Annotated in this window: 104 protein-coding genes, 2 rRNA genes, 1 pseudogene and 1 riboswitch (1 of these 108 running past the window's edge); of the genes and pseudogenes, 61 read left to right on the top strand and 46 right to left on the bottom strand. The window is 71.5% G+C overall.

Going from position 1 to position 114,695, the window contains the following annotated elements; genetic code table 11:
- Positions 1-527: the 5' portion of a hypothetical protein gene (locus AB0K17_RS21015; RefSeq protein ID WP_365983824.1), read on the bottom strand. The gene continues 142 nt to the left of window position 1, outside the view; 527 of the gene's 669 nt are visible here — the first part of the coding sequence; it begins with the start codon at positions 525-527; its stop codon lies beyond the left edge, outside the window.
- A gap of 142 nt (positions 528-669) precedes the next feature.
- Here AB0K17_RS21015 and gntA point away from each other — a divergent pair, with 142 nt between their 5' ends.
- The 8 genes from gntA (at position 670) to AB0K17_RS20975 (ending at position 15,347) form a co-directional block, all read left to right on the top strand.
- Positions 670-1,353 (top strand): guanitoxin biosynthesis heme-dependent pre-guanitoxin N-hydroxylase GntA, encoded by a 684-nt coding sequence (gene gntA / locus AB0K17_RS21010; protein WP_365983823.1) that lies wholly within the window; start codon positions 670-672, stop codon positions 1,351-1,353.
- Between the two features lie 397 nt (positions 1,354-1,750).
- Complete coding sequence (locus AB0K17_RS21005) at positions 1,751-1,954, top strand: MbtH family NRPS accessory protein (protein WP_344432542.1); 204 nt, start codon at positions 1,751-1,753, stop codon at positions 1,952-1,954.
- Positions 1,955-2,162: 208 nt separating this feature from the next.
- Positions 2,163-3,101 carry an ornithine carbamoyltransferase gene (locus AB0K17_RS21000; RefSeq protein ID WP_365983833.1) on the top strand — a complete coding sequence of 313 codons (939 nt, stop codon included), beginning with the start codon at positions 2,163-2,165 and terminating at the stop codon, positions 3,099-3,101.
- Positions 3,102-3,162: 61 nt separating this feature from the next.
- A complete protein-coding gene (locus tag AB0K17_RS20995; RefSeq protein WP_365983832.1) occupies positions 3,163-5,076 on the top strand; it encodes a non-ribosomal peptide synthetase in 1,914 nt (637 codons plus the stop codon).
- Positions 5,066-12,241, top strand: a complete 7,176-nt coding sequence (locus AB0K17_RS20990) for an amino acid adenylation domain-containing protein (protein ID WP_365983821.1) — start codon at positions 5,066-5,068, stop codon at positions 12,239-12,241. Before AB0K17_RS20995 ends, AB0K17_RS20990 begins: the two co-directional genes overlap by 11 nt.
- Positions 12,238-13,224: a 2,3-diaminopropionate biosynthesis protein SbnA gene (gene sbnA / locus AB0K17_RS20985; protein WP_365983820.1), complete on the top strand. Its 987-nt coding sequence runs from the start codon at positions 12,238-12,240 to the stop codon at positions 13,222-13,224. The genes AB0K17_RS20990 and sbnA overlap by 4 nt, the downstream gene beginning before the upstream one ends.
- Positions 13,225-13,267: 43 nt before the next feature.
- Positions 13,268-14,269 carry a 2,3-diaminopropionate biosynthesis protein SbnB gene (sbnB, locus tag AB0K17_RS20980; protein WP_365983830.1) on the top strand — a complete coding sequence of 334 codons (1,002 nt, stop codon included), beginning with the start codon at positions 13,268-13,270 and terminating at the stop codon, positions 14,267-14,269.
- Positions 14,270-14,303: 34 nt separating this feature from the next.
- Complete coding sequence (locus tag AB0K17_RS20975) at positions 14,304-15,347, top strand: LuxR C-terminal-related transcriptional regulator (RefSeq protein ID WP_365983819.1); 1,044 nt, start codon at positions 14,304-14,306, stop codon at positions 15,345-15,347.
- Between the two features lie 413 nt (positions 15,348-15,760).
- On the opposite strand, the gene AB0K17_RS20970 is transcribed toward AB0K17_RS20975, so the two are convergent.
- Entirely contained in the window at positions 15,761-16,522 is a 762-nt protein-coding gene (locus AB0K17_RS20970; protein ID WP_344432537.1) for a phosphoglyceromutase, read from the bottom strand.
- Between the two features lie 138 nt (positions 16,523-16,660).
- Here AB0K17_RS20970 and AB0K17_RS20965 point away from each other — a divergent pair, with 138 nt between their 5' ends.
- On the top strand, positions 16,661-17,959 hold the full coding sequence (locus AB0K17_RS20965) for an MFS transporter (protein ID WP_365967356.1): 1,299 nt from the start codon (positions 16,661-16,663) through the stop codon (positions 17,957-17,959).
- Between the two features lie 31 nt (positions 17,960-17,990).
- Here the strand turns inward: AB0K17_RS20965 and AB0K17_RS20960 are convergent, their stop codons facing one another.
- Together AB0K17_RS20960 and mshA are read right to left on the bottom strand one after the other, a co-directional pair.
- Positions 17,991-18,491, bottom strand: a complete 501-nt coding sequence (locus AB0K17_RS20960) for a YbjN domain-containing protein (protein WP_365967355.1) — start codon at positions 18,489-18,491, stop codon at positions 17,991-17,993.
- On the bottom strand, positions 18,484-19,845 hold the full coding sequence (gene mshA, locus AB0K17_RS20955) for a D-inositol-3-phosphate glycosyltransferase (RefSeq protein WP_365983818.1): 1,362 nt from the start codon (positions 19,843-19,845) through the stop codon (positions 18,484-18,486). Before mshA ends, AB0K17_RS20960 begins: the two co-directional genes overlap by 8 nt.
- A 181-nt stretch (positions 19,846-20,026) precedes the next feature.
- Between mshA and AB0K17_RS20950 the strand changes: the two genes are divergently transcribed.
- The gene (locus AB0K17_RS20950) at positions 20,027-20,704 is read left to right on the top strand and encodes a FadR/GntR family transcriptional regulator (protein WP_365983817.1); all 678 of its coding nucleotides are present in this window, start codon (positions 20,027-20,029) and stop codon (positions 20,702-20,704) included.
- On the top strand, positions 20,697-21,491 hold the full coding sequence (locus AB0K17_RS20945; RefSeq protein ID WP_365983816.1) for a class I SAM-dependent methyltransferase: 795 nt from the start codon (positions 20,697-20,699) through the stop codon (positions 21,489-21,491). The genes AB0K17_RS20950 and AB0K17_RS20945 overlap by 8 nt, the downstream gene beginning before the upstream one ends.
- A gap of 152 nt (positions 21,492-21,643) precedes the next feature.
- Here AB0K17_RS20945 and AB0K17_RS20940 read toward each other — a convergent pair whose 3' ends face one another.
- From AB0K17_RS20940 to AB0K17_RS20905, 8 genes are all read right to left on the bottom strand, one after another.
- Entirely contained in the window at positions 21,644-22,060 is a 417-nt protein-coding gene (locus tag AB0K17_RS20940; protein WP_365983815.1) for an NUDIX hydrolase, read from the bottom strand.
- A complete protein-coding gene (locus AB0K17_RS20935) occupies positions 22,057-23,082 on the bottom strand; it encodes a CHAD domain-containing protein (protein ID WP_365967350.1) in 1,026 nt (341 codons plus the stop codon). Before AB0K17_RS20935 ends, AB0K17_RS20940 begins: the two co-directional genes overlap by 4 nt.
- Positions 23,063-25,303, bottom strand: a complete 2,241-nt coding sequence (locus AB0K17_RS20930; RefSeq protein ID WP_365983814.1) for an RNA degradosome polyphosphate kinase — start codon at positions 25,301-25,303, stop codon at positions 23,063-23,065. Before AB0K17_RS20930 ends, AB0K17_RS20935 begins: the two co-directional genes overlap by 20 nt.
- A gap of 184 nt (positions 25,304-25,487) precedes the next feature.
- On the bottom strand, positions 25,488-26,480 hold the full coding sequence (locus tag AB0K17_RS20925) for a hypothetical protein (RefSeq protein WP_365983813.1): 993 nt from the start codon (positions 26,478-26,480) through the stop codon (positions 25,488-25,490).
- Positions 26,477-27,439 carry an ABC transporter ATP-binding protein gene (locus tag AB0K17_RS20920; RefSeq protein WP_365983812.1) on the bottom strand — a complete coding sequence of 321 codons (963 nt, stop codon included), beginning with the start codon at positions 27,437-27,439 and terminating at the stop codon, positions 26,477-26,479. The genes AB0K17_RS20925 and AB0K17_RS20920 overlap by 4 nt, the downstream gene beginning before the upstream one ends.
- Positions 27,436-27,837 (bottom strand): GntR family transcriptional regulator, encoded by a 402-nt coding sequence (locus AB0K17_RS20915; RefSeq protein ID WP_365967346.1) that lies wholly within the window; start codon positions 27,835-27,837, stop codon positions 27,436-27,438. The genes AB0K17_RS20920 and AB0K17_RS20915 overlap by 4 nt, the downstream gene beginning before the upstream one ends.
- A gap of 217 nt (positions 27,838-28,054) precedes the next feature.
- Positions 28,055-28,987, bottom strand: coding sequence for a mycothiol synthase (gene mshD / locus AB0K17_RS20910; RefSeq protein ID WP_365983811.1), 933 nt, complete (start codon positions 28,985-28,987; stop codon positions 28,055-28,057).
- 36 nt (positions 28,988-29,023) lie between these two features.
- Positions 29,024-29,575 carry a hypothetical protein gene (locus tag AB0K17_RS20905; protein ID WP_365983810.1) on the bottom strand — a complete coding sequence of 184 codons (552 nt, stop codon included), beginning with the start codon at positions 29,573-29,575 and terminating at the stop codon, positions 29,024-29,026.
- 237 nt (positions 29,576-29,812) lie between these two features.
- Between AB0K17_RS20905 and AB0K17_RS20900 the strand changes: the two genes are divergently transcribed.
- From AB0K17_RS20900 to AB0K17_RS20880, 5 genes are all read left to right on the top strand, one after another.
- Complete coding sequence (locus AB0K17_RS20900; protein ID WP_365983809.1) at positions 29,813-31,654, top strand: 5'-nucleotidase C-terminal domain-containing protein; 1,842 nt, start codon at positions 29,813-29,815, stop codon at positions 31,652-31,654.
- Between the two features lie 104 nt (positions 31,655-31,758).
- Entirely contained in the window at positions 31,759-31,998 is a 240-nt protein-coding gene (locus AB0K17_RS20895) for a hypothetical protein (protein ID WP_365967342.1), read from the top strand.
- Between the two features lie 108 nt (positions 31,999-32,106).
- Positions 32,107-32,580, top strand: a complete 474-nt coding sequence (locus tag AB0K17_RS20890) for a hypothetical protein (protein WP_365983808.1) — start codon at positions 32,107-32,109, stop codon at positions 32,578-32,580.
- Between the two features lie 58 nt (positions 32,581-32,638).
- Positions 32,639-33,142, top strand: coding sequence for an N-acetyltransferase family protein (locus tag AB0K17_RS20885; RefSeq protein ID WP_365983807.1), 504 nt, complete (start codon positions 32,639-32,641; stop codon positions 33,140-33,142).
- Between the two features lie 140 nt (positions 33,143-33,282).
- Positions 33,283-34,431, top strand: a complete 1,149-nt coding sequence (locus AB0K17_RS20880) for a DUF2993 domain-containing protein (RefSeq protein ID WP_365983806.1) — start codon at positions 33,283-33,285, stop codon at positions 34,429-34,431.
- A 46-nt stretch (positions 34,432-34,477) separates the two neighbouring features.
- On the opposite strand, the gene AB0K17_RS20875 is transcribed toward AB0K17_RS20880, so the two are convergent.
- The 7 genes from AB0K17_RS20875 to AB0K17_RS20845 all read right to left on the bottom strand — a co-directional run bounded on the left by AB0K17_RS20875 (position 34,478) and on the right by AB0K17_RS20845 (position 43,945).
- Positions 34,478-35,893 (bottom strand): HAMP domain-containing sensor histidine kinase, encoded by a 1,416-nt coding sequence (locus AB0K17_RS20875; RefSeq protein WP_365983805.1) that lies wholly within the window; start codon positions 35,891-35,893, stop codon positions 34,478-34,480.
- A complete protein-coding gene (locus AB0K17_RS20870) occupies positions 35,890-36,624 on the bottom strand; it encodes a response regulator transcription factor (protein ID WP_365967337.1) in 735 nt (244 codons plus the stop codon). Before AB0K17_RS20870 ends, AB0K17_RS20875 begins: the two co-directional genes overlap by 4 nt.
- 259 nt (positions 36,625-36,883) lie before the next feature.
- Entirely contained in the window at positions 36,884-37,861 is a 978-nt protein-coding gene (locus tag AB0K17_RS20865; protein ID WP_365983804.1) for a trypsin-like peptidase domain-containing protein, read from the bottom strand.
- 82 nt (positions 37,862-37,943) lie between these two features.
- Positions 37,944-38,966 (bottom strand): LacI family DNA-binding transcriptional regulator, encoded by a 1,023-nt coding sequence (locus AB0K17_RS20860; protein WP_365967335.1) that lies wholly within the window; start codon positions 38,964-38,966, stop codon positions 37,944-37,946.
- Between the two features lie 24 nt (positions 38,967-38,990).
- The gene (locus tag AB0K17_RS20855) at positions 38,991-39,824 is read right to left on the bottom strand and encodes a response regulator transcription factor (RefSeq protein ID WP_365967334.1); all 834 of its coding nucleotides are present in this window, start codon (positions 39,822-39,824) and stop codon (positions 38,991-38,993) included.
- 363 nt (positions 39,825-40,187) lie between these two features.
- Positions 40,188-42,086, bottom strand: coding sequence for an ABC transporter ATP-binding protein (locus tag AB0K17_RS20850; RefSeq protein ID WP_365967364.1), 1,899 nt, complete (start codon positions 42,084-42,086; stop codon positions 40,188-40,190).
- A 125-nt stretch (positions 42,087-42,211) separates the two neighbouring features.
- The gene (locus AB0K17_RS20845) at positions 42,212-43,945 is read right to left on the bottom strand and encodes an ABC transporter ATP-binding protein (RefSeq protein ID WP_365983802.1); all 1,734 of its coding nucleotides are present in this window, start codon (positions 43,943-43,945) and stop codon (positions 42,212-42,214) included.
- A gap of 154 nt (positions 43,946-44,099) precedes the next feature.
- Here AB0K17_RS20845 and AB0K17_RS20840 point away from each other — a divergent pair, with 154 nt between their 5' ends.
- From AB0K17_RS20840 to AB0K17_RS20810, 7 genes are all read left to right on the top strand, one after another.
- Complete coding sequence (locus tag AB0K17_RS20840) at positions 44,100-44,387, top strand: MoaD/ThiS family protein (RefSeq protein ID WP_344432860.1); 288 nt, start codon at positions 44,100-44,102, stop codon at positions 44,385-44,387.
- Between the two features lie 10 nt (positions 44,388-44,397).
- Positions 44,398-45,702 carry a hypothetical protein gene (locus AB0K17_RS20835; protein ID WP_365983801.1) on the top strand — a complete coding sequence of 435 codons (1,305 nt, stop codon included), beginning with the start codon at positions 44,398-44,400 and terminating at the stop codon, positions 45,700-45,702.
- Between the two features lie 139 nt (positions 45,703-45,841).
- Entirely contained in the window at positions 45,842-46,555 is a 714-nt protein-coding gene (locus AB0K17_RS20830) for a DUF2993 domain-containing protein (protein ID WP_365967330.1), read from the top strand.
- 262 nt (positions 46,556-46,817) lie between these two features.
- The gene (locus tag AB0K17_RS20825) at positions 46,818-46,898 is read left to right on the top strand and encodes a putative leader peptide (RefSeq protein ID WP_361748371.1); all 81 of its coding nucleotides are present in this window, start codon (positions 46,818-46,820) and stop codon (positions 46,896-46,898) included.
- Positions 46,899-47,070: 172 nt separating this feature from the next.
- Complete coding sequence (locus AB0K17_RS20820) at positions 47,071-47,913, top strand: sulfurtransferase (protein WP_365983800.1); 843 nt, start codon at positions 47,071-47,073, stop codon at positions 47,911-47,913.
- 20 nt (positions 47,914-47,933) lie between these two features.
- A complete protein-coding gene (locus tag AB0K17_RS20815) occupies positions 47,934-48,224 on the top strand; it encodes a DUF1416 domain-containing protein (RefSeq protein WP_365983799.1) in 291 nt (96 codons plus the stop codon).
- Between the two features lie 71 nt (positions 48,225-48,295).
- Complete coding sequence (locus AB0K17_RS20810; RefSeq protein ID WP_365967327.1) at positions 48,296-48,610, top strand: DUF3099 domain-containing protein; 315 nt, start codon at positions 48,296-48,298, stop codon at positions 48,608-48,610.
- On the opposite strand, the gene AB0K17_RS20805 is transcribed toward AB0K17_RS20810, so the two are convergent.
- Positions 48,604-48,969 carry a DsrE family protein gene (locus AB0K17_RS20805; RefSeq protein ID WP_344432502.1) on the bottom strand — a complete coding sequence of 122 codons (366 nt, stop codon included), beginning with the start codon at positions 48,967-48,969 and terminating at the stop codon, positions 48,604-48,606. The two genes, AB0K17_RS20810 and AB0K17_RS20805, sit on opposite strands and share 7 nt — an antisense overlap.
- Positions 48,970-49,241: 272 nt before the next feature.
- Between AB0K17_RS20805 and AB0K17_RS20800 the strand changes: the two genes are divergently transcribed.
- The 6 genes from AB0K17_RS20800 (at position 49,242) to AB0K17_RS20775 (ending at position 54,458) form a co-directional block, all read left to right on the top strand.
- A complete protein-coding gene (locus tag AB0K17_RS20800) occupies positions 49,242-49,847 on the top strand; it encodes an FABP family protein (protein ID WP_365983798.1) in 606 nt (201 codons plus the stop codon).
- A gap of 26 nt (positions 49,848-49,873) precedes the next feature.
- Positions 49,874-49,957, top strand: a riboswitch (cobalamin riboswitch).
- A 125-nt stretch (positions 49,958-50,082) separates the two neighbouring features.
- Complete coding sequence (locus AB0K17_RS20795; protein WP_365983797.1) at positions 50,083-51,147, top strand: iron ABC transporter permease; 1,065 nt, start codon at positions 50,083-50,085, stop codon at positions 51,145-51,147.
- Positions 51,148-51,184: 37 nt separating this feature from the next.
- Positions 51,185-51,958, top strand: coding sequence for an ABC transporter ATP-binding protein (locus AB0K17_RS20790; RefSeq protein WP_365983796.1), 774 nt, complete (start codon positions 51,185-51,187; stop codon positions 51,956-51,958).
- Positions 51,959-51,964: 6 nt separating this feature from the next.
- Positions 51,965-53,011, top strand: a complete 1,047-nt coding sequence (locus tag AB0K17_RS20785) for an ABC transporter substrate-binding protein (protein WP_365983795.1) — start codon at positions 51,965-51,967, stop codon at positions 53,009-53,011.
- A gap of 19 nt (positions 53,012-53,030) precedes the next feature.
- Positions 53,031-53,468, top strand: a complete 438-nt coding sequence (locus AB0K17_RS20780) for a transcriptional repressor (protein ID WP_365967322.1) — start codon at positions 53,031-53,033, stop codon at positions 53,466-53,468.
- Positions 53,469-53,477: 9 nt separating this feature from the next.
- Positions 53,478-54,458, top strand: a complete 981-nt coding sequence (locus tag AB0K17_RS20775; protein WP_365967321.1) for a folate-binding protein — start codon at positions 53,478-53,480, stop codon at positions 54,456-54,458.
- A 12-nt stretch (positions 54,459-54,470) separates the two neighbouring features.
- Here AB0K17_RS20775 and dtd read toward each other — a convergent pair whose 3' ends face one another.
- Positions 54,471-54,896 (bottom strand): D-aminoacyl-tRNA deacylase, encoded by a 426-nt coding sequence (dtd, locus tag AB0K17_RS20770; RefSeq protein WP_365967319.1) that lies wholly within the window; start codon positions 54,894-54,896, stop codon positions 54,471-54,473.
- Positions 54,897-55,053: 157 nt separating this feature from the next.
- Between dtd and AB0K17_RS20765 the strand changes: the two genes are divergently transcribed.
- The 3 genes from AB0K17_RS20765 (at position 55,054) to AB0K17_RS20755 (ending at position 57,850) form a co-directional block, all read left to right on the top strand.
- Positions 55,054-55,740: an AmfC protein gene (locus AB0K17_RS20765; protein ID WP_365983794.1), complete on the top strand. Its 687-nt coding sequence runs from the start codon at positions 55,054-55,056 to the stop codon at positions 55,738-55,740.
- A gap of 73 nt (positions 55,741-55,813) precedes the next feature.
- Positions 55,814-57,055 (top strand): GNAT family N-acetyltransferase, encoded by a 1,242-nt coding sequence (locus AB0K17_RS20760; RefSeq protein WP_365983793.1) that lies wholly within the window; start codon positions 55,814-55,816, stop codon positions 57,053-57,055.
- 153 nt (positions 57,056-57,208) lie between these two features.
- Positions 57,209-57,850: an NAD(P)H-dependent oxidoreductase gene (locus AB0K17_RS20755; protein ID WP_365967316.1), complete on the top strand. Its 642-nt coding sequence runs from the start codon at positions 57,209-57,211 to the stop codon at positions 57,848-57,850.
- A gap of 135 nt (positions 57,851-57,985) precedes the next feature.
- On the opposite strand, the gene AB0K17_RS20750 is transcribed toward AB0K17_RS20755, so the two are convergent.
- The 6 genes and pseudogenes from AB0K17_RS20750 to AB0K17_RS20725 form a co-directional block, all read right to left on the bottom strand.
- Entirely contained in the window at positions 57,986-58,825 is an 840-nt protein-coding gene (locus AB0K17_RS20750; protein WP_365983829.1) for a GNAT family N-acetyltransferase, read from the bottom strand.
- A gap of 108 nt (positions 58,826-58,933) precedes the next feature.
- Positions 58,934-59,344, bottom strand: coding sequence for a VOC family protein (locus AB0K17_RS20745; protein WP_365967315.1), 411 nt, complete (start codon positions 59,342-59,344; stop codon positions 58,934-58,936).
- A gap of 34 nt (positions 59,345-59,378) precedes the next feature.
- Positions 59,379-59,531, bottom strand: a pseudogene (locus AB0K17_RS20740) (AraC family transcriptional regulator); the annotation flags it as partial.
- 60 nt (positions 59,532-59,591) lie between these two features.
- Positions 59,592-60,323 carry a transglycosylase SLT domain-containing protein gene (locus AB0K17_RS20735; RefSeq protein WP_365983792.1) on the bottom strand — a complete coding sequence of 244 codons (732 nt, stop codon included), beginning with the start codon at positions 60,321-60,323 and terminating at the stop codon, positions 59,592-59,594.
- 283 nt (positions 60,324-60,606) lie between these two features.
- Positions 60,607-61,509: a sigma-70 family RNA polymerase sigma factor gene (locus tag AB0K17_RS20730; RefSeq protein ID WP_365983791.1), complete on the bottom strand. Its 903-nt coding sequence runs from the start codon at positions 61,507-61,509 to the stop codon at positions 60,607-60,609.
- Positions 61,510-61,518: 9 nt separating this feature from the next.
- On the bottom strand, positions 61,519-61,974 hold the full coding sequence (locus AB0K17_RS20725) for a carboxymuconolactone decarboxylase family protein (protein WP_365967362.1): 456 nt from the start codon (positions 61,972-61,974) through the stop codon (positions 61,519-61,521).
- Between the two features lie 266 nt (positions 61,975-62,240).
- Here AB0K17_RS20725 and AB0K17_RS20720 point away from each other — a divergent pair, with 266 nt between their 5' ends.
- Positions 62,241-63,083, top strand: a complete 843-nt coding sequence (locus tag AB0K17_RS20720; protein ID WP_365983790.1) for an SDR family oxidoreductase — start codon at positions 62,241-62,243, stop codon at positions 63,081-63,083.
- Positions 63,084-63,586: 503 nt separating this feature from the next.
- Here AB0K17_RS20720 and AB0K17_RS20715 read toward each other — a convergent pair.
- Positions 63,587-64,330: an SDR family oxidoreductase gene (locus tag AB0K17_RS20715; RefSeq protein ID WP_365983789.1), complete on the bottom strand. Its 744-nt coding sequence runs from the start codon at positions 64,328-64,330 to the stop codon at positions 63,587-63,589.
- Between the two features lie 104 nt (positions 64,331-64,434).
- On the opposite strand from AB0K17_RS20715, the gene AB0K17_RS20710 reads away from it, so the two are divergent.
- The 5 genes from AB0K17_RS20710 to AB0K17_RS20690 all read left to right on the top strand — a co-directional run bounded on the left by AB0K17_RS20710 (position 64,435) and on the right by AB0K17_RS20690 (position 71,333).
- Entirely contained in the window at positions 64,435-65,283 is an 849-nt protein-coding gene (locus AB0K17_RS20710) for a LysR family transcriptional regulator (RefSeq protein WP_365983788.1), read from the top strand.
- Between the two features lie 378 nt (positions 65,284-65,661).
- Complete coding sequence (locus tag AB0K17_RS20705) at positions 65,662-66,528, top strand: TnsA-like heteromeric transposase endonuclease subunit (protein WP_365983787.1); 867 nt, start codon at positions 65,662-65,664, stop codon at positions 66,526-66,528.
- Complete coding sequence (locus AB0K17_RS20700) at positions 66,528-68,825, top strand: transposase (protein ID WP_365983786.1); 2,298 nt, start codon at positions 66,528-66,530, stop codon at positions 68,823-68,825. The genes AB0K17_RS20705 and AB0K17_RS20700 overlap by 1 nt, the downstream gene beginning before the upstream one ends.
- 1 nt (position 68,826) lies before the next feature.
- Positions 68,827-70,104, top strand: a complete 1,278-nt coding sequence (locus AB0K17_RS20695; protein WP_365983785.1) for a TniB family NTP-binding protein — start codon at positions 68,827-68,829, stop codon at positions 70,102-70,104.
- The gene (locus AB0K17_RS20690; protein WP_365983784.1) at positions 70,101-71,333 is read left to right on the top strand and encodes a TniQ family protein; all 1,233 of its coding nucleotides are present in this window, start codon (positions 70,101-70,103) and stop codon (positions 71,331-71,333) included. Before AB0K17_RS20695 ends, AB0K17_RS20690 begins: the two co-directional genes overlap by 4 nt.
- 67 nt (positions 71,334-71,400) lie before the next feature.
- On the opposite strand, the gene AB0K17_RS20685 is transcribed toward AB0K17_RS20690, so the two are convergent.
- Complete coding sequence (locus AB0K17_RS20685) at positions 71,401-73,338, bottom strand: AAA family ATPase (RefSeq protein ID WP_365983783.1); 1,938 nt, start codon at positions 73,336-73,338, stop codon at positions 71,401-71,403.
- A gap of 290 nt (positions 73,339-73,628) precedes the next feature.
- Positions 73,629-74,591 (bottom strand): DUF3825 domain-containing protein, encoded by a 963-nt coding sequence (locus tag AB0K17_RS20680; protein WP_365983782.1) that lies wholly within the window; start codon positions 74,589-74,591, stop codon positions 73,629-73,631.
- A gap of 554 nt (positions 74,592-75,145) precedes the next feature.
- Between AB0K17_RS20680 and AB0K17_RS20675 the strand changes: the two genes are divergently transcribed.
- The 5 genes from AB0K17_RS20675 (at position 75,146) to AB0K17_RS20655 (ending at position 79,503) form a co-directional block, all read left to right on the top strand.
- Positions 75,146-77,110 carry a hypothetical protein gene (locus AB0K17_RS20675; RefSeq protein ID WP_365983781.1) on the top strand — a complete coding sequence of 655 codons (1,965 nt, stop codon included), beginning with the start codon at positions 75,146-75,148 and terminating at the stop codon, positions 77,108-77,110.
- A complete protein-coding gene (locus AB0K17_RS20670) occupies positions 77,110-77,523 on the top strand; it encodes a hypothetical protein (protein WP_365983780.1) in 414 nt (137 codons plus the stop codon). The genes AB0K17_RS20675 and AB0K17_RS20670 overlap by 1 nt, the downstream gene beginning before the upstream one ends.
- 412 nt (positions 77,524-77,935) lie before the next feature.
- Positions 77,936-78,346: a helix-turn-helix transcriptional regulator gene (locus AB0K17_RS20665; protein WP_365967308.1), complete on the top strand. Its 411-nt coding sequence runs from the start codon at positions 77,936-77,938 to the stop codon at positions 78,344-78,346.
- Between the two features lie 18 nt (positions 78,347-78,364).
- Entirely contained in the window at positions 78,365-78,976 is a 612-nt protein-coding gene (locus AB0K17_RS20660; protein WP_365967307.1) for a hypothetical protein, read from the top strand.
- A gap of 182 nt (positions 78,977-79,158) precedes the next feature.
- Complete coding sequence (locus AB0K17_RS20655; RefSeq protein WP_365967306.1) at positions 79,159-79,503, top strand: DUF2516 family protein; 345 nt, start codon at positions 79,159-79,161, stop codon at positions 79,501-79,503.
- Between the two features lie 45 nt (positions 79,504-79,548).
- On the opposite strand, the gene AB0K17_RS20650 is transcribed toward AB0K17_RS20655, so the two are convergent.
- Positions 79,549-80,841 carry a SpoIIE family protein phosphatase gene (locus AB0K17_RS20650; protein ID WP_365983779.1) on the bottom strand — a complete coding sequence of 431 codons (1,293 nt, stop codon included), beginning with the start codon at positions 80,839-80,841 and terminating at the stop codon, positions 79,549-79,551.
- Between the two features lie 263 nt (positions 80,842-81,104).
- A complete protein-coding gene (locus AB0K17_RS20645; protein WP_365983778.1) occupies positions 81,105-82,184 on the bottom strand; it encodes an NlpC/P60 family protein in 1,080 nt (359 codons plus the stop codon).
- A gap of 468 nt (positions 82,185-82,652) precedes the next feature.
- Between AB0K17_RS20645 and pstS the strand changes: the two genes are divergently transcribed.
- The 4 genes from pstS (at position 82,653) to pstB (ending at position 86,851) form a co-directional block, all read left to right on the top strand.
- Positions 82,653-83,783, top strand: coding sequence for a phosphate ABC transporter substrate-binding protein PstS (gene pstS, locus AB0K17_RS20640; RefSeq protein ID WP_365967303.1), 1,131 nt, complete (start codon positions 82,653-82,655; stop codon positions 83,781-83,783).
- Between the two features lie 197 nt (positions 83,784-83,980).
- Complete coding sequence (gene pstC, locus AB0K17_RS20635) at positions 83,981-84,955, top strand: phosphate ABC transporter permease subunit PstC (protein ID WP_365967302.1); 975 nt, start codon at positions 83,981-83,983, stop codon at positions 84,953-84,955.
- Positions 84,952-86,037 carry a phosphate ABC transporter permease PstA gene (pstA, locus tag AB0K17_RS20630; RefSeq protein WP_365983777.1) on the top strand — a complete coding sequence of 362 codons (1,086 nt, stop codon included), beginning with the start codon at positions 84,952-84,954 and terminating at the stop codon, positions 86,035-86,037. The genes pstC and pstA overlap by 4 nt, the downstream gene beginning before the upstream one ends.
- A 34-nt stretch (positions 86,038-86,071) precedes the next feature.
- Entirely contained in the window at positions 86,072-86,851 is a 780-nt protein-coding gene (gene pstB, locus AB0K17_RS20625; RefSeq protein ID WP_365967300.1) for a phosphate ABC transporter ATP-binding protein PstB, read from the top strand.
- A 116-nt stretch (positions 86,852-86,967) separates the two neighbouring features.
- Here the strand turns inward: pstB and AB0K17_RS20620 are convergent, their stop codons facing one another.
- The gene (locus AB0K17_RS20620) at positions 86,968-87,966 is read right to left on the bottom strand and encodes an inorganic phosphate transporter (protein ID WP_365967299.1); all 999 of its coding nucleotides are present in this window, start codon (positions 87,964-87,966) and stop codon (positions 86,968-86,970) included.
- A gap of 6 nt (positions 87,967-87,972) precedes the next feature.
- The gene (locus tag AB0K17_RS20615; RefSeq protein WP_344432471.1) at positions 87,973-88,593 is read right to left on the bottom strand and encodes a DUF47 family protein; all 621 of its coding nucleotides are present in this window, start codon (positions 88,591-88,593) and stop codon (positions 87,973-87,975) included.
- A gap of 265 nt (positions 88,594-88,858) precedes the next feature.
- On the opposite strand from AB0K17_RS20615, the gene AB0K17_RS20610 reads away from it, so the two are divergent.
- Entirely contained in the window at positions 88,859-89,233 is a 375-nt protein-coding gene (locus AB0K17_RS20610) for a metal-sensitive transcriptional regulator (RefSeq protein WP_365983776.1), read from the top strand.
- Positions 89,234-89,282: 49 nt separating this feature from the next.
- Here the strand turns inward: AB0K17_RS20610 and AB0K17_RS20605 are convergent, their stop codons facing one another.
- Positions 89,283-89,477: a hypothetical protein gene (locus AB0K17_RS20605; RefSeq protein WP_365967297.1), complete on the bottom strand. Its 195-nt coding sequence runs from the start codon at positions 89,475-89,477 to the stop codon at positions 89,283-89,285.
- A gap of 113 nt (positions 89,478-89,590) precedes the next feature.
- Positions 89,591-90,526: a hypothetical protein gene (locus AB0K17_RS20600; RefSeq protein ID WP_365983775.1), complete on the bottom strand. Its 936-nt coding sequence runs from the start codon at positions 90,524-90,526 to the stop codon at positions 89,591-89,593.
- Between the two features lie 88 nt (positions 90,527-90,614).
- Here AB0K17_RS20600 and AB0K17_RS20595 point away from each other — a divergent pair, with 88 nt between their 5' ends.
- Entirely contained in the window at positions 90,615-90,782 is a 168-nt protein-coding gene (locus tag AB0K17_RS20595; protein WP_365967295.1) for a hypothetical protein, read from the top strand.
- A 6-nt stretch (positions 90,783-90,788) separates the two neighbouring features.
- Here the strand turns inward: AB0K17_RS20595 and AB0K17_RS20590 are convergent, their stop codons facing one another.
- The 3 genes from AB0K17_RS20590 to AB0K17_RS20580 form a co-directional block, all read right to left on the bottom strand.
- A complete protein-coding gene (locus AB0K17_RS20590) occupies positions 90,789-91,541 on the bottom strand; it encodes a phosphatase PAP2 family protein (RefSeq protein WP_365983774.1) in 753 nt (250 codons plus the stop codon).
- 206 nt (positions 91,542-91,747) lie between these two features.
- Positions 91,748-92,773 carry a bifunctional lytic transglycosylase/C40 family peptidase gene (locus tag AB0K17_RS20585; RefSeq protein ID WP_365983772.1) on the bottom strand — a complete coding sequence of 342 codons (1,026 nt, stop codon included), beginning with the start codon at positions 92,771-92,773 and terminating at the stop codon, positions 91,748-91,750.
- A gap of 102 nt (positions 92,774-92,875) precedes the next feature.
- Positions 92,876-94,540: a serine/threonine-protein kinase gene (locus tag AB0K17_RS20580; RefSeq protein ID WP_365983771.1), complete on the bottom strand. Its 1,665-nt coding sequence runs from the start codon at positions 94,538-94,540 to the stop codon at positions 92,876-92,878.
- A 193-nt stretch (positions 94,541-94,733) separates the two neighbouring features.
- On the opposite strand from AB0K17_RS20580, the gene AB0K17_RS20575 reads away from it, so the two are divergent.
- The 3 genes from AB0K17_RS20575 (at position 94,734) to AB0K17_RS20565 (ending at position 97,781) form a co-directional block, all read left to right on the top strand.
- The gene (locus AB0K17_RS20575; protein ID WP_365967291.1) at positions 94,734-95,126 is read left to right on the top strand and encodes a DUF6507 family protein; all 393 of its coding nucleotides are present in this window, start codon (positions 94,734-94,736) and stop codon (positions 95,124-95,126) included.
- A gap of 685 nt (positions 95,127-95,811) precedes the next feature.
- The gene (locus AB0K17_RS20570; RefSeq protein WP_365983770.1) at positions 95,812-97,278 is read left to right on the top strand and encodes a hypothetical protein; all 1,467 of its coding nucleotides are present in this window, start codon (positions 95,812-95,814) and stop codon (positions 97,276-97,278) included.
- Positions 97,275-97,781, top strand: a complete 507-nt coding sequence (locus AB0K17_RS20565; RefSeq protein ID WP_365967289.1) for a hypothetical protein — start codon at positions 97,275-97,277, stop codon at positions 97,779-97,781. The genes AB0K17_RS20570 and AB0K17_RS20565 overlap by 4 nt, the downstream gene beginning before the upstream one ends.
- Positions 97,782-97,811: 30 nt before the next feature.
- On the opposite strand, the gene AB0K17_RS20560 is transcribed toward AB0K17_RS20565, so the two are convergent.
- The gene (locus tag AB0K17_RS20560; RefSeq protein WP_365983769.1) at positions 97,812-99,497 is read right to left on the bottom strand and encodes a hypothetical protein; all 1,686 of its coding nucleotides are present in this window, start codon (positions 99,495-99,497) and stop codon (positions 97,812-97,814) included.
- Between the two features lie 474 nt (positions 99,498-99,971).
- Here AB0K17_RS20560 and AB0K17_RS20555 point away from each other — a divergent pair, with 474 nt between their 5' ends.
- Together AB0K17_RS20555 and AB0K17_RS20550 are read left to right on the top strand one after the other, a co-directional pair.
- Positions 99,972-100,895: a hypothetical protein gene (locus AB0K17_RS20555; protein ID WP_365983768.1), complete on the top strand. Its 924-nt coding sequence runs from the start codon at positions 99,972-99,974 to the stop codon at positions 100,893-100,895.
- On the top strand, positions 100,850-101,101 hold the full coding sequence (locus tag AB0K17_RS20550; protein ID WP_365983767.1) for a DUF397 domain-containing protein: 252 nt from the start codon (positions 100,850-100,852) through the stop codon (positions 101,099-101,101). Before AB0K17_RS20555 ends, AB0K17_RS20550 begins: the two co-directional genes overlap by 46 nt.
- Positions 101,102-101,188: 87 nt before the next feature.
- On the opposite strand, the gene AB0K17_RS20545 is transcribed toward AB0K17_RS20550, so the two are convergent.
- Entirely contained in the window at positions 101,189-102,274 is a 1,086-nt protein-coding gene (locus tag AB0K17_RS20545; RefSeq protein ID WP_365983766.1) for a serine/threonine-protein kinase, read from the bottom strand.
- Between the two features lie 346 nt (positions 102,275-102,620).
- Between AB0K17_RS20545 and AB0K17_RS20540 the strand changes: the two genes are divergently transcribed.
- The 6 genes from AB0K17_RS20540 to AB0K17_RS20515 all read left to right on the top strand — a co-directional run bounded on the left by AB0K17_RS20540 (position 102,621) and on the right by AB0K17_RS20515 (position 109,885).
- A complete protein-coding gene (locus AB0K17_RS20540) occupies positions 102,621-102,929 on the top strand; it encodes a hypothetical protein (RefSeq protein ID WP_099199098.1) in 309 nt (102 codons plus the stop codon).
- Positions 102,930-103,163: 234 nt separating this feature from the next.
- Positions 103,164-104,009 (top strand): hypothetical protein, encoded by an 846-nt coding sequence (locus AB0K17_RS20535; RefSeq protein ID WP_365983765.1) that lies wholly within the window; start codon positions 103,164-103,166, stop codon positions 104,007-104,009.
- Positions 103,999-105,408 (top strand): hypothetical protein, encoded by a 1,410-nt coding sequence (locus AB0K17_RS20530; protein ID WP_365983763.1) that lies wholly within the window; start codon positions 103,999-104,001, stop codon positions 105,406-105,408. The genes AB0K17_RS20535 and AB0K17_RS20530 overlap by 11 nt, the downstream gene beginning before the upstream one ends.
- Positions 105,409-105,410: 2 nt before the next feature.
- Positions 105,411-106,964, top strand: a complete 1,554-nt coding sequence (locus AB0K17_RS20525; protein WP_365967282.1) for an SCO6880 family protein — start codon at positions 105,411-105,413, stop codon at positions 106,962-106,964.
- A 10-nt stretch (positions 106,965-106,974) separates the two neighbouring features.
- Positions 106,975-108,390: an ATP-binding protein gene (locus tag AB0K17_RS20520; protein WP_365967281.1), complete on the top strand. Its 1,416-nt coding sequence runs from the start codon at positions 106,975-106,977 to the stop codon at positions 108,388-108,390.
- A gap of 1 nt (position 108,391) precedes the next feature.
- A complete protein-coding gene (locus AB0K17_RS20515) occupies positions 108,392-109,885 on the top strand; it encodes a type VI secretion protein (protein ID WP_365983761.1) in 1,494 nt (497 codons plus the stop codon).
- On the opposite strand, the gene AB0K17_RS20510 is transcribed toward AB0K17_RS20515, so the two are convergent.
- From AB0K17_RS20510 to AB0K17_RS20500, 3 genes are all read right to left on the bottom strand, one after another.
- Positions 109,882-111,129, bottom strand: a complete 1,248-nt coding sequence (locus tag AB0K17_RS20510) for a serine hydrolase domain-containing protein (RefSeq protein WP_365983760.1) — start codon at positions 111,127-111,129, stop codon at positions 109,882-109,884. The two genes, AB0K17_RS20515 and AB0K17_RS20510, sit on opposite strands and share 4 nt — an antisense overlap.
- Before the next feature lie 154 nt (positions 111,130-111,283).
- Entirely contained in the window at positions 111,284-111,961 is a 678-nt protein-coding gene (locus AB0K17_RS20505) for a response regulator transcription factor (RefSeq protein ID WP_365983758.1), read from the bottom strand.
- Entirely contained in the window at positions 111,958-113,145 is a 1,188-nt protein-coding gene (locus AB0K17_RS20500; protein ID WP_365983757.1) for a histidine kinase, read from the bottom strand. The genes AB0K17_RS20505 and AB0K17_RS20500 overlap by 4 nt, the downstream gene beginning before the upstream one ends.
- A 187-nt stretch (positions 113,146-113,332) precedes the next feature.
- Here AB0K17_RS20500 and AB0K17_RS20495 point away from each other — a divergent pair, with 187 nt between their 5' ends.
- Entirely contained in the window at positions 113,333-114,331 is a 999-nt protein-coding gene (locus AB0K17_RS20495) for a hydroxyacid dehydrogenase (RefSeq protein WP_365983756.1), read from the top strand.
- Positions 114,332-114,386: 55 nt separating this feature from the next.
- Here AB0K17_RS20495 and rrf read toward each other — a convergent pair.
- Both rrf and AB0K17_RS20485 read right to left on the bottom strand, forming a co-directional pair.
- Positions 114,387-114,503: ribosomal RNA gene (gene rrf, locus AB0K17_RS20490) — 5S ribosomal RNA — on the bottom strand.
- A 98-nt stretch (positions 114,504-114,601) separates the two neighbouring features.
- Positions 114,602-114,695, bottom strand: a 23S ribosomal RNA gene (locus tag AB0K17_RS20485); the annotation flags it as partial.

Genomic DNA, 114,695 nt, shown 5'->3' with positions numbered 1-114,695 from the left:
TCGCCCTCGCCGACCTGGCGCTCGGCGGAGTCGCAGTCGCGGCGGCCCAGCCAGGCGAAGGGCTCCAGGGCCCCGCCGGGGGCCGGTACGCCGTAGACCAGGTCGCCGGCCGGGACGGGCCGGGAGCGGGAGGTGAAGGCCGGCACGATCCGTTCGCCGCCGGTGGCGCGGGCGACGACGAGGTCGCGGCCGTCGTCCTCGGGCAGCAGCCGGTGCAGGCCGATGCCGGCGCCGTGCCGCAGCGTCGCCACGCTCACCGCGTCGACGACGGCGCCGTGGGAGCGCCAGCCGCGCGTGGCGACCACGGTCCGCAGGCGCTCGCCGGCCGGGACGACCTCGGGGTGGCCGAGGCCGGCGAGGAGTTTGCGGTACCCCTCGGGCAGCGGGGCCTGCGCGTCGTACGCGGCGGCCACCTGCTCGGCGGTGAGCCCCTCGCCGCCGAGCAGCGGGGCGTCGGCGGTCAGTCGCCAGGCGCGCGAATGGTGCAGGCCCAGGGCGCGGGCGTCCGGTGAGACGAGTAGTTCCATGCGATTTGCTCCTCTTTGACGAGCTTTGTTCACTCGACCGATCGTGTCGCGGCACATCCCGAGGAATGCATGCGGCCGGGCGCATGGCGATACGCGCACACCATGGCCGCATACACCGTCATGACCACAGGGGGAGACTGGCGTGTCCGAGCACCTCGGTCAACGACAGGACGAGATCCGCGCGCTGATCGGCGACTGGTTACGCAGCGACCGGTTCAGCTGCCTGGCGGGAAAGGCCGCCCTGCGCAGGGACTTGATCACCTATGCGATGCCCGGCCCCCTGGGCGCCGCGGAGACGACTGCCGCGCTGCACCGGGCACTTGAGGGCTACGTCGCCGAACAGCTCGGTCCCGAGGAGAACTTCGCCACCTTCATCGCCGTCTTCGACGGGCCCTCCGGGCTCTCCGAGGAGCAGTTCGAGGCGACCCTGTGGCAACAACTGTCGGATCTGCATGCGATCGACCGGAAGCGCTACGCATGGGCCCCGGACGCGGACCCCGACCCCGAGTCCCCGCGCTTCGCCTTCAGCGTCGCCGGACACCCCTTCTTCGTCGTCGGCATGCACGACGGGGCCTCGCGGATCACGCGCCGCTCCCCGCTCACCGCCCTGGCCTTCAACTCGCACCACCAGTTCGAGCGGTTGAAGCAGAACGGTGTATACAGCGGCCTCCAGCGCCGCATCCGTCAGCGCGAGATGCGCCTGCAGCAGTCGGTCAATCCGAATCTGGACGAGTTCGGCCTGTCCTCGGAGGCCCGGCAGTACTCGGGGCGCACGGCCGAACCGAGGTGGACCTGCCCTTTCCGGCCGGTGGCGGAGAACCGCTGAACGGACGGCCCCCGCCGGGCCGGCGTTTCGTTCCGGCCATTCTCCCGAATTCCTTTGCGGACAAGGGAGTTGGCCGGGGAACGGCGCCCCGGGGAAGAAGTGCCTGGTAGGTGCAGCGGATTCCGGCCATCGAGCAACTCTCAAGCGCAACACACCTGTTGACTGTGTGATCCGAGTCATAACGAGGCCGCGTAACAGCGTGGCAACCTGGCGCGGCGGCAGCGACGCCGGCCCGGCCCCAGTGGCGGCACGTCCGGCGTGCCGCGCCGCGTCATGCCCTGTTTCCTCAGCACAACGAGCAAGTCCTGCACCGGCGTTCGCCGATCATCGCACGACGAGACATCCAGCGGGCGGCCCCGGCTTGAGGGAACGCCCGCCTTCCGCTCGGGGGAGCCCCATGAACGACGACCGGCGTTTTCGCGTGGTGATCAACGACGAGGAGCAGTACTCCGTCTGGCCCGCGGACGGCGACCTTCCGGCGGGCTGGCGGGCCGAGGGCTTCGAGGGCCCCAAGCAGGAGTGCCTGGCCCACATCGACACCGTGTGGACCGACATGCGCCCGGCGAGCCTGCGCCGCCGCACCGCGGCGTCCACCTCTTGATGCGGCACCGCCCCGTACGGCACCGCCCGATTTCGCACCGCCCCATTTCGCATCGCCCGGTTTCGCACCACCTGATCCCGCGCCACCCGATGCGGCACCGCCCTATCCCGCAGCGTGCGCCGCGGGCCCTGGCCCGCGCGTGGCCGCGGAGTCGACAGCGACACGAGTGACGGGAGCGCCGCCTGCCGGCGTCCCGTCGTGAAAGGACATTGTGAGCAGCCCCGCCGTGCGTCACCTGATCTCCACGAGGGACCTGACCGACTCCGATCTGCGCTCCCTCGTCGAGCGGGGTGCCGCGTTCTCCCGTGGCTCCGTCCGCTCGGGGGACCAGCTCTCCGGGCTGGTCGCCGGCGTCCTCTTCCTGAAGACGTCGACCCGCACCCGTACGTCCTTCTCCGCCGCGGCCCTTCGGCTCGGCGCGAAGCTCATCTCCTACGGCCCCGACGACCTGCAGACCAACAGCGGGGAGACCCTGGAGGACACCGCCGAGGTGCTCTCCCGGATGCTGGACCTGCTCGTGGTGCGCAGTGCGGGCGACCCGGCCGACCTGCGGGCGTTCGCCGCGCAGTCGCGGATGGCCGTGATCAACGCGATGACCGCCGACGAGCACCCGACCCAGGCGATCGCCGACCTGACCACCCTGCTGTGCCGCTTCGGCACCCTGGAGGGTCTGCGGGTCTGTTACGTGGGCGAGGGCAACAACACCGCCGCGGCCCTGGCGCTGACGCTCAGCCGCTTCAAGGGTGTCCGGCTGGAGCTGCGGACGCCGCCCGGCTACGGACTGGCGCCCGCGACCATGCGGCAGGCGCTGTTGAACGCGGAGGCCAGTGGGGCGCAGGTGACCGAACTGCACTCCATGGACACCGCACCGGCCGGCTTCGACGTCATCTACACGACCCGGTGGCAGACCACGGGCACCAGCAAGGCGGACCCGAACTGGCGCAAGGTCTTCGCACCGTTCCAGGTGACCACCGCGCTGTGGGACGCGAGCCCCGACGCCGTGTTCCTGCACGACCTGCCCGCCCACCGGGGCGAGGACGTCACCGCCGAGGTCCTGGACGGCCCCAAGAGCCTGGCCTTCGACCAGTCCGAGAACAAGATGTACGCGGCGATGGCCGTCCTGGAATGGTGCGCCGGCGCGCGCTGACGATCCGGCGCCGAGCGCCGGGGGACCACACCACAGCGGGGGAATCGCACACGTGAACACGATGTCCGCCACCGAGCCCACGGCCGTCCGGGCGGAATGGAACGACACCGCCCGCGAGGGGCTGCGCACGACCCTTCCGGAGCTGTTCGAAACGCAGGTCCGGCGCGTCCCCGACCGCACGGCCGTCGTCCACGACCGCACGGCCCTGACCTACCGGGAGCTCAACGAGCGCGCCAACCGGCTGGCGCGGGTCCTGGTGGCCCGCGGCGCCGGGCCCGAGCAACTGGTGGCCGTGGCGACGCCGCGCTCCGCCGGGACGCTCGTCGCCAACCTGGCGGTGTCGAAGGCCGGCGCGGCCTGGGTGCCGGTCGACCCGGAGTACCCGCCGGCCCGCATCGCCGCGCTGCTGGCGTCCGCGGCGCCCCACCTCGTCCTGACCACCGCCGCCGCGGCGGACGGGCTGCCGGAGGGCCCCGGACGGATCGTCCTCGACGACCCGGACGTCGCGGCGCTGATCGCCGGGCAGCCCGGCCACGACCTGACGGACGCCGAACGGCTCGCCCGGCTCGACGCGGACCACGCGGCGTACGTCATCCACACCTCCGGATCGACGGGCAGGCCCAAGGGCGTGGTGGTGACGCACGCCGGCCTGGCGAGTCTGGCGGTCGACCACATCGAGCGCTTCGGGATCACCGAGGGCGACGGCGTGCTGCAGTTCGCCTCGTTCAGCTTCGACTGCTCGGTCGGCGACATGCTGATGGCGCTGGCCTCCGGCTCGGCCCTCGTCGTCAGGCCGGGGGACTGCCTGTCCGGGGAGGAGCTGGGCGCCCTGATCGACCGGGCCGGCGCCACCCACGTGACCATCCCGCCCCAGGTGCTCGCCGCCCTGCCGCCCGCCGCGTACCCGACGCTGCGCACCATCGCCACCGCCGGCGACGTGTGCTCCGGCAAGCTGGTGGACCAATGGGCCCCGGGGCGGCGGATGTTCAACGCCTACGGCCCCACCGAGGCCACCGTGGACGCGGTGGCCACGGAGGTCACGGCGGGCACGGCCGTCCCGCCGATCGGCCGGCCCGTGGTGAACACCCGGGCGTACGTGCTCGACGAGGACCTCAAGCCAGTGCCGGTCGGCGAGGAGGGCGAGCTGTTCCTCGCCGGCGCCGGGCTCGCCCGGGGCTACCTGCGCCAGCCCGGCCTGACGGCCGAGCGGTTCGTGCCCTGTCCCTTCGGGGCGCCCGGCGAGCGGATGTACCGCACGGGCGACCTCGCCGTGTGGCGGCCGGACGGGAACCTGGAGTTCCGGGGCCGGGTCGACGAGCAGGTCAAGATCCGCGGCTTCCGCATCGAGCCCGGCGAGGTCGAGGCCGCGCTCGGCGCCCACTCCGGCGTCGCCGACAGCGTGGTCGTCGCCCGCGAGGACCAGCCGGGCGGCAAGCGCCTGGTCGCGTACGTCGTCCCCCGGGAGGGGGCCGCGCCGGAGCCCGCCGCGCTGCGCCGCCACCTGGCCGGGCTGCTGCCCGACCACCTCGTGCCCAGCGCGGTCGTCGTCCTGGACGCCTTCCCGCTGAGCCGCAACGGGAAGCTGGACCGCGCCGCCCTGCCCGCCCCCGACCTGTCCGCCGCCGTCTCCGCACGGGCGCCGCGCACCCCCCGCGAGGACCTGCTGTGCGGCCTGTTCGCCGAGGTGCTGGGCCTGGACCGGGTCGGCCCCGACGACGCGTTCTTCGACCTGGGCGGCGACAGCGTGCTGGCCATCCGGCTCGCGGCGCGGGTCCGCGAGGCGGGCTGGGTGCTCTCCCCCAAGGACGTGTTCACCCACCAGCGGGCCGAGGCGCTGGCCGGGCTCCTGGCACCGGCACCGGAGCCGGAGCCGGCCGGGACGACCGGGGGCGACGCCACGGGTGGGGCGCCGCTGCTGGAGCTGAGCCAGGACGACATCGACGATCTCACAGGGGAATGGACAGATGAGCTCTGACAGCCGGAAGCCGGCCATCCTGCCGCTGGCCCCGCTGCAGGAGGGGATGCTGTTCCTCTCCCTGTTCGACCGGCAGACCGTCGGTGTCTACATGCCGCAGATGGTGGTCGAGCTCGAAGGACACGTCGAGACGCCGGTCCTGGAAACCGCCGTCCGCGCCCTGACCGAGCGGCACGCCAACCTGCGCGCCTGCTTCCGTACGGCGAAGAAGCAGGGCACCCCGGTGCAGCTGATCCCGCCCACGGTGGAGGTGCCGCTGCGGGAGTTCGACCTGTCCGGGCTGCCGGAGGAGGCGCGCGAGGCCGAGCTCGACCGGCTGATGGCCGAGGACCAGGCGGTCCCCTTCGACCTGGCCAGGCCGCCGCTGCTGCGCTTCACGCTGATCCGGCGCACCGCCACGCGCTGGCGCCTGGTGATGACGCACCACCACATCCTGCTGGACGGCTGGTCCATTCCGCCGCTGCTCGACGAGCTGCTCACCCTTTACCGGCAGCAGGGGGACGCCGCGGGCCTGCCCCCGGTCGTGCCGTACGAGAACTACCTGCGCTGGCTGGCCGCCCAGGACCGCGACGTCGCGCGCGACGCCTGGCGGCGCTCGCTCGCGGGCGTGGAGGGCCCCACCCTGGTCGCCCCCGCGGCGACCGGAGTGCAGACCACGGCGCCCCGCACCCTGGAGAGGGGCCTGGGCGAGGAGGTGACGGCGGCGCTGACCGCCCGGGCGCGCGGCAGCAGACTCACCCTGAACACCGTCGTCCAGGGCGCGTGGGGGATGGTCCTCTCCCGCCTCACCGGCCGCGACGACGTGCTCTTCGGCGTCACCGTCTCCAGCCGCCCGGAGGCGGTCGAGGGCGTCGACCGGATCATCGGCCTGCTGATCAACACCCTGCCGGCCCGCCTGCGGGTCGACTCCTCGGCCCCGCTGGCCGAGCTGCTGCGCGGCCTGCAGAACGAGCAGGCGGAACTGCTGCCCCACCACAACCTCGGCCTCACCGAGATCCAGCAACTCGTCGGCTCCGGCCCTCTGTTCGACACCCTGATGGTGTTCCAGAACTACCCCGAGCGGTCCCGGGAGGCCGGCGGGGACTTGCGGATCGTCGACGCGTACGACATCGACGCCACCCACTACCCGCTCAGCCTGACCGTGCTCCCCGGCGCGGACCTGCGGCTGCGGCTGGAGTACCGCACCGACGCGTTCGACGCGGACACCGCCGAACGCGTCCTGGACTGGCTGGTGCGGCTGCTCGGGGCGTTCGCGCAGGACCCCGCCCGGCCGCTGTCCTCCGTCGACCTGCTGGGCCCGGCCGAGCGGCACCGCGTCCTGGTGGAGTGGAACGACACCGCGCACCCGGTGCCCGCCACCACGCTGCCGGAGCTGTTCGAGGCGCAGGCGGCCCGCACGCCCGACGCCGTGGCCACCGTGTTCGCCGGCGAGGCGCTGACCTTCGCCGAGCTCAACGAGCGGGCCAACCGGCTGGCCCGGGTGCTGGTCGCCCGGGGCGCAGGCGCCGAGCGGCTGGTCGGCCTCTCGCTGCGGCACTCCCCCGGGATGATGGCCGCCGTCCTGGCGATCCAGAAGGCCGGCGCGGCGTACGTGCCCATCGACCCCGACTACCCCGCCTCCCGCATCGCCCACCTGGTGACCGACGCGGCCCCCGTGCTGGTCGTCACCTCCGCCGAGCACGCCGCGGCCCTGCCGGAGGGCACCGGGCTGCTCCTCCTGGACGACCCCGAGGTCGCGAAGGCGGCCGCCGCCCACCCGGGGACGAACCTCACCGACGCCGAGCGGGCCGCACCGCTCGACCCCGCGCACGCCGCCTACGTCATCTACACCTCCGGCTCGACCGGCGTCCCCAAGGGCGTGGTGGTCGAGCACCGCAACGCCGTCAACCTCTTCCACAACCACCGCGCCGCCTACTTCGGGCCCGCTGCCCGGGGGGCCGGTGCAAAGCGGCTGCGCATGGCGCTGGCCTCGTCGATCTCCTTCGACGCGTCGGTGGCCGGGATGCTGTGGATGCTGGACGGGCACGAGCTGCACCTGGTCGACGAGGTGTGCCGGTACGACCCGGCGGCGTTCGTGCGCTTCGTCGACGAGCACCGCATCGACGTCGTGGACGTCACGCCCTCCTTCGCCGAACAACTGCTGCTCGCCGGGCTGCTGGAGGGCCGCCGGCCCGCGGTGCTGGTCATGGGCGGCGAGGCCATCGGCGAGGCGCTGCTGGCCGAGATCGGCGCGGCGGACGACATGGAGACGTACAACTGCTACGGCCCGACCGAGTGCACCGCCGACGCGACGAGCCCGCAGCGCCTGCGCGGCACCAGCGGGCAGAACATCGGCCGGCCGGTGTGGAACGGCCGGGCCTATGTGCTGGACGCGGACCTGGCCCCCGTCCCGGTGGGCGTCGTCGGCGAGCTGTACATCGCGGGCGCCGGCGTCTCCCGGGGCTACCTGAACCGGCCCGGTCTGACCGCCGACCGGTTCCTGCCCTGCCCGTTCGGTACGGGCGAGCGGATGTACCGCACCGGTGACCTGGCCCGCTGGCTGCCGAACGGCGAGATCGAGTACGTCGGCCGCGCCGACGAACAGGTCAAGATCCGCGGCTTCCGGGTGGAGCTCGGCGAGATCGAAGCCGTGCTGCAGCAGCACCCTGCCGTGGCGCAGACCGTCGTCGTCGCCCGGGACGCCGCAGGCGGCGGCAAGCAGCTGGTCGCCTACGCGGTACCGGCGGCGGGACCCGGCACCGGCACCCTCGCCGCGGAGCTGCGCGCCCACGCGGCGCAGCGGCTGCCGGACTACATGGTGCCGGTCGCCGTCGTCCTGCTGGACGAGCTCCCGCTGACCCCGAACGGCAAGCTCGACCGCGCCGGTCTGCCCGCGCCCGAGCTGACCGGGCAAGCGGCCGGCCGGGCGCCGCGCACCGAGCTGGAGGAGACCCTGTGCGGGCTCTTCACCGAGACGCTCGGCGGCGAGCGGATCGGCATCGACGACAGCTTCTTCGACCTCGGCGGCAACTCGCTGCTGGCCATGCGCCTGGCCTCCCGGGTGCGCACCGTCCTGGACGTCGAACTCCCCGTCCGCACGGTCTTCGAGGCGCCCACCGTCGCCGGCCTCGCCGGGCGCCTGGGCGGCGCCCCGGCCGCCCGGCCGCCGCTGCGGCCCCGGCCGCGCGGCGCGACGGCGCCGGCCTCGTCCGGGCAGCGCCGGCTGTGGTTCCTCGACACGATGGCCCCCGAGCACTCGCCGTACAAGATCCCTCTGGCCGTTCGGCTGGACGGGGAGCTGGACCGCACCGCCCTCGAACGCGCCCTCGCCGACGTCGTGGAACGCCACGAGGTGCTGCGCACCGTCTACCCGGAGCGCGACGGCGAGCCGTACCAGCACGTGCTGCCCGCCGAGCAGGCGGCGCCCGCCCTCGTGGTGTGCGAGGCCACGGAGGCCGGACTGGACGAGGCGCTGCTGGCGGAGGCCTCCCGGCCGTTCCGCCTGCGGGTCGACCCGCCGCTGCGGGCGACGCTGTTCGCGCTGGGCGAGCGTGTGCACGTCCTGCTGCTCGTGGTGCACCACATCGCCGCGGACGGCTGGTCGATGGGCCCACTCGGCCGGGACCTCTCCCGCGCCTACGCGGCGCGCCTGCACGGTGCGGCACCCGGCTGGGAGCCGCTGCCCGTGCAGTACGCCGACTACGCCGCCTGGCAGCTGGAGACGACCGGTTCCGAGGAGACCCCCGGCAGCCTGATGGCCCGGCAGCTGGACCACTGGCGCTCGGCCCTGGCCGGTCTGCCCGAGGAGCTGACCCTGCCCACCGACCGGCCGCGCCCGGCCGCCGGCACCCACCGGGGCGGCGTCGAGCTGTTCACGGTGGACGCCGAGCTGCACGCCGCGCTGGGCGCCCTGGCCGCCGGGCGGCGGGCCAGCCTGTTCATGGTGGTCCAGGCCGCGCTGGCAGCCCTGCTGCACCGGCTCGGTGCCGGATCCGACATACCCATCGGGGCCCCGGTCGCCGGGCGCGCCGACGAGGCGCTGGACGACCTGGTCGGGTTCTTCGTGAACTCCCTCGTGCTGCGCACCGACGTCTCCGGCGACCCGGCCTTCGCCGACCTGCTGGAGCGGGTGCGCGAGGGCGACCTCGCGGCATACGCCCACCAGGACGTGCCGTTCGAACGGCTGGTGGAGGTGCTGGGCCCGCCGCGTGTGCCCGGCCGCAACCCGCTGTTCCAGGTCGAGCTGGGCGTGATGGAAAGCGCCGTGGAGGAGCTCGACTTCCCGGGGCTGACCGCCGCGGTGCTGCCGGTCGGTGCCACCGCCGTCCCCTTCGACCTGTCCTTCGAGCTCACCGCCCGCACGGACGCCTCCGGCCCCGCCGGGATGGCCGGCCGGCTGGACTACAGCACCGAGCTGTTCGACCCGGCGACCGCGCGCGCTCTCGTCGAGCGCCTGCTGGGGGTGCTGCGGCAGGTCGCGGCGGACCCCTCGGTCCCGGTGAGCCGGCTGGACGTCCTCGGCGCGGGCGAACGCGAGCTGCTGCTCACGGAGTTCAACCGCAGCGAGCGCGAGAACGGCCTCGACGACCTGGTGGCCCACGTCCAGCGGATCGCCGCCGAGCGGCCGCGGGCGACCGCGCTCTGCGACGACCGCACGGAGCTCGACTACGCCACCCTCGCGGGCCGGGCCTCCGCGCTCTCCCGCCGCCTGACCGCCGCCGGAGCCGGCCCGGGCACCGTGGTGGCCGTGTGCGCGGCCCGCTCGGTGGCCGTGCCCGTCGCGCTGCTCGGCATCCTCGGCGCGGGCGCCGCGTACCTCCCGCTGGACCCCTCGGGCCCCCTCGCCCGCAACGCCGACATGCTCGCCCGCAGCGGCGCGCGCGTCGTCCTCGCCGACCCCGCGCACGCCGATCGGGCCGGGGAGCTCGCCGCGGCGGCGGGCACCGGCACGGTGCCGGTGCCGGTGCTCGTGCTCGGCGAGGAGTGCGACGCACCGGACGAGCTGGCCGCGCCCGTCGGGCAGCCGGACGACCTGGCGTACGTCCTGTTCACCTCCGGGACCACCGGCCGCCCCAAGGGCGCGATGGTGCACCGCCGGGGCATGGTCAACCACCTGCTCGCCAAGGTGGAGGACCTGGAGCTGACCGCCGACGACAGCGTGCTGCAGAACGCGCCACTGAGCTTCGACATCTCGGTGTGGCAGATGCTGGCCGCCTTCGTGGCCGGCGGGCGCACCCGCGTCGCCGGCGACGACCTGGCGGCCGACCCCGACCTGCTGTTCGGCATGGTCGCCGCAGAGCGCCTCACCGGCGTCGAGGTGGTGCCCTCGCTGCTGCGCACCGCCCTCGACGGCTGGGACGCCACCGGGGACGCGCCGGAACTGCCCGCGCTGCGCTGGCTGATGGTCACCGGCGAGGCACTGCCGCCCGACCTGTGCGCCCGCTGGTTCGCCCGCTATCCGGACATCCCGCTGGTCAACGCCTATGGTCCGACGGAGTGTTCGGACGACGTCACGCACGCGTGGCTGACCCCGCGGACCGCTCCCGGGGCCGGGCAGCGCGTGCCGATCGGGCGCGTCATCCGCAACACGCAGCTGTACGTGCTGGACGAGGCGATGCGGCCGGTCCCGCTGGGCGCCGTCGGCGAGCTGTACGTGGGCGGCACCGGCGTGGGCTACGGCTACCTGGGGGACCCCGCGAAAACGGCGGACGCGTTCGTGCCGGACCCGTTCTCCGGGCTGCCCGGCGCGCGCCTGTACCGGACCGGGGACCAGGCGCGGTACCGGCCGGACGGGCAGCTGGAGTTCCTCGGCCGCAACGACCACCAGGTCAAGATCCGCGGCCAGCGCATCGAGCTCGCCGAGGTGGAGACGGCCCTGCGCGCGGTGGACGGCGTCCGGGACGCCGTCGTGGTCGTCCGCACGGACGCCGCCGGACACAACCGCCTGGTCGGCTACTACACCGGCAGCGCCGTGGCCGACGAGGTGGCGGCGCTGCTCACCGGCGTCCTCACCCCGGCCATGGTGCCCTCGGTGCTGGTGCCCATGGCCGCCCTGCCGCTGAGCGACAACGGCAAGGTCGACCGCAAGCGGCTGCCCGAGCCCGAGCTGCCGGCCGCGGGCGCGGGACGCCCGCCCGCCACCGAGCGGGAGAAGGTCCTGTGCGGCATCTTCGCCGACGTGCTCGGCGTGCCGTCCGTCGGCGTGGACGACGACTTCTTCCAGCTCGGCGGCCACTCGCTGCTGGCCACCCGGGTGGCGACCCGGGTCCGTACGGAGCTGGGGACCCGGCTGCCGGTCCGGCTGCTCTTCGAGGCCCCGACGGTCGCCGCCCTGGCCGCCCGGCTGGGCACCGAGGACCGCGCGGCGGGCCTGGGCGTCCTGCTGCCGCTGCGCCGCACCGGCGAACGGCCCCCGCTGTTCTGCGTCCACCCGGCCAGCGGCCTGGCCTGGCCGTACGCCCGGCTGGCGGGGCTGCTGGAGCCCGGGCGGCCCGTGTACGGCCTGCAGGCGCGCGCCCTCACCCGGCCCGATCTCGCGCCCGCCACGACCGGGGAGATGGCCGCGGACTACGTGACGCAGATCCTCACCGTCCAGGCGGAGGGCCCCTTCCACCTGCTCGGCTGGTCGTGGGGCGGGCGCCTCGCCCACGAGGTGGCGGTGCGGCTGCGGGGGCTCGGCCACGAGGTGGCCCTGCTGGCCGTCCTGGACTCCGAGCCGTCCACCACGGACGTCCGGGTGCCCGGCGAGGAGGAGTTCGTCTCCCACCTGGTGCACGAGGCGGACCTCGACCGCGAAGCGCTCGGGGAGGGTCCGCCGACGCTCGCCGGGCTGCGGCGGGCCCTCGATGCGGCGGGCCCGGCGGCCGGACCGCTCGCCGGGCTGGAGGAGGACACGCTCCGGGCGGTGTACGACACCTTCCGCAACGAGGCCCGCATCGGCCTGGAACCGCCCGCGCAGCCCTACGACGGGGACGTGCTGTTCTTCACCGCGGGCCACGACGCGGCACAGTCGTCCTCGCCGGCCGAGGCATGGAAGCCGTACGTGACCGGCCGGGTCGAGGAGCACGTCGTCGACTGCCGGCACCTGGAGATGCTTGCTCCGAAGCCGCTCGGCGCGATCGCGGCCGTGCTCCGCGAACGCCTCGGTGCCGGCCCTGCCGGCACCGGAGAGGGGCCATCGCAGTGATCTACGAGAAGGCATCCGACGTCGTCCTCGACGACATCTTCCTGCGGCTGCCCGGCTTCCTGCCCGCCGGCGAGGTGTTCCTGAAGCTGGAGGGGCTCAACCCCGCCGGCTCCGTGAAGCTCAAGACCGCCGTCGCCCTCGTCGAGTCGATGGAGCGGGAGGGCACCCTGCGCCCCGGCTCCCGCGTCATCGAGTCCTCGTCCGGCAACCTCGGCGTCGCCCTGTCGGTGGTGTGCGCGGCCAAGGGCTATCCGCTGACGGTGGTGACGGACCCGAACGCCTCCCGCCACTCGCTGCGCGTCATGCGCAGCCTGAGCACCGAGGTGATCGAGGTGACCACCCGGGACGCGCAGGGCGGCTTCCTGAACACCCGGATCACCTACATCCACCGCCGCCTCGCCGAGGACCCGACGCTGGTGTGGCTCAACCAGTACGCCAACCCCGCCGGTGTACGGGCCCACCGCGACCGCACCGCCGCCTCCGTCCACAAGGGGCTGGGCACGGTGGACGCGCTGTTCGTCGGGGCCGGGACCACGGGCACGCTGATGGGCTGCGTCGAGTACTTCGCCGAGCACAGCCCCGGCACCCGGGTCGTCGCCGTGGACGCCGTCGGCTCGGTCACCTTCGGCGGCCCCGCCGCACCCCGCTTCATCCCCGGCCTCGGCACCAGCCGGCGGCCCGAGCTGTTCACCGACGCCGGCGGCTTCGAGAAGCTGCTCGTCGCGGAACCCGACACGGTGGCGATGTGCCGGCGCGTCGCCGAGACGTACGGCCTGCTGGTGGGCGGCTCCACCGGAACCGTACTCGCCGCCGTGCAGCAGCTCGCGCCCACGCTCGCCACCGGCTCCCGGGTGGCCGTCATCTCCCCCGACCTGGGCGACAAGTACATCGACACCGTCTACTCCGACGCCTGGGTCGCCGAGCGCTACACCGGCATCCCCGAACTGGCCGGTCTCGGCCCCACCACCACCAGCAGCCGATAAGGCACCAGCCGACAAAGCACCAGCCGATACAGAGATGAGCTCCATGTCCCACTTCTCCGTCGTGCCCGGCGCGGCCGTCTCCGCGATCCTCGCCGACGCCCACCAGGACGTCCTGCGCATCGTCGCCGACACCTACGTCGCCCACGAGCAGGGGCTCTCGGTGAACCCCGACAGCTACTTCCTGCGCTTCCCCGACAAGCCCAACGCCCGCGTCATCGCCCTGCCCTCGTACCTCGGCGGCGACGTGGACGCCATCGGCATGAAGTGGATCGCCAGCTTCCCCGACAACACCCTGCAGGGGCTGCCGCGCGCCTCGGCGACGCTGCTGATCAACGACTACGCCACCGGCTACCCGGTCGCCTGCCTGGAGGCGGCGGGCATCAGCGCCGTGCGCACCGCCGCCTCCGCCGCCGTCGCGGCGGCCGAACTGCTCCCCACGAGCGGGCCCGTACGGCTCGGTGTCGTGGGCGCCGGCGTCATCGCCCGCACCATCGTCGACTACCTCCACGCCCGCGGCGTGAAGGTCGCGGACGTGCTGGTGCACGACCTGGACCCCACCAGCGCCGGCCACCTGACCGCCCACGCGACGGCCCGCATGGGCGCGCCCGCCGCCACCGGCACGCTCGACGAGGTCCTCGCCCGCGACCTGGTGGTCTTCGCCACCACGGCGGCGACGCCCTACGTGAGCGCGGACACCGCGCTGCGGCCCGGGCAGGTCCTGCTCAACGTCTCCCTGCGCGACCTCGCCCCGGAACTGCTGCTGCGCAGCAACAACGTCGTCGACGACGTCGACCACTGCCTCAAGGCGCAGACCGCGCCCCACCTGGCCGAACAGCTCACCGGCGGCCGCGACTTCATCACCGGCACCCTCGGCGCGCTGCTGCAGGGGAACGTCACCCTCGATGCGGACAGGCCCACCGTCTTCTCCCCGTTCGGCCTGGGCATCCTCGACCTCGCCGTCGGCCACCACGTCCTGCACGAGGCCCGCCGCCGGGGCACCGCCGTCGAGATCCCGGACTTCATCGGCGAGACCAGGCGCTGGTAGCCCGCTGGCAGGAGGTACGGCAGGAGGGACAGGGGTGACGACCAACCCGCAGGACATCGACGTGATGGTCCCCAGGATGGACATCCAGCAGCTCGCGGCGCTCGCGCCCCTGGACCCGGGCGCCGTGGAGATCTACGAGCACACCACGCGCACCACGAGCGTCTCGCTGGGCGAGCTGGTCCGGCTGACCGGCCGCCCGGAGGACGCCGTCGCGGAGTCCGTCCGGGTCCTGCTGCGGCTGCGCCTGCTGCGGTGGGCGGAGGGCGAGCCCACCCGGCTGACCGCCATCTCCCCGGACAGCGCCGAGCTGCACGTCCTGGAGCCCGCCGCACGGAAGGTCGCCGAACTGCAGGAGGCGCTGGCGCAGGTCCGCGGCGAGCTCTCCGCCCTCTCCGAGCTGTACCACGACGGGATCGTGCACCGGCTGCGCGGGGAGAGCACGGAGATCATCACCGGCCCGGCGGACGTCCGCGGCCGTGTCGAGCACCTGATCGACCGGGCGGCCCGGGAGATCCTCGTCGCCCGGCCGGGCGGGGCACGGCAGGAGGACGTCCCGTGGGAGTGCCCCGAGCGTATCGAGGCGGCGCTCGCGCGCGGCGTGCGGCTGCGGGTCATCTGCCAGCACACCGCGCAGTTCAGCCTGCCGGCGGTCGCCCGCGTCGAGCGGGTGACCGCCCTGGGCGCCGAGGTGCGCACCGTGGGCGACCGGATCGAACCGGTCCTGGTCGTCGACCGGAACACCGCCGTCATCCCGCTGCGCGACGACCCGCACGGCGCGGTGCTCGTCCGGGACCTCAGCACCGTCGACTTCATGACCGGCACCTTCGAACGGTTGTGGCCGCAGGCCACGCCCTTCCCGGCCAAGCTGGGCCGCGGCCCGGCCATCGCCGCCTCGGACGCCGTGAAGTCCGACATCGTCCGGCTGCTGATCGCCGGGGAGGACGACAAGGCCATCGCCCGCCGCATGGGCATGTCGGTGCGGACCTGCCAGCGGCACATCACCGAGATCATGAACCGCCTGGGCGCCCGCACCCGGGTGCGCGCCGGCTACCTGCTGCACGAGCTCGGCCACCAGTGACGCCCCCGCAGGGGGCCACCGGTGGCGTTGTGAGCCGTCCGCTCGACCGCCCGGGCCGAGCGTGGAGCTCCCGGCGCCGGAGGCAGGCAGGCGCCCCCCAGCCTGAAAAGCCGTCCCTATCCGTCCTGGGACGTGTCCGGCCGGACGGCGCGTCGTTGATCCGGCCACCAGGCCGCAATGATGAGCGGCTCATACGACAGGAGTGCAGCGATGCTCTTGCCCATTGTCGGACAGCTCTTGGGCCTGGCCGTGGTCGGGCTCCACGCCCTCGTCGGAGGCGTGATCAACCAGCTGGCCAGCCTGCTCTGAGAGCAGTCGAGGGCACCACCCGGCGCCCGCTCTGCCTGTACCCAGGGCAGGAAAATGCCTCCCGCCCGCGCCAAACGCGCAGGTGGGAGGCATGATCGCAATATCTACTTCTTCTTGCCCTGGTTCTTCACGGCCTCGATGGCGGCCTTGGCGGCCTCCGGGTCGAGGTAGCGGCCACCGGGGGTGACCGGGCGGAAGTCGGCGTCGAGCTCGTAGGCCAGCGGGATGCCGGTGGGGATGTTCAGGCCCGCGATGTCGGCGTCGGAAATGCCGTCCAGGTGCTTGACCAGGGCGCGCAGCGAGTTGCCGTGCGCGGCGACCAGGACGGTGCGGCCGGCGATCAGGTCCGGGACGATGCCGTCGTACCAGTACGGCAGCATGCGGGTGACGACGTCCTTGAGGCACTCGGTGCGCGGGCGCAGCTCGCCGGGGATGGACGCGTAGCGCGGGTCGTCGCTCTGGGAGAACTCCGAGCCGTCCTCGAGGGCCGGCGGCGGGGTGTCGTAGGAGCGGCGCCAGAGCATGAACTGCTCCTCGCCGAACTCCGCCAGGGTCTGCGCCTTGTCCTTGCCCTGCAGGGCGCCGTAGTGGCGCTCGTTCAGCCGCCAGGAGCGGTGCACGGGGATCCAGTGGCGGTCGGCGGCCTCCAGGGCGATCTGCGCGGTGCGGATGGCGCGCTTCTGCAGGGAGGTGTGGACCACGTCGGGCAGCAGGCCGGCGTCCTTCAGCAGCTCACCGCCGCGGAGTGCCTCCTTCTCGCCCTTCTCGTTGAGGTTGACGTCCACCCAGCCGGTGAACAGGTTCTTCGCGTTCCACTCGCTCTCGCCGTGGCGGAGGAGGATCAGCTTGTACGGTGCGTCGGCCATGCCCTTGAGCGTAATCGACGGGCCGAGCGCCTCGCGCCCCGGACGTTTGACGCCGATCGTCAATTGAATGGCGTGGACACGATCATTTCAGTAACGTGCGGCCCCTGCTGGTACCACTTACATCCGGGGGCGCGGGAAATGTCGGTAGCACGTATCGGAATGGCCGCTCGCAAGAGCGTGTCGGGGCTGCCGCGGCAGTTCTGGTGGCTGTGGACGTCGACCCTGATCAACCGACTGGGCGCCTTCGTCGCGACCTTTCTGTCCCTGTATCTGACGATCGACCGTGGCTACTCCGCCTCGTACGCCGGCCTGGTCGCCGCCCTGCACGGCCTCGGCGGGGTGGTCGCCTCCCTCGGCGCCGGCGTGATGGCCGACCGGCTCGGCCGGCGGCCCACGATGCTGGTGGCCCAGCTGGCCACCGCCGCCTCCGTCGCCCTGCTCGGCTTCGTGCAGCACCCGCTGGCCATCGCCGCCGTCGCCTTCCTCGTCGGCATGGCCTCCAGCGCCTCCCGCCCGGCGGTGCAGGCGATGATGGCCGACATCGTCCCGCCCGAGGACCGCGTCCGCGCCTTCGCGCTCAACTACTGGGCCATCAACCTCGGCTTCGCCTTCTCCTCGCTGGCCGCCGGCGTCGTCGCCTCGTACAGCTACCTGATCGGCTTCCTCGGCGAGGCCGCGCTGACCCTCGCCTGTGCCCTGCTGGTGTTCTGGAAGCTGCCCGAGTCCCGGCCCGAGCAGACCGCCGCCGCCGACGCCGCCGACACCGGCGCCGGTGGCACACCGGACGAACGCCCGGTCAGCCTCGGCACCGTGCTGCGCGACGGCCGCTTCATGGGGGTGGTCGGGCTCTCGTTCCTGATGGCCTTCATCTTCATGCAGCACACCGTCGCCCTGCCGGTGGCCATGGGCGCCGACGGCTTCTCCCCCGGCGACTACGGCGCGGTCATCGCGGTCAACGGCGTGCTGATCGTGGCCCTGCAGATCCCCGTCACCCGCTTCATCGAGCACGGCGACCCGCGACGGCTGCTGACCGTCTCGGCCCTGCTCGCCGGCTGCGGCTTCGGCCTGACCGCCTTCGCCGGCTCGGTCGGCGCCTACATGCTGACCGTCGTCGTCTGGACGTTCGCCGAGATCATCAACTCGCCGACCCAGATGAGCCTCGTCGTGCGGCTCTCCCCCGCCCAGGGACGCGGGCGTTACCAGGGCGTCTACTCGCTGTCGTGGTCGGTGGCCGCGCTGGTCGCCCCGCTGGTGGGCGGCACGCTGATCGACCACTACGGCGCGGAGGTGCTGTGGGCGCTGTGCACGGCGGTCGGCGCGCTCGCCGCCGCCGGCTACTGGCTCCTGATGTGCGGTCTGCCGGCGCAGGACACCGCCGCCCCGGCGGCCACGCCGGAGCCGGCCACCCGGCCGGAGGCCGAGGCGGCGTCGGCCTGACGCCGCCTCGTCCCCCGTCACGCGTCCCGGGTCACTCGTCCCGGGTCAGGCGGGAGAACGCCTCCAGGTTGCGCGTGGACTCCCCGCGCGCCGTGCGCCACGCGTACTCCTTGCGGATCGCCTCCGCGAACCCCATCTCCAGCAGCGTGTTGAAGCTGCCGTCCGCGTGCTCCAGGACGGTGCCCAGGATCCGGTCGATCTCCTCCGGGGTCACCGCCGCCAGCGGCAGCCGGCCCACCAGGTAGACGTCACCGAGGTGGTCGATCGCGTACGCGACCCCGTACAGCCGGGTGTTGCGCTCCAGCAGCCACCGGTGCACGGCCGCGTGGTTCTCGTCGGGGCAGCGCACGACGAAGGCGTTGACGGACAGGGAGTGCCGGCCGACCTTCAGCGAGACGGTCGTCGACAGCTTGCGCGTACCGGGGAGCTTGACGACGTACGTGCCGTCGGCGGGGCTCTCCCACTCCAGGTCCGCCTCGCGCAGCGTGCGCTCGAGGACGTCCTTCGCTGCGGGCGTGGTCCGATCAGACATGTGCCGAGCGTAGGCGACGCCTGCGCTCGCCCATCGCCGCGGTGTACACCTCGGCCGTGGCGGCGGCCGCCGCGTCCCAGCCGAAGGACTGCGCGTGGCGGGCCGCGGCCTGCCCCATGCGGTCGGTCAGCCCCGGGTCGTCGGCGAAGCGGGCGAGCGCACTGGCGTAGTCGGCCGGGTCGTGGCCCTCAACGAGGATGCCGCTGCGGCCGTCCGCGACGGCCACCGGCAGGCCGCCGACCGCGGCCGCGACCACCGGGGTGCCGCACGCCTGGGCCTCGACGGCCACCAGCCCGAAGGACTCGCTGTAGGACGGCATGACGAGGACGGAGGCGGCCCGGTACCAGTCGGCGAGGGCGTCCTGGCCGACCGGCGGATGGAAGCGGACGACGTCGGCGATGCCGAGCCGGGCCGCGAGCTTCTGCAGGCCCTCCGGCTTGGCCAGGCCGCTGCCGCTGGGCCCGCCGACGACGGGCACGACGATCCGGCCGCGCAGCCCCGGCGCCCGGTCCAGCAGCTCGGCCACCGCCCGCAGCAGGACGTCCGGGGCCTTCAGCGGCTGGATGCGGCCGGCGAACAGCGGGACGAGGGCGTCGGCGGGCAGCCCCAGGCGCTCGCGGGCGGCGGCCCGGCCGCCGGGGGCGGGACGGAAGCGTTCGAGGTTCACGCCGGGGTGCACGACGGCGACCTTCGCGGGATCGGCGTCGTAGTGGTGGATCAGCTCGCCGGCCTCGCCCTCGGTGTTGGCGATCAGCCGGTCCGCGGCGCGCACGATCTGCGTCTCGCCGATCACCCGGGCGGCGGGCTCGGGGGTGTCGCCCTCGGCGAGGGCGGCGTTCTTGACCTTGGCCATGGTGTGCATGGCGTGGACCAGCGGGACGCCCCAGCGCTGGGCGGCGAGCCAGCCGACGTGGCCGGAGAGCCAGTAGTGGGAGTGGACGAGGTCGTAGTAGCCGGGCCGGTGGCCGGCCCACGCCTGCATCACGCCGTGGGTGAAGGCGCACAGCTGGGCGGGCAGCTCCTCCTTGGCCAGCCCCTCGTACGGCCCGGCGTCGATGTGCCGGACGAGCACGCCGGGCGCGAGCTCGACGGTGGGCGGCAGGGCCGCGGTGGTGGCACGGGTGAAGACCTCCACCTCGATGCCCTGCTCGGCCAGCCGCTTGGCCAGCTCGACGATGTACACGTTCATGCCGCCCGCGTCGCCCGTACCGGGCTGGTGCAGGGGCGAGGTGTGCACGCTCAGCATGGCCACCCGCCGCGGGCGCCGCGCGCCGAGGCGGCGCAGCGGCGGCTTGGCGAAGGAACCGAGCGTACGTCCGCGGCGCGCACCGAGCCTGGCTGCGTACTGGCTCACCGTCTGTTCCTCCGTCCGCCGCGGGGTTCTCCCTGCGGCTGCTCGCCCCGTCGACTGGTGGCAACGTCCCGAAGGCCGGTCTCCCTTCCCGGTTTACCAAAGAGTGACGTAAGCGGCTCGCCACCTCACGATCCACGGCCCGCCAAACATCCGACGTCCGATGTCAAGGTACCTTGGCCGCATGAGCAAGGAACCGGCCCTCCGACCGGTGCGCCGCCCCGCCCTCTCCGACGAGGTCATCCACCGCATCCGGGCCCGCATCGCCTCCGGCGACTGGCCCGTCGGCACCCGCATCCCGCCCGAGCCCGAACTGATGCGCCGGCTCCAGGTCGCCCGCGGCACCGTCCGCGAGGCCGTACGTGCCCTCACCCACACCGGGCTCCTGGAGGTCCGGCGCGGCAACGGCACCTACGTGCGCGCCACCAGCGAACTCTCCGGCGCCGTCGCCCGCCTCTGCGGCGACGGCGACCTCGGCCACCTGCGCGAAGTCCGCGAGGGCCTCCACGTCCAGGCCGCCCGCCTCGCCGCCGTACGCGCCGACGGGCCGACCCTCGACGCCCTGCACGACGCCCTCGAACAGCGCGCCGCCGCCTGGCACGCCCGCGACTTCGAGGCCTGGTGCGAAGCCGACCGGGCCTTCCACTGCGGCATCGCCGACGCCTCCGGCAACCCCCTCCTCGCCGAACTCCACCGCAATCTCACCGGCCCCCTGCGCACCGCCGCGACCGGCGCCTGGGCCACCCCCGGCTTCCAGGGCGCCGACCCCGCCGGCCACGAGACCCTCCTCGCCGCCCTGCGCGCCGGCGACCCCGCCGAGGCCGGCCGCCGGGCCCTGGACGGCGGTACCTGCCATGGCTAGGACCACCCGCCCCGTCGGCTCCGCCACCCGCGGCACCACCAACCCCAACCGGCTGCGCCGCATGGACCGCTGGATCACCGCCGCCCACGCCCCCGCACTGCGCCGCAGCACCGACCCCGTCGCCGTCGACCTCGGCTACGGCGCCGCCCCCTGGACCGCCGTCGAACTCCTCGGACGCCTGCGCACCGTCCGCCCCGACGCGGAAGTCGTCGGCATCGAGATCGACCCCGCCCGGGTCGCCGCGGCCAAGCCCTACGAACGCGACGGCCTCGGCTTCGCCCACGGCGGCTTCGAGGTACCCCTGCCCGCCGGCCGGCGGGCCCTGCTCATCCGCGCGGCCAACGTGCTGCGGCAGTACGACGAGGACGAGGTCACCGCCGTCTGGCAACGGCTGTGCGGGCGGCTCGCACCGGACGGACTGCTCGTCGAGGGCACGTGCGACGAGATCGGACGCCGGCACGTATGGGTGGCCCTCGGCCCCGAAGGACCCCGCACGATCACCTTCGCCGCCCGCCTCGGGTCCCTCGGCACCCCCTCCGACCTGGCCGAACGCCTGCCGAAGGCGCTCATCCACCGCAACGTGCCGGGGGAGGCGGTGCACACCTTCCTGCGGGACTTCGACCGCGCGTGGGCGGCGGCGGCCCCCTACGGCGCGCTCAGCGCCCGCCAACGCTGGATCCGCACGGCGTCGGCCCTCCGGACCGACTGGCCCGTGGTGGACGGCCCGGTGCGCTGGCGCCAGGGCGAGCTCACGCTGACGTGGCAGGCCCTGGCCCCGACGCCGTAACGCTGCCGCGGGGCGGTGCGGCGCGGGTGCCGAATCCAGCCCGGCTGGGGGCACCTCCCAGCGGTAGCTGGGGGATTTTGAGGCCACCGCGCGGAGCGCGGTCCGGGGGTGCGAGGGGGCGGAGCCCCGCTCGGAAACGGCGAAAGGGCGGGTCAGGGGAGAAGACCCAGCACGGACAGCAGCGCATCCACCAGCGGCCGGTCGCGGTCGTGCGTCAGACGCCACCGCGCGGCCTCCGGCCCCAGCCACAGCAGCCGGTCCACCTCGCGGCTGGGCACGAAGCGGCCCCCCACCGCCTCCGCCGCCCACCAGTGGACTTCCTTGGGCCGTCCGTCCACCAGGTAGCGGGACACCGGCAGCCGCAGGCCCGGCTCGCACCGCATCCCGGTTTCCTCCAGTACTTCCCGCAGCGCACAGCTCAGCGCGTCCTCGCCGCGCTTGAGCTTGCCCTTGGGCAGCGACCAGTCGTCGTACTTGGGTCGGTGCACAAGAGCGAGCTCCACCGCCCCGGGCAGGGCCGCACGCCGCCACAGCACGCACCCCGCCGCCCGCACCACGGGCGCCGTCACGGCACGATCCTCTGCCACATGCGTCCGAAGGCGTAGCGCGCGGCTTCCACCTCGTGCCGTTGGTCGGCGTGCAGGACGCCGAGCGCGTACGCCGTGGCGGGGGCGATGCGCGGCGTGCGGGCGGCGGACGCGGCGGCCGCCGCGGCGTCGGCGGCGTCGCGGTGGCGGTCGAGGGCCTGGCCGGCGCCGAGCAGCCGTACGGACAGGGAGGGTTCGGCCTCGGTCTGTTCCTGCTCGTCGAGGACTTCCTGCGCGTACCGCCGCAGCCGCACCAGGCGTCGTACCTGGTGCCAGGGCGCGTCCTGCCGGGTCTCGGCGGGTGGTGCGTCCGCGGCGGCGGTGGCGGCGAGGCCGTGGAGCAGGGCTTCGGCGTTGTAGGGGCGGCCGGCGGTGGCGAGCGGCAGGGCTTCGACGGCGTCGGTGAGCCGCCGGTGCGCCTGGTCGGCCAGGCGCGGCAGGACGGCCGCGGCGGGCGTCTCGCGCGCGGCGGCGTCGAGCGGCACTTCGGAGGCCAGGACGGCGACGGCGTCGGCGACGGCGTGGAAGCGGGCGGAGCCGAGTGCCTGGAGGGCGGCGGAGTGGGCGCGGGTGCGGGCGAGGGTGAGTTGCCGGTCGAGGAGGGCCCCGGCGCGGGCGGCGCCGACGGTGGCGGGCCCGCCCGCGCCGGCGAGCCGGTGCAGTGCGCCGCGCAGCCGGGCGAGCCGTGCGGCGTGGGTGTGTTCGCGGCCGATGACGTCGCAGAGCCAGCCGAGTTCGCCGCGCAGCTGATCGGTCCAGGTGGGGTCGGTCAGGGGCCGGTAGACGTGCAGGGTGCCGGCGATGCGCCGGGCGGAGCGGCGCAGCAGGCGGGCGGCTTCGCCGGCGTCCTCGGCGTCGGCGCCGCTGTCGGCGTGCAGGCGCAGGCTGCGCAGGAATTCGACGGCCTGGGCGTGGAGGTAGCCGGAGAGGACCTCTCCTGCGCTCGTCGTCGTGTCGGTGCCTGCGGCGAGGGCCGCCGGTGCTTCATGCGGTAGCTGAGCCACGCCGGCGCCTCCGTGCGTCGATGAGGATCTCCTGCACGCTGCGCAGCGGCCGGCCGTCGGTGTCGGTGGCGTGCCGCGTCCATTCGCCGTCGGGGCCCAGGTGCCAGGAGGCGGTGTGGTCGGAGACGCCGAGTTCGAGCAGTTTGCCGAGGGAGGCCCGGTGGGCGGGGTCGGTGACGCGGACCAGGGTTTCGATGCGCCGGTCGAGGTTGCGGTGCATCATGTCGGCGCTGCCGAGCCAGACTTCGGTGTCGCCGGCGTTGGCGAAGGCGAAGACGCGGGAGTGTTCGAGGAAGCGGCCGAGGACGCTGCGGACGCGGATGTTCTCGGACAGTCCGGGGACGCCGGGGCGCAGGGCGCAGATGCCGCGTACCCAGATGTCGACGGGGATGCCGGCGCGCGAGGCGCGGTAGAGGGCGTCGATGACGGCCTCGTCGACCATGGAGTTGACCTTGATGCGGATGAAGGCGGGCCGGCCGGCGCGGTGGTGGGCGATTTCTCTGGCGATGCGCTGGACGAGCCCGTCGCGCAGGGAGCGGGGGGCGACGAGCAGGCGCCGGTAGGTCTCGCGGCGCGAGTAGCCGGAGAGCCGGTTGAACAGGTCGGACAGGTCGGCGCCGACCTGTGGGTCGGCGGTCAGCAGGCCGAAGTCCTCGTACAGGCGGGCGGTCTTGGGGTGGTAGTTGCCGGTGCCGACGTGCGAGTAGCGGCGCAGGGTGTCGCCCTCCTGCCGGACGACGAGGGAGAGCTTGCAGTGGGTCTTGAGGCCCACGAGGCCGTAGACGACGTGGCAGCCGGCCTCTTCGAGCTTGCGGGCCCATTTGATGTTGGCCTGCTCGTCGAAGCGGGCCTTGATCTCGACGAGGACGAGCACCTGCTTGCCGGATTCGGCGGCGTCTATGAGGGCGTCGACGATGGGCGAGTCGCCGGAGGTGCGGTAGAGCGTCTGCTTGATGGCCAGCACGTCCGGGTCGGCGGCGGCCTGCTCCAGGAACGCCTGGACGGAGGTGGAGAAGGAGTCGTACGGGTGGTGCAGCAGGACGTCGCGCTCGCGCAGGGCGGCGAAGATGTCGGGCGGGGAGGCGGACTCCACCTCGGCGAGGTCGCGGTGGGTGCCGGCGACGAACTTGGGGTACTTCAGCTCCGGCCGGTCCAGGGAGGCGATGGCGAACAGCGCGGTCAGGTCGAGCGGGCCGGGCAGCGGGTAGACCTCGGCGTCGGAGATCTTCAGCTCGCGCACCAGCAGGTCGAGGACGTAGGGGTCGATGGTCTCCTCGACCTCCAGGCGCACGGGCGGGCCGAAGCGGCGGCGCATGAGCTCCTTCTCCAGCGCCTGCAGCAGGTTCTCGGCGTCGTCCTCCTCGACCTCCAGGTCCTCGTTGCGCGTGACCCGGAACATGTGGTGCGCGAGCACCTCCATGCCGGGGAAGAGCTCCTCCAGGTGGGCCGCGATGACGTCCTCCAGCGGCACGAACCGCTGCGGGGAGGCCTCCAGGAAGCGCGGCAGCAGCGGCGGCACCTTCACACGGGCGAAGTGGTCGTGGCCGCTGACGGGGTTGCGCACGACGACGGCGAGGTTGAGCGAGAGCCCGGAGATGTACGGGAAGGGGTGCGCGGGGTCGACGGCGAGCGGGGTGAGGACGGGGAAGATCTGCTGCCGGAAGAGGGTGAAGAGCCGGCCCTGCTCCTTGTCGGTCAGGTCGGGCCAGCGGATGAGGTGGATGCCCTGGTCGGCGAGCTCGGGGGCGACGTCCTGCTGGAAGCAGGCGGCGTGCCGGGCCATGAGCTCGCGCGAGCGGGTCCAGATCAGCTCCAGCACCTCGCGCGGCTGCAGCCCGGAGGCGGAGCGGGTGGCCACGCCGGTGGCGATGCGGCGCTTGAGGCCGGCCACGCGCACCATGAAGAACTCGTCGAGGTTGCCGGCGAAGATCGCCAGGAAGCCGGCGCGTTCCAGCAGGGGGGTGGCGGGGTCCTCCGCGAGCTCCAGCACCCGTTCGTTGAAGGCGAGCCAGCTGCGCTCGCGGTCCAGGAAGCGGCCCTCGGGCAGCGGCTCGGCGCTGTCCTCGCCGGTGGCCTGCAGCTCCTTGATCCCGAAGGCGTCGAGGTCGGCCCCCACCTGGGGCACGCCGGCGACGACGGCCGCGTTGGGCCGGTGGGCGGCGATGAAGCCCACCGAGTCGGTCGTGGTGTCCGGGGCCGGGATCCTCGACGGCTGGCTCATACCTTCATTGTTCCGCGCCTCGGGCCGGTCGGGCGCGTCCGGGGCCGGGGCGGGGGCGGCGCGGAGCCGTCGTCCTGGGGCGCGGGTCGGGGCGGGCTGCATTCGCCAAGGCTCGCAACCGTGGTTTAAGCACGGGTAACGTCCACATGACCTCCAGGGAATCTCCGCCTCCCCGCGCCCCCTCTCAGGGGTGCGTGCGGCGCATCAGCCACACGGCCGCGCCGGCCACCAGCAGCGCCAGGGCCGTGCAGACGCCGGCCTCGGCCCACAGCAGGGGCTGCATGTGGGAGCCGGGATGGTACTCCAGGTACCAGCCGACCGCATGGTGCTGGGCGAGGCAGTCGGCGGGCCGCACGCCGACGCCGCAGTCCGGCTCGGGGAGGTGGCCGCCGGAGGCGTCGACCATGCCGCGGCCGACGATCCAGTCGGTGTTGCCCCTGATCAGGCCCGGCATCTCCCGGGAGAGCTCGGTCGCCGGTGCGACCATGCGGTCGCGCAGCCACTGGACCGGCAGCAGCAGCACCTGGAGGGCGAAAATCGTCGCGCCCAGGGCGGCCAGCACGTGCCGCACCAGCAGGCCGGCCAGGGCGCCGACCGCGAGCCCGAGCAGGGCGTGGGCGACGGGCACGGGGCCGAGCATGTCGGTGTTGCGCCACCACCACTGGCCCGGCAGGTGCTCCAGGGGCAGGCTGCGCCAGGTCCAGGCGTAGGTGGCCGACAGCACGGAGACCCCGGCCAGGAGGGCCACGGCCGGCAGGGCGAGCTTGGCCGCGAACCACCGCATGGGCGAGATCGCCTGCGTCCAGGCCACCCGGTACGTGCCGCTCTCCAACTCCCGGGCGATCATCGGGCCCGCGACGAACGCGCCGACCAGCAGCGGCAGGAACTCCAGGAACCGGCCGATGTAGTGCAGCGGGTCGCCGTAGGTGTCGCTCAGGTGCCGGAGGGTGTCGTCCGTGGGGTGGGTCATGTCGTGGCCGGCCGTGTAGCCGGTGATCCCCGAGCGCAGCCACACCAGCGTCCCCACGAGGACGGCCAGCAGGCCGAGGGCCGACCAGGCGGCGACGCGGTGCCGGCGCAGGACGAGCCACGCCGCGCCGCGGGTGCGCCCCTTTCGCAGAAACGTTCCTGCTCCGGTTGTCGTCGATCCGGTCGTCGTCGATCCGGTCGTCGTCACGCTGCCTCCTTGCGTCCCGTTGCCGTGCGGTACGACGGCGTACGCGGCTCCGCGCTCGGCGCGAGCAGCGGCGGCGCCCCGGGCGAGCGCAGGTGGGCCAGGAGCAGCTCCTCCAGGGTCGGCTCGCTCACCTGCCAGGCGCCGGTCACCGGACCGTCCGTCCGCAGCAGCGCGGTCACCTGACGGCCCGTCGTCCGCGACTCCACCACCGTGTGCGGGGCGAACGCGCGCGGCGTGCCCGCCTCCTCGTGGTGCCCCATGACCAGGCGGTGCGCGGAGATCAGGTCCTCCACCTCGCCGGCCAGGCGCACCCGGCCGCCGGCCACCAGCAGCAGGTAGTCGCACACCCCTTCCAGTTCGGCGAGGATGTGCGAGGCGATGACGACGGTCGCGCCGCGCTCGGCCGCCTCCGCCATCAGCAGGGCCATCATCTCGTGGCGCACCAGCGGGTCGAGGTCGCTCATCGGCTCGTCGAGCAGCAGCAGTTCGGGCTGCTTGCCCAGGGCGAGCGCGAGCGCGACCCGGGTGCGCTGGCCGCCGGAGAGCGCGCCCACCCGGGCGCCGGGCGACAGGTCGCCGCCGCGCACGATCCGCTCGGCGGTGGCCGCGTCCCAGCACCCCGGATTGAGGTGCCGGCCCATCCGCAGCGTGTCGGCCACCGTGAAGTCGGGGTAGAGCGGCTTGTCCTGCGCGACGTACGCGACCCGGGGGCGCACCCCGGCGTCGCCCGCCTCGCCGCCGACCACCCGCAGCCGCCCCTCGGCCGGGCGCATCAGCCCGGCCGCCAGCGACAGCAGCGTGGACTTGCCGGCCCCGTTGGGGCCGACGAGGGCGCACACGCGTCCGGCGGGCACCCGGAAGCTGCACTCGCGCAGCGCCCAGCGGTGCCGGCGGTACCGCGCGCCCAGGCCGACCGCCTCCAGGGCGGTCCTGCCGGGCGCGTAGGTCAGGTCGGTCATGCAGTCCCCTCCCGCACGTCGTGGAACGTCTCCTCCAGGACGGACGTGAGCAGGGCCGCCACGTCCTCCCGGTCCAGCCCGGCCGCGCGGGCGCGGGCCGTCCAGTCGGCCAGCTCGGCGCGCAGCGGCGAGTCGGCGGCGGCTCCCGGCCGGGCCAGGGACCGCCGTACGAACGTCCCCAGTCCGGGGCGCGCCTCGACCAGGCCCTCGCGGTCCAGCTCGCGGTAGGCCTTCAGGACGGTGTTGGGGTTGATGGCGGTGGCCGCGACGACCTCCTTGGCCGTGGGCAGCTTGTCCCCCGGCGCGAGGAGCCCGAGCCGCAGTGCCTGCTCGACCTGCTGGACGATCTGCAGGTATGTGGCGACTCCGCTGCGCCGGTCGATGCGGAACTCGACCACGCCGGCACCCTTTCACTAATTGACTAGTGAAAGGGTGCTGGACGGGTTGGGGTCGTGTCAATCGCCGCGCTGCCGCCCCAGGGACTGTCCGGCGGGTGCTGTGCGCCCCGTAGGGGCGCGGGGAACTGCGCGACAAGCCACGACGCGCCCGCAGACGAGCGCCGTGCTTCGCCCCGGGCCCCCTACGGGGCGCGCCGCATGATCCGCCGGATACGGCCTACGCCTCCGTGCGGTACATCAGGTCCACCTCGTGGGTCACGAACCCCATGCCCTCGTACACCCGCACGGCCGCCGTGTTGTCCGCGTCCACGTACAGCATCGCCGTCGGCAGGCCCCGGCCCGCGAGGTGGCGCAGGCCCACGGCCGTCAGGGCCTTGCCGAGCCCGCCGCCCTGCGCCCCGGGCCGGACGCCCAGGACGTACACCTCGCCCAGGCCCCCCTCCACCTCGTGCACCTTCGTCCAGTGGAAGCCCACGATCTCCCCGCCCCTCTCGGCGAGGAAGAAGCCCTCCGGGTCGAACCAGGGCTGCGCCTTGCGGTCGTCCAGGTCCCGCTGGGTGAGCGCCCCCTGCTCGGGGTGGTGCGCGAACGCCTCCGCGTTCACCGCCAGCCACGCCGCGTCGTCGGCCCCCGGCCGGAACGTCCGCAGGCTCACGCCGTCCGGCAGCACCGGCTCCCCCAGCCGCAGGTCGCCCAGCGGGCGGCGCATCTGCCGCAGTTCGCGGAACAGGCTCAGGCCCAGCACCTGGGCCAGGTGCCGCGCCGCCGGGTGGCCCCCGTGCGCCCACACCCGCAGCCGCTTGCCGGACTCGGCGAGCAGCGCACCGCCCAGCACCCGGCCGTGCCCGCGCCCCCGGTGGTCGGGGTGCACCACGAACTCGCCCGCCGGCGCCTCCACGGGGTCGCCCTCCTCCAGCTGGCCGTACCCCAGCAGCCGCTGCTCGCCGTCGCGCTCGTGCAGCAGGACGTGCCGCACGCCCGCGCGCCGCCCCTCCAGCTGCAGGCGCCCCTGCTCCGAGACGGCCGGCTGCCCGTCCAGGGCGGCCGCGTCGGCGATCAGCCGCCGCACCCGCGCCACCTGCTCGGCCGGGAGCTCCTCCAGCACCTCGATGCGCCGCTGCCCGCTCGCGTCATTCACCACGTCGCTCATGGGGCGAGCCTACGACGGGCGCCCGCGCGCCCCCGGTCAGCGGCGGCTGTTGAGGAAGCCGATGAGGGTGGCGCCCCACCAACCGAGCTGGGAGACCAGGACGGTGGCGCCGCAGCGCACGAGCAGCGCCCGGCCGACCCGCGCCGTGGTGGTCAGCCTCTCCTGCAGGACGTGGGCGTGGATCCCGTTGAGCGCGACGAGCAGGACGAGGGCGAGCTTGACCTGGGTCAGGGGTGCCGACAGGGACGGCTGGAGCAGCACACCACTGCCCACGAGCCCCGCCAGCCCCAGCCAGATGGGCGGGTGAACGGCCGCCGAGGTGCGCAGCACCTCGGCGAGCGGCCGCTTCCCCGCCAGCCACAGCAACCCCAGCCAGTCCACGGTCAGCACGGCCCCGAAGCCGACGACCAGACTGGCGAGGTGCACGAACAGCGCCACGTCGTGCAGGAGCGGATCCGCCCGCAGGTGCACCGCCGTCCACACCGCGGCGGCCCACAGCGCGCACACGCCCAGGCTCGCGGCGAGGGTGCGCAGGGCGGGGGCCACCGGAGGGGCGGGGACGGCGGCGGGGGTGGCCGGGGTGGTCACGGTGGCGGTGTTCCTTGTCGTACAGGTTGCCGTGGTCGTACAGGTTGCCGTGTCCAGGCAAGGAAAGCCTTGCCTAAGCAATTCTGCGGCCCTCAATAGGCCACAGCTCGCCACTTCCGGTCAAGCGGCGTAATCCTTTCGTCACTCCGCCCCTCCTGTGCGGCTACGCGCGTTGACCGTAGGCTGCCGCCGACCACTTCCCATTCACCCACTGCATAACTGCACAAAGGGGAACACATGCACGCGACGCCGCCGAGAAAGCGCCTCGCACGACGGCTGACGACCGCAGCAGCCGCGCTCGCCGCCACCGCCGGTGTCCTGTCCACCGCCGCCCCCGCCGGGGCGGCGTCCGCGCGGCACGACCACGGCCGCACGGTGGACGTCCAGCTGCTGTCCTTCAACGACCTGCACGGCAACCTCGAACCGCCGCAGGGCTCCTCCGGCACCGTCACCGAGACCGGGGCCGACGGCACGAAGAAGGTCATACCCGCGGGCGGCGTGGAGTACCTGGCCAACTCCCTGCGCACCGCGCGCAAGGGCCACGAGTACTCCATCACCGCCGCGGCCGGCGACATGATCGGCGCCAGCCCGCTGATGTCCGGTCTCTTCCACGACGAGCCCACCATCGAGGCGCTCAACAAGCTGAAGCTCGACGTCACCTCCGTCGGCAACCACGAGTTCGACGAGGGCCGCACCGAGCTGACGCGCATGCAGCGCGGCGGCTGCCACCCCAAGGAGGGCTGCTACGAGAAGGGCAAGAAGTTCCAGGGCGCGGACTTCCCCTACCTCGCCGCCAACGTCACCGACGAGAAGACCGGCAGGCCCATCCTCAAGCCCTACACCATCTGGCAGCACAAGGGCGTCAAGGTCGGCTTCATCGGCGTCACGACGAAGGACACCCCGAACGTCGTCACCGCCGAGGGCGTCAAGGGCCTGAAGTTCGCCGACGAGGTCGAGACGATCAACAAGTACGCCAAGGAGCTCGACCGCCAGGGCGTGAAGTCCATCGTCGCGCTCATCCACGAGGGCGGCATGCCGGCCTCCGGGTCGTACAACTACAACTGCGACACCCCGGGTGCGGGCGCCGGCATCTCCGGCGCCATCGTCGACATCGCCAAGAAGGTCACGCCGAAGGTCGACGCCCTCGTCACGGGCCACACCCACCAGGCGTACGCGTGCACCATCCCCGACCCCTCCGGCGCGCCCCGCACGGTGACCTCGGCCGCCTCCTTCGGCCGTCTGTACACCGACACCACGCTGACCTACGACCGCCGCACCAAGGACATCGTCCGCAAGCCGGTCAAGGCCGCCGCGTCCGCGTACGCCTCCGAGGCGAAGAACCCGCGCACCGGCAACCACGTCGTCGACCGCAACCAGCCCAAGGCCGCGGACATGACCGCGCTCATCGACCGCTGGAAGGCCCTGGCCGCCCCGGTCGCCAACAAGCCGGTCGGCTACATCTCCGCCGACATCAACGGCCGCGGCTCCGAGGCGTACGAACAGCCCCTCGGCGACGTCATCACCGACGCCCAGCTCGAAGCCCTCGCTCCCGCCGACAAGGGCGGCGCCCAGATCGCGTTCATGAACCCCGGCGGCATCCGCTCCGACCTCGCCTACAAGGCCTCCGGCGCCGAGGGCGACGGCGTGGTGACCTACGGCGAGGCGTTCACCGTCCAGCCGTTCACCAACATGATGCAGGTCAAGGACCTCACCGGCGCCCAGGTCATCGCCGCCCTGCAGCAGCAGGTCAGCGGCCCGAACGAGGCCCAGCCGAAGATCCTGCAGGTCAGCAAGGGGCTGACCTACACGCTGGACCTGACGAAGAAGGGCGCCGACCGCATCGTCGCCTCCTCCGTCAAGCTCGACGGCGCCCCGATCGAGCCCGGCAAGGTCTACCACGTCGCCGGCAACGAGTTCCTAATGGGCGGCGGTGACGGCTTCCCGGCCTTCAAGGACGGCACGAACAAGCGCGTCGGCCTCTCCGACCTCGACGCCTTCGTCGCCTACCTGACGGCCCACTCGTCGAAGACCGCCCCGCTGGCCCCGCCGGCGGGAGGCCGCATCACGATCGTGAAGTAGCCGATCGTGAAGTAACCGATCAGCCGGCTCCCGCGCGTATCAGGGGGCGCGCGGGAGCACGGCGGGCATGGGCGGGGCCGTCCGGCGGTAGGGAGGGAGCCGGAATGCTCACCGTGGAAGGGGAGTTCACGATGAAGGCCCTGCGCCGTCGCGCCATGACCACGCTCGCCGCAACGCTCCTGCTGTGCGGCCTGGGCGGTGCCCTCGCCGCCCCGGCGGAGGCGGACGTGGACGCGAATCTGCTGGGCGGCACCATGACCATGCACACGAACGGGACCGTCGAGGCGTCGGCACTGGGTTCCCGGCTCTTCGCCGTCCAGGACCCGTTGGGCGACCTCCTCTGACACCCGATTGGCCGGTTCTCTCCCCGCGGCGTTGCGGGCCCGGCGGACACGCACCAAGATCACGCATGGTCACAGCGCGATCACGCATCCGCCGGATTGGAGATCCCCTTGATACGCCGCCCCGTCCTCCGCGCCCTCACCACCGCCGTCGCGACCGCCGCCCTCGCCCTGACCGCGACCCAGGTCGCGACGGCCGCCACCCCTGCCGTCGCCGCGGCGAAGGCCACTCAGGTCGACGACAACCCGTTCAAGGTCATGGACCTCGACGGGCTGCGTGCGGAGTACCGGTTCATGTGCCCGGCGGGCCACTGCGTCGGCTACTGGTCGCTCGTCCTGACGGACGAGGTGGCCCGCAAGCGCTACGCGGGCGGCGAGTTCTTCGTCTACGCCCCGGCCAAGGGCGACTTCGGCTTCTTCCTCGACGGCGACATCGCCACCCGCACGGTGAAGAAGGCGGCCCAGGTCCGGATCATCGACAGCGAGTTCACCCGCACCCACCCCCGCTTCGAGGTCCGCTACGGCAACCCGGAGCAGCCGAAGAAGGCACGGGTCGTGGCGACGTCGACGATCTGGATGCGCTAGGGCGTGTCCGGCGGCTCGTGCAGTGCCCCGTGAGGGCGCGGGGCGGCATGGTGACACCATGCACATCCGCCCGGCCGCCGCCACCGACGTCCCCGCCCTCACGGACCTCTACAACCACTACGTCGTCCACACGCCCGTCACCTTCGACATCGCCCCCGTCTCCCCGGAGAACCGCCGCGCCTGGTTCCAGGCGCACCCCGAAACCGGCAGGCACCGCCTGCTGGTCGCCGAGGACGGCGACGGCGGCCTCCTCGGGTACGCCAGCAGCAGCCCCTTCAAGGACCGACAGGCGTACGAGACCTCCGTCGAGACCAGCGTCTACCTCGCCCCCGGCCGCACCGGACGCGGCATCGGCGCCGTGCTCTACGGCGCGCTCTTCGACGTCCTCGCCGGGGAGGACGTCCACCGCGCGTACGCGGGCATCACGCAGCCGAACGCGGCCTCCATGCGCCTCCACGAGCGCTTCGGCTTCCGGCCGGCGGGCCTGCTGCAGCAGGTGGGGCGCAAGTTCGACCAGTACTGGGACGTCGCCATGCTCGAGAAACGGTTCGGTGAACGGTGAGGCGGTCCCGCCGCCAATAATGCGTCACTACTGCCGGTAGGGCTTGCGTTCGAGGGGTCCCCGCGTGGTGGGATGAGGTGATGCGCACCCCCACACGCATACCTTCCAGTCCCCCTGACACCAGTGACCCCGAAAGTTCCTTGCGCATCACCCCCGCCCGCATCGTCGCCGCCGACGAGCCGTGGTCTCCCCCCAACCACCGTCGTGGCGGGCCCCGTTCGCACCGCAAACGACGCAGGCGGCGCCGGGCGGCCGGCAGGCCGTACCGTACGGCGACGAAGCTGCTGTTCGCCGCGCTCGCCGGCGTCGCCATCCTGTTGCTGGCCGACCGGTGTGCCGCGATGTACGCGGAGAAGAAGGCGCAGCAGCAGGTGCAGAAGGCGTTGCACCTGCAGGCGCAGCCGCAGGTCGACATCCGCGGTTTCCCCTTCCTGACCCAGGTCGTGGGCAAGCGTCTGCGCCAGGTGGACGTCACCGTGCCGCACGTCGCCGCCGACCGGGTCTCGCTCGCCCGCGTCCATGCCAGTGCCCGCGACATCCGGCTGCACGGCGACTTGCCCGCGGACATCCGCGGTGCGGTGATCGGGCGCCTGGAGGGCAACGTCCTGCTCGCGTTCGACGACATGAACCGCGAACTGGGTGCCTCCCAGGTCAGGTTCAGCGACCTCGGGGGCAACGCGATCGGCGCCAGAGGCCGGCTGGCCGTCGCCGGACAGGAGCTCGTCGTACGGGCCCGGGCGCACCTGCGCCGAACCGGCGACGACGGGATCGCCACCGAGATCGACGGCATGAGCCTGGACATTCCCCGCGTCGCGACCTACCACCCCGGCGGTACGGACAAGCGCCTGGTGCTGCACCGCGAGGCCGCCGAGCACATCAGCAAGGACATGGCGCGGGTGAAGGCGCTGCTGTCCGTCCCCGCGATCGCCGAGCGGCTGGGCGTGCCGGCGGAAGTGGCGGCGCAGGCGCTGCGCAGCGAGGAGCGGCTGCATCAGGTGGCGGGCACGCCGCGGTTCGTCGAGGAGCTGACCCGGCTGAACCTCGTCGACGTCCTCGCCGAGCACCCGTGGCTGCTGGAGAAGCTCGGCGTCGACCCGAAGCTGCTCACCGCGCTGTCGGAGCTGCAGCCACCGGAGCTCGCGGACCGGCTGTCGCTGTCCTTCCAACTGCCGTCGCAGGCGAAGGAGTACGACCTGCGGCTGCAGGCGGTGACGGTGGAGCGCGACGGCATCCGCGCGGACCTGTCGGCGACCGCGCTGCCGGTGGGATCCTCCGGCAGCGCCCCGTAAGGGGCGCCGTGATACGGCGCAACGAGGGTCCGCCGGGCAGCCGGCCCTACAGCGGCGGCGGCTCCACCGCGGCGCCCGGCAGCCGTACGGTCGCCACCGTCCCGCCGCCGTCCGCCGGGCGCAGCGTGACCTCGCCGCCCGCCTGCTGCACGGTGCGGGCGACGATCGACAGGCCCAGGCCGCTGCCGGGCAGGCTGCGCGCCGAGGGCGAGCGCCAGAATCGGTCGAAGACGTGCGGGAGTTCGTCGGCGGGGATGCCCGGCCCGTGGTCGCGTACGGTCAGTTCGCCGTCCTCCAGCCGTACCTCGACCACGCCGCCCGCCGGGCTGAACTTGACCGCGTTGTCGAGCAGGTTGACCACCGCGCGTTCCAACGCGCCCGCCTCGGCGCGCACGTACCACGGGCCGACGTGTGCGTCGATCGTGAGCCCGGCGCCGGCGGCCCGTAGGCGGGCGCGCGTCAGGGCGCGGTCGACGGCCTCGTGGAGGGGCACCACCTGCAGCGGTCCGCTGCCCTCGGGGCCGTCGGGGCGGGAGAGCTCCTGCAGGTCGCCGATGAGCACGGCCAGCTCGGCCATCTGGGCCCGGACGCTGGCGAGGAGCTCCTTGCGGTCCTCGGCCGGGATCGCCCGGCCGGTCTCCTCGCTGCGGACGAGCAGGTCGATGTTGGTGCGCAGGGAGGTGAGCGGGGTGCGCAGCTCGTGCCCGGCGTCGGCGATCAGCTGCTGCTGGCGGTCCCGGGAGGAGGACAGGGCGGCGGTCATGGCGTTGAAGGAGCTGGACAGGCGCGCGATCTCGTCGTCCCCCTCCACGGGGATGCGGACGGCGAGGTCCTGGGTGCGGGCGATGTGTTCGACGGCGCCGGTGAGCCGGTCGACCGGGCGCAGGGCGGCCCGGGCGATCCACAGGCCGGCGGTCGCCGCGAGCACGACGCCCACCCCGGCGGTGAGCACGAGCACCACGGCCAGGGAGCCCAGGGGCTTGTCGAGGTCGCTGAGCGGCTGGGCGATGGAGACGGCCGTGTTGGGCAGCACCTGCTGGTTGGGGAAGCGGTAGGTCGCCACGCGCATCCGTTGCCCGTCGGTGGCCACGGCGTCGTGCAGGACCTCCCCGGCCTCTCCGGCGGCGACGGCCAGGTCGGCCCCGACGACCTTGATCGCGGGCTTGCCGGGGGTGGTGCACACCAGGCCGCCCGCGGTGACGACCTGGATGGTGTACGAGCCGGGGGCCGGCGGCAGGCCGGAGGGGTTGGTGCCGCAGCTGCGCACGAGCTGCAGGACCGCCCGCTCGTCCACCTGCTGGTTGGACAGGGTGGTGTCCCGCTGGTGGCCGAGCTGCTCCTTGGTGACGACCCAACAGGCGCCGGCCGCCAGCGCGACGGCCACGGCGACGGCGGCGGCCGTCAGCAGGGCGAGCCGGGAGCGCAGGGGCAGCACGCGGAACCGGCGGATCAGCCGTTTCATTCGGTGCCGCCGCTGCGCAGGACGTACCCCACCCCGCGGACGGTGTGCACCAGCCGGGGCTCGCCCCGGGCCTCGGTCTTGCGCCGCAGGTACATCACGTACACGTCCAAGGAGTTCGAGGACGGTTCGAAGGCGAAGCCCCACACGGCTTTGAGGATCTGCTCGCGCGTGAGCACCTGCCGCGGGTGGGCCAGGAACAGCTCCAGCAGGGTGAACTCCGTGCGCGTCAGTTCCACGCGCCGGCTGCCGCGGGTGACCTCGCGGGTGGCGAGGTTCATGGTCAGGTCGGCGAAGGAGAGCGTCTGCTCCTCGGCGGCCGCCGGGGCGGCGGGGGCCGCGTACGCGCTGCGGCGCAGCAGGGCCCGGATGCGGGCCAGCAGCTCGTCGAGCTCGAACGGCTTGACCAGGTAGTCGTCGGCGCCGGCGTCCAGGCCGGTGACGCGGTCGCCCACGGTGTCGCGGGCGGTCAGCATCAGGATGGGCACCCGCACCCCGGAGGCGCGCAGGCGGCGGGCGGCGGTCAGGCCGTCCATGCGCGGCATCAGCACGTCGAGCACGATCAGCTCGGGGTCGTACGCGGCGACCTTCTCCACGGCGTCCAACCCGTCGACGGCCGTCTCGGTGGCGTAGCCCTCGAAGACCAGGCTGCGGCGCAGCGCCTCGCGGACGGCGGGCTCGTCGTCCACGATCAGGATGCGGGCGGGCGTCTCGCCGTGCTCGGCGGGGCTCATCTGCGGTACCTCATGGATTCGATCGGTCGGCGGCGGTGGTCGCAAGCGCTCCCAGCCTGCCACGCGGCCGCGTGACGGGGGCGCCGGCCCGTGCACGGCGCCCCGTAGGGGCGCGGGGAACTGCGCGACCAGCCACCGACGGCCCGCAGTCGACCCGCAGCCTTGGGTGGAGCACAGCACTCCCCGTGCGGGCGCATCGTGGCTGGTCGCGCAGTTCCCCGCGCCCCTGCGGGGCCGCCGCACGACCCACCGCACGCGGCTACGCGTTCGTGCCGCCCGCCCGCAGCTTGGCCAGGTCGGCCTTGAGGGTGTTGACGGGGATGGCGAAGCCGAGGCCGACGCTGCCGGCGGATTCGCCGGAGCCGCCGCCCTGCCCGCCGGGGGCGTACATGGCCGAGTTGATGCCGATGATCTCGCCGTTCATGTTGATCAGCGCACCGCCGGAGTTGCCGGGGTTGAGGGCGGCGTCGGTCTGGATGGCCTTGTACGTGGTCTTGTCGGAGCCGGTGTCGCCGTTGTACTGGTTGCCGCCGAACTCGAACGGCCACTGCGGCAGCCCGCGCTGCTGCTGGCGCTGGCCGCGGCCCTGTTCCTTGGAGACGGTCACGTCGCGGTTGAGGGCGGAGACGATGCCGCTGGTCACGGTGCCCGTCAGGCCCTCCGGGGAGCCGATGGCCACGACCTGGTCGCCGACCACGAGCCTGCTGGAGTCGCCGAGGGTGGCGGCCTTGAGGCCCTTGGCGTCCTGGAGCTTGACCAGCGCCAGGTCCTTGCCGGGGTCGGTGCCGACGACGGTGCCGGTCCTGGTGCCGCCGTCCTTGAGCGAGACCTGGACGGTGTCGGCGCCCGCGACGACGTGGTTGTTGGTGACGACCTCGCCGTCACCGGTGATGATCACACCGGAGCCGGTGGACTGTCCCGCCCCGGTGCTGGCTTTGATCTCCACGATGCTGGGGCTGACGGCGGAGGCGACGGCCGAGACGCCGCTGCCCTTGAGGGAGGCGTTCTGCACGGGCGTGGAGTGGGCGGTGCTGCCGGCTGCGCCGCCGGTCAGCTCGCCCACGAGGGCGGCGGAGCCGCCGCCGACGACGGCGGCGACGAGCGCACAGGCGGCGAGCAGCGCACCGGGGCGCCTGCCCTTCGGCCGGCGGTGGGACTGGTACGCCGGGTCGAAGCCCGCGTACGGCGGGTTCGCGGGAGGCGCCGGGTACTGCTGCGGGTTCGTGTGCTCGTCCATGCCCATGACTGTGCTCCGCCCGGATGAGAACAGTCTGAGGAAGCGCTGAGATCCGGCACAGAACCTTGCGCGCCTGTGGCCGTCAGCCGCAGCCGCAGCTGCGGCGGATCACCAGGCGGGAGGGGAACTGCTTCAGGCGCTCCCGGCGCGAGCCGGCCACCCGCAGGCCGTCGTCGAGGACGAGGTCGACGGCCGAGCGGGCCATCGCCTGCCGGTCGGAGGCCACCGTGGTCAGGGGCGGGTCGGTCAGCGCCGCCTCCTTGACGTCGTCGAAGCCGGCCACCGCCAGCTCCCCCGGCACGTCGATGTCCAGCTCGCGGGCCGCCCGCAGCACGCCGATGGCCTGGTCGTCGGTGGCGCACAGCAGCGCCGGCGGCCGGTCGGGGCCGGCCAGCAGCTGCAGGGCGACCTTGTAGGCGTCGTAGCGGTTGTAGGGCGCCGGGAAGAGGCGGCCCTGGGTGCTGCGGCCGGCCTCGCGCATGGCGCGGCGCCAGCCCTCGACGTGGTCGGTGACGGGGTCGCCGATGGTCGGGGTCTCCTCGGTGCCGCCGAGGCAGGCCACGTAGGGGTGGCCGTGCTCCAGCAGGTGCCGGGTGGCGAGCTGGGCGCCGCCGACGTCGTCGGTGACGACGGCGACGTCGTCGATCGCGTCGGGCCTGCGGTGCATCAGGACCACGCGGGCGTCCCACGCGTCGATCTCCATCGCGGCGGTCTCGCTGGGGCCCTGGCTGATCAGGATGAGGCCGGAGACCCTCATGCCCAAGAAGGCGCGCAGGTAGTGCACTTCGCGCTCGTCGAGGTAGTCGGAGTTCCCGACGAGGACCATCTTGCCGCGCTCGGCCGCGGCCTGCTCGACCGCGTGCGCCATCTCGGCGAAGAAGGGCTGCCGCGCGTCCGGGACGATCAGGCCTATGAGGTCGGTGCGGCGGGAGGCCATGGCCTGGGCGACCCGGTCGGGCCGGTAGCCCAGCTCCTTGATCGCGGCCAGCACCCGCTCCCGCGTCGCCGGTGCCACCGGGCGCGGTCCATTGTTGATGACGTAGCTGACGACCGCGGTAGACGTTCCCGCAAGCCGTGCCACATCGTCCCGCGTCACCTTGGCCACGCGCGGCAGTCTACGCGGGTCCACCTACCGTTTCACCGGGCGAGCGGCCTCGGATCCGGCGCCCTGGGTGTGTTCCGCCCCACGCTGCCGGCCGGCGTCCCGCCCCTTCGCGGCGCCCTCCGTCTTCGCGGGCGTCTCCGGCCTGTCCGGCTTCGCCGCCTTCGCCGCCTTCTCCGGTTTCTCCGGCTTCTCCGGCAGGACGAAGCGGTAGCCGACGTTGCGCACGGTGCCGATCAGCGACTCGTGCTCGGGCCCGAGCTTGGCCCGCAGCCGCCGCACGTGCACGTCGACCGTGCGGGTGCCGCCGAAGTAGTCGTAGCCCCAGACCTCTTGCAGCAGCTGGGCACGGGTGAAGACCCGGCCCGGATGCTGGGCGAGGTACTTGAGCAGCTCGAACTCCTTGAAGGTCAGGTCCAGGACCCGGCCCTTGAGCTTGGCGCTGTAGGTGGCCTCGTCCACGGAGAGGTCGCCGGTGCGGATCTCCATGGGGCTGTCGTCCGTGGAGATCTGCTGGCGGCCCGTCGCCAGCCGCAGCCGGGCCTCGACCTCGGCGGGGCCCGCGGTGTCGAGCAGCACGTCGTCCACGCCCCAGTCGGCGGTGACGGCGGCCAGGCCGCCCTCGGTGACGACGAGGAGCAGCGGGCAGCCTGGTCCGGTGGAGCGCAGCAGCTGGCACAGGCTGCGCACGTGGGGCAGGTCGCGCCGGCCGTCGATCAGTATGACGTCGGCGCCGGGGGTCTCCACCAGGGCCGGCCCCTCGGCGGGGGCCACCCGCACGCTGTGCAGCAGCAGCCCCAGTGCGGGCAGCACCTCGGTGGACGGCTGGAGCGCGTTCGTCAGCAGCAGCAGGGAACTCATCGGCCGCCACCCACCCCGGTCGTCGTCGTGTCGCTCTCGCGCTTGCTCGTCTCTCGTGCGCTTCGCTCGCCCATTGCGTCGGTTCCTCCTCGGTCCCTGCGAGGACGGTGGGGGGCACTGCTCGTCGTCCGAATGCACAAAAGGACCCGGGGGCCACGCTGCCCGGATCCTTCCTGCGCAGCAGAATAACCCACGAGACTTTCCGGGGTCCGGATGACTTTGCACGACCTTGTGTTTCGTCGGTCACTTCGAGTGGTCGTCGCCGCCCACCCTTGACGGCCGCCGGCCGCACCCTGGAACCAGTCTGCCGCCTCGACGGGGCCCCCGGGGGCCGAAGCCCCCGTGAGCCCCGTCAAGACTCCGTCAGGCTTCCGCGACCGGCTGCGCGAACTGCGCGTCGTACAGACGGGCGTACGCGCCGTCCGCGGCCAGCAGCGACTCGTGGGTGCCCTGCTCCACGATCTGCCCGGACTCCATCACCAGGATCACGTCCGCGTCCCGGATGGTGGAGAGCCGGTGCGCGATCACAAAGCTCGTCCGGCCCGCCCGCAGGCGGCCCATCGCCTGCTGGATGAGTACCTCCGTACGGGTGTCGACCGAGCTCGTCGCCTCGTCGAGGACGAGGATCTCCGGCTCGGCGAGGAACGCCCGGGCGATCGTGATCAGCTGCTTCTCGCCGACGCTGACGTTGGAGCCCTCCTCGTCGATCACCGTCTCGTAGCCGTCGGGCAGCGTGCGCACGAAGCGGTCGACGTGGGTGGCCCTCGCCGCCTCCACGATCTTGTCCATGGAGGTGCCCTCGGCCGCCCCGTAGGCGATGTTCTCGGCGATGGTGCCGCCGAAGAGCCAGGTGTCCTGCAGCACCATGCCGATGTGGGAGCGCAGCTCCTCGCGGGAGATCGCGGCGATGTCGGTGCCGTCGAGGGTGATGCGGCCGCCGCCCACCTCGTAGAAGCGCATGAGCAGGTTGACCAGGGTGGTCTTGCCGGCGCCGGTGGGGCCGACGATGGCCACGGTCTGGCCGGGGCGCACGGTCAGCGAGAGGTCCTCGATGAGGGGCTTGTCCGGCTCGTAGCGGAAGGAGACCTTCTCGAAGACGACCTCGCCGCGCACGGGGCCCACCACGGGCGCGTCCGCCGCGTCCGCGCGCTGCTCCTCGGCGTCGAGCAGCTCGAAAACCCGCTCGGCGGAGGCCACGCCCGACTGGACGAGGTTGGCCATGGAGGCCACCTGGGTGAGCGGCTGGCTGAACTGCCGCGAGTACTGCACGAACGCCTGGACGTCACCGATGGACAGCGCGCCGGTGGCCACCCGCAGACCGCCGACGACGGCGACCAGGACGTAGTTGAGGTTGCCGATGAACATCATCGCCGGCTGGATGATGCCGGAGATGAACTGTGCCTTGAAGCCGGCCTCGTAGAGGTTCTCGTTCTCCTTGCGGAAGACCTCCGCGGACTCCTTCTGGCGGCCGAAGACCTTCACCAGCGAGTGGCCGGTGTACATCTCCTCGATGTGGGCGTTGAGCTTGCCCGTGGACTTCCACTGCGCGACGAACTGCGGCTGCGCCCGCTTGCCGATCCTGGTGGCGACCAGGATCGACACCGGCACGGTGACCAGCGCGACCAGCGCCAGCAGCCAGGAGATCCAGAACATCATCGCCAGCACGCCGACGATCGTCAGCAGGGAGGCGATGATCTGGCTGAGGGTCTGCTGGAGCGTCTGGGCGATGTTGTCGATGTCGTTGGTGGCGCGGGAGAGCACCTCGCCGCGCTGCTGCTTGTCGAAGTAGCTCAGCGGCAGCCGGCCCAGCTTCTCCTCCACCTGCTGGCGCAGCCGGAAGACGGCCCGTTGCACCACGGTGGTGGCGATGCGCGCCTGCACCAGCCCGAAGAGGGAGGAGCCGAGGTAGATCAGCGCCACCCACAGCAGGATGGTGCCGACCGCGCCGAAGTCGATGCCCTGGCCGGGCGTGAAGTCGACGGCGGAGAGAACGTCGGCGATCTTGCCGTTGCCCTGCTGCCGCATGTGCGCCAGGACCTCGGCCTTGGTGGTGCCCGGCTGCATCTGCGCGCCGACGACGCCGGCGAAGAGCAGGTCGGTGGCCCGGCCCAGGATCTTGGGGCCGACGACGGCCAGCGCCACGCTGGCCACGCCGAGCGCCAGCGCGACGTAGATGACGCCCCGCTCCGGCCGCAGCTGCCCCAGCAGGCGGCGGGCGGAGGGGCCGAAGTTCATGGACTTCTCGGTGGGCTGGCCGCCCATGAAGCGGGCGATGCCGGTGGCCGGGGCCGGGCCTCTGCGGGCCGGGGCGCCGGCGGGGGCGGCCGGTTTGCCGCCGTCCTCGCCGCCGCCGGCGGCTGCGGGAGGCGTGGGTTTCTCGAGGGACGTCACGCCGCCTCCTCCTCGGTGAGCTGGGAGAGCACGATCTCCCGGTAGGTCTCGTTCGTCGCCATGAGTTCGGTGTGGGTGCCGGTGCCGACGACCCGGCCGCCGTCGAGGACCACGATGCGGTCGGCGTCGCGGATGGTCGACACCCGCTGGGCGACGATCACCACGGTCGCCTCCTCCGTCTCGCGCGCCAGCGCGGCACGCAGCCGGGCGTCGGTGGCGTAGTCGAGGGCGGAGAAGGAGTCGTCGAAGAGGTAGATCCCGGGCTTGCGCACCAGGGCCCGGGCGATCGCCAGGCGCTGGCGCTGGCCGCCGGAGACGTTGGTGCCGCCCTGGGCGATCGGGGCCTGAAGGCCGCCGTCCAGGGCCTCGACGAACTCGCGGGCCTGCGCGGTCTCCAGCGCCTGCCACAGCTCCTCGTCGGTGGCGTCGGGACGCCCGTAGCGCAGGTTGGAGGCGACGGTGCCGGAGAAGAGGTACGGCTTCTGCGGGACGAGGCCCACGGCCTCGCTCATCACGACCGGGTCGAGCTCGCGCACGTCCACGCCGTCGACGTACACCGTGCCCGCCGTGGCGTCGAACAGCCGGGGTATGAGCCCGAGCAGCGTCGACTTGCCGCTGCCGGTGGAGCCGATCACAGCCGTGACCTCGCCCGGGCGGGCGACGAGGGAGACGTCCTTGAGGACGGGCTCCTCGGCGCCGGGGTAGCCGAAGGCGACGCCGCGCAGCTCCAGGTGGCCGTGACGGTGCAGCTCGGTGACGGGTGCGACGGGCGGCACCACGCTGGAGTCGGTGGCCAGGACCTCCTGGACGCGCTCGGCGCAGACCTCGGCGCGCGGCACCATCATGAACATGAAGGTGGCCATCATGATGGCCATGAGGATCTGCATGAGGTAGCTGAGGAACGCCGTCAGCGCACCGATCTCCATGCCGTTGTCCGCAATGCGGTGTCCGCCGAACCACACGACGGCGACGGAGGAGAGGTTCACCACCAGCATCACGGACGGGAACATCAGCGACATCAGCCGGCCGGCGCGCAGCGACACGTCCATCAGCTCGGTGTTGGCGCCCGTGAATCGTTTCCGCTCGTGCTCGTCCCGCACGAAGGCGCGGATGACGCGAATACCGGTGATCTGCTCGCGCAGCACCCGGTTGACCGTGTCGATGCGCTCCTGGACGCCGCGGAAGATCGGCCGCATGCGCCAGACGATCAGCCCCACGATGGCGCCCAGGACGGGGACGATCACCAGCAGCAGCGCCGAGAGCGGCACGTCCTGCTCGATGGCGAGCACCACGCCGCCGACGCACATGATCGGTGCCGAGACCATGAGGGTGAACGCCATCAGGGTCAGCATCTGCACCTGCTGGACGTCATTGGTGGTCCGGGTGATCAGTGACGGGGCCCCGAACTGCCCCATTTCGCGCGCCGAGAAGGACTGCACCCGGTCGAAGACCGCCGCGCGCAGGTCACGGCCGACGGCCATGGAGGTGCGGGCGCCGTAGTAGACGGCGCCGATCGCGCAGACGATCTGCGCCAGGGTCACGGCGAGCATGAGGCCACCGGTGGTCAGGATGTAACCGGTGTCGCCCTTCACGACGCCTTTGTCGATGATGTCCGCGTTGAGATTGGGGAGATAAAGCGTGGCGAGGGTCTGGACGAGCTGAAGCAGCACGATCAGCGCTATCGCTCTGGAATAAGGCCGCAAATAGGACCGAAGAAGTCGCACCAACACACAAGCAGCCTATGCGAGCGCCACTCCGAACGGCCTGCCCTTTACCGGCTGGGGACGGCCGGCGCCGCGACACCCGTCATCATGGAGGCGGCAGAAAAGGAAAGGGGTCGCCGTGGCGACGACACACACGGCACGACCGGCGCCGCCGGAGGCGTTGCCGGCCCAGCCGGGACCGCCGGACGCGCCGTCCGGCACGATCCGGTACTGGGCCGCGGCCAAGGCCGCCGCCGGCACCGCCGAGGAGCCCTGCACCGGCCACACGCTGGCGCAGGTGCTGGACGCGGCCAGGCACCGGCACACGGGGCGGCCCGAGTTCGCGCGCGTGCTCGCGCGCTGCTCGTTCCTCGTGGACGGCAACCCCGTCGGCACGCGCGACCACGCGACGGTCCGACTGACCGAGGGCGGCACGGTCGAGGTGCTCCCGCCCTTCGCAGGAGGGTGACCCCGACAGCATGAGCGAACAACATCACCACCCCTACGACCCGCAGCGGCCCGCCGAGCCGTACCCGCCGTACGGAACCGGGCCCTACCCGGCGTACGACACGGACGCCGACGCGCATCGGCCCTCGTACGGCGGGCAGGACGCCTACAGCTACGGACAGCAGCCGGCGTACGGGCAGCAGCCGGCCGCCCAGTGGCCGCAGCCCCGGCACGAGGAGCACAACCCGCACGACGAGCCGGTGACCCAGACCTGGCAGACCCAGACCTGGGACGCCCGCGCCTGGCAGCAGGAGCCCCCGGCGGAGGAGAGCACTGCCTACGCGCCGCCGGCCGCGTCGTACGACTCCGCCTTCGACTCCCCCTGGCCGGCCGGCGGTGCCCGGGGCGCCGCCGAGTGGGCCCGGCAGGAGGCCGCCCCCGAGCAGGCCGCCGCCTCGGCGCCGCTGCCCCAGGCGTCGTACCCGGAGCCGTACGGCGGGCCGGAGGCGTACGCCGCCCCCGCGGCGGCCGTCGCGGTCGCCGCGACCGAGCCCGAGCCCGAGCCCGAGCCCGAGCGGCAGCTGACCGCCGCGGAGAAGGCCCGGGCCGAGGGCCGGCCGCAGATCCTGCCGCCCGGCCTGCAGCCCGCGCTGCTGACCTCCGTCCTGGCCGTGCTGCTGGCACTGGCCGCACCGCTGAACCGGCCCGTGCTGGCCGTGCCGGTGGTGCTGCTGCAGGCGGTCACGGCGGCGGGCTGGTTCCGGCTGAACGGCATGTGGCCCGCCCGGCAGGGCATCGCGCTCGCCTTCCTCGGCGGCGTCGTCGCCGACGCCGGGCTGCTGGCGGCGGGCGAACGGCACGCCCCGACGGTGCTGCTGGGCACGCTCGGCGTGTGGATCCTGCTGGTCGTCGTCCTGCAGCTGCGCAGCCACGCCTCGCCCGACGAGCGGCTGTACGGCCTGACGGCGGCCACCGCCTCCGCGGCCCTCGCGGTCGTCGCGGGCGGCCTGCTGGCGGCCGAGCCCGACGCGGTGGTCGCGGGCGCGCTCGGCGTGGCCGCGGCGGCCCTGGCCCGGGCCCTGCCGCTGCCCTCGTTGCTCTCCCCCGTCGTCGCCCTCGTCGCCGCGGCGGGCGCGGGCGTGGCCGCCGGCCAGCTGACCGGCATGGGGGCCTCCGCCGCCCTGGTGGGCGCGGCCGCGGGCGGGTGCGCCCTGGTCGGACTGCGGATGGCCAGCTACGACTACCCCTCGCGGTTCGTCCACATGACCGCCGGTGTGGCCCTGCCCCTGACGGTGGCGGCGCCGGTGGTGTACGTCCTGGGCCGCGTGCTCGGCTGAGGCCGGCGCCGGCAGCGGTTACAGACCGGTTACGTCGGTCCGGGGCATTCGTACGTTCGGTCCGGTTAGGCTCGACCGGCAGGCCAGGGGGCCTGGCCGGGCCGAGCCCGACCGACCGAACGTGGGGGATCCGCAACCGATGCGTGCCGTACGGACACTTCTGATCGTCGCCGTCGTCCTGGGAGCGCTCTTCGTGGCGGGCGACCGGGCGGCCGTGTGGTTCGCCGAGAACCAGGTCGCCGACAAGATACGCAGCAGCCAGAACCTCTCCGGCACGCCCGAGGTCTCCATCAAGGGCTTCCCCTTCCTCACCCAGGTCGCGAACTCGCGGCTCGACGAGGTCGACGTGAAGCTCGACGGCGTCACGGCCGGCTCCGGCACCCAGTCGGTCAAGGTCAGCGGCTTCGACGCCCAGCTGCACGACGTCCGCATCGACAGCAGCTTCTCCTCCGCCGTCGCCGGCCGCGCCACCGGCACGGCCCACCTGACGTACGAGGAGCTGACCAAGGCCGCCAACGACCCCGACGTCACCGTCGCCTACGGCGGCCAGGGCGGGGCCGGCGGCAACCAGGTCAAGGTGACCGGCAAGGCGACCGTCGCCGGCCAGCCCGTGCAGCGCAGCGTGACCTCCACGGTCACCGTCACCGGCGGCGACACGATCCGGGTGCACGCGAACGAGGTCCCCGCCGAGGGCATCCGCATCCCCGGCATGGAGCAGAAGATCCGCGAGAAGACGGACTTCGACCGGAAGATCACCGGCCTGCCCCGCGGCATCAAGCTCGACAAGGTCGTCACCACGCCCACCGGCGTCGACATCACCCTCACCGGCACCGACGTCAACCTGGCGGGCTGAGCGCCCCTCGGCCGCGCCGTCCGTCGTCCGCCGTCCGCCGTCCGCCGTCCGCCGTTCCATTGTTCCCTCGTTCCGTCGTTCCGCCTGGCGAGACGGCCGAGTCCGCTGCTCAGGCCGTGCGGGCTACCGTCTGGTACGCAAGGGCCGGAAGGGGACTTCACGAGCGGCCCGGACGGCGCCTCGTCCCACAATCCGGAATTCTGCGTCTCAGTATTCGACTGCCCGGTGACAGGGCTCCAGGCGCCTCCCTACGATCGTCCCCATGAGGCGACAGGCAGATCTCACGAAGCGGCGGGCAGTGGACCTGTGCCGCGTTGCCGCCATGCTCTGTCGCCATGTCTGACGGGAACCGCTCGCCGGCTCCCTTAACGGCCGGACACCCCGGCCGCCCTCTCCCCGCATCAACGCGAGCACTCCGCTCCACCCTTCGCGCGGCGCCGCGCTCTGCCGCCGCGCTCCTCCCCCATGGCCCCGCACCGGCCCGGGGGTACCCCATCGCCCCGGAGGAGAACAGCATGAGCCGCAGTGACGTCCTGGTGGACGCCGACTGGGTACAGGCCCGCATCGACGCAGGCGACCCGAAGACCGTCATCGTCGAGGTCGACGAGGACACGTCCGCCTACGACAAGAACCACATCAAGACCGCCATCCGGATCGACTGGAAGAGCGATCTGCAGGACCCCGTCCGCCGCGACTTCGTCGACCAGGCCGGCTTCGAGAAGCTGCTGTCCGAGAAGGGCATCGCCAACGACGACACCGTCGTCCTCTACGGCGGCAACAACAACTGGTTCGCCTCCTACGCCTACTGGTACTTCAAGCTCTACGGCCACCAGGACGTCCGCCTCCTCGACGGCGGTCGCAAGAAGTGGGAGCTCGACTCCCGCGACCTCGTCGCCGAGGTGCCCCAAAGGCCCCGCACCCAGTACAAGGCCAAGCCCCAGGACAGCTCCATCCGCGCCTTCCGCGACGACGTCGTTGCCGCCATCGGCACGCTCAACCTCGTCGACGTGCGCTCCCCCGACGAGTTCAGCGGCAAGCTGCTCGCCCCCGCGCACCTGCCGCAGGAGCAGTCGCAGCGCCCCGGCCACGTACCGACCGCGCGCAACATCCCCTGGTCCAAGGCCGCCAACGACGACGGCACCTTCAAGTCCGACGAGGAACTGAAGGCGCTCTACGAGGCCGAGGGCGTCGACCTCGCCAAGGACACCATCGCCTACTGCCGCATCGGCGAGCGTTCGGCGCACACCTGGTTCGTGCTGCACGAGCTGCTCGGCCAGCCCAACGTCCGCAACTACGACGGCTCCTGGACGGAGTACGGCTCCCTCGTCGGCGTGCCGATCGAGCTCGGCTCCAACTGAAACGGAACGGAGAAACGCATATGTGTGGAGCGAAGGCCGGCGGCCCCGACGCCTCGGCGGTCAAGCCCGGTGAGACCACGATCCAGGGCTCGGTGACCCGCGACGGCGAGCCCGTGACCGGTTACGTGCGCCTGCTGGACGCCACCGGCGAGTTCACCGCCGAGGTGCCCACCTCGGCGACCGGGCAGTTCCGCTTCTACGCGGCCGAGGGCACCTGGACCGTACGCGCCCTCGTGCCCGGCGCCACGGCGGAGCGCACCGTCGTCGTCCGGGAGAAGGGCGCGCTGGCGGAGGTCGCCATCGCCGTCTGAGACGGCACGAGGCGGCACGAGGCGGCATCCGAGAACAGCGAAGGGCCGCACCCCAGGGGTTGGACGCCACGATGGGGGTGCGGCCCTTCGCGCTGCACGGCTTCCGGTCGTACGGTGAGAGTGTGTACGCGCGGCGCAGGCACGTCTACTTCGCCATGATGGGCACCTGCATCTTCCTGTTCGTCCTGGCGTGGTCCGTGGTGCGCCTGTGGTCGGTGCCGGCGGCCGTGGGGCTGTGCCTGTTCGCCATGGTCATCCCGCCGGTGGCCGCCATCGTCGCCAACCGCCGGGGACCCGACGACCGCTGGTGGGACGACCCGTCGGGCGACCCCGAGTCGGACAAGTGGTGGGACGAACTGGACGGGAAGCGACAGCGCGATCAGTAGACGAGCGCCTGGACGCCGTCCGCCATCGCCTCGCTCACGAAGACCTGCGCGCCGGCGATGCGCGCGCCCTCGATGAGGTCCTTCTCCTCGATGCCCCGCCGTGCCGCGCACTGCGTGCACAGCGTGATCATTCCTCCGCCGGCCTTGATCCCCTCGATCAGCTCCGGCAGCGGCGCCGCGTGCGGCAGCTCGAACTCCGCCGCCCGCCCCGGCAGCGCGAACCACGACGACTCGCCCGTCAGCCACAGCGACACCTCGACGCCGCTGGCCACGGCCACCGCCGCCACCGTGAACGCCTGCGAGCACCGCTCGGGCGCGTCAGCGCCCGCCGTCACCTTGATCACCAGCTTCTTCGGCATGCGGCCACTGTAGGGCGCGGGACGCGCGGACCCCACGATCAACCTCACAGCGCCCCGCCGCACCCGGCGGACTAGACTCGTCCCCGCTACGCACACGTACACGTACCACCCACTCCGACCGAGGAGCGCGCTCGTGCTTGAAGGCTTCTTCACCACCCTGCTGGTACTGGTCGCCGTCGGCGTACTCGCCTTTATGGGCCTGACCTGGAAGAAGCTGTACCAGGGCCAGCGCTGACCCCTTTGTCCGCACCCACGACAGATCGCCTGAGCTCATGATCGAGATTCCGTCCGACCTCCACCCCAGCCTCGTCCCCCTCGTCTTCCTCCTCGGCAAGTGGGAAGGCGCGGGCGTCGCCGACTTCCCCGGTGCCGAGCAGTGCAACTTCGGGCAGGAGGTCGTCTTCAGCCACGACGGGCGTGACTTCCTCGAGTACGTCTCGCACTCCTGGGTGCTCGACGCCGACGGCAAGCCCGTCAAGCCGCTGGAGACCGAGAGCGGCTACTGGCGCATCGACAAGGACCGCAAGGTCGAGATCGTCATGATCCGCGACTCCGGCATCGTCGAGGTCTGGTACGGCGAGCTGGCCGACCAGAAGCCGCAGATCGACATCGCCACCGACGCCGTCGCGCGCACCGCCGCCTCCGGGCCCTACTCGGGCGGCAAGCGCCTGTACGGCTACGTCAAGGGCGACCTGATGTGGGTCGGCGAGAAGGCCACCCCCGAGGTGCCGCTGCGCCCGTACATGTCGGCCCAGCTGAAGAAGGTCCCGCAGGCCGAGGACCTGCAGGCCTGGGCGCGCAACCTGCCCGACGACATGCCCGACGGCGTCGCCTTCTTCAACCCCGACGGCACGCCCTACAAGCCCGAGGGCGAATAACACCCAGCACCACCCGGCACGCCGCGGGGGAAGTCCGGTCGAAATCCGGCGCTGACCCGCAACGGTAGGCGGCAGGTCCTGTACAGGGTCTGCCGCAAGCCCGATCGCCCGCGGCGCGCCTGCTCCCTGCCCGACTCGCCGTGGACTGCGAGGGGAGATCCCCGTTCGTACGCGTGGACGCCTGGACGCGCGTACGCCCAGCACACGGCCCGAGGCGAAGGCGTACGCCCGTCCCGTGTCGACCGACCCCCCGGCCACCCGCACCGCACGACGGCCCCTGCCACCCCTGATCGCCGGGCTCGCCGCCGCCCTCCTGGTGTCGCTGCTGTGCTGCACGGCCCTCGGCGCCGCCGGCATCGGCTGGGGCCGCACCCTGCACTACCTGCACGCCGGGCTGACCGGCGGCACCATCACCGCCGACGAGCTGCCCGCCTACAACGTCGTCTGGGAGCTGCGCCTCCCCCGCGCCCTGCTGGCCGCCGTGGTCGGCGCCGGGCTGTCGGCCGTGGGCGTGGCCGTGCAGGCCATGGTCCGCAACGCCCTCGCCGACCCGTTCGTCCTCGGCATCTCCTCCGGCGCCGCCGTCGGCGCCAACGCCGTCCTCATCTTCGGCGCCCTCGGCTCGCTCGGCGTCTGGGCCCTCTCCGGCGCCGCCTTCACCGCCGCCCTGCTCTCCATGGCCCTGGTGTACGCCGTGGCCCGCACCCGCCAGGGCCTGACCCCCCTGCGGCTCGTCCTGACCGGCAGCGCCATGTACTACGGCTTCTCCGCCGTCACCACCCTCATGGTCTTCGGCGCCGAACGCGGCGAGGCCGCCCGCTCGGCCATGATGTGGCTGCTGGGCAGCCTCGGCGGCGCCTCCTGGGCCTCCGTACCGGTGGCGGCCGCGGTGGTGCTCGCCGGCACCGGCTGCCTGCTGTGGTGGGGCCGCAGCCTGAACGCGCTGGCCATGGGCGACGAGACCGCGACCACCCTGGGCGTGGACCCCGACCGGCTGCGCCGCCTGCTGTTCGTGGTCACCGCGGCCGTCACCGGCGCCGTCGTCGCCGTCAGCGGCGCGATCGGCTTCGTCGGCCTCATGGTCCCGCACGTGGCCCGCATGCTCGTGGGCGCCGACCACCGCCGCGTCCTGAGCGTGGCACCCCTGCTGGGCGCCGTCCTGCTGGTCTGGGTGGACGTGGTCTCCCGGTTGTTGCTGGCCCCGATCGAACTCCCGGTGGGCGTCATCACGGCCCTCATAGGCGTCCCGTGCTTCGTGGCACTGATGCGCCGCCGCGGCTACGTCTTCGGAGGTGCGTGATGCCCGGTCGTGCCCACCCATGGCGGGGTCGCTCCTGATGCGACTCGACATCGAAAAGCTCGATGTGGACGCCGCAGGCGTACACCTGCTGAAGGACATCACCCTGCACGCCCCCACCGGCAAGGTGATCGGCCTGGTAGGCCCCAACGGCAGCGGCAAGTCCACCCTCCTGCGCTGCGTCTACCGCGCCCTGCGCCCGGCCGCCGGCCACGTACGGCTCGACGGTGACGACGCGCACGCCCTCACCGCCCGCGAGGCCGCACAGCGACTGGCCGCCCTGCCGCAGGACGCGGCCGGCGGTGAGTTCGACTTCACCGCCGCCGAGGTGGTGGCCATGGGCCGTCTGCCGCACCAGCGGGCCGCGGCCCGCGCCACGGCGGCGGACGCCGGAGCGTGCACCGCCGCACTGGCCCGCGTGGGCGCCGCGCACCTGGCCGAGCGCGGCTTCCTGTCGCTGTCGGGCGGCGAGAAGCAGCGGGTGCTGATCGCCCGGGCGCTGGCCCAGGAGCCGAAGGTGCTGGTCCTGGACGAGCCGACGAACCACCTGGACATCTCGCAGCAGCTGGAGGTGCTGGCGCTGGTGCGCGGCTCGGGCCTGACCGTGCTGGCCGCGCTGCACGACCTGAACCTCGCCGCGACCCACTGCGACGAGCTGTACGTCATCGCCGCCGGCCGCATCGTGGCCTCCGGCCCGCCGCACTCCGTACTGACCGCCGAGCTGCTCGCCGAGATCTTCGGCGTCCGTGCGCACCGGGTGCCGCACCCGGTCTCCGGTGTGCCGCAGCTGCTCTTCGACCGCCTCCCCCGTTAGGACCGCATGCGTACCAGCCCTGCCCGCCCGTCCCCGGCCCCGCTCTTTCTGGCCCTGCTGTGCGCGATCACCCTGACGAGTTGCGGCGCGAAGGTTTCGGACGCTTCCGGCGACAAACAGGTCGCAGACCGCTCCTCGGGCCACTATCCGGTCACCATCGAGAACTGCGGCGTGAAGACGACGTACGACAAGGCACCGCAGCGCGTGGTCACCAATGACGTGGGCATCTCGGAGATCATGTTCGCGCTCGGCCTGGAGGACCGGATGGCGGGCTACGTGGCGCCCGCGTACGCCACCAGCCGCCCGGACGCCGACGTCCCGTGGAAGGACGGCTACGCGAAGGTGAAGCGGCTGTCCACCAAGGAGATCAACAAGGAGCTGGTGCTGGACGCACGGGCGGACCTGGTCTTCGCGGGCTGGAACTACGGCTTCGGCGAGGGCAACGGCCTGACGCCCGAGCGGCTGAAGCAGCTCGGCGTGGGCTCGTACGTGCTCACCGAGTCCTGCCACAACGGCACGGGCGGCTCGCGCGGCGTGATGCCGCCGCTGGAGGCCCTGTACACGGACCTGGAGACGCTGGGGAAGATCTTCGACGTGGAGGACCGCGCCCGCGCCCTCGTGGCGGGCTTCCGCAAGCGCGTGGCCGACGCCCAGGCGCAGGTGCCGAAGGACGGCCGGGCGCCGCGGGTCTTCCTCTACGACGACGGCCGCGACAAGCCCGTCACCGCCGGCGCCTACGCGGGCGCCCACGACATCATCACGAAGGCGGGCGGCGACCATGTGATGAAGGACTTGAAGGACACCTGGGTCAACGTCGGCTGGGAGACCGTCGTCGAACGCGACCCCGAGGTCATCGTCATCAACAACTACGGCGACGTCGGCGCGGAGCAGAAGAAGAAGTTCCTCATGTCCTACCCGCCCCTGGCGGGCGTCTCGGCCGTCAGGAACGACCGCGTCTTCGTCCTGGACTACGTCGACCTCGTCGAGAGCCCCCGCAACCCCGCGGCCGTCGCCGCGCTCGCCGGCTACCTGAAGGGGGTACGCGGGCACTGAGGCTGCCTAGACTGGGGGCGTGGTGGAAACCGACTGGCAGAGCGACCTCCGAAAGCGCGGCTACCGGCTGACCCCGCAGCGCCAGCTCGTCCTGGAGGCGGTCGACCGGCTCGAACACGCGACGCCGGACGACATCCTGACCGAGGTCCGCCGGACCGCGGGCGGGGTGAACATCTCGACCGTCTACCGGACCCTGGAGCTGCTGGAGGAGCTGGGCCTGGTCAGCCACGCCCATCTCGGGCACGGCGCGCCGACGTACCACCTCGCCGACCGGCACGACCACATACACCTCGTCTGCCGCGACTGCACGGGCGTCATCGAGGCGGACCTGTCGGTGGCCGCCGGCTTCACCGCGAAGCTGCGCGAGGAGTTCGGTTTCGAGACGGACATGAAGCACTTCGCGATCTTCGGCCGGTGCTCCGGCTGCGCCTCGAAGGAGCAGGGCGGGGCCCCGTAGGCTTGGGGCATGCTGCCTCACACGCCCAGCCCGCTGCTGTCGTCGCCCGGCGCCGTCGCCGCCGAGAGCCCGGACGAAGGCGTCGCCGCGCACTACGGCGACCCGTTCCGCGAACAGCGTGCGCTCGCGGACGGAACGGGTTTCGTCGACCTCTCGCACCGGGGCGTCGTGGCGGTCACCGGGCCGGACCGGCTGAGCTGGCTGCACCTGCTCGTCACCCAGCACGTCAGCGAGCTGCCGCCCGGGCAGGCGACGCAGGCGCTGATCCTCTCCCCGCACGGCCACATCGAGCACGCGCTGTACCTCGTGGACGACGGCGCGACGACGTGGATGCACGTCGAGCCCGGCACGCAGGAGGCGCTGATCTCCTACCTGGAGAGCATGAAGTTCTTCTACAAGGTCGAGGTGGCCGACCGCACGGCCGACGTCGCGGTGGTCCACCTGCCGGCCGGCTCGATCGCCGAGGTCCCCGGCGACGTCGTCGTGCGCGAGACGTCGTACGGCCGCGACCTGTTCCTGCCACGCGAGCGCCTCGCGGACTTCGCCGCCGCCCACGGCCCGGCCGCGGGCGTGCTGGCGTACGAGGCACTGCGCGTGGAGGCCCACCGGCCGCGGGTCGGGCGGGAGACCGACCACCGCACGATCCCCCACGAGCTGGGGCTGATCGGGGTGGCCGTGCACCTGCAGAAGGGCTGCTACCGCGGTCAGGAGACCGTGGCGCGCGTGCACAACCTGGGCAAGCCGCCGCGCCGGCTGGTCTTCCTGCACCTGGACGGCAGCGAGGTCACCCTGCCGGGTCACGGCGCGCCCGTCCGCCTCGCCGCCGACGGCCCCGAGGGCCGTCAGCTGGGCTTCGTCACGACGTCGGCCCGCCACCACGAGCTGGGCCCGATCGCCCTGGCCCTGGTCAAGCGCAACGTCCCCGTCGACGCCCCCCTCCTGGTGGGCGAGGGCACGGCCGCGTCGCAGGAGGTCGTGGTCGAGCCGTAGGCCGGACAGGCCCTAGACCTCCAGCAACACCGTGAACGGGCCGTCGTTCGTGAGCGACACCTTCATGTCCGCCCCGAACACGCCCGTCTCCACCCGCGCCCCGAGCGCCCGCAGCTGGGCGACGACCTCGTCGACGAGCGGCTCGGCGACCTCTCCGGGCGCCGCCGCGTTCCACGTCGGCCGCCGCCCCTTCCGGGCGTCACCGTAGAGAGTGAACTGGGAGATCACCAGCAAAGGTGCCCCCACGTCGGAGCACGACTTCTCGTCCGCCAGCACCCGCAGGCTCCACAGCTTGCGGGCCAGGCGCGCGCACTGCTCCCGCGTGTCCTCGTGCGTCACGCCGACCAGCACGCACAGGCCCTCGCCGAGGATCTCGCCGACCACCTGTCCGTCCACGGTGACGCTCGCACCGTTCACCCTCTGCACCACTGCACGCATACGGACCATGATGCCCTGCGCCCATTCAGGGCTGTTCGGGCGGAGAGACCCTGCGCCCGGGGCGCACGGAATGGCACGATGCGTGCAGGCGGTGCCTTTTGCGGGCAACGGCAAGGCGATCCGGCCGCACACCGCCTGCCCGAGGGGACGGAACCGCATGACCACACCCACCGAGGACGGCCCCCTGCTGGAGGCAGCCGAGTTGCGGGACCTCAGGGACCCCCACGACAACAGGAGCCACCTCGACACCAGAGACCTCAGGGACCACAAAAGCTTCAAGGACCTCAAGGCAGTGGACAGCTTGCAGGCCAGGCCACCGAGCCAGCGCTCCGGCCGGCTGGCGGACGTCGCCGGCCGCCGGCCGACCGAGCTGCGCCTGTCCGAGCTGCGCGCCCTGCGCCGGGAGTCCCAGCGGGAGGAGGCCGACCTCAGCTACGTGCGCCGCCTGCTGCAGGGCCGCATCGACATCCTCCGGGCGGAGCTGGGCCGGCGGGCCGCCCCGGGCTCGCCGCCCGTCGAGCGGCTGCTGGTCGACCGCCTGCCGGAGATCCTCGCCGACGGCCCCTCCGACCACCGCTCCTCCGCCCGCCACGTGACGCTCGGCACGCCGCACGGCGAGGAGTACCGCCGACTGGCCGACGACATGCTCTCCGAGGTCGGACTGTCCGACCTGGGCGCCCGCACCGACCAGGAACTGCGCGACGGCATGCGCCGCCTGGTGGCGTACGAGCGGCAGGTCTCCGTGCGGCGCCGGCGGCTGCAGCGCACGGCCGACGACTGCGGCGCCGAGATCGCCCGCCGGTACCGCGAAGGGGAAGCCCAGGTGGACGACCTGCTCCCGTGACCGCCGACGCCTGAAGGCCGCCCTTCGGCCAAATTCGGGTGCGACCCGCCGCGTTGCTGCCTAGCGTTCCCGCATGAGCGTTGAGGTGCGCACCATCGACGAGTCGGACCTGCCCGGCTGGATCCGGGCGATGAACACCGGGTTCCTGCGCCCGCCCGGAGGCGACAAGGAGGAGGTCGCGCTGCGCACCGCGGGCACGGACCTCGATCGCGCCCAGGGCGCCTTCGACGGCGACCGCTGCGTCGCCACGTACCGCAGCTTCCCGCAGCGCCTGAGCGTCCCCGGCGGCCGCAGTGTCGCGGCCGACGCGGTCTCCGGCGTCACCGTCTCCCCCACCCACCGCCGGCGCGGGCTGCTCAGCCGCATGATCGAGCGCGATCTGCGCGCCGCCAAGGAACGCGGCGACCTCGTCGCGACGCTGATCGCCGCCGAGTGGCCCATCTACGGCCGCTACGGCTTCGGCCCGGGCACCTGGACCACGCGCTGGGAGGTCGAGGTCGCCCGTACCGGCCTCGACCGGCGCTATACCGGCCCCACGGACGGCGGCCGCGTCGACCTGGTCGGCCTCGACACCGTGCGCGCCCTGGGCCCGGCCCTGCACGCGCGCATGGGCACCGTGCGGCACGGGGTGGTCGACCGCGCCGACCGCTGGTGGCAGATGAACACCGGTGTGCTGCCGCGGCCGGGCACGACGTGGACGGAGCCGTTCACCGCCCTGTACCGCGCCCCCGACGGCACCCCCGAAGGGCTCGTCGCCTACACGTCCGACGACGACTGGGACGCCAAGCGCCCCCGCAACACCCTCACCGTCCTCGACCTCGTCGCCGTCTCCTCGCGCGCCGAACGGGCGCTGTGGCACTTCCTGTTGTCCATCGACTGGGCCTGGACGGTCGACTCCGGCCACCGCGCCCCGGACGACCTGCTGCCGCTGCTGCTGCCCGACGTCCGGGCGGCGCGCGTCACCACCCACGCCGACTTCCTGTGGCTGCGTCCGCTCGACGTACCGGGCCTGCTGCGGGAGCGCGCGTACGCCGTGCCGGGAGCGCTCGTCCTGGAGGTGAGCGACCCCTCGGGGCTCGCCGGCGGGCGGTTCCTGCTGGAGGCGGACGAGGGCGGGGCGCAGTGCGCGCCCACCACCCGTCCGGCCGACATCGCACTGGACCTCGGCGCCCTGAGCGCGCTGTACCTGGGCGACGAGTCGGCGGTGCGGCTGGCGGCGCTGGGCCGGCTCGACGAGCAGCGACCGGGCGCGGTGGCGCGGGCGGAGCTCATGCTGCGGACGGCACGCCGCCCGTGGTGTCCCGATTCGTTCTGATCGGTCCGGTGGAACCGCGGGGCAACGGACCTTTTCCCACTGATCACTTGACCTCAAGCATGGTTGAGGTCGGAGGCTTCTTCCAGCGGACGGCACGACGCCGGCCGCGGCAGACCACTGCCACAACCCGCCCTGGAGAAGAGGCCCGCAGCCATGTCCGCCACCGTCGCCCCGACCGTCGCCGAGACCCCCGCCGCCCCCCGCCCGGACGCCCCCTACCGGCTCGCCGTCGTCGTCGCCTCGACGCGCGAGGGCCGCTTCGGGCCCGTCGTCGCCGCCTGGCTCGGCCGGCAGCTCGCCGGACGCGACGACGTCCAGGTCGACGTCATCGACCTGGCCGACCACCCGCTGTCCGGCCACCTGTCGAAGGAACCGGACGCACAGGACACCGCCGTCCTCGCGGCCGTCACCCCGCGGCTCGCGGCGGCCGACGCCTTCATCGTCGTCACCCCCGAGTACAACCACAGCTACCCGGCCCCACTGAAGAACCTCATCGACTGGCACTACACCCAGTGGCAGGCCAAGCCCGTCGCCTTCGTCTCCTACGGCGGTCTCTCCGGCGGCCTGCGCGCGGTCGAGCACCTGCGCCCGGTCTTCGCCGAGCTCCACGCCGTCACCATTCGCGAGACCGTCAGCTTCCACAGCCCCTGGGGCCGCCTGGACACGACGGGCCTCCACCTCGACGAGGAGGCCGGCACCGCGGCCGCCGGCGCGGCGAAGGTGATGCTCGACCAGCTCGCCTGGTGGGCCGTCTCCCTGCGCGAGGCCCGCGCGGCCCGCCCCTACGGCAAGTAAGGCCGTAGGGCTGCGCCCCGTGAGGGGCGCAGGGAACTGCGCGACAAGCCACGACGCACCGGCAGACGAAGGGCCGAGGTGGCGCCCTCGACTGCGCGCCGTCGGTAGCCGCAGCTCAACACTGCCCGGCGCCCCTCACGGGGCACTGCACGATCCACCGGACAGGTCCTGGGCAACAGACGGGCCGTACACGTACGGGGTCGTCGTGGTGAGCGGGACGAAACCGAGCCGCTGCAGGATCGGCCGGCTCGTCGGCAACGCGTCCACCTGCAGGAAACGGTAGCCGCGCTCGGCCGCCATACGGGCGCGTGCGGCGACAAGCGCCCGGTAGACACCCCGGCCGCGCCACGCCGGAACGGTGCCGCCGGACCACAGGCTCGCAAAGCTCGTTCCCGGGTGGAACTGCAGACGGGCGGCACTGATCGGTTCGTCGCCGGCCATGGCGACGAGAGCGGGAACCGCCGTCGGATCGGCCGCCAGCTCGTCCAGCAGCTGCTGCACGACGGACGAACGGCTGTGGCCGAACGCCAGCTCGTGCACGGCCGCCACGAGCCGCACGCCCGCGGCGTCGGTCACCGGCTCCAGCCGGACGCCGGGCGGCAGGGAGGGAGACGCCGACAGACCGCCGTGGACGGGGGTCTCGGCGACCATCAGCGTCTCCTCCTCCTCGGCCACGAAGCCCGCCGCCAGGAGCCGCCCGGCCAGCCCGGGCGGGCTGTCGTGGCCGTACAGCTTCCACTCGAACTCGCGGTCCAGCGCAGTGAAATACCGCACCTGCTCCGCGACGACGGCGTCGACGGCGGCCTCGTCGGCCCCGTCCAGGCCCGACCAGACGATGCCGTTCCAGCCGTGCGCGCCGGCACCGACGTACCGCACGACGGGCCCGTCCTGCTCCACCCGGTCCCCGGACGCCTCGGGCCGGGTGTCCCGGCGCATCTCACGGTCGAAGAGCGCGAGCAGAGCGGCTTCGGTGATGTTCATGGAGCCACTGCAACACCGGCAACGCGCGACGGCAAAGCATTAACGGCACCATGGCGCCCCGTAGGGGGGCGCGGGCAACTGCGCGATCAGCCGGACGCTTCCCTAGCCCTTCGGCTGGGTGAAGCGGATGTTGTTGCCGAACGGGTCGCGCAGCCCGCAGTCGATGCCGTACGGCCGCTCGGTCGGCTCCTGCGTGAACTCCACGCCCCGGGCGAGCAGCTCCTCGTACGTCTTGCGGCAGTCGTCGGTCGTGAGGATGAGCCAGCCGGCCATCGCACCCTTGGTGATCAGGTCGCGGACCTGCGCCGCGGTCTCCTCGGACATGTGGGGGCCGCCCGGCTTCTCCAGCAGGACCTCCCGGCCCGGCTCGCCGGGCACCCCGACGGTCAGCCAGCGCATGAAGCCCAGGTCGACGTCCGCGACAACCTCCAGCCCCAGCTTGCCGACGTAGAAGTCGAGGGCCTCGTCCTGGTCGAGGACGTACATCTGCGAGTGCGTAATGGCGTTGAACATGTGCCCAACGGTATGCGGCGCGCGGGCGGAAAACTTATCCGGAACTGCTCGATGCGGGGCGCGCTTCCGCAGGTCGCAGCCACGCCATGGCGAAACAGCTGGGAACCTCCTGCACGGCCGCGGCCCGCTTGCGGTACTCGCGCGGCGACTGCCCCACGATGTCGCGGAAGGTACGGCTGAACGTACCGAGGCAAAGGGCGGCGGCACCCCTGCGGGGTGCCGCCGCCCTTTGCATTGTTTCCGCCGATCAGTAAGCGGAATTGACGTTGTCCATCGAGCCGTACTTGTCGGCCGCGTAATTGCAGGACGCGACGATGTTGGCCACCGGGTCCCAGATGTTCCAGGAGGTGCCGTCGACGTGATACGCCTTGAACGTCGGGTCGATGATCTGCAGCAGACCCTTGGACGGGACACCGTTGACGGCGTTGACGTCCCAGTCGTTGATCGCATGCGGGTTACCCGTGGACTCACGCATCACATTGCGCTTGATGCCCTCGTAGGAACCCGGGATGCCCTTGGCCTTCATGATGTCCAGGGACTGACGGATCCAGCCGTCCAGGTTGTCCGCGTAGGCCTTGGGAGCCGGGGCGGCCGGCTTGGCGGCGGGCTTGGCGGCGGGCTTGGCCGGGGCAGCCTTGAGGGCCTTGCGGGCCTCGGCCCGGCTGGCGGCCTCCTTGGCTGCGCGCTCGCGGTCGGCCTTGGCCTTGGCGGCGGCGTCGGCCTCGGCCTTGACGCGGGCCTGGGCGTCGGTCTTCGCCTGGGCGGCCGCACCGTCGGCGGCCTTGGTCAGCTCCTCCTGCTGGGTCTCACCGAAGGACTGGGCGCTCCAGGCGACCGGCTTGACCGAGGTGGTGTCGGCGGCCACGGCGTGGGAGGCGAGGCCGAACCCCAGGGTGGCGGCACCGGCCACGGCGACGCCGGCGGCGGAGAACTTGTGGAACTTGGTGAGACGGGTATAGCCGGAGTGGGTGGAGCGCATATCTGAGCTGAACCTCTTCCAATCGCGAAAGTCGCTGCGGCCTTGCACGGCGCATAAGAGAAGCGCCGTTTGTCGGTCGACGGCGCCGTGGCGACCCCGCAATTGTTAGCGGCGGCGAAAACCCCGCGCAATGATGTGACGTACTACATGACGCCGTACCTCCCCTGCCCGCTCAGTGAAGCGATTCCCATTTCTCCGCGCATTCGCGGCCTTTCACAGCACGGCCCCGGGCCGTATGTGACGCAGGCCCTATGCCCGGCCTCACATTCCGGGCCCCCTTTTCTCACCTGCCGTGACCGGGCGCATACGAGAACAGACGGTCCTGGTCGGCCAGGATGTCGATTTCGACGATCCGGCCGTCCGCGATCGTGAAGCCCATGACCGCCATCAGGCGACCCTCCACCTCCGTGACCACACCGACCGCACCATTGACCAGCGCCGGCCGCGCGGCGTGCGAGAACTTCCGGAAGGTGAGCGCCTGCCCGGCCACCGCGGCCGCGCCCCGCACCAGCTTGGACGCCCCGGCGCCCACCGCCACGGCACCGGCGTCCGCGCGCAGCACCACGTCCGGGTCGAGCACCGTGAGGAGCGCGTCGAAGTCGCCGTCGCGCGACGCGGCGAGGAAGGCGTCGACGACCTCCCGCTGCAGCCCCAGGTCGGCGTCCGGCGTCGGCGCGGCGCCCCGCACCCGCCGCCGGGCCCGGCTGGCGAGCTGTCTGGCCGCGGCCGGCGTCCGCTCCACCACGGGCGCGATCTCCTCGAAGGGGACGCCGAACATGTCGTGCAGGACGAACGCGAGCCGCTCGGCCGGTGCCAGCGTGTCGAGGACGACGAGCAGCGCCAGGCCGACGGAGTCGGCCAGCAGCGCCTGCTGCTCCGGGTCGGTGCCGTCCGCGCCCTCGTGCCCGACGTGGCTGACGACCGGGTCGGGCACGTGCACGCCCATGGGCTCCTCGCCCCGGGCCGTGCGGGAGCGCAATATGTCCAGGCACACCCTGCTGACGACCGTGGTCAGCCACCCGCCCAGGTTCTCGATCGCACCCGAGTCGGAACGGCTGAGCCGCAGCCACGCCTCCTGCACGGCGTCCTCGGCCTCGCTGAGGGAGCCGAGCATCCGGTAGGCCACCGCGCGCAGGTGGTCCCGGCTCGCCTCGAACCGTTCCGCGAGAAGATCACGCTCGTCCATGATCGGTTTCTACCAGGCCCTTCCGGCGACCTGCCGGGTCGTGACGTTGAGGCGGTTGAAGAAATTGCTGAGGGCTATCCACAGCGTTATGGAGGCGAGCTGCCGCTCGTCGTAGTACTCGGCGGCCTCCTGCCACACCGTGTCCGGCACCGGATCCGGCCGGTCCGCCAGTCGCGTGGCCGCCTCGGCGAGCGCCAGCGCGGCACGCTCGGCGTCGCTGAAGTACGGCGCGTCCCGCCAGGCGGCCACCGCGAACAGCTGCTCGTCGCCCGCGCCCGCCTTCCTCGCGCTCGCGGCCCCGGCGTCGACGCAGTAACCGCACCCGTTGATCTGGCTCACGCGCAGGTGGACCAGCTCCAGCGTCCGCTCGTCGACGCCCCCTTTCTTCGCCGCCTTCAGCACCCCGAGAATCGGCGTCATCGCCTCCGGAATGACCACCGCGGGGTTCTGCATCCGTGCCTGCAGCGTCGTCATTGCCACCACCCTCGCCCTCGCCCTCGCTCGCGCTCCGGTTTTCCGCCCGTCACTGGATTGACGGATCGCGGCCGGCGAATGTGACCGGCTCCCGCGCCGGACTTCGTCACCCCGCCGGCCCACGGCGGATGCGCCGCCCACCACGGCCCCGACACCCTGGGAAAAGGGCCCCGCGGACCCACGCCGGCCACGCCCCCGGCGGACACACCCGCAGAAGGCCGCGAGAAGGCCGCGAGAAGATCGCAGGAAAGGCCGTGATGACCGTGACCGCCACAGCCAGGTCCTGGTTCGTCACCGGCGCCTCCTGCGGCCTCGGCCGCCACCTCGCCGAGTTGCTGCTCGCCCGCGGCGACCGGGTGGCGGCCACCGCCCGCCGGGCGTCCGAGCTGGACGACCTCGCGGCCGCCCACGCCCGCGAAAGCCTGTGGGTACAGGCCCTGGACGTCACCGACGCCGACGCCGTGCGCCGCACGGTCGACGCGGCGTTCGCCGCGCTCGGCCGCGTCGACGTCGTCGTGAACAGCTCCGGATCCGGCCCGCTCGGAGCAGCGGAGGAGATCACGGACGCACACCTGCGCCACCAGCTCGACGCCGACCTCCTCGGCGCGGTCCGGATCGCCCGCGCCGCCCTGCCTCACCTGCGCGAACAGGGCGGCGGCCGGATCCTGCAGGTGACCGGCGCCGGCGGCCACGACGCCCTGCCGCTGATGAGCCTGCGCCTCGCCGCCGCGCGCGGCGTCGAAGGCTTCTTCACCTCACTCGCCCGGGAAGTCGCGCCCTTCGGCGTCCGGATCACCCTGATCGAACAGGCCGACGCCCCCGCCGCCGACCGCGCCGCGCCCCTGGCCGCGTACGAGGGGACGCCCCTCGCCGAGCTGCGCCGCACCCTGACCTCCGGCGCCGTACGCCCGCTGAACGATCCGGCCAAGACGGCACGTGCCGTCCTTGACTGCGCCGACCTCGAACCGGCCCCGCTCCGCCTGGTCCTCGGCAGCGACGCCTACGAGACGACCCGCACCGCTCTCGCCCGCCGCCTGACGGACCTGGAGGCCCAGCGGGAGATCGCCTGGTCGACGGACGTCGACGACGTCCGCCACTAGGCCGTGTCCGGCGGATCATGCAGTGCCCCGTAAGGGGCGCGGGGAACTGCGCGATCAGCCACCGGCGGCCTGCAGACGACGTATCACCCCCGCGGGGTCCGGGCGCGGCACGGCACTTCGTCTGCGGGCGCGTCGTGGCTTGTCGCGCAGTTCCCCGCGCCCCTTACGGGGCGCCGTGGTGACGCGTGACGAAGATCCGCCGGACACGGCCTAACACGCGCACCGGGGCCCGCCACCGGAACCGCCACCGGAACCGACGTGTGCCGAGGCTCGATAGTTGTCACTGGCGGATCCGAAGGGGTGGCAGAAGGCCGGGCCGAAGCAGCCTGGTTGTCACCTGGAAGGCAGGCTACTTGTCACAGATGCCCGGTGCCTGTCGATCCCTCATCTCGTGGTCCGCCGGCGGCTCGGGCTTGACGACCGTACCGGCACAGCGTGACGGCGCCGGTCACGAGGACGCGCATGCGCCGTCTCCCCCGGGGTGGCGCGAACCGGAAGAAGTGTCACCAGGGCACCTCGCCCTCGTCGTCGAAGAAGCGGCCGGTCGGCCCGCCGGCCGGTACGGTGGCCAGCCGGATCGCGGCGGCTGCGCCCTGCTGGGGGGTGCGCACTCCCCGGAAACCGTTGAGGTCGGTCGCTGTGAAGCCGGGGCAGACGGCGTTGATCAGGATGTGGGTGTCGGCCAGTTCCTTGGCGTACTGCACGGTGACGGCGTTGAGGAACGTCTTCGACGGAGAGTAGGCGACGGAGATGGGGCCCGTCTCGGCGCCAGGCGTGGTCTGGAGTGTGAGGGAGCCGACGCTGCTGGAGACGTTCACGATCCGCGGCGACGGCGAGCGGCGCAGCAGAGGGAGCAGGGCGTTGGTGACGCGGATGACGCCGATCACGTTGGTCTCCACGGCCGCCCGTACCCGGTCGACGTCGACCGTGGTGGGCTCCTGCGGTCCGCCGCCGGTGATCCCCGCATTGTTGACGAGCGCGTCGAGCCGCCCGGTCCGCTCCTCCATCAGCCGAGCCGCCGCTGTCACGCTGGCGTCGTCGGTCACATCCAGCGGCACGCCGAACGCGTCGGCTCCGGCCGCGCGCAGCTTGTCCACAGCGGCCTCGCGCCGCTCCTCGTTCCGCGCGCCGATTCCGACGGACCAGCCGAGGGCGCCGAGCCCGGCGGCGATCTCGTACCCGATGCCCTTGTTGGCCCCGGTCACCAGCGCGACCTTGTGGTGGTTCACGGTGTTCGTCTCACTCATGACATCGATACTTCTCCCCTGCCAGGCAGGGCGTCCAAGACCGACTGGGTGGACGGCGATACCGCCCGGGTATCGCTCCTGGCTGTCCCGGTTAGGCTCGCGGGGTGGAGACACGTGAGCTGCGGTACTTCGTCGCGGTCGCCGAAGAACTGCACTTCGGCCGGGCCGCGCAGCGGCTCGGGATCGCCCAACCCCCGCTGTCGCGGGCCATCGGCGGGCTCGAACGGCGCCTGGGCACCCTCCTGCTGGAGCGCGGCAGCCGGGGTGTCGCCCTGACCGGGGCAGGGGCCGTACTGCTGCGGGAGGCGCGGGCGGCGCTGGACGCCGTCGAGGCCGCCGAACGGCGCACCCTCCGGGCCGCCCTCGCGGCGACCGGCCGCCCCACCGTGGTCCTGGCCGCGAAGGCAGGCGCCTCCGCTGAACTGCTGGCGAAACTCCTCGACGCCTACGCCGCCGGGCCCGGCGCCGTCGCCGTGGACGTCGTGCTGTGCGGACCGGGCGAGCAGGCACGGTTGCTGCACGACGGCCGGGCCGACGTAGCCCTGCTGCATCGGCCATTCGACGACACCGCCTGCTTCGACACCGAGGACCTGCACTCCGAGGGTCAGGTCGCGATCCTCCCGGCGGGCCACCCTCTCGGCGCCCGCCCCCACGTGCGGCTCGCCGAGGTCACCGACCTTCCCGGCCTGCCCCTGCCCCGCTGGCCCCGCCCTGACGGCACCTTCCCGGACGGCCCCGGACCGCAGGTGCGCGACCACACGCAACTCACCCAGCTCATCGCCCTCGGCCGCGCCTGCGCGGTCGTGCCGGAGTCGGGCCGCACCGGCCTGCGCGAGGACCTCACCGCCGTACCGGTCCCCGACGCCCCCCGCGTCACCACGGTCATCGCCTGGCCCCCGCACAGCCGCTCAACGGCGGTCGCGGGACTGGTCCGCGCCGCCACCGCCCTGTGACCGACGGCTGTGAATGCCGGGACACCGTGCTGGATTCGGGGACAGCGTCCGGTCTGCCATCAGTTCCCGGCACATCGTGCGGTACGAGGTGACTGGCCGTTTCACCGGCGTTGCCCGAACCACAGCCAGGCTCCGACGTGAAGTGACAACAAGCCTGCCTCGGTGACACCTGTCGCGCCTCGGCTCACGACGGATGTGACTCGTCTCAGTAGTTGTCGTCTGCCCGATGAGCGGAGCAGCGACGATCGATCGGGATTGGCACGCTAACTGTCGCCGATGTGGCGCCCTTGTTGTCGTGTCCGTACGGGCCGTGCACGGACGGGCACCAATTTCGAAGAGTGCTGGAGGCCCACGAAGGCGGAGTCTTTCCCTGGTGGAGTGAGTGCTGTCGGTGAGAACCCCACCTATGGCCGTGGGGACGGTGCGGATTCCTCCACCCGTGCGCTGTGGTCGCACAACTGCCGGTGGACGGACCTGTTGGTGCCGGTGTCAGTCGACGCGGAACGCCGTGATCTCGATTTGCGGGACGGATGGACGCGCCGCTGGACGGCTTCCTGGCGGGCTGGGGAGACGCCGGTCGTCAGCCCGGTACGGGCGCTCGCGGATGCGCCGGTCTCGGGACGGACCCCGGTGCGCCGGTTCACCTGGCGGCGAGAGCAGCGGCACCGTCCAGGTCTGGAGTTCCTGAGCAGTACGGGTCGGCGGCACGGCTTCGAGAGCCTGGAGGAGGACTGGCTGCTGCGAGTCATGGACTTCGCTGGAGGTGTGGTGGAACTGCTTCCTCAGCCTCTGGAGATCACATTCCGGACGCGGTCGTCCGGGCGGCGTCGGCACACGCCCGACTTCTTCGCCGTGACGCGGGCGGGATCGTGGCTGATCGATGTGCGTCCGGCGAAGCTGATAGATGCCGGGGCGAGGGAGTCGTTCGCGGCGGCGGCCGAGGTGGCGTTGGTCGCGGGGTGGCACTACGTCGTCGTGGCGGGTTGGCGGCCGCAGGTGCTGTCGGGGCTGGACGCCATGTACGCGCGGCGCGGCTCGTCGGGGGATCCGCTGGGTCTGCGTCCGGTGTTGCTCGCTCGGGCTGCTGCCGGGGTGACCTTCGGAGAGCTGGCGTACGGCTGCGAGTACTGGCCTGTGGCCCGGGCCCAGCTGCTGCACCTGCTGTGGCACCGCAGGCTCGGCGTCGACCTGGCCGTGCCGCTGACGGATGACTCGCCGATCGTGCGGGCGGGAGGCGAGGGCTGATGGCGGTCGGTCTACTCGACGTCTCGCCCGGCGCCGCGGTTGTGCTCGACGGTGTGCGGTGGACGGTGGAACGGCAGGAGCCCCACCTGGGCCGGGTGCAGCTGGTTACCGCGGACGGTGTCCGGGAGCAGGTCAGCTTCCGTTTCCTGGTCAACCACCCGGGCTGTCGCGGCGCGACCGATACGGGTGCGTGGGGAGCAAATCGGGGACGGCAAGAGGTGTCGCTGCGGGATCTTCCCGACGACAAGCAGCGGCTGGTGAGGCTGCGGTTCAGCCACCTGATGGAGGTCAACACTGGCTTCCGCAGCGGCGACCGGCTGCGTCCGCGGCCGGGGGAGCCGAAGCCCGAGTACGACCCGGATCGCACCACGCTGACCCAGCGCCGGCAGGCGAAGGCCGATGAGCTGGCGGCACTCGACTGGGAGGAGGCCCAGGCCCTGGGGCTGGCACGGGTGGGTGTGCGCACGCTGGAGCGGTGGGAGCGCAAGAGGAAGCGGTTCGGGCTGATCGGCTGCGCGGACGACCGCTGGCTGCGTGAGAGCGGCGGTCATCCGAGCATCACCGAGGAGGTCCGCGAAGCGATCTTCGCGGTGCGCGAGGAGACGCGACAGCGGTCCCGAGTGAGTGCCCGCACCCGCGCGGTGATGATCCACCGGTACGTGCGTGAGACCTTCGGCGACGAGGTGGCCGTGCCCAGCTACGAGACGTTGTTGAGGGTGTGGAAGGAGTGGTTCGGCCCGGGCGGCGGCCGTCAGCGTTACGTCCGCTCGGCGGCACGGCTGCCCGAGAAGCACGGCCACGTACTGGTCACCCGCCCCGGTCAGGTCGTCGCGCTGGACAGCACCGTGCTTCCGGTCATGGTGCGCGAGCACGTCTTCGGCGATCCGGTCCGGGTCCACCTCACCCTCGCCCTGGACGTGTTCACCCGTTCCCTGTGTGCCTTCCGTCTCACCCTGGTCTCGGACACGTCGGTGGACGTGGCCATGGTGCTGCGGGACGTGATGCTGCCGCTGCCGATGCGGGCGGACTGGGACGAGGAGATGACCTGGCCCTACCCGGGGCTCCCCGCCGCGGTGGTGGCCGAGTTCACGGGGTACGAGGTGGCCGGGCTGCCGTTCTTCACGCCAGAGACGGTGACGACCGACCACGGCTCGGTCTACCGCAACCACCACCTGGTGGAGGTCCAGGAGGCGCTCGGCTGCCGGATCCTTCCGGCCCGGGTGCTGCGGCCCACGGACAAGCACACCGTGGAGCGCGTTTTCGGCTCCGTCCGCTCGCTCCTGTTCGAGCACATCGCCGGCTACACCGGCATCGACGTCGCCGACCGCGGCGCGGCCCCGGAAGACGACGCGGCGCTGACGGTGGCGCAGATGGAGCACCTGATCGCCACCTGGGTGGTGAAGGTGTGGCAGAACCGCAGGCTGGGGGAGTACGCCCCGACCTGGGATCCGGGAGGCGACCACAGCCCCAACTCGCTGTTCGCCGCGTCCTTCGCGCAGAGCGGCTTCCCGATGGACATCCCCTCCCCGGATCTGTACTACCGGCTGCTGCCCGAGCACCAGGTCAAGCGGATCGATCCCCGCCGAGGAGTCAAGGTCAAGGGCCTTTGGTACGACGGCCCCGCCCTGGACGCGTACAAGGGCCTGGCCTCCAGCCGCGGCGGGCGCCACAAGGGGCAGTGGGTCATCCACCGTGAGCCGAGGGATCGCCGCACCGTGTACTTCCAGGACCCCGCCACCCACGAGTGGCATCCGCTCGCCTGGACCGGACTGCCGCCCGACGGCACCGACCTGCCCGCCTTCGGCGACCTGCGCGTGGAGGAACTGCTCACCCGTGTCCGACAGGCGGGACTGAAGCCCCAGACCGACGCGGAGCTCCTGCCGGCGCTGCTGAAGATGATCGGCGCCGTCGACCCAGTGGTCGACTGGCCCATCCGAATGACCAAGGCCCGGCGCATCCGGCACGCCCGCGAAGCCGCCCAAGCCGCGGCGGCAGCGGCCGACCGGCCGCCGGAGACCCGACCCGCCCAGGACCGTCTTCGCCCGGCTACCGCCGTCGGCAAGGCCGAGCCCTGGCCAGAACAAGCCCGCCGAGCCACCCGGGCCCTGGACGCCGAGCGCCGACGGCGCCGCGAAGAACGCGTCGGCGACACCCGGCCGGGACTGCCTCCCCGGCTGGGCGCCACCTACCGCGCCCACAGCCTCTTCCTCTTGCCCGCCGAGGACGACAGCGACGGTGAGGACAGCACGGACCCCCGACCGCCTCAGCCCTACCAGCGCCCGGAACAAGGGGAGTGACATGGCAGACGACCACCGGCACAACGGAGCATCCGCCGCGCCGCTGCCGTTTCTGCGCTTCGGGCCCCGCCCCGACCGCACCACCTGCACCGGCTGGCAGGAGTGGCAACTCACCCGCGGCCTCTTCGTCCCCGCCCCACGCCTATCCCGCGCCGAGTTCGACGCCCTCTCCCCGCGCGGGCGCAGCGTGCACAACCTGCACCGCACCGCGACACACGTGAACATGCGACTGCTGGAGACCCCGATGAGCGCCGCGGTCGTAGAGGTGATGCGCGACCGCATCGACAACAACGCCCTGCGCTTCGGCCCCGGCACCCGCGACGGGCTGATGATCACCGGCGGCGGCTACCAGGGCAAGACCGAGACTGTCTGCGAGGCATCCGCCGACTTCGAGGACTTCTGGAAGAATCTGTGCCGCCAGCTCAACCCCGCCGCCCTGCCCGGCACCCGCGACCTGTTCGCCCCCGTCGCCTACTGCCAGACGCCGGTCCGCTCCACGCCGATGGCCCTGTGCGAGGCCATCCTGGACTTCTACCACGCCCCCTACGGACGCAACCTGCGCGGCATGATCCGCAACGTCCGCGCCTCCATCAGAGCCCATGGAACCTCCGTACTGCTGCTGGACGACATCACCCGGCTGAAGATGCACCGCGAGGATGACCAGGACACCCTCGACCTGATCCGCGACCTCATGAGCCTGGACGTCACCCTGGTCCTGATCGGCGTCAACATCCCCCGCTCCGGGCTGCTGCGCGAGGGATGGTTCGACCCGCGCACCCAGCAGTGGGTCCTCCCCGCGCTCAAGGAGGGCCGCAGCTACAACCCGGACGCCTCCACCCAGACCGAGCGCCGCTTCGACCTGATCGAACTCGCCCCCTTCGACACCACCACCTCCGTTGGCACGACCGGGTTCGTCGAGCACCTGGCCGGCATTGAGGACCAGCTGCGGCTGTTCGACGCCGAACCCGGCATCCTCACCGGCGGCGACATGCCCGAATACCTCTACCGTCGTACCCACGGCGTCGTCGGCCTGCTGCGCCGGCTCATCGAGGACGCCTGCACCCGGGCGATCCGCACCGGCCTGGAGACCATCACGACCGACCTGCTGGAGACCATCACCATCAACCTCGGCAACGTCCCGGACCGCGACCCGGGCGCGGGAGAGATCCCCGACATCGACCTCACTCCCGAAAGCACGAAGCGCCCGCCGAAGAAGCGCAAGCGCGTCCGGAACACCGTCTTCGACGACCCCGGCACAACCGCGGCAGCCGAAGCGTGATCCGCGACCTCACCCCTTCCCAGCCACTGCCCCGCAGCCTTTCCCCGCTGCCGGACGAGATCCTGCCCGGCTACCTGATGCGTCTGGCCCACCGCGCGGGCACCACCGTGGACGAGATCGCCCACCGCACTGGACTACGCGGCCCGCGCGTCCGGAACCCGATGCTCCTCAGCTACCTCCACACCCTCGACGAAACCCGGCTGCAGGCCCTGGCGGAGGCGACCCGGCTGACCCCGGCCGAGGCCCGCTCCCTGCTCCTGGGCCCTCTCGCCGCCCGCTACGGCCCGCTGGACCCGCACTACACCCGCCGCGCCACCCCGATGCGCGTCATCAACAACAACCCCTGGGTATGGACCACTACCTGGCGCTACTGCCCCCAGTGCCTCGCCGGCGATCCGGACGATGCCATCCAGCAGCTCCACGGCGGGGCTTGGCGGCGCCACTGGCGTCTGCCGCCCGTCTTCTCCTGCCTCACCCACCGAAGGCTCCTACGGCATCTGTGCCCCGGCTGCCACACGCTCGTCGCCACCGCCGAGATGATCGACCGCACCGACGAAGACGACCTCCATCCCACCCAGTGCCGACGACGCGGGTGCGGCACCCAACTGGCCGACCCCCAGGGCCATGCGGAACCGGGCCTGGACGCGTCTACCCGACGCGTCCTCGACCGCCTCCAGCGCCGCTTCGCCAGGCTGCTATCCCCCTCCGCACCGCCCACCGTCCGCAGCACCGGATGGCCGATCCCCGCAGCCCAGTACTTCATGGACCTGCGGACCGTCACCGCCCTGACCTTGCTGTCCTGGCCCGCCGCCCGCCCCCTGTGCGCGACGCCACTGCTCGCCCAGGTCCTCGACGCCGAAGCCGCCTGGCGCCACCGCGAGTACGAGCGGCTGCTGCACGGCGCCAAGAAGCACAGCTCCCAGGCGTTCCTGCGCCCCGCCGTCGACGCTCTGGCCGGAGCCGCCGCATGGGACGTGGCAGATCGTCTCCTGCGCCTGAACGAGGCACAGTCTCATGAGGCACTCACCCCCTTGACAGAGACCGCCGCCTCTCGCGCTACCGCTCTGGCCTCCTACTTACGGCACCTGCCCGGCAGTTCCCTCCCCCTCCAGCTCGCCCTGACTCCGCGTGCGCCGCGGGGGCCCGGACGACGATGGCAGGCCAACGCGCTCGACGAGCGCGACCGCTGGCGCACGCAGACTGCAGCGGGTCCGGTGGCAATTGCTTAGCGTGACCGGAAGTCGCCCTACGAGGCACTGGGCCGCTCGTCGAGGGGCCCAGTGCCAGTGCTGGTCGTCAGGGCAGGAGCGCGTTGAGTCGGGTGAACAGCTTGCCCGCGCGGAGGGCGGTCGCGGCGTCGATCCGGTCGAACAGGTTCGCCTGTTCCCGCAGCAGGGTCGCGGCGGGCCGGTAGTGGTTGAAGCGGCCCTTGGTGAGGTTGCGCTTCTTGAATACGGCCTCGACCTGCCGGACGATGCGCGGGTCGTTCGGGTTGAGGTCATCGGCCGTGATTGGCTGGGTGATGTCGTTGCGGTAGGCGCGGTTGACCAGCTCCAGGTAGAAGGCGGGTGCGAAGAGATCTTCGATGTCCGCGTCCGCGGTGCCGGTGAACTCGCCGACCTGGACGAGGCCGCTGGCCGTCAGCTGGCCGTTGTCGCGCAGCCGCTGGACGGCGCCGGTGTCCTTGGTGCTGGAGTCGGTCAGTACGGCGACGTGCAGCTTGTTCGCCCCGAGGAGGGTGACGAAGGTGGAGAGCTTGCCGGCGCCGCCGACGGGGGTCTTCACCCAGCGCGGGTCGAGTCCCTCCAAGCCCTGGGCCTCGGCGGCCTCGCTCAAGACGTCGAGGTAGATCAGGTCGCTCGGTCCTTCGAGGAGCAGGGTGTGCTCGCCGACAAAGAGCGTCTGGGTCATCTCGATGCCCATGGCGGTCAGGAGCGGGAACGCGGTGTCCTCGTCGGCGCGGAAGATGTCCTCTGACACCTTCGTGCCGGCCCGGTCGTGATCGATGACGGTGCGGACCCGGTGCAGGCGGCCGGGCGAAACCATGAACGGTGAGTGCGTCGTGTAGAGCACCTGGTGCTTGGGTGCCAGCCGCTCGTCGATGAGCCGCAGGAAGTCCTTCTGGGCGCAGGCGTGCAGTGACAGCCCGGGTTCGTCCAGCAGGATCACCAGGTCGTTGCTGGTGCCCTCCTCGAGCTCGTTGAAGTAGGCCAAGAAGGAGAAGAACCAGACGAACCCGCGTGAGCGCTCGTCGAAGGGGACCGAGGCGCGGTGCCGCCGGTTGTGGACGCGGATCTGCAGGATCGGTCCCTGGTCCAGCGGCGGTGTGGCGCCGCTTTCCGGCGGGAGGATCTCCAGCTTCACTTCCAGCTCGTCGCTCTGCGACCAGTACTCGAACACCTCGTCGGAGATGACATTGCCGGCGTTCTCCAACTCCCGGATCAGCCGCTCGTGCTGTGCGGTCTCCTGGAAGTCCTCCGGCCGGATCCCGGCCATGCTCAGCAGGCTGAGCAGGGCCCGCTCGCCCCGCGTGATCGTGCCCCCGTCGCGGCGGGCGATCAGGTCAGGGATCGAGACCTTGCCGGGCATCGCGTCGTAGTCGTCGAAGTAGACGAACTTCGGTATCTTCGGCGAGATGTACTCGTCGATCACGAAGAGCGCGACATCCTGCCCCCGCCAGCCGCGGATGCGGGAGGCCAGGGCCTGCGCGGCCGCCGGGATCTCCTCCGGCGTGCCGAGCGCGTCCAGGCCCTCCAGAAGAGTCTGGATCTTTGTGGCCTGAGCGATGGCGGGGGCAGTGGCGGAGGGCTGGTCCAGCTTCGTTCGCAGGTGGGCGGTGATGGCCGCTTCGTCGCAGTCGATATCGAACTGCTCGGTGTCGTCCCGGTAGCCCTTGGCGACGGTGAACTCGCGGCTCTTCAGGGCGCCCACCCCCAGGTCGGCCTCGATCGCGGCGAGTTCCGCGTCGTTGAGGCGGAAAGACGCCTCGACGACCGGGATCAGCTGGTCGGCGGGGGCCTGCTTGCGCTGGCGGGTCAACCGGGCGGGGTAGTCAATCACCTCGTCGAACCCGGCGGAGGGCTCCACCGGCCGCATCCGGTAGAGAACCCGCAAGAGGTTCGTTTTGCCGGACTCGTTCTTGCCGACGAGGGCGGTGACATCGGGCTCGACGCGGAATTCCTCGGAATCCTCCACCGAGCGGTAGCTGGAGACGCGGGCACCGGTCAGTTCCATATGGGGCGGTCCTTCCTCGAAGTGCGAGGGGACCGGGGCAGTGTCGAGTAACAGCCCACCGGTGTCGGACGGCCCGCAGGCCGCCCGACTGCCCGTCGGGTAGGGTCCAGATGCCAATCAGGAGTGTCCCCGGGGCCGTCGCCGAGACGGCCCCGGGGCCTTCTCATGTGCTGCTGCTGAGGGTAGCCCTGACCTCTGACACTCCTGTGGCGGTTTTCCCCGCCAGGCCGACATCTGACGAACCTTCCCTCTCCTTGTGGACGGGAGAAGTGCACTGGAGCCAGGCTTCGCTACGACAGAGCTTCTTCGTCGGCAGCGGGTTGCAGCCAGTCGCTGTCGGGCCGAGCCAGTAGCCGGGCGTTGTTGTATGCCATGGCGGTGGTGAGAACTGTGTGGCCACGGTAGAACTCCCCTTGACGAGAGACCACAAGCGCGAGATCCACCACGCTGGCGTCGAGGAGCGACAGCGGGAGTAGGAGCTGAACCGTGTCCTGTGCCGGGTACCAGGTGGGAACTGCTGCCTTGTAGTTACGGCGGACTCGGTCCTCCGCTCCGTCGACGGCTCCCTTCAGCGCCATGCGTGCAAGATGGGGATTTCCCTGGAGTGTTGTGGGAAATCGAGCAAGGTTTCCCTGATCGTCGAGGATATGGTCCACGCTGACAACGAGTTCCCGACGCCAGTCGTAGATGTAGTCCGCCGGGTTGTCGGTATAGGTCACGAAGTCGGGACGTAGGGAGGGCGGGAAGTGGTCCATGAAGTCGCGCTTGCTCTCCAGACGCCAGTCAACGAAGACCCACGGCTGGCTGTCGGGCCGGTCGTTGTGACGGAAGAGCCCGTAGATCGTTTCCTGCCGCGCAGTTGCCAGTCCAGTGTTGAAGGCGGAGTAGGACCCGTCGCTGCTCGTGGAGATCTTGCCCTGCTGGTGTGCGCGCTCGAACGTCCATCGGATGTAATTGCGCAGGATGCGGTTGCCGCTCGCTGAGTCTGCCTCGTGCCCATCCCAGTTCTCAGGCTCCGCTATATCCGCCAAGCGGTCGAAAAGGTCGGGATCGCCGGCGCCCTCGCGAAGACTGGCGCTCGATCGAACCTTCCCCATGTGTGCGTACTCGTAGAGCGCGTTGCCAGACAGTCCAGAGAGACGAGGCGATCGTGCCACGGGCGTCGACGGCGCCGGAGGCGTCGCGCTGTCGAAGTGCTGCTTCAGGCGAGCAAGGTCTGCTGGTGACGCCAAGGGGCGGTTCTCGCTGGCCACAGAAGCTCTCTCAAGGTCGCTGGCCGGAAGTGCCAGACAGTCTTCCTCATATGGCTGCACATCGTCAGGGCTTCATGAGGTGCTGTTGCCGGTGTTCTCGGTGATGATGCGTAGGGGTTAGCGACCGAGGGGCAGTGGGGCATCCGCTGAGGTGGCCCGACCGAAGAGTGTGTAACCCCGCCCAATCCTGATGGGCCGTCGGGTGAGATGGTGCAGGTCGCGGCTGGTCGGATCGGAGGATTCGTCAACTCGTGTGCCGTGCCCACCGGATGGCTGTACGCTCTTGCCATCGCCGCCGCCGAGGGCGGCCTGTTGTGCAGCCGGTGGACACCGCGGTATCCACCGGCAAGACCCGAGTACGCCGCCTGCACGTTACGGGGCGGGTACCCGGATTCCGCCTGCAGGTCACCGAAGCGACGCCGGGTCAGCCCAGCGAAGGACCGCGGTCGTCGCCGAGCGGACACGGGTGCGTTGCGCTCCGATGGCGCTCTGCTCGCGTACGCCGATCACCGGCTGCGAGCCCACCTCGCGCCGGCCCATGCGAATGAGGCCCTGTGAGCACCATCGACATCCCCGACGAGCACGACGACATCGACGGCATCGAGGTCATCGACATCCGCTCCGGCGACCGCTCGACGCCGTTCGAGCACCGCGTCGAGCCGGTCAGCAAGACCACCAAGGCGATCAAGTTCCTCGAGAACCACCCCGACGTCCAGATCTCCCCCGCCGCCGTCCGCCGGATCGCGTTCGGAGCGGTCGAGCCCGGACTCCTCGAAGGCACCCGCCTGGAGCGCCACCGCGTCGAGACGGGCTGGTTGAGTATCATCACCTACCGCGCGTACACGCTGCTGTTGTCTCCCGCGATCGAAAACGACCGGCTCCTCGACGAGGCCCACTATGCGGCCGACCCGGACACCAGCGGCCATCAGCGGGTCCTGTCCATGCCCACCGCGCACGACACCGACGCCGCCCTGGTCTACACCGACGCCATGGACGACCTCCTTGCCGCCATCGACCGGGCGTCCAAGCGCGTGCGGGAGAACAACCCGCAGGAAGTCGGCCGGCGCATCGTTGAGCGGCCCCTGACGGCCGTCCCTGCCACCTTCGTCAACCCCGGACACCACCCCGACGAGGACCTGAACATCGTCGACGGCAACAGTCGCTGGGCGTCCTGCACCGCTGGCATCAAGGTCCCGGCCAGCTCGATCAATCCCACCACCGCCAAGGACCCGGTCCAGCTGCTCCCGTCCCACCTCATGCGGCTTCCCCTTGCCGAGCGGCGGGATCTCGTTCGGGAGATCGTCAAGAACGCCCACCGCGACATCAACGCCTCCACCGGTATGAGCAAGGCCGCCCGTAACAAGCGCGACCAGGCCGCCATGCTCCTCAACGCGATGACCGTCCCGGTCCAGGTCATCGTCGGGTACACCGACGACAACCCGGACATGGGCATGCGGCGCTTTCCCGTCGCAGTCCGCTCGCTGCTGATGCGCATGAACATCGGGGTGAAGCCGTTCGATGTGTCCTCGCAGAACGGCGTCACCGCCGAGGAGATCGTCACCGCCTTGTTCGATGCCGGCGAGCTCGGCGACAACGCCCAGGCCGTGAAGGACGTCCTCCTCGGCCGCGCCGACGTAACCGACTCCATGAAGACCCTCGGCCTCAACCCCACCTTCCGCGACCTGCGGTTCACGTTCGTCGTCCAGCAGCTCACCCGCAAGGAACCCCGGCTGAACGCGATCATGGCTGCCAAGCTTGACAAGCGCCGCCTCTACATCTCTCACCGCAGCGGCCCGACCGTCGAACTCGGCCTGCGCTCCTACTCCAGTCTCCCCAAGGAGACCATGGCGTCCGTGCGCACCGCGCTGGACACCGGCTGCCTGTGGCAGTCCCTCGCCGACTACGAGTGGACCGCCGAGAACATCGACAACGACCAGGCCGTGGACGACCTTCTCGAGCGCGCTGACAACGACGACATCCCCGCTCGGCTGCTCCTCGGCGTGATCGCTATGGTCAACCTCGTCACCAGCGGCAACCTCCTCGCCCCCGGCGGCTCCGCCGAGCAGATCGTCGGCGGCATCAAGGTCATGCGCGCCAATGTCGGCGCGGTCATCAAGACGATCCTCGACACGAGGGAGGGCCGGCAGGTACTCGCCGACGCGATCAAGCGGATCCGGGCCAACCGGCGCCCGCGGTGGTGGGCCGACGGCCACCTCGTCGAGCGCGACGACTGGAAGGGCAGCGACTTCAACGCCCACCTGCGGCTCGCAGCCAACCACGGGTTCAACCCCGAGGGCTACCAGAACGACCCCACCGACACCGAACTCGAGGACAAGGCCCTTACGACCTTCCAGGCGTCCCTCACCACGGCCGCCACCAACCTCGACGATTTGATCGACATGCGCAAGAAGAACGGCACCACCAACGAACTCCCCTGGATCCTCGTCGAGCCGTCCTTCAAGCAGCTCAACTTCATGGGCAAGGCCCTCGCCCGCATCTCCGAGGACGAGCCGCGCTGATGACCAACACCACCTGGGCTGGCGTCGTCGGCATCAACACCGACCGGTACGCCATGCTCGCCCAGCTCGCGGGCCAGTGGCTCGCCGAACCGCAGCCCGAGCCGATCCCCATCGGTGAGGACTCCGGGTACGAAGACAAGGCCATCTACGTCGCCATCAACCGCAACGGCAACGCCTGCTACTGCGGAAAGACCGCCCCCATCCGGGCTCTGAACCGGGGGGCCGCCGCGACCCGGCTCAGCCAGCACATCAACGGCAGCAAGTCGAAGCGGGACGAGTGGGTCGAGTACTGGGTGATCCCGCTGCGTGACGCCACCCCCGGCCACGTCGTGTCCGCCCTGGAGAAGACCGTGGCCGCCCGCCTCGGCATCCCGCTCGTGCACCGGACGCGCATGCCGCGCCAGCGCACCTGACCCTCGGCCGGCCGAAACCACGGCCGGCACTGGAAACACACGTGGGCCCCCGCACTGGGAGGACAGTGCGGGGGCCCATGTACTGCGAGGGGCATAACCGGGCCTCAGGGACTCCGACTGTTCCGACGGCGGTTCCGGCGCTCGACTGGCCAGGACACACCGCGGCCCCGGTGTCACGTACCCAACGCCCTGATCCGACCCTAGGTGAATGGCGCCCTGCTCGGGTGCGGTGCCCCCGTGCGACTTCCTCGACCTGAACGAGACCCGCTCGACTTCGCCGGGACCGGAGACGACAGTCTGCGTGCCAACACGACAGCTAGCGTGACGAGGCACAACGGACCGTGGCTCGATCAGCACACTTTTGCAAGCGGCTTGCTTGCAAAAGTTAGCAATGTGCGACAGCATCGTCCGCATGGCATCACTCAACGTCGGCAACCTCGGCGAGTTCCTGCGTGAGCAGCGGCGCAACGCGCAGCTCACCCTGCGACAGCTCGCGGATGCCGCCGGAGTGTCCAACCCGTACCTCAGCCAGATCGAGCGCGGCCTGCGCCGGCCGAGTGCGGAGATCCTGCAGCAGCTGGCCAAGGCGCTGCGGATCTCCGCCGAGACGCTGTACGTGCAGGCCGGGATCCTCGACGAGCGGGAACGGGAGGAAGCGGAGGTCCGCAGCGTGATCCTCGCCGACCCCTCGATCAACGAGCAGCAGAAGCAGGCGCTGCTCCAGATCTACGAGGCCTTCCGCAAGGAGAACGCGCTCGCCGCCGAGAAGGCGGCCGGGGCGGACGACAACAGCACACCCGACCACGGCAAACCTTCGAGCTGATCCGGGAGATCCCACGCCATGGCCATCACACAGGACATCCGCAAGGCCGCCACCGACACCGTGTACGCCGCCGCCGGCACCGCGGACCTCGCCGCGGAGAAGCTGGGACAGCTGGTCGCCGACGCCCCGGCCCGCATCGAGCAGCTGCGCAGCACCGACCCGAAGGCCCTGGGCGAGCGCGTGACCCAGCAGGCCAAGCAGGTCGGCACTCAGGTGACCACCAAGGTCGCCGGACTCGTCGGGACGATCGACACCGACGCCAAGAAGCTCAAGCAGACCGCCCAGGACCTCGCGCTGCGGGGCGTCGGCCAGGCCGTCTCGGCGGCCGCGCAGGCCGGGGAGACGTTCGAGAAGATGGCCGAGCGCGGCCGCACGGCCGTGAAGGCCTGGCGCGGCGAGGCCGCCGAGGAGATCGCCGAGATCGCGGTCGCCGTCGAGCCCGACAGCGAGCAGGACAAGAGCGACAAGACCACGCAGGCGCAGGCCGCTCCGGCTCCGGCCGCGGGCGCGGACACCGCCGAGTCCAAGGAGACCGAGGCCGAGGCCAAGCCCGCCGCCCGCCGCTCCACCACCACGACCCGCAAGCCCGCCGCCAAGAAGGCCGACGCCAAGAACGGCGACGAGGCGTAAACGACGAGGCGCAAAGACAGGTCGTAAAGACAAGGCATACAAACAAGGCGTGAAGAGGCGGGGCGCAGGAGAGACGACGTAACAACGGCGCGAATGATCCGGGCACGCACGCCGTGCCCGGATCGTTCAGCCGGTACGGTGGCAGAGGACGCTGCGCAGGCACGGACAAGAGGTGAGCGGAAATGCTGGTGGAAGCCTTCGGCGAGGTCCTGTCCTGGATCTCGATCGGCCTGCTCGCCTTCACGATCGTCGCCTTCATCGACGCCGCCGTGCACCGCGAGGACGCCTACCGCGCGGCCGACAAGCAGTCCAAGGGCTTCTGGCTGATCATCCTCGGCCTGGCCGGCGCCGTGAACTTCTTCTTCGGCGTGATGAGCTTCCTGCCGATCCTCGGCCTGATCGCCACGATCGTCTACATGGTCGACGTGCGCCCCGCCCTGCGGCAGGTCTCGGGCCGCGGCGGCCCGCGGCGGCGGCGTGGTTCGAGCTCGGACGGTCCGTACGGGCCGTTCAACGGCGGCCGCTGAGCCGGGAGCCACTCGGCGAGCCGGGAGCCGCTCAACCGCCCGCCCTCACCCCCGGTCGAGCAGGATCACGGCCACGTCGTCGGTCAAGTCGCCGCCGTTGAGGGCTCGGACCTCCGTCAGGGTCGCCTCCAGGAGCTCCTCTCCCCGCAGCCCCTCTCGCCTCCGACGCCTCACCAGCTCGATCAGCCCCTCCTGCCCCAGGCGCCGCGCCCCGGTGCCCACCCGGCCCTCGATCAGGCCGTCGGTGTACATCATCAGGCTCCAGGCGGGACCCAGTTCGACCTGCCGGTGCGGCCAGCGGGCGGACGCGAGCAGGCCCAGCGCCGGGCCGCCGCAGTCCTGCGGCAGCAGGACCGGCGCCCGCCGGGGACGGACGAGCAGGGGCGCGGGGTGTCCGGCCAGGCACAGGGAGGCGGTACGCCCGTCGGGAGCCATGTCCACCGTGCACAGCGTCGCGAAGACCTCGTCGTGCGCCCGCTCGTGCTCAAGTACTTGTTGCAGCGTGGCGAGCAGCTCGTCGCCGCACAGTCCGGCGAGGGTCAGGGCCCGCCACGCGATGCGCAGTTCCACGCCCAGCGCCGCCTCGTCCGGACCGTGCCCGCACACGTCGCCGATCATCGCGTGGACGGTGCCGTCGGGCGTGCGGACGCTGTCGTAGAAGTCGCCGCCGAGCAGGGCGCGGCTGCGGCCGGGGCGGTAGCGGGCCGCGAAGCGCAGTCCGGATCCGGCCAGCAGGGGGTGCGGCAGCAGGCCCCGTTCCAGGCGGGCGTTCTCCTGGGCGCGCAGCCGGCTCTCGGTGAGCTGCCGCTGGGCGAAGTCGGCGCGCTTGCGTTCGACGGCGTAGCGGATGGCACGGTTGAGCACCCGACCGTCGAGTTCGTCGCGGAAGAGGTAGTCCTGGGCACCGACCCGTACGGCTTCCGCCGCCCGTTCGGCGTCGGCCTCGGCGGTGAGGGCGAGGACGGCGTGGTCGGGGGCGAGCCGCAGGACCTGCCGCAGGGTGGCCAGTTCGTCCGGTGGCCGGCCGGGGGTGCGGCCGGCGGGCGGCAGCGCGAGGTCGAGGAGGATGCACTGCACGTCGTCGGTGAGCAACCGTTCCGCCTCGGTGAGGTTGCGGGCGGTACGGATGCGTACGGGCCCCTCGGCCGCACCGTTCATGGCCGTCATGTGCCGCCCGGCGAGGGATCCGCCGGGCTCGTCCTCGATCACGAGCAGCGTGAGCCCGCCGTCGGCGTCGGCGGCCTCGGGGGCGTCGGCGGCAGCGGCGGTGGCTCCGGTGGCCTCACCGGTCGGCGCGGCGGGCGGCCGTCCTGCCGGCCTCGGCACGGGCACGGGCATCACTAGGTCCTTCCTCCCCCAGCAGTCGCTGGAGGCACCCCACCCCCTCAGCACGGTGCCTCGCCGCTTTGCCGGCCCCACGGACGAGTACCGAACGTGACCCTAGCGCCAGAGCCCGGTCGAACGGAATGGTACGCAGCCACCCGCCTCTGTCATATGCCTTGGTCCGTCGGGGAGTTGGCACCCTTCTCCACTCGAACGGAGGAGCGCACACCCGAAGGCGTCACGCCCCTCCCGTGCCCGTCGGCCTCCCGGCCGGGCCCTCATCCCGGCCGTACGACCCCGAGGATCGGCATGGTCCCCGCCCCGGCCAGGGTCACCTGCCGGCCCGGCCGCGGCGCGTGGACGATCATGCCGTCGCCCACGTACATCCCCACGTGGCTGGCGTCGCCGAAGTAGATGATCAGATCGCCCGGGCGCATGTCCTTCAGGTCGACCTTCGGCAGCTGCCGCCACTGCTCCTGCGAGGTGCGCGGAATCGGCCGGCCGCCGGCCGCCCACGCCTTGAGGGTCAGACCCGAGCAGTCGTAGGTGTCGGGCCCCTCGGCGCCCCAGACGTAGTTCTTGCCGATCTGCGCCGTCGCGAAGTCCAGCGCGCGCTTGGCGTCCCCGGTCGCAGCACTGCTTCCCGGTAGGTTCATCAGACCTTTACCGGCGGAAGCCAGCCACTGGGCCTGCGCCTGGCGCGCCCGCTCCTCCTCCAGCTGCCGCAGCCGGTCCCGCTCCTTCTCCTGCAGCTGCGACTCCAGCTTCTTGGCCGCCTCCAGCTGCTCCTCGATCTCCTTCTTGGCGGCTTCCTTCTTCTTCCGCTCGCCGTCGAGCGCCTTGCGGCGCTCCTCCGCCGCCTTGGCGTAGCGGTCGAGCTCGGCCCTCGTGGCCGTCAACCGCTCGATCAGGCCCTTGGTGGCCTGCTCGCCCCTGCGGGCGAGGGCCGCGCCGCTCAGGAAGGTGTGGGGCTCGCCGCTGAGCATCAGCCGGGTGCCGGGGCCGAGCCCGCCGCTGCGGTACTGGGCGCGGGCCAGGGCGCCGGTCTGCGCCCGCAGCCGGTCCAGCCGCTGCTGTGCGTCGGCGACGCGCCGGGTGAGGTCGGCGACCGACTTCTCCTGCAGCCGCAGCTGCTCGCCCGCCGCGTTGTAGGCGTCCGTGGCGGTCTCGGCCTTGCGGTAGAGGGCTTCGACCTCCCTGTGCACCTCTTCGAGGCTGCGGGAGGGGGCGCCCGCCGTGGGTGTGGGCCCGGGGGTCGGCACGGGTGCCGCATAGGTCACGCCGGGCACCGCCAGTACCGCCAGCCCCGCGGCGCAGACGAGCGCGGTGGCCACGGCCACCCGGCCCACGCGTCCCACGGTGCGCCCACCCGTACGTCCGGTGGTACGCCCGTCGGCCGGCCCTGTACGTCCTTGTCCCGCACTTCTTGCGCCCCGGCGCGCGCCGTGCGCGCCGTCCGCACCACCCGTGCCTCGGCCCTCGCCACCATTGCGCCCGCCAGGAGACCCCACCGACACCTCCGCGACTCCGCCCCCGTACCCGACATGCCGTCACGCAAGGTTCGGATGGTGTCATGAGCTGCCAGAAATCAACAGAGGGCTGCGTCACACTGCACGGGAGCCGACTCCCGTCACACCACCGGAAGCAGTCCTTCCGCCGATCCACCACCCTGACGGGTGAGGTTCACCCTCCGTTCACTCTGCTCCATCGACCGCTTCACCTCATCTGCCTAATTTCGCCGATTAGAGGGTGCGGCCCAGACCGTCGCGCCTGCCACCTCTCGCACGCCGCCGTCAAGCGGCGGCTCCCGGAAGGAACATCCGAAAGTGAAGCTTCAGAGCAAGAACCGGCTTCGCACCGTCGCCCTCGGCGCCATCGCCGTCTCCGGCGCCTTGGTGCTCACGGCGTGCGGCTCGGACGACAACAGCGGCGGCAACGGCGGCGGCGCCGGTTCCACCCAGGCCGCCGGCGCCATCAAGTGCGAGGGCAAGGGACAGCTGCTGGCCTCGGGCTCGTCCGCGCAGAAGAACGCCATGGACCTGTGGGTCAAGAACTACATGGCGGCCTGCAAGGACACCCAGATCAACTACAAGCCCACCGGCTCGGGCGCGGGCGTCCAGGAGTTCCTGCAGGGCAAGACCGCCTTCGCCGGCTCCGACTCGCCGCTGAAGCCGGAGGAGGTGGCCAAGTCCAAGGACGTCGTCAAGGGCGGCCAGGGCATCAACCTCCCCATGGTCGGTGGCCCCATCGCGATCGGCTACAACGTCCCGGGCGTGGACAACCTCGTCCTGGACGCCGACACCCTCGCCCAGATCTTCGACTCGAAGATCGAGAAGTGGAACGACCCGGCGATCGCCAAGCTCAACAAGGACGCCAAGCTCCCGGACCTGAAGATCCAGGCCTTCCACCGCTCCGACGAGTCGGGCACCACCGACAACTTCACCAAGTACCTCAAGGCCGCCGCCGAGAAGTCCTGGCCGTACGACCCCGCCAAGGCGTGGAAGGCCAAGGGCGGCCAGTCCGCGGACGGCTCCGCCGGCGTCTCCTCGCAGGTCGCCCAGACCAAGGGCGCCATCTCGTACTTCGAGCTGTCGTACGCCACCGCCAACAACATCAAGACAGTGAAGCTGAACACGGGCGCCGCGGCCCCGGTCGAGGCCACCTCCGACAACGCCTCCAAGGCCATCGCCGAGGCGAAGATCGTCGGTACGGGCACCGACCTCTCCCTGAAGCTGAACTACACCACCAAGGCCGAGGGCGCCTACCCGATCACCCTGGTGACCTACGAGATCGTGGGCGACAAGGGCAACAAGGCCGAGACGCTGCCGGCCACCAAGTCCTTCCTGACCTACATCGCCAGTGAGGACGGCCAGTCGGTCCTCAAGGGCCTCGGCTACGCGCCGCTGCCCGCCGAGATCGCCAAGAAGGTCCGCGAGACCATCGCGACCCTCTCCTGACCCCGGTGCGGTCCTCCGCGCCCCGAGCCGCCCCGGGCCCGTCCCGGGAGCCGGCCGGGAGCCGGGGAGCCGCGCCATCCGGTGCACCGCCGCGCCAGGAGCCGCGCCGCCGCCCGCTCGTCCGTCCGCACGTCCGCGTATCCCACGCCGGCGTCCGGACGGGCCCGTGGCAGCCGGCTCGCAGACCGGAGAACCCCATGGACATATCCCCAGCCACCGCCCCCAGCCCACCCGCCCCCGCCCGGGCGGCCAAGGCCGCCACCCGTCCGGGTGACCGGATCTTCCTGGCCCTGTCCCGGGGCTCCGGGATCCTGCTTCTGGTGATCATGGCCGCCATCGCGGTCTTCCTCACCGTCCGAGCCACCAACGCCCTCTCGCACAACAAGGGCAACTTCTTCACCACCTTCGAGTGGAGCGCCAACGCCACCCCGCCGGTCTTCGGCATCGCCGTCCTGGCCTTCGGCACGGTGGTCAGCTCCCTGATCGCGATGCTCATCGCGGTACCCGTGGCCATCGGCATCGCGCTGTTCATCTCGCACTACGCGCCGCGCCGGCTCGCCGCCCCGCTGTCCTACGTCGTCGACCTGCTCGCCGCCGTGCCGTCGATCGTCTACGGCCTGTGGGGCGCCCTGTTCCTGGTGCCGCACCTGAGCGGGCTGTACGGCTGGCTCGACACGTACCTCGGCTGGACCGGCATCTTCGCGTACCACGACGGCGCCGCCCGCTCGCTGTTCACCATCGGCATCCTGCTGGCGATCATGATCCTGCCGATCGTCACCAGCGTCAGCCGCGAGGTCTTCCGGCAGACGCCGCGGATGAACGAGGAGGCCGCGCTCGCCCTCGGCGCGACGCGCTGGGAGGTCGTGCGGATGGCCGTCCTGCCCTTCGGCCGCTCGGGCGTCATCAGCGCCTCGATGCTCGGCCTCGGCCGGGCGCTCGGCGAGACCATGGCCGTCGCCACCGTCCTCTCCCCCAGCTTCGAGATCGGCAAGAGCCTGCTGGACCCGGGTGGCGGAACGTTCGCGCAGAACATCGCGAGCAGCTTCAAGGAGTCCGGTGAGCTGGGCAAGGACGCCCTCATCGCCTCCGGCCTCGTCCTGTTCGTGCTGACCCTCCTGGTCAACGGCGCGGCCCGGATGATCATCGCGCGGCGCAAGGAGTACACGGCATGAGCGAGGTATTCGTGGACCAGCCCGCCGTCCCCGGCAGCGCCTCCCCGGTCCTGCCCTCCTACCGCCTGCAGCAGCCCCGCCTGCCGCGCTGGGCGCCCGCGGGCCTCGCGGCCGCCTCCGTGGCCGTCGCCTGCGGCGTCGGCGCCGCAGCCGGGCTCGGCAGCCACGTCCAGTGGGGCCTGATCGCCGCGCTGCTCTACATAGCCGGCACGTTCGTCCTCGCGACCGCCGTCGAGGGCGTGCGCCAGGCCAAGGACCGCCTCTTCACCAGCCTGGTGTGGGTCTGCTTCATCGTCGCCGTCGTCCCGCTGGTCTCGCTGATCTGGGAGACGGTCGGTCGCGGCACCAAGGTCCTCGACGGCACCTTCCTGTCCCACTCCATGGCCGGCGTCCTGACCATCCAGCCCGGCGGCGGCGTCTACCACGCCATCATCGGCACCCTGGAGCAGGTCGGCATCGCCACCGCCATCGCGGCCCCCATCGGCCTGCTGACGGCCGTCTACCTGGTGGAGTACGGGCGCGGCCGGCTCGCCAAGGCCGTGACGTTCTTCGTCGACGTCATGACCGGCATCCCCTCGATCGTCGCCGGCCTGTTCGTCCTCAGCTTCTGGATCCTGATGCTGGACAACGGCTACTCCGGCTTCGCCGGGTCGATGGCCCTGGCGATCCTGATGATGCCGGTGGTCGTCCGGTCCACCGAGGAGATGCTCAAGCTCGTCCCGAACGAGCTGCGCGAGGCCTCGCTCGCCCTCGGCGTGCCGAAGTGGCGCACGATCCTCAAGGTCGTCCTGCCCACCGCCATCGGCGGCATCGCCACCGGCCTGATGCTCGCGGTCGCCCGCATCGCCGGTGAGTCCGCCCCGATCGTCCTGCTGGTCTTCGGCTCCCAGCTGATCAACGACAACCCCTTCGAAGGCGCCCAGTCCTCCCTGCCGTACTACATCTACGAGCAGTGGGCGGCCGGCAACGCGGCCAGCTACGACCGCGCGTGGGCGGCGGCCCTCGTCCTCATCGCCTTCGTCATGATCCTCAACCTGGTGGCCCGCGGCATCGCCCGCTGGAAGGCCCCCAAGAGCCGCTGACGCGGTTGATTCCCCGAAAGAAGTAGTGATCCCCATGGCCAAGCGAATCGACGTCAGCGGCCTGACCGCCTACTACGGCACCCACAAGGCCATCGAGGACATCTCGATGACCGTCGAGCCCCGCTCGGTGACGGCCTTCATCGGCCCCTCCGGCTGCGGCAAGTCCACCTTCCTGCGCACCCTCAACCGCATGCACGAGGTCACCCCGGGCGGCCGCGTCGAGGGCAAGGTGATGCTGGACGACGAGAACCTCTACGGCGCCGGCGTGGACCCCGTCTCCGTCCGCCGCACGGTCGGCATGGTCTTCCAGCGGCCCAACCCGTTCCCGACCATGTCCATCTACGAGAACGTCGTCGCCGGCGTGCGCCTGAACGGCGGGCGCCTGCGCAAGGCCGACCTGGACGACGTCGTCGAGAAGTCGCTGCAGGGCGCCAACCTCTGGAAGGAGGTCAAGGACCGCCTGAACAAGCCCGGTGCGGGCCTGTCCGGAGGCCAGCAGCAGCGTCTGTGCATCGCCCGGGCCATCGCCGTCGAGCCGCAGGTGCTCCTGATGGACGAGCCCTGCTCGGCCCTCGACCCGATCTCCACGCTCGCCATCGAGGACCTCATCGGGGAGCTGAAGGAGCGCTTCACGATCGTCATCGTGACCCACAACATGCAGCAGGCGGCCCGCGTCTCCGACCGCACCGCCTTCTTCAACCTGGCGGGCGTGGGCCAGCCGGGCAAGCTCGTCGAGATCGACGACACGGCCCGGATCTTCTCCAACCCCTCCGTCCAGGCCACCGAGGACTACATCTCCGGCCGCTTCGGCTGACACCGACCGCCTTGCGGCGCTGCTCGGCGGTGCCGCCGCAAGGCAAAGGGCCCGGCCCCCTGCTCGTACCAGGGGGCCGGGCCCGTTCGTCGTCACCCGAGCGGGCGGCTACCCGCTCACCCGAAGGCCAGGCGCACCAGCCAGTAGCACAGCGCGGCCACGGCGGCCGCCGCCGGCATGGTGATGAACCAGCCGAGGATGATGTTCTTCGCGACGCCCCAGCGCACGGCGTTGACCCGCTTGGTCGCGCCCACGCCCATGATCGCCGAGGTGATCACGTGCGTCGTGGAGATCGGCGCCTTGAACAGGAACGCCGTGGTGAACATGACCGACGCGCCGGTCGTCTCCGCCGCGAAGCCCTGCGGCGGGTCCAGCTCGATGATCTTCCGGCCGAGGGTGCGCATGATGCGCCAGCCACCGGCGTACGTGCCCAGCGACAGCATGAGGGCACAGGCGATCTTCACCCAGATCGGGATGGCGTCGCCCTTGTTCTGCACGTCGCCGATGACCAGGGCCATCACCACGATGCCCATGGTCTTCTGGGCGTCCTGCAGACCGTGGCCGAGCGCCATGCCGGCGGCGGAGACCGTCTGGGCGATCCGGAAGCCGCGCTTGGCCTTGTGCGGATTGGCCTTCCGGAAGAGCCAGAGGATCACGACCATCACCAGATAGCCGAGGACCATGCCGACCAGGGGCGAGAGGAACATCGGGATGACGATCTTCTCGATCACGCCCGACCAGATGACGGCCGTGCCGCCCGCCAGCGCCGCGCCCACCATGCCGCCGAACAGGGCGTGCGAGGAGGACGAGGGCAGGCCGAAGTACCAGGTGATCAGGTTCCAGGCGATCGCGCCGACCAGCGCGGCGAAGAGGATGCCCATCCCCTTGTCGCCCGTCGGCGTCTCGATCAGCCCTTCACTGACGGTCTTGGCGACGCCGCTGCCGAGGAAGGCACCGGCGAGGTTCATCACCGCCGCCATCGCGAGGGCCGCGCGCGGGGTCAGCGCCCGCGTGGAGACCGACGTCGCGATGGCGTTCGCGGAGTCGTGGAAGCCATTCGTGTACGTGAATCCGAGCGCGACCCCGATGGTCACGACGAGTGCGAACGTGTCCACCGGGGGTCAGGACTCCTTGACCGCGATGGTCTCGACCGTGTTCGCCACGTGCTCGAACGCGTCGGCGGCCTCCTCCAGCACGTCGACGATCTGCTTGAGCTTGAGCACCTCGATGGCGTCGTACTTGCCGTTGAAGAGGTGGGCGAGCAGCTTGCGGTGGATCTGGTCGGCCTGGTTCTCGAGGCGGTTGACCTCGATCCAGTACTCGGTCAGGTTCGTCATCGTCCGCAGGTTCGGCATCGCCTCGGCGGTCAGCTCCGCCGCCCGGGCGAGGACCTCGATCTGCTGCTCGACGCCCTTGGGCAGTTCCTCGATCTGGTAGAGGACGACCAGGTCGACGGCCTCCTCCATGAAGTCCATGATGTCGTCGAGCGAGCCGGCGAGGGCGTAGATGTCCTCACGGTCGAACGGCGTGATGAAGGAGGAGTTCAGCTGGTGGAAGATCGCGTGCGTCGCGTCGTCCCCCGCGTGCTCCGCTGCCCGCATCCGCTCGGCGATCTCGGCCCGGGCGGAGCTGTCCGCTCCGAGCAGTTCCATCAGGAGCTTGGAGCCCGTGACGATGTTGTCCGCAGAGGCGGCGAACATGTCGTAGAAGCTCGTCTCCCTGGGGGTCAGACGAAAACGCACGTGGGATCCTCGGGGTGCAGCGGATTCGGTCTCGTTGATGCTAGGCGCATCATCCAGCCACAGCTAACTGGCATTCCCTCAGTGTCGCCCATCGGGCAGAGTGCTCGGCAAAGCGGTGCGGGCTTCGAAGGGCCTTTTTCGGTACGATATACCCGGCTGGGGTATGCCGTACGGGTACGGCCGACGGGTCCGCGGCAGGTCCGGCCGGGCCCGGAAAGCCGCTGATGACCAGCACGGACGCACCGGCAGGACGACGGAGGACGCCATGACGACCACGGACCCCGCAGTGACCAGCGCCACTGGCGCCGCCTCCTGCCACGGCGAGGACCTCCCGCAGGTCGGCACGGCCGTGCCCGGGCCGCACGGTTACAGCAAGCAGAAGGACCAGCACCTCAAGCGACTGCGCAGGATCGAGGGCCAGATCCGCGGCCTGCAGCGCATGGTCGAGGAGGACGTCTACTGCATCGACATACTCACCCAGGTGTCGGCGGGCACGAAGGCCCTGCAGTCCTTCGCCCTGCAGCTCCTGGAGGAGCACCTGCGTCACTGCGTCGCCCAGGCCGCGCGCGAGGGCGGGGCGGAGGCCGACGCCAAGGTCGCCGAGGCCACCGCCGCCATCGCCCGTCTGCTGCGGACCTGAGCGCGAGGCGCGCGCCGGGCACCCCCGGGCCGATGTCATCGGCCGGGCCTCACTCGCCCCCGTCCGCATCGGGCGCCGACTCCCGCGCGCGCTGCGGCACCACCCTCAGCACCTCGTCGATGCGATCGGTGCTGAGGCGCTCCTCCGCCGCGCTGGACGCGGCGATCATCAAATCCCCGTAGAGATCGATCTCGACGAGGGCCACGGGATCCGGCCCACCGGACGAACCGCGCCGCGGAACCACGTGATTCACCTCCTCGCGACGGCCTTCAGGTCACTGCTCCAGCGTAGTGATCGGTACAGACTCCGCGCATGGCACAGAAGGACCATTTCCATGGCCAACTACGCCCGCGCGCGCTATTTCTGCGGCGAAGCGACGGTGCCCGCATAGATTTCCCCGGCCGCGGGAAGGTCGATGTCCGGCCGGAGGCCGAAGGCGAACAGCTCCACCGAGGACACCACCGTCATGGGCTCCCCGCCACCGGCCGGGCCCGCCGCCGAGCGCTCGCCGAACCGGTAGCGCAGCAGCCGCGGCCGCCCTCGGTCGTCCAGATAGGCGTCGAACGCCACCGTCCCCGTGGAGAACCCTTTCGCCGCAGCGGCCAGCGCCGCCCGGTCCCGCGCAGGCGCGGACCGCGCCGCCCGGGAGAGGTCCACCGTGCCCCAATAGTGCGCCACACGCGCCCCGTGGAGCCGCTCCTGCCCCGCGTACGCCACCTCGCGCGCCCCTCCCAGCAGCTCCGCCGCCGCCAGGGGGTCGGTCGCCCCGCTCGTCAGCAGATCGCCGTCGGCCAGGGAGCCCGTCTCCAGGCGCACCCACTTGCCGTCCGGCACCCCGGCGCCGCGGTTCTTCATGTACAGCGCGCCCGGCGTGAAGACCTCCGTGATCGGCCGGTGCTCGGACGACCCGGCCGCACCCTCGGGCAGCACCACCGTCAGCCGGCCCACCGGCCGGATGAAGTCGTAGGCGCCCCGGCCCCGGATCGTCAGCCGCGTGCCGCCGCTGACCGTCTCCATGGACGTCCGCACCCTTGCCCCGCCCGCACCGGCCAGCGTCCACGGGACATGCCGCACCACCGCCAGCGCACGGGCGGGGTCGACCACCGCGGGACCGGCCAGCTGCGCCTGGCGCACCTCGCCCGCCGCACCGCCCCGGGCGGGCCTGCCGTCCTGCCCCTCGGCCTCGGACTCCTGCTCCCCGCAGCCGGACACGGCCAGCATGCCGAGGACGAGACCGCCCGCCACCGTGGTGGCGAGGGTCGCGCCTCTGCGTCTGTGCCACTGCACCGCCATGGCCGTAAGCCCCCTGCCGCACGCTGGTGGAACCCGCACTCTCAACGACGCGTCCCGGCCCGCCGTCACGGCCCGGTAGCGTGGTGGCGTGTCAGATCCCGTTGCCACGCAGTCCTGCGCACACCAGACGACGACCACCGAGCGCGGCTCCTTCTGTACGGCCCGCTGCTCGTGCGGCTGGTACGGCCCTGCCCGCAGGGCCCGCTCCCTGGCCCGCGAGGACGCCGAGAGGCACCTGGCCTCGTCGACCGGGTGAAAACTCTCAGGCCGCCAGGTCCCGGTCGTGCCGCAGCGGCTGCCGCCCGGACAGCGCCGCGTCCGCCGGGCCCGCCGGCGCGGGCGCCACGGGCCCCGACGGCTTCGACGGCTCCGGCGCGTCGGTCGATCGTACGAGCCAGGCGGCGCGCGTCCCCGAGATCCTCCGCGTCAGCGGGGTGAGCAGCATCATGGCCAGCGGGGCGAGCAGCAGGGCGACGGCGGTGCCCAGGGCGAAGCCGCCGATGACGTCGGTGGGGTAGTGAACGCCCAGGTAGACGCGGCTGAAGCCTTCGAGCAGCGCGAGGCCGATGCCGATGGCCCCGTACTTGCGATTGGCCACGAACAGGCCCACACCCAGCGCCATGGTGAGCGTGGCGTGGTCGCTGACGAAGGAGAAGTCCGTCTTGCCCTGGACGAGGACGTCCAGGCCCTGGTGCTCGAGGAAGGGTCTGGGCCGGCGCACGAAACCGCGGATGGGAATGTTGATCAGCAGCGCGATGCCGGCCGCCAGCGGGGACCACAGCAGGGCCGCCGTCCCACAGGACGCGTCCTCCTTCCGGCGGACGTTCCACCAGGCGAACAACATCAGCACGGCGAACCCGAGGATGATGCCGTACTCGCCGACGAACTCCATGACCCGGTCCGCCCAGTGCGGGGCGCCCTTCGCCATGCCGTTGATGTCGTAGAGCAGGCCGACGTCGGGATTGCTCTCTCCCCCGGCCACCGGCATGGAGTCTCCCGCCGCGAGTCCAGCCATCGCCCCGGCCCCTATCTGTCGCCTGTCACTACGCCCAGCTGCCGACCCCCGTGGTTCGTGCGCCGCAGCTCGCGGCGCTGCTTACCCACTTCCATGGAACGCCCGACTCCGTCGGACCGTTCCAGTCTCCACCCAATGATCACCTGGCTGTTATCGAAGGGTGACCCATCACCCCAGCTCAGGCCCGGGCTTCACACCCCGTCACCTCATGCGGGCCGCCTCGACCCGGTACCCACGGGCAGCGCCCTGGCACCGTCCGCCGTGACCCGCGTCGCCCCGATGTAGTCCGGCTGCGCATCGATCTTCTCGAACCGGATCACGGCCCCCGTGCGCGGTGCGTGGATCATGTACCCGCCTCCCACGTACAGCCCCACGTGGTGGATGCTGCGCGGGTCCTTCAGGTCGTGCGCAAAGAAGACGAGATCACCCGGCAGCAGCTCGTCCCGCTTCGGATGCGGCCCGGCGTTCCACTGGTCGTTCGCGACCCGCGGCAGCTCGATACCGACGGAGGCATACGCGGCCTTGGTCAACCCCGAACAGTCGAACCGCCCCCCGTCCTCCTTCGTCCCGTCCCCACCCCACAGATACGGCGTGCCCAGCTTCTCCTGCGCGTAATAAATAGCCCCGGCCGCCTGCTGCGAGGGCGCCACCCTGCCGACGGGACGCGCGAAGCTCTTCTCCAGACTGCGGATGGACTTCACGTAGTCCCGTGTCTCGCTGTAGGCCGGAATGCCGCTGGCCTGGATAACGCTGTACGGACCCGCGTTGTACGCGGCGAGCATGTTGTCCGTGATGTCACCGGACACACCCTTCACGTCCCGTGCGAGCTTGCAGTCGTACGACGCGGCGGACGGGATGGCGTCGCGTGGGTCCCAGACGTCGCGCCTGCCGTCCCCGTTACCGTCGATGCCTTCGGTGGCCCAGGTCCCTGGGATGAATTGCGCTATGCCCTGCGCCGACGCCGGGCTCAGTGCAGCGGGATCCCAGTTGCTCTCCGTGTAGAGCTGCGCTGCCAGGACGGCCGGGTTGAGTGCGGGACAGAGGTTGCCCCACTTTGCGACGAGGTCCTGGTACTGCGCCGGAACAGAGCCCTGGGCCAGCCCCACCATGCCCCTCCCCGCACCGCCGCCCAAGCCGCTCCCGGCAGCCACGTACACCCCGACCACCAGCAGGCCGACGATGCCCAGAAACGCCGCAACGCCGGCACCGACCCCCACCCAGAGCCTTCGCACCCGTCAACCCTCCCCCAAGGCAGGCCCCTCGCACTGCCGTTTCCGGAATGTCGCATGAGGTCGTACGAGCCCGAATGAGCTCATCCGCCACGGTACTTGGAGCTACTTGCCGACGAAACCATCACACATGACGCTGCGGTACTCCTTCGGGCCCTTGACGTGGTAGAAGATCACGGTCCAGTTGCCCGGGTCGTTGTCGATCGGGATGGCCGGCGAGTAGACCTTGCCGTCGACGTATGACTTGAAATCGTCGGGATACGTCAGCTTCACGAAGTCCGATCCCCAGCCCTTCGTGGGAAAGATGTCCACCGGCTTGCTCGTGTAGCCAACGCTCAGGTTGGGCTGCATGAGATTCGGGTAGGGCTTACCGGTCTCCCGGTTGATGTCGTGCGGCGGCTTGACGGCAACCGATACGTAGTACGGCGGCTTGCCCAGGATCTTCTCGTCGCCGTACTTGAATCGGAACTGGATCTCGACCTTGCCCGACATCTCCTGGACGGAGGTGTGGGCAGGGTCGGCGATCGAGAACTGGAACTGCTGTCCGCCGCGTTCCTCGGACGGCAGCCCACACGACCCCCCACCCCCGAACTTGTCGTCCTTACTGGGAGACCAGAACTCGCGGTTGAGGTCAGTGTCCTCGATGTACGCAGGAGCAGCCGCCGGGCCGCTGGAGGAGCCGCCCCGGGAGGATGGTGTGGCAGCGGCCGGCTTCGCAGCCTGTTGTTCGGCCGAGCCACCCGCCTTGCCATCGAGCAACTGGGCGGTCACGCCGGCCCCGGCACCGACTGCGACGACAGCTGCGCCGACCATCAGCCACGTCCTGCTTCGCGGACGCCTCTGGGACGCCGGAGCGGCCGCATGGGGCACGACGGTGGGAACGTACGTGGGAACGGGAGGTGCGGCAGGTACCGGCGAGGCCACCGCGCCCACCAGGGCCTGGTACTCCGGGTCCTCGACCAGCGCGGACGTCACACCACAGCGAGCGATCACCTCACTGAGGGCCGGGCGCTCCCCCGGGTCACGGGCCACGCACGCCCGGATCAGCTCGGCGAGCGCCGGCTCCACATGGTCCACGTCGACCTCGCCGTGCACCACCCGGTACAGGACGGACTCCAAAGTGCCCTGCCCGTACGGGGGCCGACCGGTCGCCGCCGTAGCCATCGTCGCACCGAGGGCGAAAACGTCGGAAGCAGTGCTGACGTCGTCGCGGGTCAGGGTCTCGGGCGCACCGTAGCCGGGCGTGCCCGGCATCGCACCCGTCCTGGTGAGAGCGGTGTGTTCCGCACCGCGCGCGATACCGAAATCGATGAGCTTGGGCCCGACACCGGACAGGATGACGTTCTGCGGCTTCAGGTCGCGGTGCAGCACGCCGTAGGCATGCACGCTGGCAAGAGCCTCGGCGAGAGCGGCGAAGAGGCGGAAGCAGGTCCCGGCCGCCAGGGGACCGCCGCGTCGGCGGATCGCCTCCATGAGGGTAGGCCCGGGCACGTACTCGGTAGCGAGCCAGTACGGCGGCGCGGCCAGCGACGCGTCGATGATGTTGGCGGTGTACGCACTGCGCACGGCCCGCACCGTCTCGACCTCGCGCCGGAAGCGCGCCAGCGCCTCCGGCGACTCCGCGAAGTCCTCCCGGATCACCTTGAGAGCCACCTGCCGCCCCCCGGGCGACCGCCCCAAATACACCTGCCCCATCCCGCCGGCCCCGAGGCGGGCGAGAACGGTGTGCGTGCCGATGCTGGTGGGGTCCTGAGGTCGTAGCGCTTCCACGAGACGAGACTGTGCCACATCTCGCCATGTCCCTGATCACCTGTCAGTCCCGGTTGCCGCACCCGGCTGTTGAAGCGTCACCGTAGGTACGAATACTCATGAAACCGACCGCTTGTGTGCGGTACATCTGTTCCCCAGGGGGCGGCTCAGCCGTATCAGAAACCACACGTCGACAAGGGGGGTGGGCACCAGTATGTCCAGCTGGGATATCAAGCCCGCGGCCGTGCAGGGTGTCATCCAGAGGACCGTCGCGGTCGTCGAGAAGTTGGAGCCGGCGTCCAAGTCGCTCAACAGCCTCGCGGACTCCGCCGGCGTGCATGCCGGCACCCTGCTCGGCCCGTGCGACGCCAGGGAGGGCATCGTCGGGATGGCCCTCAAGGCCTACCGCAACAGCGCCATGCAGGAGCTGAAGGCGATCGCGGACCGGGCACAGACATCAATGCAGGGGGCGGTCGACGCGACGATCGAGTACGTGCGCGGCGACCTGGAGATGGCAGCGAATCTGCAGCACGCCGCCGTCACCACCACCGATCCGGAGAAGTTCACGGCCTACGCGAAGGAGAAGATGAAGGACGCCGCGCCGTGATCGACCCGATATTCATACCCCACTTCACAGGCGACATCGGTGCGCTGGAGAAGGACGTCACCGGGCTCGCCAAGGTCGCATCGGACGTCCGCAGGTCCGGGGCGGACACGCACTCCACCTTCCAGGGGCTGTCCGGCTGCTACGAGGCTCCGGAGGCGGAGCAGCTGTTCCATACGACGATCCCTGTGCGGGACAAGGCTGCCCACTTCGCCGAGGGGCTGGAGAAGGTGAAGTCGGCACTGGCGGCGTATGCCTCGGAGATCCGCCCGATCGTGAAGGAGCTGGAAAGCCTCCGGGATCAGGCAGTGGCCTTCCGGGCGTCGATCGGCAACGACGACGACTGGCGCAAGGACCAGAGCAAGGTCGACAAGAACGAGCAGCTGATCCAGGCCGTCACAGCGGCCCAGGAGAGGTTTCACGCGGCAGAGCGCAGCGCCTTCAACAAGATCACTGCTGTCTTCGGCGGCCCCCAGCTCGAACAGGACGACGGCTCCCACAAACAGGGGATGTACGGCTACGACCCGGAGCAGGCGGCGAAGGCGACGAAACGCCGTGGGGTGAGGTGGAGGGCCGCGAGTACGAAGGTGTGGAGGCGGCCTGGCAATGGACAAAGGACAAGTCCACCGGCTTCGTGCAGGGCTTCTTCCAGGACGGTGTCTGGGAGAACGCGAAGGGCCTGTACCACTTGGTCAACTTCTTCGACACGGACAAGTTCGAAGAAAGCTGGCGCAACTTCGGCAACGTCGCCTACGGGCTCGCGCTGTACGCCGAGAAGCCACTGGACGCCATCTTCGACCAGACGAGCTTAAGAGACCGGGACAACGAACATCAGACGCGCGCGAAGGCGGCTGCACGTCAGTTCGGCAAGTCGCTCGTGGCATGGGACGAGTGGGAGAAGAATCCGAGTCGCGCAGCCGGCACCGTGGCGTTCAACGCGATCACGCTCGGTGCGGGCGCTCTGCCGAAGGCCGGTATCGCAGGCAAGGCCGGTTTGGCGACCAGGACGGCTTCCGTCATCGGCAAGACCGGCGAACTCCTGGACGCGGGCACATACGTCGGCAAGGGTGCACAGCTCGGGCTTAAGGCGACGAAGGCCGCCCTGCCAAGGGTCAGCGAGGTGGCGACGGAAGTCCAGAAGTCTCTCGGCAAACTGACCGAGCGAGCGGGCGCAATCGAATACATCGGCCACGACGGCAAGACCTTCTACCTGGACCGCCACGGCAATCTGCGCGATGCGGACTTCAAGAAGACCGACCCGATCGAGAACGCCGAGAAGGAACCCCACAAGGACGACCTGCCCAACCATCGAGAGCATGTCCACACCGACGACCACGCCTTCGCCCACGCCGGCGCCGACGGCCCCTCTTCTGCTCACGGCCACGGCGCGGGGAGCAGTGGCCATGACGTGCCTGGGTCCGGACGAGGTCATGCAGCCGGCAACCACCACCTTTCCGACGGCGCCACCGGTGCTCACGGGCACAGCACCCAGGGGCCACGCGGCGAGACAGGCGCCGGCTCCCACGGCAATGGCCATCCCGGTGAAGCACCATATAGCCACACGGGCAGCGAATCCCCGGCCGCCGAGTTCCCCGGAGAGGGGCAAACCGCATACGCGGATCCCCCCGAGTCACCCAAAGCTGCTCAGGTGTACGAGGAGTTCCGCGGCAGGGACGACGACACACGAAACATCGCAGAGCATACTGGGTTCTCACAGACCCTGCTCGACCGAGTAAAGGCCCACCTTTTTGAAAAATCACACCACGTCGAGAGGGGCCCTGGACGCGTCAGCACCGGGCGGTTCGCCCCCATGGACCACATAGCCGACCTGTGGACGAAAGCCGATGCGGGAACTCTGACCAAGGACGAAATGGTCAGGTTCAGACGCCTGATCGCCCACGAGGGGGTTGAGTCCCAGCTCATGGCCGAGGGCGTTTCCTATCGGTCGGCCCACCCCGACGCCTGGGACGAGGACGGCGTCTACTGGGGATCACAGGAGCACCATGGGGCTCACGATGTCGCACCGAACGAACATCATCCGGATCCCTTCCGCGCCTGGGGGCGACTGGGGCTGGAACGGCCCGCCTTCGAAATAGCCGAGGACCTGTCCAACCTTGACGATGTCACCAATATATTGAGAAAGTGGTTCAAGTGAGCAGTGGAGCAGCGCATTCCCTTGCGGAACGCATCGCGCAGATCGATTGGCATGGAAACCTGGAGCACACGCGCTCGAGGGTTGCCCTGGCCAGGGAATTCTTTCGCCGTTCAGCTCTTTGGGCGGAATCGCTCAGCAGTAATGAGTGGCCTTTCTTCGACATTGCGGCACTGGTGGACTCTTCCATTCGCGCCGATGAAGAGCTCGTACGCAAAGTGTCGTCGACTCCTGCTCACCAGCAGCCTGTCGTTGTCAACACGTGTGTCTGGGCCGTCCACTTCGCCGAGCTGGCAGCGGATCACCCCTCCCTTCCTGAGCTGCCCGATCCATTCGAACCACTGCTGGTCATGTATGAACGCGGTGGCGGGGTGGCGCTCGACTCCACCGGTTTCATCGACATCGACACGGCCGCCGTCCCGATCGGCTCGCCCGCGAAGCACCTGGAACGTAAGCCACTGCCCGTCCATGACAATGAGTACTTGGATTCGTTGGACGGTATTTAGCCGGCTCGGGCACTCGACACCTCACGCCCCTCAGTTCGTATGTTTGTTCTTCAGATGGTGGCCGATGTATCCGACGATGACGCGCCCCGTGCAGCCCTTGGTGTCGTCGTGGAAGTAGATCCGGGGTGACGTGCTGCCTTTGGAGTGGAGTTTGAGGTGGGCCTGCATTTCGAGGCGGCCGGTGGGGGCCACGTCCGGGGGGACGGGGAAGATGCGTTCGTCTCCCCACGCGTTCATCGTCGCGCCCGTCTCCGCCATGGCCACCTGTTTGCGCGGCCACACGTCTCCGGGTTGCTCCGAGGTGCAGTACTCGTAGAAGCCGCCGTTGAAGCCGTCGTGGGCGCTGCGGGTGTAGGCGTCCAGGGCGCGTAGCGCGTTCCAGGCCTTGGCGGCCCAGACACGGGCGCGGGCCGCCTCGTCGAGTTCGAGGGCCTTGCCTTTGTCGGCGGAGACGGTCAGGCCCTCGAACGTGTCCAGGCGCTCCCACAGGTCCTCGAAGGAGGCCGGGATGCCGAGGGGTTGCTCGATGAGGACGGCTTCGCGGTGCCGGCCCGCGGCGTACAGCCGGCGGCGCAGTACACGCACCTCGGCGCGGGCGCGTTCCAGGTCGTCCAGGGCCCGGACCGCCTCCTCCAGGTCGCCGTCCGCGCGGGCCACGGCGATCTGGAGTTGTTCTTCCAGAGAGGCCTTGGTGCGGGCGGAGAGGTCCGCTTCGCGGGTGGCCTCCTTCAGGTCCTGGTCGGCCTTCTTCAGCGATGCCGTGAGCCTGGCGATCTGTGCGGCCATGGCCCCGAGCTCCTCGGTGTGGCGGGGTTCGGCGAGCGCGGCCTGCCGCTCCTCCCGGTGGAGCTGACCGAGGTCGGGGAAGGACAGGCCGCGCAGCGCGGCGGGCAGCGGGGCCTCGGTGGACAGGCGTTGCACCGTACTGGCGATCCCGTACCAGGCTCGGTCGCTGTGATCGCTCAACCTGGCCATCGTCAGGAACCGGTGGCGGGGCGCGTCCTGCGGCCAGGCGGGGTCGACGTCGGTCAGGAAGGTGCGCACCGCGCCGGGGGCGACCCTGTGGTCGTCCCCGATCGCCTTGCGGAAGGCATCGACGGCATCGAGGTCCTCCAGCAGGTACAGCGCGGCCGCCCCGGCGCACTGCGGCAGCACCTGCCGCATCCGGTCGCTCCAGACGGCGTCGGGGCGTACGGGCCTGGCGGCCACCACCACCGGCAGCCGTCGGGGTTCGCACAGGACGTCGACCAGGGCGTCCACCTGGTCGGCGTGGACGGGCCGGGCGTCCAGGGTCAGCGGCGAGAGGCCGTCGACCGGCGCCAGGTCGCGCACGAGCTCGCGGACGAGGCGGGGCCGGCCGGGTGAGAGGGGCTGGTCGCCGTTGGGAAAGGCCTCCAGTGCCACGGAGACGACGGCGCACTCGCCCGCGCACAGCGCGGCGGTGATCGTCGTGCGCCAGGTGGCCTCCGGCTTGTCCTCGCGCAGTTGCAGGCGCAGCGCGTGCTCGGCCCCGTCGGCCTGGTAGATGCTCTGGCTGGCCAGGACGCAGTTGTCGGCGAGGTCGTGCTGCCCGGAGGCCAGCGGTGCGCTGCCGTACTTCTCGATCAGCCACGCGGAGCTGATCCGCCGGACGTCCTGCAGGACCGTGGCGGACTGCGGAACGGTCAGCACGGTGCGGTGGGCTAAGGGATGGCTGGAGTGGGTGTTCGTGCTCATGGCGACTCGTCTCGGCGCGGGCCAGCAGGCGAACGGGCAGGCGACCGCCACCGCACGCCGCGCGGCGCGCACACGGTGCGGCAGCCGGGGACCCGGAGCCTACGCCCAACGCGGGCCATTTCTCAGCCAATCGGATCACCTGACTGCCGCGGGGTTACGGGCAGGCACGCGTCACCCGCTCTGACGTGCGACGACGCGGTACAGGACGGGGCTGCGGGGCCGGGCAACGGGGCGGTGGCCCGAGAGTTATCCACAGGGCTCGCGCAATGCTGTGGCTTCCGGTGTGCTGGGGCCATGAAACGGGGGGATCAGCCGGGGCTGCACGCGCTGGCCGCGGCACAAGGCGGAGTGTTGCTGACGTCCCAGGCCGTCGGGTGCGGGCTCAGGCCTACCGGGGTCGCGGGGGCGTTGCGAAGAGCGGGGTGGACACGGCTGCACTGCGGGGCCTGGGCACAGCCGGGGCTGGGGAGCAGTGTGCGCCTGCGGCTGCTGGCAGTGCAGTTGCGGCACCCGGGATGGGTGGGCAGCCATCGGACGGCCGCGGCGGCCCACGGCATCCCGGTGCTGCGGAGTCCGGCCATCGAAGCGAAAGCAGTGGAACGAGCGGAGGGGGAGGAAGCAGTGGAAGGAGTCGTCGAGCTGATCGATCCAGATCGCAAGGGGCAAGCGCGAACACCGGGCGTCGTGGTGCACGGCTTGCGGCTGGCGGAGCACGAGGTGACGGTGGTCGACGGGGTACGGGTCACCACGGCCCTGCGCACAGTGTGCGACCTGCTCATGGCACTGCCCACCCACGCGGCGGTCGTGGCGGCCGACCATGTGCTCGCCCGCGGACTGGCCACCGGCCAGCAGATCGCCGCGTTCCTGGGCCCGGAGGGCACCGGCGCCGGGCGGCGCAACTGCCGCGCGGCACGCATGGCGCTGGCGCTGGCGCTCACCGATCCCGCGGCCGGGTCGCCGGCAGAGACGATGGCGCGGCTGCACCTGCACAGTGCCGGCCTCTATCCGGAATCGCAGGCACCGGTGCCGACGGACAACGGCCGGTTGTTGCGCGTCGACTTCCTGTTCCGCAAGGAAGGGCTGGCGTTGGAGGTGGAGGGCTACACCTGGCACGGCAGCCGCGCCGCCCACCAGAACGACATCCTGCGCTTCAACGAGCTCACCGCCTGCAGCGGCGTCCGGCGGGTGCTGCGCTTCAGCAGCGCCGACGTCTTCTTCCGGCCCCGCCTGGTGCTCCGCACCGTCGAGGCGGCCCTGGCGGCGCTGCGCGAAGAGGGCGGGGACACGACCGACTCCCCTATCGTGAGCGCCGACGTTCATCGGACCATCCCATCCCACGAGGGGGCGATACCGTGCCCGAGCTCAACTGGATCCCGGCCACCGACGACGAGACGATGACCGAGTACCTGGAGATCGCCTTCGGGGGCGACGGCAACGTCTACATCCGCGAGAACATCAATCCGGAGAAGGTGGTGGTCACCACGGAGGCCAAGTGGGACGCCTTCGTCCTGGGCGTGCGTGCCGGCGAGTTCGACCACTTCGTCGAGGGGCTGGACGCGGGAGGCCCGCCGCAGCCCCCGGAGGGGGCGGTGGGGACGGCCTGAGGTCCGGCCGGCCCCTGCCGAGCCGCCCGGACGCCCGGAACGACGGCCGCAACGCCAGTTGCAACAACGGCCGGAGCGGCGGCGCCGCTAGAACAACGCCGCACCGATCAGTGCCGCCACCACGAACACGACCACCCCGGCGACGGCACCGAGCAGCACCCCCGACCGCCGAGGTGCCGCCACGGGCCGGCGCGCGGACGGCAGGGCGTACGTGGTCGTCGTCTCGCGCCGCATGGCAGCGGGTACGGACGGCACGCCCGGCACCCCGACGGCTGCGGCGGCAGGGGCGGGGGCGGCTGCGGGCGGCGCCGGCGGCCTTGCCGGTACCGATGGCGCCGTGGGCGCGAAGGTCCGGGGGCGGTCGCGCCAGGCGGGGCCGGCGAAGAAGTCCGCGACCTCCTGCGCCGTCGGCCGGTCCTCCGGAGCCTTGGCCAACATCCGCAGCAGATACGCCTCGAACGCCTGCGGTATTTCGGGACGGTGGTTGCGCGGCGGCTCGGGAGGGCTGTCGACATGCATGTACAGCAACGTTGTCGGGTTGTCGTCCCAGAAGGGCGGCCCGCCCATCAGGAGGTGGTACAGCACGCACCCGAGCGCGTAGACGTCCGACTCCGGTCCGGCCGTCCGCCCCAGAGCACGCTCGGGGGCCAGATAGGTACTCGTACCGACGATCTGACCGGCACGGGTCAGCCCCGCGGAGGTCTCGTCGACGAAGCGGGCGATGCCGAAGTCACCGATCTTCAGGGTGCCGGCCGAGGCGTCGACCATCAGGTTGCCTGGCTTGACGTCCCGGTGGACCACTCCCTGCCGGTGCGCGGCCGCCAGCCCGGATGCCGCCTGGGCGGCCAGGCCGGCGACACGCTCCGGGGAGAGCGTCCTGCGCACGGAGAGCTCCCCGGCGAGGCTCGGGCCCTGGACGAGCTCCATGACCAGATAGAAGCGGCCGTCCCACTCCCCGAAGTCGTACACGGCCACGACATGAGGGTGGTTCAGGCGGGCCGCCGTCTGGGCCTCCATGCGGAACCGCTGCGCCGCGGACTCGTCACCGTCGTCCGCCAGCAGCAGCTTGACCGCGACTTGACGGTCCAGCACCTCGTCCTGGCCGCTCCAGACTTCGCCCATCCCGCCGCGGCCGAGCGGCTCCCCCAACCGGTACCGACCGGCAATCAGCACCCGTACCACCTTTGAAATTGATCGACAGACCGAGCAGGAAAGAGTACCCACCGCACGCACAGGCGTTTGAACGTCGCAGCACCCATCCAGTGACGATCGACATTGCCCGGCGTCGACCCTCGTGATACACACAGTCACCAAAGGACGCGCCACCGACACGGGCCCCGCCGCAGGCCGGGCCGGAGCGGACCCGGTCACCTCGACGGCGCCGGCGGGTTGCGTGCTCCCCGACAAAAATTTGTCGCCGAATCGACATGCGATCGGCGGCATGTCAGCGAAGATAGGCAGCGACCTCTGCCGGACGGGCAGAGCGAGGCAACTACCCGCATGGGGCGGTGAATCAGAGATGTTTTTGGCGGCCGGCAAGGGCGACATCAACACCATTATCGGCGGAATCGCCCCCAACTGGGGACCGTTCGGTCAACTCGGCCGGGAAGCACGGGTCATGATCGAGGTCATCATGGCCGTGGCGATCCTGCTGTGCCTCGCCATCGCGATCTGGGGTGCGGCCAAGCAACGCATCGGCGCGACGGCACTGCGCGACACGTTCAGCGCGGAACAGGGCAAGGGTCTGATCGTCGCCGGGCTCACCGGTGTGTTCATCATCGGTTCGCTCGGCACGCTCTTCACCATCGTCTACGGAATGGCGGTCTGAGCCCCCTTCCGCGCCCCCTTCGACCCCCACTTGCTTCCGTCTCCCCCACCCGACCCGACGAGCGCCACCACGCGTCCTCCCCGCACAGGCCGCTCGTCCCCACGTTCCCCCGCACCGAGGCAGCCACCTGATGCCCCCTCACTCCCCGGCGCCCACCCCCGGGATTCCGTTCACACCGCTACCGTCATATACGGGCGGCAAGCCGGCCACTACGCATGAGGGAGCAGGCGAGCGATGAGTCTCGGCGACGACGGGTACGGCGACGACCGGCACATGACCCGCACGCGGCTGCCGGACGGCGAGGTCGACCCCTACGCCCCCGCACGCCGCGGCACCGGCCGCGGCATGCGCGGCGGCCGCCCCGCCGGGCGCAGTCTCGTGACCGTCGTCGGCGTGATCGTGCTCCTCATCGCGGCCATCGCGTTCGCCAACAGAGGCGGGGGCGACTCGGACGGCAGCGACGGCGCGAGCCACAAGGGAGCCAGCAGCGAACCGACCCACCCGACCGGCGTGAAGCCGGTGGAGGGCGGGGCGGGGGGAATCGCGTCCGGGTTCGCCCACTCGGAGCAGGGCGCGCAGTCGGCGGCGGCGAACTTCGCGGTGGCGCTGGGCGGTGACGGGATGTTCCGGACGGACAGTCGCCATGCGATCGTCACCACGGTGTACGCCCCGGACGTGGCCGCTGCACGGCAGGGCGACCTGGACAAGGTGTATTCGAACCCGGACTTCCTCAAGAAGATCGGCCTCGATGCCGCCGGGAACGCCCCCAAGGGCATGACGTTCGTGTCCCGTACCAATCCCATCGGCACCAAGCTCGTGAAGTACGAGGGCGAGACCGCCAGCGTCGCGGTGTGGTACTCGTCCCTGTTCGGGTTGGCGGGCGAAGGGTCGACCACACCGGTGTCCGAGAGCTGGTACACGAACACCTTCGACCTCAAGTGGCTCGACAACGACTGGAAGGTCACCGGCTTCACCCAGAAGGACGGCCCCACACCGGTCGGCCGTGACCAGGCTGCATCCTCCGCAAAGGAGATGTCGGACGCCGTCGAAGGGTTCGGAGGGTTCACCTATGCCCGCTAGTCGTCGTCTTTCGCTCGCTGCAGCCTTCACGGCCGCGCAAACGACGGTTGTCCTGCTGTCGGCAAGAGCATTCGCTGCTCCCACACCGACCGCCACGCCCACCGCCACGCCGACACCCACCCCCGGTGCGAGCACGCTACCCAGCCCCGGCGCCAGTGGCACGCCGACACCCTCGGGCAGCCCCAGCGCAGGCAGCAACCCGTGCGACCTGATCCGGGGCCCCGCCAAGGACTACTGCCAAGGCAAAGGCAGCGGCAGCTCCGGTACCAGCACCTCACCCAACGATCCGCAGACCGCTCTCGACCCGCTCGCTTCGCTCGCGAAGGGGTGTGGGGACGCCGCGGCGTGGATCGTGCAGAAGTTGTCGGCCGCGGTGCGGGCCACAGGGAATGTGGACTTCACCAATCCGGCCTTCCTGCGCCAGTACGCCGTCGTCTTCGCCGCCTCCACCATCCTCACGCTCGTGCTGTGGCTGCTGGCCGTGGCGAAGCGGGCCGTGCGCGGGGTGCCGTTCACGGAGGCGGTGACCGAGGCGGTGGGGTTCCTGTGGTTGACCGTGCTGGCGTCGGCGTTCACCCCGCTGATCCTGTACACGGTGGTGAATGCCACGGATGGGGTCACGGATGTCATCGCCACCGGCGCGTCGGGCAACAACGACCAGTTCTTCGGCGGGTTCGCCGAGGCGTTGAAGAAGGGCGACGGCATCGGCGGCGGGCCGATCATGCTGATCGTCGTCTCGCTGGTCTCCGTGCTGGCCGCGGGTGTGCTGTGGCTGGAGCTGGTGATCCGGGCGGCGCTGCTGTACGTGGGGGCGCTGCTGGGCACCGCCGTGTACGCGGGGCTGGTGGACAAGAACATGTGGCGGCACGTGCGCCGGTGGGCCGGAATCATGATCGCGGTGATCCTGGTCAAGCCGATCATCATGATCGTGCTCGGCCTGGCCGGGGCGCTGTCGGCCGGCAAGGGGCCGAACTCGTTCTCCGCCGTCGTGTCGGGCCTGGCCATCATCATTCTTGCCATCTTCGCCAGTGCGATGATCTATCGATTCGTCCCCGGGTTCGGCGACGAGATCGTCAGCAGCCGCAACGCCAGCAACGACGCCGCCTCCCGACAGGCCGCCGCCGTGATCTCCTCGCCCGCCGCCCTGGTCAAGCAGGGCATCACCACCCACAGCGCCCGCGGCAACGGCGCCGCGCCGTCGAACGGCGCCGCGGCCCGGCCTGCGGGGGCCATGGGCGGGGCCGTGGCGGCGCACGGTGCGCGCCCGGCCGGCGGCAACGGCGGCGCCTCCGCGGCGCCGGCCCCGGCGCCCGCGCCGGCGGCACCGGCGTCCCCCGCACCCGCGCCGCGTGCGCAGAACAACGGCAAGAGCAATACATCCGGAGGTGAGCGGAGTTGACGGTGCCGGCCCAGTCCCAGCCGATCGCAGCCCGCCGTACGTACCTGATCGGCCGCGCCCGTCCCAATGCCGTCATCGGCAAGAACCGGGAGAGCGGGGAGATCGGCCTGATCATTCTGGGCGCGTTCCTGGGCATGATGTGCGGACTGCTGGTGCCGGTCCTCCCCCTGCGGATCATCACCCTCAGCGGACTGCCGGCGCTCTCCCTCGCCGCCGTCTACGTGCCGTACAAGGGCCGCACCTTCTACAAGTGGTTCGAGATCAACCGCTCGTACAAGCGGACGCTGCGCAAGGACGCGACGTACCGTTCCGTCGCGATGGAGGCCGGTACGCGTCTGGACGGGCAGGAGGTCGAGGTCGGGCCGCCGCCGGGCATCGGGCGGATCAGCTGGCTGTCGGCGCCCTTCGGCCCGGACGAGATCGCGGTGCTGCTGCACGCCGACCGCCGTACCGTCACCGCGGCCATCGAGATCGAGGGCCCGGGTGTGGGGCTGCGCGACTCGGAGGACCAGGAGGCCCTGGTCGAGCGCTTCGGGACGCTGCTGAAGCACGTGGCCAACGGCGACGGCTATGTCACCCGCATCCAGATGCTGGCGCGTACGCTGCCGGCCGATCCCGACGCGCACGCCAAGGACGTCGAGCGGCGCGGTGACGAGCGCGCCCCGGAGTGGCTCAAGGACTCCTACGACCAGTTGCAGTCGATGGTCTCCACGTCGTCCGAGCAGCACCGGGCGTACCTGGTCGCCTGCATGCACTACTCGCGCGAGCTGGCCGCCGAGGCCCAGGCCATCTCCCGTGCCTCCCGGCACGACGGCGGCCGGCGGCGGCTGGACCGGGACGGCGGGCTCGCCGTGGTGATGGCCCGGGAGCTGACCGACATCTGCGCCCGCCTGGCCGAGGCCGACATCCGGGTGCGCCAGCCGCTGGGGCAGGCGCGGCTGGCGTCGCTCGTGCACTCCATGTACGACCCGGACCACCCCATCGACCACATCCAGGCGATGACGAAACGCAACGCCTGGCCGGCCGAACTGGATGCGACCGAGGCGACGTTCCTGCAGGCGAAGACGCGTGAGTCGTCCACCCGGGCCCCCTGGTGTCACTCCACCGCGTGGGTCAAGGAATGGCCGATGACCCCCGTCGGGGTGAACTTCCTGGCCCCGCTCCTCGTGCACACCCCCGATGTGATCCGCACGGTCGCGGTCTGCATGGATCTCGAACCCACCGACGTGGCCATCGAGCGCATGCTGACCGAGAAGACGAACGACGACGCCGACGCCTCGCGCGCCGCCAAGATGAACCGGGTCGTCGACCCGCGCGACGTCGCCCACCACTCGCGCGTCGACCAGCGCGGAGAGGACCTGGCCAGCGGCGCGGCCGGCGTCAACCTCGTCGGCTACATCACCGTCTCCTCGCGCTCGCCGGAGGCGCTGGCGCGCGACAAGCGGACCATAAGAGCCTCGGCCGGCAAGAGCTACCTCAAGCTCGAATGGTGCGACCGCGAGCATCACCGGGCGTTCGTCAACACGCTGCCGTTCGCGACCGGCATCCGACGATAGGGGCAATGCCGTGCTCGACCTGCTCGCCAACGTCACCGACGCCTTCACCAGCTTCCTCTTCGGGAAGGTCGAAACCACCCGGCTGCCCGTGCGCACCTCCACCGGGCAGGCGCAGGCCGTCTACCTGCCGACGGCGGCCCCGGGCCTCGGCGACTCCGGCGTGATCATCGGCCGCGAGGTCTACTCCGGCAAGGGCTACATCTACGACCCGTTCCAGCTGTACGGCCAGCAGCTGCCGGCCCCGCACTGGCTGGTCCTGGGCGAGTCCGGCAACGGCAAGTCGGCGCTGGAGAAGACGTACGTCCTGCGGCAGCTGCGCTTCCGCGACCGCCAGGTCGTCGTCCTCGACGCCCAGGGCGAGGACGGTGTCGGCGAGTGGCACCTCATCGCGCAGCAGCTGGGCATAACCCCCATCCGGCTGGACCCCATGGCCGCCCTCGACGGCGGCATCCGTCTCAATCCGCTCGACCCGGCCATCACCACCACCGGCCAGCTCGCGCTGCTGCGGACGATCATCGAGGTCGCCACCGGGCGGGGCCTGGACGAGCGGGCGGGCTTCGCCCTCAAGGTCGCCCACGCCCACGTCAACGAGACGATCCTCGACCGGCAGCCCGTCCTCACCGACATCGTCGAGCAGCTGCGCCACCCGGAGGCGGAGTCCGCGGAGTCGATGAACGTCGACATAGACGACGTACGGGCCTGGGGCCTGGACGTGGCCCTGGTGCTGGACCGGCTGGTCGACGGCGACCTGCGCGGCATGTTCGACGGGCCGACCACCGTGGGCATCGACCTGGACGCCCCGCTCATCGTCTTCGACCTGTCGCACATCGACCGCAACTCGATCGCCATGCCCATCCTCATGGCGATCGTGGGCGTGTGGCTGGAGCACACCTGGATCCGGCCCGACCGCAAGAAGCGCATCTTCCTGGTGGAAGAGGCCTGGCACATCATCAACTCGCCGTTCGTCGCCCAGCTCTTCCAGCGGCTGCTGAAGTTCGGCCGGCGGCTCGGCCTGTCGTTCGTCGCGGTCGTCCACCACCTGTCGGACGTCGTCGACGGGGCGGCCGCCAAGGAGGCGGCGGCGATCCTCAAGATGGCCTCCACCCGCACGATCTACGCCCAGAAGGCGGACGAGGCGAGGGCCACCGGCCGCGTGCTCGGCCTGCCCCGCTGGGCCGTGGAGATCATCCCCACGCTCACCCCGGGCATCGCCGTCTGGGACGTCAACGGCAACGTCCAAGTGGTCAAGCACATCATCACCGACGCCGAGCGTCCGCTGGTCTACACGGACCGCGCCATGACCGAGGACGGCCGCGTCCACGACGCCGCCACCGAGGAGGCGGCAGCGGCCGCGGCCACCCGCGCCGTCGGCTCCCCGTTCCTCGGCGACGGCACGTACGGATCCTCCGAGTCCACGGTGGCCTGACATGGGGTCCGTACCGGGCCGGGAGCCGGGTGGGGAGCGCGGGATCCCGGACGGCCTGCTGGTCAGCATCATCGCCTTCCTGCTGGGCCTGACGGTGCTGGTGTGGACGGCGACGGGCCTGGCCGCGCTGTTCAGCCACGGCGCCTGGCCCGACGGCGTCACGATCGCCCGGACTCCGCAGGCCATGCGCCACCTGATGGCGCAGCCGCGCGACCTGCCCGCCGCCTGGCCGACCACGCCCGCCGACAGCCTCTCGGGCTACGGGCTGTTCTGGGGGATCCTCGTCAGCGAGCTGCTGGTGGCCGTCGTCCTGACCACCTTCGCGCTCGGCACCATCGCCCGCTGGCGCGGCGTACGGGCCCGCCGCAGCCGCGAGCGCAAGGCCGAAGGCCTCCCGCAGCAGGCCGATGCGCCGGAAACGGCAACAGCCGTTCCGGCGGCCGAGGTACGCGCGGACGTCCCCGCCCAGGCCCCCGTCCCCCCGGTGCTCCCCGCACCACCCGTGATCCCGGTCCCGGCCCCCGCAGCGGCGCCGGAGCCGGAGCCGCCGCCGGAGCCGCACGCGCCGGAGGGCCCCCGGCGGTTGCTCTACACCACCGAGCGCCGCGCCCCCGCCGCCCGCGCCGTGCTCGAGGCGGCCGGGCCCGTGCTCGTCGTCACCAGCGACCCCCTGCTGTGGGCCGAGACCAAGGCGAGCCGCGCCAAGCTCGGCCCGGTCCTGGCCTTCGACCCCGTGCACCGCCTCGACACGCCCGACCGCCTGCGCTGGGACCCGACCACCGGGTGCGAGTCCCGGGAGACCGCCACGGCCCGCGCAGCCGCGCTCCTGGCGCCCGTACGCCCGCTCAGCCCCCTGGACTCGGCGACGGCCGACACCGCCGAGACGCTGCTGCGCTGCTGGCTGCAGGCCGCCGCCGTGGGCGGCCGGCCGTTCCGTCAGGTCCACCGCTGGACGCAGGGCGCCGCCGCCCACGAGCCCGTCCGCATCCTGCGCACGAGCCCCAAGGCGGTGGGCGGGACGGCGGGCGAGCTCGAATCGGCGCTCACCGGTCATCCCCAGCGCCGCGACATGGCCCTGGAGTTGGCGGCCCGTGCGCTCAGCGCCCTCGGCTCCGTCCACATCCGCGACGCATGCAATCCGAATCGAGCAAATACGCTCGCGCTGGAATCATTTGTCGCCGAAGGGGGAACGCTGTACGTGGTGGGTGAGGCGATTGAGGATCCCCGCACCGACCCGGGTGCGATGCCCCTGCTCACCGCACTCGCCCAGAGCGTGGTCGAGCACGGCCGCCGCATGGCCGAACGGTCATCCTCCGGCCGGCTCGACCCACCACTCACCGTCGTCCTCGACGACGTGGCGGCCGTCGCCCCGCTGCCGGCGCTCCCCGAGCTGCTGGAGCAGGGCGAGGCCCAGGGCCTGCCCACCCTCGCGCTGATGCGCTCCGAGGAGCAGGCCCGCGCCCGCTGGCCCCGCCACCCGCTCCCGGCCGGCTAGCGACCGGCACGAGGGGCGGGCGCGGCCTGCGTGCCCTGTACGGCCTTGCCGAAGGCACCGATGATGCGGCCCACGACGGCGTTCATCTTCTTGCCCTTGGCGTCCGTCCCGTTGACCGCGTAGACGACCGTGCTGGAGAGGTTCTTCGTGCCGGCGAATCCGTTGACGTAGCCGTAGCGGTCGCCGGTCTTGCCCCACACCTCGGTCTTCTGCTTGCCGTCGTCGTACACGTAGCGGCTCAGCCCGCTCGAGTACGCCGCCTTGCCGCCCCCGTACGCGGGCACGTCCGGCACCGTGAACATCAGCGCCAGCTCGTGCTCCGGCACGATCCGGCCGCGGAACAGCGCGGTCATGAAGCGCTCCAGGTCGGCGGTGGTGGTGACGAGGTCGCCGGAGGCCCAGGTGATGGACTGGTTCCAGTCGGTGACGTCGATCAGCCGCGTGGAGCCGTCCGCGGCCTTCACCGCCTGGTAGCCGTGGGTGTGACGGCCGTGGATGCGCGGGTCGTTGCCGGGGCTGTAGGTGTCCTTCAGCCCGGTGGGCTTCAGGACGCGGTCGCGCAGCTGGCTCTCGTACGAGTGGCCGGTGACCTTCTCGATAAGCAGCCCCAGCACGTTGTAGCCAATGTTCGAGTAGTGCTGCTGCGTTCCCGGCGCGAACTCCATCGGCTGGGTGAATCCGCGCTTCACCAGCTGTTCGTGGTCCCAGGTGGTGAAGCGGCGCTCGTACTGCGAGGCGAAGTCGCCGGGGTCGTCCGCGCTCGGCAGGCCGCTCGTGTAGTTGAGCAGCTGCTTGACCTTCACGTCCGGATAGTTCGCGGGAAGAAGCTCCGGCAAGTACTGCTGCACGGTTCCGTCCAGGTCCAGCTTGCCCTCGTGGACCAGCTGCAGCGTGAGGGCGGCGGTGAACACCTTGGTGATGCTCCCGGCCCGGAAGCGCTCGTCCCCCTTGGGCGCCCGGTGCGTACGGATGTCGGACTCCCCGGACGTGCCCTGCCAGCTCCCCTGGGCACCGCCCAGCCGCACCTGGGCGGCAGTGGCGTCGGCGGAGGGCAGGCCGGCTATCGCCTGCCGGAGCGCATCCGCCCCGGGCGGCAGCTGGGTGGTGGTGACGCCCGGCCGAGCGGCGTGTGCGGTGGCGGTGGGTGCGGCGACGGCCGTGGTGGCACCCAGCACCGCGGCGACGGCGGTCGCGGTGAGAGCGGTGGCGATCGCGACGGCAGTGCGTCGGCGGCGGTACGGCATGGGTGGTCTCCCCCTGGTCCTCGTCCTTCGACCACAGACCTGCGGTCCTGGTGCCCTCCATCCTTGTGAGCGAAGGCGTTCGGCGGATCGCCGGAGCGAGGGGTCCTTGAGGCCGACGGGCATCCCTCGCGCGAGGGATGCCGGGGGTGGTCCCTCACCCGCCCGGGGCGATGAGACCCGTCTCGTAGGCGCAGATGACCGCCTGGATGCGGTCGCGCAGCCCCAGCTTGGCCAGCACGTTCGACACGTGCGTCTTCACGGTGTGCTCGCTGACCACCAGCTCGGCCGCGATCTCGGCGTTCGACAGGCCCCGGCCGAGCAGGACGAGGATCTCGCGCTCGCGCGCGGTCAGTACGTCCAGCACGTCCGGCACCGCGCCACCGCCCGTCGCTTCCCGTACGCCGGCCGGCGTACGGGAGGTGAAGTCGGCCACCAGCCGGCGGGCCACCGACGGAGCGAGCAGGGAGTCGCCGGCGACGACCACACGGACCGCGTGGACGAGGTCGTCACGGCGCACGTCCTTCAGCAGAAAGCCGCTGGCGCCCGCGTGCAGCGCCTCGTAGACGTAGTCGTCCTGGTCGAAGGTGGTCAGCATGACCACCTTCGTGCCGGTCTCCGCGCACACCCTGCGGGCCGCCTCGATGCCGTCCATGCGGGGCATGCGGATGTCGAGCAGCACCACGTCCGGCGCATGCACGCGGACGGCGTCGACCGCCTCGACGCCGTCACCGGCCTCGGCGACCACCGAGATGTCCGGCTGGGCGCCCAGGATCAGCGCGAAGCCGGCCCGCACCAACTCCTGGTCGTCGGCCACCACTACCCGGATCGTCACCCGTCCACCTCCTCGGCAGAGGAGAACACGAGCGGCAGTTCGACAGCAACGCGATAGCCCGCGCCGCCCGGCCCGGGCCCGAAGGACGCCGTACCGCCGTGGGCCGCCGCCCGCTCGCGAATGCCGATGAGCCCGCGGCCGCTGCCACGGGTGCTGCCGTCCTGCGGTGCGCGACCGTCGTCGTCGACGCACACCACGAGCCGCTCGGCCTCCCACACGAGGCGGACGCGGACCGAGACAGCCGAACGGGCATGGCGCAGGACGTTGGTCAGCGCCTCCTGGACAACGCGGTAGACGGTCACCTGGACGTCGGGCGGCAGCGGCCGCGGTTCGCCCTCCGACACGAGGGCCACGTCCAGTCCCGTACGCCGCACGTCGGCGACGAGGTCCTGCAGCCCGTTCAGCGTCGGCTGCGGGCTGCGCGCCGAACCGGTCCCGCCGTCCGCGTCGCGGCCCTCCTTGAGCAACCCCAGCATTCGGCGGAGCTGCACCATGGCGTCGCGCCCGGCGCCGGCTATCGCATCGAACGCCGCTTCCGCGCGGGCCGGGTCCGACCGTACGACGAGCGGCCCGGCCTCGGCCTGAACGATCATCAGGCTGACGGCGTGGGAGAGCACGTCGTGCATCTCCCGGGCGATGCGGGCGCGTTCACGTTCGGCCGCCCGTTCCGCCGCGACCTGCCGCAACCGTTCGAGCTCGGCCGCCCGCGCCTCCACGGCTTCGAGGTACGCCTGCCGGGTGCGGGCGAGCACGCCGAGCACATAGGCCATGGTGAACACGAAGAACGCGAACAGGTACTCGCGCGCCGTATTCGTCCGCAAGGCCGAGGAAAGCACCACGAGCGGCGGCCCGATGCAGATCGTCACCCGCCGCTGCCACACCCCGCCCAGGGCCGCCACGGTGAAAATGGCGACCAACGGGCTGTACGGCAGCGGCTGCCCGGGCCCGTCCAGGGGCAGATAGGCGAATCCGGCAGCAGTGATGAGCAGCAGCGCGGTCAACGGCGCCCGGCTGCGCAGCAGCAAGGGCAGCACGGTGAGCGTCGTCATGCCGTACGAGGCCCAGGTGGCCGGCGGTACGTCGGCCGAGCGCGGCACGACGAACGGAATCGTCACTGCGAGCTGGACGACGGCCGTGATGACGGCGTCGGCGGCCCGGGAATTACCCGACCGGGCGAGCGACATCGGCGCTGGGGGAAGCCGGGAGGTGAAACGGCGGAACACGGGGTCCCGCGGCAAGGGGGGAGGCAGAGTCACGGAGTTTCCGGGAGGTGCGGGAGGAGGGCGGGGGAGATCAAGGACGATCGTTTCGACACGTCGAAACCGCCGGCCCTGCGTTTTTCCGCTCTCCGGGGCGGGGAGCGAACTACGCATGGACGAAAGCGGCACAACGGCCTTCCCCACGGCCGTCATTGTCATGGGGAAGGAGGAAGCCGGGGCCGTACTGGACGAGGAGTTGCGGACCCGGCTCGTCGAAAGCGTCACGGTGACCGACGGTTGGGACGCGCTGGGAGAGGCGGACGTTCTCATCACGGGCTGGGGGTGCCCGGCGCTGACGGAACGGACTCTGGCAGGTGCCCCACGGCTCCGGGCCATCGTGCATGCCGGAGGATCGGTGAAATGGCTGGTGCCGGAAGACGCCTGGGACCGCGGCATCGTCGTCTCCTCGGCGGCCGACGCGAATGCGGGACCAGTGGCCGACTACGCGTACGCGTGTGTCGTCCTGGCGTCGAAACAGGCACTCGTCACGGCGGCCGCCTATGCGGCCCGGGGCGGCGACGGCGGCTGGCCGCGCTTCTGCGAACGCCAAGGGGCGGACGGCCGGACCGTCGGCGTCATCGGCGCCTCGCGCATCGGACATCGCGTCCTGGCCCGGCTGTCGGCAGCCGACGCCGGTTACCGGGTGCTGCTGTACGACCCGTACGTCAGCGTCGACGAAGCGCACCGTATGGGGGCCGAGAAGGCGGACCTGGAAACGCTGTGCGGCAACAGCTCGGTCGTCACCCTGCACGCCCCCGACCTCCCGGCCACTCGCCACATGCTCGATGCCCACCGGCTGGCCCTGGTCCCCGACGGGGGCACGATCATCAATACGGCGCGGGGTGCCCTTGTCGACACGGAGGCGCTGACGGCGGAATGCCGGTCGGGACGGCTGAGCGCGGTACTGGACGTCACGGAACCCGAACCACTGCAGCGAGGACACCCCCTGTTCTCGCTCCCCAACGTCCTCGTGACCCCCCACATCGCCGGCGCCCAGGGCACCGAGGTGCGGCGCCTGGGACTCTACGCGGTGCAGGAGGTCGAACGCTGGGTACGGGGGCTGCCACTGCTGGGGCGGGTGGAACGGCGCGACCTGAGGACGTCGGCGTAAACGCAGAGAAGCCCCGTTGGGAACATGGTTCCCAACGGGGCTTCTCTCAAAAGGAGTTCGGCGGTGTCCTACTCTCCCACAGGGTCCCCCCTGCAGTACCATCGGCGCTGAAAGGCTTAGCTTCCGGGTTCGGAATGTAACCGGGCGTTTCCCTAACGCTATGACCACCGAAACACTATGAAACTATCAACCGCAACACACACCCACGGTTACGTGGGGGTGTGTTGGTTGTTCGTGGTTTCAGAACCAACACAGTGGACGCGAGCAACTATGGACAAGCCCTCGGCCTATTAGTACCAGTCAACTCCACCGGTTACCCGGCTTCCATATCTGGCCTATCAACCCAGTCGTCTACTGGGAGCCT

Source organism: Streptomyces sp. NPDC049585, assembly GCF_040675615.1.
Lineage (GTDB): Bacteria > Actinomycetota > Actinomycetes > Streptomycetales > Streptomycetaceae > Streptomyces > Streptomyces luteosporeus.
The sequence above is the reverse complement of the archived record's forward strand: the minus strand, read 5'-3'. Positions and strand labels throughout refer to the sequence as shown.

Coding starts and splice junctions, on each gene's coding strand:
- AB0K17_RS20715 (WP_365983789.1), bottom strand. CDS start 64,330: ATGAGTGAGACGAACACCGTGAACCACCACAAGGTCGCGCTGGTGACC.
- AB0K17_RS20900 (WP_365983809.1), top strand. CDS start 29,813: ATGCACGCGACGCCGCCGAGAAAGCGCCTCGCACGACGGCTGACGACC.
- AB0K17_RS20650 (WP_365983779.1), bottom strand. CDS start 80,841: ATGCCCGTGCCCGTGCCGAGGCCGGCAGGACGGCCGCCCGCCGCGCCG.
- AB0K17_RS20495 (WP_365983756.1), top strand. CDS start 113,333: ATGGACGAAAGCGGCACAACGGCCTTCCCCACGGCCGTCATTGTCATG.
- AB0K17_RS20765 (WP_365983794.1), top strand. CDS start 55,054: ATGACCACACCCACCGAGGACGGCCCCCTGCTGGAGGCAGCCGAGTTG.
- AB0K17_RS20700 (WP_365983786.1), top strand. CDS start 66,528: ATGGCGGTCGGTCTACTCGACGTCTCGCCCGGCGCCGCGGTTGTGCTC.
- AB0K17_RS20670 (WP_365983780.1), top strand. CDS start 77,110: ATGACCAACACCACCTGGGCTGGCGTCGTCGGCATCAACACCGACCGG.
- AB0K17_RS20895 (WP_365967342.1), top strand. CDS start 31,759: ATGCTCACCGTGGAAGGGGAGTTCACGATGAAGGCCCTGCGCCGTCGC.
- AB0K17_RS20995 (WP_365983832.1), top strand. CDS start 3,163: ATGTCCGCCACCGAGCCCACGGCCGTCCGGGCGGAATGGAACGACACC.
- AB0K17_RS20735 (WP_365983792.1), bottom strand. CDS start 60,323: ATGCGCTCCACCCACTCCGGCTATACCCGTCTCACCAAGTTCCACAAG.
- AB0K17_RS20695 (WP_365983785.1), top strand. CDS start 68,827: ATGGCAGACGACCACCGGCACAACGGAGCATCCGCCGCGCCGCTGCCG.
- AB0K17_RS20810 (WP_365967327.1), top strand. CDS start 48,296: ATGGGGGTGCGGCCCTTCGCGCTGCACGGCTTCCGGTCGTACGGTGAG.
- AB0K17_RS20870 (WP_365967337.1), bottom strand. CDS start 36,624: ATGAGCCCCGCCGAGCACGGCGAGACGCCCGCCCGCATCCTGATCGTG.
- AB0K17_RS20540 (WP_099199098.1), top strand. CDS start 102,621: ATGTTTTTGGCGGCCGGCAAGGGCGACATCAACACCATTATCGGCGGA.
- AB0K17_RS20610 (WP_365983776.1), top strand. CDS start 88,859: ATGACGACCACGGACCCCGCAGTGACCAGCGCCACTGGCGCCGCCTCC.
- AB0K17_RS20575 (WP_365967291.1), top strand. CDS start 94,734: ATGTCCAGCTGGGATATCAAGCCCGCGGCCGTGCAGGGTGTCATCCAG.
- AB0K17_RS20965 (WP_365967356.1), top strand. CDS start 16,661: ATGTCGGTAGCACGTATCGGAATGGCCGCTCGCAAGAGCGTGTCGGGG.
- pstC (WP_365967302.1), top strand. CDS start 83,981: ATGGACATATCCCCAGCCACCGCCCCCAGCCCACCCGCCCCCGCCCGG.
- AB0K17_RS20930 (WP_365983814.1), bottom strand. CDS start 25,303: ATGAGCCAGCCGTCGAGGATCCCGGCCCCGGACACCACGACCGACTCG.
- AB0K17_RS20855 (WP_365967334.1), bottom strand. CDS start 39,824: ATGAGTTCCCTGCTGCTGCTGACGAACGCGCTCCAGCCGTCCACCGAG.
- AB0K17_RS20990 (WP_365983821.1), top strand. CDS start 5,066: ATGAGCTCTGACAGCCGGAAGCCGGCCATCCTGCCGCTGGCCCCGCTG.
- AB0K17_RS20875 (WP_365983805.1), bottom strand. CDS start 35,893: ATGAAACGGCTGATCCGCCGGTTCCGCGTGCTGCCCCTGCGCTCCCGG.
- AB0K17_RS20835 (WP_365983801.1), top strand. CDS start 44,398: ATGAGCGAACAACATCACCACCCCTACGACCCGCAGCGGCCCGCCGAG.
- AB0K17_RS20920 (WP_365983812.1), bottom strand. CDS start 27,439: ATGACCGACCTGACCTACGCGCCCGGCAGGACCGCCCTGGAGGCGGTC.
- AB0K17_RS20655 (WP_365967306.1), top strand. CDS start 79,159: ATGCTGGTGGAAGCCTTCGGCGAGGTCCTGTCCTGGATCTCGATCGGC.
- AB0K17_RS20685 (WP_365983783.1), bottom strand. CDS start 73,338: ATGGAACTGACCGGTGCCCGCGTCTCCAGCTACCGCTCGGTGGAGGAT.
- AB0K17_RS20865 (WP_365983804.1), bottom strand. CDS start 37,861: ATGGACGAGCACACGAACCCGCAGCAGTACCCGGCGCCTCCCGCGAAC.
- AB0K17_RS20850 (WP_365967364.1), bottom strand. CDS start 42,086: ATGGGCGGCCAGCCCACCGAGAAGTCCATGAACTTCGGCCCCTCCGCC.
- AB0K17_RS20790 (WP_365983796.1), top strand. CDS start 51,185: ATGCGACTCGACATCGAAAAGCTCGATGTGGACGCCGCAGGCGTACAC.
- AB0K17_RS20510 (WP_365983760.1), bottom strand. CDS start 111,129: ATGCCGTACCGCCGCCGACGCACTGCCGTCGCGATCGCCACCGCTCTC.
- AB0K17_RS20970 (WP_344432537.1), bottom strand. CDS start 16,522: ATGGCCGACGCACCGTACAAGCTGATCCTCCTCCGCCACGGCGAGAGC.
- dtd (WP_365967319.1), bottom strand. CDS start 54,896: ATGCGTGCAGTGGTGCAGAGGGTGAACGGTGCGAGCGTCACCGTGGAC.
- AB0K17_RS20950 (WP_365983817.1), top strand. CDS start 20,027: ATGAGCAAGGAACCGGCCCTCCGACCGGTGCGCCGCCCCGCCCTCTCC.
- AB0K17_RS20825 (WP_361748371.1), top strand. CDS start 46,818: ATGAGGCGACAGGCAGATCTCACGAAGCGGCGGGCAGTGGACCTGTGC.
- AB0K17_RS20815 (WP_365983799.1), top strand. CDS start 47,934: ATGTGTGGAGCGAAGGCCGGCGGCCCCGACGCCTCGGCGGTCAAGCCC.
- pstB (WP_365967300.1), top strand. CDS start 86,072: ATGGCCAAGCGAATCGACGTCAGCGGCCTGACCGCCTACTACGGCACC.
- AB0K17_RS20515 (WP_365983761.1), top strand. CDS start 108,392: ATGGGGTCCGTACCGGGCCGGGAGCCGGGTGGGGAGCGCGGGATCCCG.
- AB0K17_RS20820 (WP_365983800.1), top strand. CDS start 47,071: ATGAGCCGCAGTGACGTCCTGGTGGACGCCGACTGGGTACAGGCCCGC.
- AB0K17_RS20530 (WP_365983763.1), top strand. CDS start 103,999: ATGCCCGCTAGTCGTCGTCTTTCGCTCGCTGCAGCCTTCACGGCCGCG.
- AB0K17_RS20560 (WP_365983769.1), bottom strand. CDS start 99,497: ATGAGCACGAACACCCACTCCAGCCATCCCTTAGCCCACCGCACCGTG.
- AB0K17_RS20945 (WP_365983816.1), top strand. CDS start 20,697: ATGGCTAGGACCACCCGCCCCGTCGGCTCCGCCACCCGCGGCACCACC.
- AB0K17_RS20785 (WP_365983795.1), top strand. CDS start 51,965: ATGCGTACCAGCCCTGCCCGCCCGTCCCCGGCCCCGCTCTTTCTGGCC.
- sbnB (WP_365983830.1), top strand. CDS start 13,268: ATGTCCCACTTCTCCGTCGTGCCCGGCGCGGCCGTCTCCGCGATCCTC.
- AB0K17_RS20535 (WP_365983765.1), top strand. CDS start 103,164: ATGAGTCTCGGCGACGACGGGTACGGCGACGACCGGCACATGACCCGC.
- AB0K17_RS20730 (WP_365983791.1), bottom strand. CDS start 61,509: ATGGACGAGCGTGATCTTCTCGCGGAACGGTTCGAGGCGAGCCGGGAC.
- AB0K17_RS20660 (WP_365967307.1), top strand. CDS start 78,365: ATGGCCATCACACAGGACATCCGCAAGGCCGCCACCGACACCGTGTAC.
- AB0K17_RS20775 (WP_365967321.1), top strand. CDS start 53,478: ATGCTGCCTCACACGCCCAGCCCGCTGCTGTCGTCGCCCGGCGCCGTC.
- AB0K17_RS20760 (WP_365983793.1), top strand. CDS start 55,814: ATGAGCGTTGAGGTGCGCACCATCGACGAGTCGGACCTGCCCGGCTGG.
- pstA (WP_365983777.1), top strand. CDS start 84,952: ATGAGCGAGGTATTCGTGGACCAGCCCGCCGTCCCCGGCAGCGCCTCC.
- AB0K17_RS21005 (WP_344432542.1), top strand. CDS start 1,751: ATGAACGACGACCGGCGTTTTCGCGTGGTGATCAACGACGAGGAGCAG.
- AB0K17_RS20590 (WP_365983774.1), bottom strand. CDS start 91,541: ATGGCTGGACTCGCGGCGGGAGACTCCATGCCGGTGGCCGGGGGAGAG.
- AB0K17_RS20665 (WP_365967308.1), top strand. CDS start 77,936: ATGGCATCACTCAACGTCGGCAACCTCGGCGAGTTCCTGCGTGAGCAG.
- AB0K17_RS20500 (WP_365983757.1), bottom strand. CDS start 113,145: ATGTCGCTCGCCCGGTCGGGTAATTCCCGGGCCGCCGACGCCGTCATC.
- AB0K17_RS20745 (WP_365967315.1), bottom strand. CDS start 59,344: ATGTTCAACGCCATTACGCACTCGCAGATGTACGTCCTCGACCAGGAC.
- mshD (WP_365983811.1), bottom strand. CDS start 28,987: ATGAGCGACGTGGTGAATGACGCGAGCGGGCAGCGGCGCATCGAGGTG.
- AB0K17_RS20830 (WP_365967330.1), top strand. CDS start 45,842: ATGCGTGCCGTACGGACACTTCTGATCGTCGCCGTCGTCCTGGGAGCG.
- AB0K17_RS20600 (WP_365983775.1), bottom strand. CDS start 90,526: ATGGCGGTGCAGTGGCACAGACGCAGAGGCGCGACCCTCGCCACCACG.
- AB0K17_RS20755 (WP_365967316.1), top strand. CDS start 57,209: ATGTCCGCCACCGTCGCCCCGACCGTCGCCGAGACCCCCGCCGCCCCC.
- AB0K17_RS20960 (WP_365967355.1), bottom strand. CDS start 18,491: ATGTCTGATCGGACCACGCCCGCAGCGAAGGACGTCCTCGAGCGCACG.
- AB0K17_RS20805 (WP_344432502.1), bottom strand. CDS start 48,969: ATGCCGAAGAAGCTGGTGATCAAGGTGACGGCGGGCGCTGACGCGCCC.
- AB0K17_RS20800 (WP_365983798.1), top strand. CDS start 49,242: ATGATCGAGATTCCGTCCGACCTCCACCCCAGCCTCGTCCCCCTCGTC.
- AB0K17_RS20720 (WP_365983790.1), top strand. CDS start 62,241: ATGACCGTGACCGCCACAGCCAGGTCCTGGTTCGTCACCGGCGCCTCC.
- AB0K17_RS20885 (WP_365983807.1), top strand. CDS start 32,639: ATGCACATCCGCCCGGCCGCCGCCACCGACGTCCCCGCCCTCACGGAC.